101 protein-coding genes (1 of these 101 cut by a window edge) are annotated in these 115343 nt (G+C 72.1%); 52 read left to right on the forward strand and 49 right to left on the reverse strand.

The features are described 5' to 3' along the window. Positions 1-24: 24 nt before the first annotated feature. The 4 genes from ACFWNN_RS03705 to ACFWNN_RS03720 all read right to left on the reverse strand — a co-directional run bounded on the left by ACFWNN_RS03705 (position 25) and on the right by ACFWNN_RS03720 (position 3680). The gene (locus tag ACFWNN_RS03705; protein WP_382438274.1) at positions 25-921 is read right to left on the reverse strand and encodes an alpha/beta fold hydrolase; all 897 of its coding nucleotides are present in this window, start codon (positions 919-921) and stop codon (positions 25-27) included. Between the two features lie 87 nt (positions 922-1008). After that, a complete protein-coding gene (locus tag ACFWNN_RS03710) occupies positions 1009-1917 on the reverse strand; it encodes an RNA polymerase sigma factor (protein WP_382438275.1) in 909 nt (302 codons plus the stop codon). 201 nt (positions 1918-2118) lie between these two features. Beyond that, positions 2119-3180: a hypothetical protein gene (locus ACFWNN_RS03715; protein WP_382438276.1), complete on the reverse strand. Its 1062-nt coding sequence runs from the start codon at positions 3178-3180 to the stop codon at positions 2119-2121. Continuing rightward, positions 3177-3680, reverse strand: coding sequence for a SigE family RNA polymerase sigma factor (locus tag ACFWNN_RS03720; RefSeq protein WP_382438277.1), 504 nt, complete (start codon positions 3678-3680; stop codon positions 3177-3179). Before ACFWNN_RS03720 ends, ACFWNN_RS03715 begins: the two co-directional genes overlap by 4 nt. Positions 3681-3798: 118 nt before the next feature. Here ACFWNN_RS03720 and ACFWNN_RS03725 point away from each other — a divergent pair, with 118 nt between their 5' ends. The 3 genes from ACFWNN_RS03725 (at position 3799) to ACFWNN_RS03735 (ending at position 11808) form a co-directional block, all read left to right on the forward strand. After that, on the forward strand, positions 3799-7359 hold the full coding sequence (locus ACFWNN_RS03725) for a S8 family serine peptidase (protein WP_382438278.1): 3561 nt from the start codon (positions 3799-3801) through the stop codon (positions 7357-7359). Positions 7360-7608: 249 nt separating this feature from the next. After that, complete coding sequence (locus ACFWNN_RS03730; RefSeq protein ID WP_382438279.1) at positions 7609-10464, forward strand: helix-turn-helix domain-containing protein; 2856 nt, start codon at positions 7609-7611, stop codon at positions 10462-10464. 117 nt (positions 10465-10581) lie between these two features. Further along, positions 10582-11808 (forward strand): MFS transporter, encoded by a 1227-nt coding sequence (locus ACFWNN_RS03735; RefSeq protein ID WP_382438280.1) that lies wholly within the window; start codon positions 10582-10584, stop codon positions 11806-11808. Between the two features lie 7 nt (positions 11809-11815). Here ACFWNN_RS03735 and ACFWNN_RS03740 read toward each other — a convergent pair whose 3' ends face one another. Genes ACFWNN_RS03740 through ACFWNN_RS03765 form a run of 6 tightly spaced genes read right to left on the reverse strand, consistent with a single transcriptional unit; the run spans position 11816 to position 17281 of the window. Continuing rightward, a complete protein-coding gene (locus ACFWNN_RS03740; RefSeq protein WP_382438281.1) occupies positions 11816-12652 on the reverse strand; it encodes an energy-coupling factor ABC transporter ATP-binding protein in 837 nt (278 codons plus the stop codon). Further along, positions 12649-13509: an energy-coupling factor ABC transporter ATP-binding protein gene (locus ACFWNN_RS03745; protein ID WP_382438282.1), complete on the reverse strand. Its 861-nt coding sequence runs from the start codon at positions 13507-13509 to the stop codon at positions 12649-12651. Before ACFWNN_RS03745 ends, ACFWNN_RS03740 begins: the two co-directional genes overlap by 4 nt. Next, the gene (locus ACFWNN_RS03750) at positions 13506-14282 is read right to left on the reverse strand and encodes an energy-coupling factor transporter transmembrane component T family protein (protein ID WP_382438283.1); all 777 of its coding nucleotides are present in this window, start codon (positions 14280-14282) and stop codon (positions 13506-13508) included. Before ACFWNN_RS03750 ends, ACFWNN_RS03745 begins: the two co-directional genes overlap by 4 nt. Further along, on the reverse strand, positions 14279-15103 hold the full coding sequence (locus ACFWNN_RS03755) for a hypothetical protein (protein WP_382438284.1): 825 nt from the start codon (positions 15101-15103) through the stop codon (positions 14279-14281). Before ACFWNN_RS03755 ends, ACFWNN_RS03750 begins: the two co-directional genes overlap by 4 nt. Positions 15104-15137: 34 nt before the next feature. After that, on the reverse strand, positions 15138-16043 hold the full coding sequence (locus ACFWNN_RS03760) for a phytanoyl-CoA dioxygenase family protein (RefSeq protein WP_382438285.1): 906 nt from the start codon (positions 16041-16043) through the stop codon (positions 15138-15140). Positions 16044-16102: 59 nt separating this feature from the next. Beyond that, positions 16103-17281 carry an ATP-grasp domain-containing protein gene (locus ACFWNN_RS03765; RefSeq protein WP_382438286.1) on the reverse strand — a complete coding sequence of 393 codons (1179 nt, stop codon included), beginning with the start codon at positions 17279-17281 and terminating at the stop codon, positions 16103-16105. Between the two features lie 642 nt (positions 17282-17923). On the opposite strand from ACFWNN_RS03765, the gene ACFWNN_RS03770 reads away from it, so the two are divergent. The 10 genes from ACFWNN_RS03770 to ACFWNN_RS03815 all read left to right on the forward strand — a co-directional run bounded on the left by ACFWNN_RS03770 (position 17924) and on the right by ACFWNN_RS03815 (position 29537). Then, a complete protein-coding gene (locus ACFWNN_RS03770; RefSeq protein ID WP_382438287.1) occupies positions 17924-18922 on the forward strand; it encodes a thymidylate synthase in 999 nt (332 codons plus the stop codon). 50 nt (positions 18923-18972) lie between these two features. Next, on the forward strand, positions 18973-20859 hold the full coding sequence (locus tag ACFWNN_RS03775) for a B12-binding domain-containing radical SAM protein (protein WP_382438288.1): 1887 nt from the start codon (positions 18973-18975) through the stop codon (positions 20857-20859). A 49-nt stretch (positions 20860-20908) separates the two neighbouring features. Beyond that, the gene (locus tag ACFWNN_RS03780; RefSeq protein WP_382438289.1) at positions 20909-21607 is read left to right on the forward strand and encodes a hypothetical protein; all 699 of its coding nucleotides are present in this window, start codon (positions 20909-20911) and stop codon (positions 21605-21607) included. Further along, on the forward strand, positions 21607-22164 hold the full coding sequence (locus ACFWNN_RS03785; RefSeq protein WP_382438290.1) for a hypothetical protein: 558 nt from the start codon (positions 21607-21609) through the stop codon (positions 22162-22164). Before ACFWNN_RS03780 ends, ACFWNN_RS03785 begins: the two co-directional genes overlap by 1 nt. Next, entirely contained in the window at positions 22151-24187 is a 2037-nt protein-coding gene (locus ACFWNN_RS03790) for an HAD-IIB family hydrolase (RefSeq protein ID WP_382438291.1), read from the forward strand. Before ACFWNN_RS03785 ends, ACFWNN_RS03790 begins: the two co-directional genes overlap by 14 nt. Beyond that, positions 24184-25314: a GNAT family N-acetyltransferase gene (locus ACFWNN_RS03795; RefSeq protein WP_382438292.1), complete on the forward strand. Its 1131-nt coding sequence runs from the start codon at positions 24184-24186 to the stop codon at positions 25312-25314. Before ACFWNN_RS03790 ends, ACFWNN_RS03795 begins: the two co-directional genes overlap by 4 nt. Before the next feature lie 32 nt (positions 25315-25346). After that, positions 25347-26642 (forward strand): TldD/PmbA family protein, encoded by a 1296-nt coding sequence (locus ACFWNN_RS03800; RefSeq protein ID WP_382438293.1) that lies wholly within the window; start codon positions 25347-25349, stop codon positions 26640-26642. Then, the gene (locus tag ACFWNN_RS03805; RefSeq protein WP_382438294.1) at positions 26639-27907 is read left to right on the forward strand and encodes a TldD/PmbA family protein; all 1269 of its coding nucleotides are present in this window, start codon (positions 26639-26641) and stop codon (positions 27905-27907) included. The genes ACFWNN_RS03800 and ACFWNN_RS03805 overlap by 4 nt, the downstream gene beginning before the upstream one ends. Positions 27908-27926: 19 nt before the next feature. Next, complete coding sequence (locus ACFWNN_RS03810; protein WP_382438295.1) at positions 27927-29177, forward strand: MFS transporter; 1251 nt, start codon at positions 27927-27929, stop codon at positions 29175-29177. Between the two features lie 96 nt (positions 29178-29273). Further along, on the forward strand, positions 29274-29537 hold the full coding sequence (locus ACFWNN_RS03815) for a hypothetical protein (protein ID WP_382438296.1): 264 nt from the start codon (positions 29274-29276) through the stop codon (positions 29535-29537). Positions 29538-29540: 3 nt separating this feature from the next. Here ACFWNN_RS03815 and ACFWNN_RS03820 read toward each other — a convergent pair whose 3' ends face one another. From ACFWNN_RS03820 to ACFWNN_RS03830, 3 genes are read right to left on the reverse strand one after another with little or no spacing between them, the layout of a single operon-like run. After that, positions 29541-30638, reverse strand: a complete 1098-nt coding sequence (locus tag ACFWNN_RS03820; protein ID WP_382438297.1) for a Gfo/Idh/MocA family protein — start codon at positions 30636-30638, stop codon at positions 29541-29543. After that, positions 30608-31318 (reverse strand): ThuA domain-containing protein, encoded by a 711-nt coding sequence (locus tag ACFWNN_RS03825; RefSeq protein ID WP_382438298.1) that lies wholly within the window; start codon positions 31316-31318, stop codon positions 30608-30610. Before ACFWNN_RS03825 ends, ACFWNN_RS03820 begins: the two co-directional genes overlap by 31 nt. Positions 31319-31364: 46 nt before the next feature. Then, positions 31365-32270, reverse strand: coding sequence for a CPBP family intramembrane glutamic endopeptidase (locus tag ACFWNN_RS03830; RefSeq protein ID WP_382438299.1), 906 nt, complete (start codon positions 32268-32270; stop codon positions 31365-31367). A gap of 109 nt (positions 32271-32379) precedes the next feature. On the opposite strand from ACFWNN_RS03830, the gene ACFWNN_RS03835 reads away from it, so the two are divergent. Beyond that, positions 32380-33558, forward strand: a complete 1179-nt coding sequence (locus ACFWNN_RS03835; RefSeq protein WP_382438300.1) for a fumarylacetoacetate hydrolase family protein — start codon at positions 32380-32382, stop codon at positions 33556-33558. Here ACFWNN_RS03835 and ACFWNN_RS03840 read toward each other — a convergent pair. Further along, complete coding sequence (locus tag ACFWNN_RS03840; RefSeq protein ID WP_382438301.1) at positions 33503-34042, reverse strand: MarR family winged helix-turn-helix transcriptional regulator; 540 nt, start codon at positions 34040-34042, stop codon at positions 33503-33505. The genes ACFWNN_RS03835 and ACFWNN_RS03840 overlap by 56 nt on opposite strands. A gap of 57 nt (positions 34043-34099) precedes the next feature. On the opposite strand from ACFWNN_RS03840, the gene ACFWNN_RS03845 reads away from it, so the two are divergent. Together ACFWNN_RS03845 and ACFWNN_RS03850 are read left to right on the forward strand one after the other, a co-directional pair. Then, positions 34100-35287, forward strand: a complete 1188-nt coding sequence (locus tag ACFWNN_RS03845) for an FAD-dependent monooxygenase (RefSeq protein WP_382438302.1) — start codon at positions 34100-34102, stop codon at positions 35285-35287. A 103-nt stretch (positions 35288-35390) separates the two neighbouring features. Next, positions 35391-36314 carry an NADP-dependent oxidoreductase gene (locus tag ACFWNN_RS03850; protein WP_382438404.1) on the forward strand — a complete coding sequence of 308 codons (924 nt, stop codon included), beginning with the start codon at positions 35391-35393 and terminating at the stop codon, positions 36312-36314. Between the two features lie 7 nt (positions 36315-36321). On the opposite strand, the gene ACFWNN_RS03855 is transcribed toward ACFWNN_RS03850, so the two are convergent. After that, complete coding sequence (locus tag ACFWNN_RS03855; protein WP_382438303.1) at positions 36322-36810, reverse strand: MerR family transcriptional regulator; 489 nt, start codon at positions 36808-36810, stop codon at positions 36322-36324. 29 nt (positions 36811-36839) lie between these two features. On the opposite strand from ACFWNN_RS03855, the gene ACFWNN_RS03860 reads away from it, so the two are divergent. Next, positions 36840-37202 carry a nuclear transport factor 2 family protein gene (locus tag ACFWNN_RS03860; RefSeq protein ID WP_382438304.1) on the forward strand — a complete coding sequence of 121 codons (363 nt, stop codon included), beginning with the start codon at positions 36840-36842 and terminating at the stop codon, positions 37200-37202. Positions 37203-37215: 13 nt separating this feature from the next. On the opposite strand, the gene ACFWNN_RS03865 is transcribed toward ACFWNN_RS03860, so the two are convergent. Further along, positions 37216-38043, reverse strand: coding sequence for an SDR family NAD(P)-dependent oxidoreductase (locus ACFWNN_RS03865; protein ID WP_382438305.1), 828 nt, complete (start codon positions 38041-38043; stop codon positions 37216-37218). A gap of 57 nt (positions 38044-38100) precedes the next feature. Between ACFWNN_RS03865 and ACFWNN_RS03870 the strand changes: the two genes are divergently transcribed. Together ACFWNN_RS03870 and chvE are read left to right on the forward strand one after the other, a co-directional pair. Then, positions 38101-38520: a MarR family winged helix-turn-helix transcriptional regulator gene (locus ACFWNN_RS03870; RefSeq protein WP_382438306.1), complete on the forward strand. Its 420-nt coding sequence runs from the start codon at positions 38101-38103 to the stop codon at positions 38518-38520. A gap of 103 nt (positions 38521-38623) precedes the next feature. Then, positions 38624-39718 carry a multiple monosaccharide ABC transporter substrate-binding protein gene (chvE, locus tag ACFWNN_RS03875; RefSeq protein ID WP_382438307.1) on the forward strand — a complete coding sequence of 365 codons (1095 nt, stop codon included), beginning with the start codon at positions 38624-38626 and terminating at the stop codon, positions 39716-39718. 6 nt (positions 39719-39724) lie between these two features. On the opposite strand, the gene ACFWNN_RS03880 is transcribed toward chvE, so the two are convergent. From ACFWNN_RS03880 to ACFWNN_RS03895, 4 genes are all read right to left on the reverse strand, one after another. After that, on the reverse strand, positions 39725-40744 hold the full coding sequence (locus ACFWNN_RS03880; RefSeq protein ID WP_382438308.1) for an alpha/beta hydrolase family protein: 1020 nt from the start codon (positions 40742-40744) through the stop codon (positions 39725-39727). After that, a complete protein-coding gene (locus tag ACFWNN_RS03885; protein WP_382438309.1) occupies positions 40741-41094 on the reverse strand; it encodes a hypothetical protein in 354 nt (117 codons plus the stop codon). The genes ACFWNN_RS03880 and ACFWNN_RS03885 overlap by 4 nt, the downstream gene beginning before the upstream one ends. Before the next feature lies 1 nt (position 41095). Further along, positions 41096-41548: a TetR/AcrR family transcriptional regulator gene (locus tag ACFWNN_RS03890; protein ID WP_382438310.1), complete on the reverse strand. Its 453-nt coding sequence runs from the start codon at positions 41546-41548 to the stop codon at positions 41096-41098. 67 nt (positions 41549-41615) lie between these two features. Beyond that, positions 41616-42179, reverse strand: a complete 564-nt coding sequence (locus tag ACFWNN_RS03895; protein ID WP_382438311.1) for a TetR/AcrR family transcriptional regulator — start codon at positions 42177-42179, stop codon at positions 41616-41618. An 88-nt stretch (positions 42180-42267) separates the two neighbouring features. On the opposite strand from ACFWNN_RS03895, the gene ACFWNN_RS03900 reads away from it, so the two are divergent. From ACFWNN_RS03900 to ACFWNN_RS03910, 3 genes are all read left to right on the forward strand, one after another. Beyond that, positions 42268-43224: a ketopantoate reductase family protein gene (locus tag ACFWNN_RS03900; RefSeq protein ID WP_382438312.1), complete on the forward strand. Its 957-nt coding sequence runs from the start codon at positions 42268-42270 to the stop codon at positions 43222-43224. Positions 43225-43268: 44 nt separating this feature from the next. Next, positions 43269-43661 (forward strand): hypothetical protein, encoded by a 393-nt coding sequence (locus ACFWNN_RS03905; protein ID WP_382438313.1) that lies wholly within the window; start codon positions 43269-43271, stop codon positions 43659-43661. Between the two features lie 181 nt (positions 43662-43842). Continuing rightward, positions 43843-44577, forward strand: a complete 735-nt coding sequence (locus ACFWNN_RS03910) for a ribonuclease activity regulator RraA (RefSeq protein WP_382438314.1) — start codon at positions 43843-43845, stop codon at positions 44575-44577. A gap of 2 nt (positions 44578-44579) precedes the next feature. Here ACFWNN_RS03910 and ACFWNN_RS03915 read toward each other — a convergent pair whose 3' ends face one another. From ACFWNN_RS03915 to ACFWNN_RS03930, 4 genes are all read right to left on the reverse strand, one after another. After that, positions 44580-45842 (reverse strand): mandelate racemase/muconate lactonizing enzyme family protein, encoded by a 1263-nt coding sequence (locus ACFWNN_RS03915; protein ID WP_382438315.1) that lies wholly within the window; start codon positions 45840-45842, stop codon positions 44580-44582. Then, entirely contained in the window at positions 45839-47839 is a 2001-nt protein-coding gene (locus ACFWNN_RS03920; RefSeq protein WP_382438316.1) for an ABC transporter permease subunit, read from the reverse strand. Before ACFWNN_RS03920 ends, ACFWNN_RS03915 begins: the two co-directional genes overlap by 4 nt. Before the next feature lie 5 nt (positions 47840-47844). Then, on the reverse strand, positions 47845-49227 hold the full coding sequence (locus ACFWNN_RS03925; protein ID WP_382438317.1) for an extracellular solute-binding protein: 1383 nt from the start codon (positions 49225-49227) through the stop codon (positions 47845-47847). A 175-nt stretch (positions 49228-49402) separates the two neighbouring features. Beyond that, positions 49403-50146: a FadR/GntR family transcriptional regulator gene (locus ACFWNN_RS03930; RefSeq protein ID WP_382438318.1), complete on the reverse strand. Its 744-nt coding sequence runs from the start codon at positions 50144-50146 to the stop codon at positions 49403-49405. Positions 50147-50219: 73 nt separating this feature from the next. On the opposite strand from ACFWNN_RS03930, the gene ACFWNN_RS03935 reads away from it, so the two are divergent. Both ACFWNN_RS03935 and pdxY read left to right on the forward strand, forming a co-directional pair. Next, positions 50220-51377 (forward strand): mandelate racemase/muconate lactonizing enzyme family protein, encoded by a 1158-nt coding sequence (locus ACFWNN_RS03935; protein WP_382438319.1) that lies wholly within the window; start codon positions 50220-50222, stop codon positions 51375-51377. A gap of 68 nt (positions 51378-51445) precedes the next feature. Beyond that, on the forward strand, positions 51446-52297 hold the full coding sequence (gene pdxY, locus ACFWNN_RS03940; RefSeq protein WP_382438320.1) for a pyridoxal kinase PdxY: 852 nt from the start codon (positions 51446-51448) through the stop codon (positions 52295-52297). On the opposite strand, the gene ACFWNN_RS03945 is transcribed toward pdxY, so the two are convergent. Then, entirely contained in the window at positions 52275-53249 is a 975-nt protein-coding gene (locus ACFWNN_RS03945; protein WP_382438321.1) for a helix-turn-helix transcriptional regulator, read from the reverse strand. The two genes, pdxY and ACFWNN_RS03945, sit on opposite strands and share 23 nt — an antisense overlap. Before the next feature lie 112 nt (positions 53250-53361). Between ACFWNN_RS03945 and ACFWNN_RS03950 the strand changes: the two genes are divergently transcribed. Next, positions 53362-54045, forward strand: a complete 684-nt coding sequence (locus ACFWNN_RS03950) for an alpha/beta fold hydrolase (RefSeq protein ID WP_382438322.1) — start codon at positions 53362-53364, stop codon at positions 54043-54045. 8 nt (positions 54046-54053) lie between these two features. Here the strand turns inward: ACFWNN_RS03950 and ACFWNN_RS03955 are convergent, their stop codons facing one another. After that, positions 54054-54536, reverse strand: coding sequence for a DUF6326 family protein (locus tag ACFWNN_RS03955; protein WP_382438323.1), 483 nt, complete (start codon positions 54534-54536; stop codon positions 54054-54056). 162 nt (positions 54537-54698) lie between these two features. On the opposite strand from ACFWNN_RS03955, the gene ACFWNN_RS03960 reads away from it, so the two are divergent. The 12 genes from ACFWNN_RS03960 to ACFWNN_RS04015 all read left to right on the forward strand — a co-directional run bounded on the left by ACFWNN_RS03960 (position 54699) and on the right by ACFWNN_RS04015 (position 77412). Continuing rightward, the gene (locus tag ACFWNN_RS03960; RefSeq protein WP_382438324.1) at positions 54699-55838 is read left to right on the forward strand and encodes a sensor histidine kinase; all 1140 of its coding nucleotides are present in this window, start codon (positions 54699-54701) and stop codon (positions 55836-55838) included. Continuing rightward, a complete protein-coding gene (locus ACFWNN_RS03965; protein ID WP_382438325.1) occupies positions 55835-56488 on the forward strand; it encodes a response regulator in 654 nt (217 codons plus the stop codon). Before ACFWNN_RS03960 ends, ACFWNN_RS03965 begins: the two co-directional genes overlap by 4 nt. Positions 56489-56507: 19 nt before the next feature. Next, positions 56508-56852: a hypothetical protein gene (locus tag ACFWNN_RS03970; protein WP_382438326.1), complete on the forward strand. Its 345-nt coding sequence runs from the start codon at positions 56508-56510 to the stop codon at positions 56850-56852. A gap of 122 nt (positions 56853-56974) precedes the next feature. Continuing rightward, positions 56975-57637 carry an O-methyltransferase gene (locus ACFWNN_RS03975; protein ID WP_382438327.1) on the forward strand — a complete coding sequence of 221 codons (663 nt, stop codon included), beginning with the start codon at positions 56975-56977 and terminating at the stop codon, positions 57635-57637. Between the two features lie 184 nt (positions 57638-57821). Then, on the forward strand, positions 57822-58685 hold the full coding sequence (locus ACFWNN_RS03980; protein ID WP_382438328.1) for a 3-hydroxyacyl-CoA dehydrogenase family protein: 864 nt from the start codon (positions 57822-57824) through the stop codon (positions 58683-58685). Further along, the gene (locus tag ACFWNN_RS03985) at positions 58682-58954 is read left to right on the forward strand and encodes an acyl carrier protein (protein WP_382438329.1); all 273 of its coding nucleotides are present in this window, start codon (positions 58682-58684) and stop codon (positions 58952-58954) included. The genes ACFWNN_RS03980 and ACFWNN_RS03985 overlap by 4 nt, the downstream gene beginning before the upstream one ends. After that, positions 58947-60068 (forward strand): acyl-CoA dehydrogenase family protein, encoded by a 1122-nt coding sequence (locus tag ACFWNN_RS03990; protein WP_382438330.1) that lies wholly within the window; start codon positions 58947-58949, stop codon positions 60066-60068. Before ACFWNN_RS03985 ends, ACFWNN_RS03990 begins: the two co-directional genes overlap by 8 nt. After that, the gene (locus ACFWNN_RS03995) at positions 60061-61140 is read left to right on the forward strand and encodes an HAD-IIIC family phosphatase (RefSeq protein WP_382438331.1); all 1080 of its coding nucleotides are present in this window, start codon (positions 60061-60063) and stop codon (positions 61138-61140) included. The genes ACFWNN_RS03990 and ACFWNN_RS03995 overlap by 8 nt, the downstream gene beginning before the upstream one ends. A gap of 97 nt (positions 61141-61237) precedes the next feature. Beyond that, a complete protein-coding gene (locus tag ACFWNN_RS04000) occupies positions 61238-72973 on the forward strand; it encodes a beta-ketoacyl synthase N-terminal-like domain-containing protein (RefSeq protein WP_382438332.1) in 11736 nt (3911 codons plus the stop codon). Beyond that, positions 72970-74466, forward strand: a complete 1497-nt coding sequence (locus tag ACFWNN_RS04005; protein ID WP_382438333.1) for a carboxymuconolactone decarboxylase family protein — start codon at positions 72970-72972, stop codon at positions 74464-74466. The genes ACFWNN_RS04000 and ACFWNN_RS04005 overlap by 4 nt, the downstream gene beginning before the upstream one ends. Before the next feature lie 96 nt (positions 74467-74562). Further along, positions 74563-74880: a hypothetical protein gene (locus tag ACFWNN_RS04010; RefSeq protein WP_382438334.1), complete on the forward strand. Its 318-nt coding sequence runs from the start codon at positions 74563-74565 to the stop codon at positions 74878-74880. Positions 74881-75105: 225 nt separating this feature from the next. Next, on the forward strand, positions 75106-77412 hold the full coding sequence (locus ACFWNN_RS04015; protein ID WP_382438335.1) for a dynamin family protein: 2307 nt from the start codon (positions 75106-75108) through the stop codon (positions 77410-77412). Between the two features lie 8 nt (positions 77413-77420). On the opposite strand, the gene ACFWNN_RS04020 is transcribed toward ACFWNN_RS04015, so the two are convergent. From ACFWNN_RS04020 to ACFWNN_RS04040, 5 genes are read right to left on the reverse strand one after another with little or no spacing between them, the layout of a single operon-like run. Next, on the reverse strand, positions 77421-78344 hold the full coding sequence (locus ACFWNN_RS04020; RefSeq protein WP_382438336.1) for a hypothetical protein: 924 nt from the start codon (positions 78342-78344) through the stop codon (positions 77421-77423). Positions 78345-78400: 56 nt separating this feature from the next. Continuing rightward, positions 78401-79480, reverse strand: a complete 1080-nt coding sequence (locus ACFWNN_RS04025; RefSeq protein ID WP_382438337.1) for an amidohydrolase family protein — start codon at positions 79478-79480, stop codon at positions 78401-78403. After that, complete coding sequence (locus ACFWNN_RS04030; protein ID WP_382438338.1) at positions 79447-80037, reverse strand: nuclear transport factor 2 family protein; 591 nt, start codon at positions 80035-80037, stop codon at positions 79447-79449. Before ACFWNN_RS04030 ends, ACFWNN_RS04025 begins: the two co-directional genes overlap by 34 nt. After that, entirely contained in the window at positions 80024-80989 is a 966-nt protein-coding gene (locus ACFWNN_RS04035; protein WP_382438339.1) for an amidohydrolase family protein, read from the reverse strand. Before ACFWNN_RS04035 ends, ACFWNN_RS04030 begins: the two co-directional genes overlap by 14 nt. Before the next feature lie 32 nt (positions 80990-81021). Next, the gene (locus ACFWNN_RS04040) at positions 81022-81552 is read right to left on the reverse strand and encodes a flavin reductase family protein (RefSeq protein WP_382438340.1); all 531 of its coding nucleotides are present in this window, start codon (positions 81550-81552) and stop codon (positions 81022-81024) included. A 216-nt stretch (positions 81553-81768) separates the two neighbouring features. On the opposite strand from ACFWNN_RS04040, the gene ACFWNN_RS04045 reads away from it, so the two are divergent. Continuing rightward, positions 81769-82959 carry an acyl-CoA dehydrogenase family protein gene (locus ACFWNN_RS04045; protein WP_382438341.1) on the forward strand — a complete coding sequence of 397 codons (1191 nt, stop codon included), beginning with the start codon at positions 81769-81771 and terminating at the stop codon, positions 82957-82959. On the opposite strand, the gene ACFWNN_RS04050 is transcribed toward ACFWNN_RS04045, so the two are convergent. Next, positions 82956-84203 carry a PucR family transcriptional regulator gene (locus tag ACFWNN_RS04050; protein ID WP_382438342.1) on the reverse strand — a complete coding sequence of 416 codons (1248 nt, stop codon included), beginning with the start codon at positions 84201-84203 and terminating at the stop codon, positions 82956-82958. The two genes, ACFWNN_RS04045 and ACFWNN_RS04050, sit on opposite strands and share 4 nt — an antisense overlap. Before the next feature lie 47 nt (positions 84204-84250). Here ACFWNN_RS04050 and ACFWNN_RS04055 point away from each other — a divergent pair, with 47 nt between their 5' ends. Genes ACFWNN_RS04055 through ACFWNN_RS04080 form a run of 6 tightly spaced genes read left to right on the forward strand, consistent with a single transcriptional unit; the run spans position 84251 to position 90272 of the window. Next, complete coding sequence (locus ACFWNN_RS04055) at positions 84251-85117, forward strand: fumarylacetoacetate hydrolase family protein (protein WP_382438343.1); 867 nt, start codon at positions 84251-84253, stop codon at positions 85115-85117. A 15-nt stretch (positions 85118-85132) separates the two neighbouring features. Continuing rightward, the gene (locus ACFWNN_RS04060; protein ID WP_382438344.1) at positions 85133-86059 is read left to right on the forward strand and encodes a VOC family protein; all 927 of its coding nucleotides are present in this window, start codon (positions 85133-85135) and stop codon (positions 86057-86059) included. Next, positions 86056-87963 carry an acetoacetate--CoA ligase gene (locus tag ACFWNN_RS04065; RefSeq protein WP_382438345.1) on the forward strand — a complete coding sequence of 636 codons (1908 nt, stop codon included), beginning with the start codon at positions 86056-86058 and terminating at the stop codon, positions 87961-87963. The genes ACFWNN_RS04060 and ACFWNN_RS04065 overlap by 4 nt, the downstream gene beginning before the upstream one ends. Before the next feature lie 58 nt (positions 87964-88021). Further along, positions 88022-88417, forward strand: coding sequence for a GntR family transcriptional regulator (locus tag ACFWNN_RS04070; protein ID WP_382438346.1), 396 nt, complete (start codon positions 88022-88024; stop codon positions 88415-88417). After that, positions 88414-89301 carry an ABC transporter ATP-binding protein gene (locus ACFWNN_RS04075; RefSeq protein ID WP_382438347.1) on the forward strand — a complete coding sequence of 296 codons (888 nt, stop codon included), beginning with the start codon at positions 88414-88416 and terminating at the stop codon, positions 89299-89301. Before ACFWNN_RS04070 ends, ACFWNN_RS04075 begins: the two co-directional genes overlap by 4 nt. Continuing rightward, the gene (locus ACFWNN_RS04080; protein WP_382438348.1) at positions 89298-90272 is read left to right on the forward strand and encodes an ABC transporter permease subunit; all 975 of its coding nucleotides are present in this window, start codon (positions 89298-89300) and stop codon (positions 90270-90272) included. Before ACFWNN_RS04075 ends, ACFWNN_RS04080 begins: the two co-directional genes overlap by 4 nt. An 84-nt stretch (positions 90273-90356) precedes the next feature. On the opposite strand, the gene ACFWNN_RS04085 is transcribed toward ACFWNN_RS04080, so the two are convergent. The 3 genes from ACFWNN_RS04085 to ACFWNN_RS04095 all read right to left on the reverse strand — a co-directional run bounded on the left by ACFWNN_RS04085 (position 90357) and on the right by ACFWNN_RS04095 (position 92664). Further along, a complete protein-coding gene (locus tag ACFWNN_RS04085) occupies positions 90357-91223 on the reverse strand; it encodes a peptidase inhibitor family I36 protein (RefSeq protein ID WP_382438349.1) in 867 nt (288 codons plus the stop codon). A gap of 61 nt (positions 91224-91284) precedes the next feature. Continuing rightward, positions 91285-92169 (reverse strand): hypothetical protein, encoded by an 885-nt coding sequence (locus ACFWNN_RS04090; RefSeq protein ID WP_382438350.1) that lies wholly within the window; start codon positions 92167-92169, stop codon positions 91285-91287. 54 nt (positions 92170-92223) lie between these two features. Beyond that, positions 92224-92664 carry a peptidase inhibitor family I36 protein gene (locus ACFWNN_RS04095; RefSeq protein WP_382438351.1) on the reverse strand — a complete coding sequence of 147 codons (441 nt, stop codon included), beginning with the start codon at positions 92662-92664 and terminating at the stop codon, positions 92224-92226. Positions 92665-92804: 140 nt separating this feature from the next. Between ACFWNN_RS04095 and ACFWNN_RS04100 the strand changes: the two genes are divergently transcribed. Beyond that, the gene (locus ACFWNN_RS04100) at positions 92805-95276 is read left to right on the forward strand and encodes a tetratricopeptide repeat protein (protein ID WP_382438352.1); all 2472 of its coding nucleotides are present in this window, start codon (positions 92805-92807) and stop codon (positions 95274-95276) included. A gap of 7 nt (positions 95277-95283) precedes the next feature. Here ACFWNN_RS04100 and ACFWNN_RS04105 read toward each other — a convergent pair whose 3' ends face one another. Next, positions 95284-95955: a DUF4386 domain-containing protein gene (locus ACFWNN_RS04105; protein WP_382438353.1), complete on the reverse strand. Its 672-nt coding sequence runs from the start codon at positions 95953-95955 to the stop codon at positions 95284-95286. A gap of 171 nt (positions 95956-96126) precedes the next feature. On the opposite strand from ACFWNN_RS04105, the gene ACFWNN_RS04110 reads away from it, so the two are divergent. The 5 genes from ACFWNN_RS04110 to ACFWNN_RS04130 all read left to right on the forward strand — a co-directional run bounded on the left by ACFWNN_RS04110 (position 96127) and on the right by ACFWNN_RS04130 (position 103666). Continuing rightward, positions 96127-97305: a sensor histidine kinase gene (locus tag ACFWNN_RS04110; RefSeq protein WP_382438354.1), complete on the forward strand. Its 1179-nt coding sequence runs from the start codon at positions 96127-96129 to the stop codon at positions 97303-97305. Further along, positions 97293-97952, forward strand: a complete 660-nt coding sequence (locus ACFWNN_RS04115) for a response regulator (protein ID WP_382438355.1) — start codon at positions 97293-97295, stop codon at positions 97950-97952. Before ACFWNN_RS04110 ends, ACFWNN_RS04115 begins: the two co-directional genes overlap by 13 nt. A 144-nt stretch (positions 97953-98096) precedes the next feature. After that, positions 98097-102803, forward strand: a complete 4707-nt coding sequence (locus tag ACFWNN_RS04120) for a hypothetical protein (protein ID WP_382438356.1) — start codon at positions 98097-98099, stop codon at positions 102801-102803. Continuing rightward, positions 102748-103233, forward strand: a complete 486-nt coding sequence (locus ACFWNN_RS04125) for a hypothetical protein (protein ID WP_382438357.1) — start codon at positions 102748-102750, stop codon at positions 103231-103233. Before ACFWNN_RS04120 ends, ACFWNN_RS04125 begins: the two co-directional genes overlap by 56 nt. A 4-nt stretch (positions 103234-103237) precedes the next feature. Continuing rightward, positions 103238-103666: a hypothetical protein gene (locus tag ACFWNN_RS04130; RefSeq protein ID WP_382438358.1), complete on the forward strand. Its 429-nt coding sequence runs from the start codon at positions 103238-103240 to the stop codon at positions 103664-103666. Between the two features lie 7 nt (positions 103667-103673). Here ACFWNN_RS04130 and ACFWNN_RS04135 read toward each other — a convergent pair whose 3' ends face one another. The 3 genes from ACFWNN_RS04135 to ACFWNN_RS04145 all read right to left on the reverse strand — a co-directional run bounded on the left by ACFWNN_RS04135 (position 103674) and on the right by ACFWNN_RS04145 (position 106458). Next, positions 103674-105128: an aldehyde dehydrogenase family protein gene (locus ACFWNN_RS04135; protein WP_382438359.1), complete on the reverse strand. Its 1455-nt coding sequence runs from the start codon at positions 105126-105128 to the stop codon at positions 103674-103676. A 66-nt stretch (positions 105129-105194) separates the two neighbouring features. Beyond that, positions 105195-106010, reverse strand: a complete 816-nt coding sequence (locus tag ACFWNN_RS04140; RefSeq protein ID WP_382438360.1) for a helix-turn-helix domain-containing protein — start codon at positions 106008-106010, stop codon at positions 105195-105197. 46 nt (positions 106011-106056) lie between these two features. Then, positions 106057-106458: a MerR family transcriptional regulator gene (locus ACFWNN_RS04145; protein ID WP_382438361.1), complete on the reverse strand. Its 402-nt coding sequence runs from the start codon at positions 106456-106458 to the stop codon at positions 106057-106059. Positions 106459-106675: 217 nt separating this feature from the next. Here ACFWNN_RS04145 and ACFWNN_RS04150 point away from each other — a divergent pair, with 217 nt between their 5' ends. After that, the gene (locus ACFWNN_RS04150) at positions 106676-107398 is read left to right on the forward strand and encodes an SDR family NAD(P)-dependent oxidoreductase (protein WP_382438362.1); all 723 of its coding nucleotides are present in this window, start codon (positions 106676-106678) and stop codon (positions 107396-107398) included. Between the two features lie 32 nt (positions 107399-107430). On the opposite strand, the gene ACFWNN_RS04155 is transcribed toward ACFWNN_RS04150, so the two are convergent. Further along, positions 107431-107937, reverse strand: coding sequence for an Lrp/AsnC family transcriptional regulator (locus ACFWNN_RS04155; RefSeq protein WP_382438363.1), 507 nt, complete (start codon positions 107935-107937; stop codon positions 107431-107433). Between the two features lie 129 nt (positions 107938-108066). On the opposite strand from ACFWNN_RS04155, the gene ACFWNN_RS04160 reads away from it, so the two are divergent. Beyond that, complete coding sequence (locus tag ACFWNN_RS04160; protein WP_382438364.1) at positions 108067-109224, forward strand: trans-sulfuration enzyme family protein; 1158 nt, start codon at positions 108067-108069, stop codon at positions 109222-109224. A 39-nt stretch (positions 109225-109263) separates the two neighbouring features. Here ACFWNN_RS04160 and ACFWNN_RS04165 read toward each other — a convergent pair whose 3' ends face one another. The 9 genes from ACFWNN_RS04165 to ACFWNN_RS04205 form a co-directional block, all read right to left on the reverse strand. After that, positions 109264-110577, reverse strand: coding sequence for an alpha-lytic protease prodomain-containing protein (locus ACFWNN_RS04165; RefSeq protein ID WP_382438365.1), 1314 nt, complete (start codon positions 110575-110577; stop codon positions 109264-109266). A gap of 126 nt (positions 110578-110703) precedes the next feature. Further along, positions 110704-111303 carry a hypothetical protein gene (locus ACFWNN_RS04170; protein WP_382438366.1) on the reverse strand — a complete coding sequence of 200 codons (600 nt, stop codon included), beginning with the start codon at positions 111301-111303 and terminating at the stop codon, positions 110704-110706. Further along, positions 111296-111712, reverse strand: a complete 417-nt coding sequence (locus ACFWNN_RS04175; protein ID WP_382438367.1) for a hypothetical protein — start codon at positions 111710-111712, stop codon at positions 111296-111298. Before ACFWNN_RS04175 ends, ACFWNN_RS04170 begins: the two co-directional genes overlap by 8 nt. 52 nt (positions 111713-111764) lie before the next feature. Beyond that, positions 111765-112436: a DUF4166 domain-containing protein gene (locus ACFWNN_RS04180; protein ID WP_382438368.1), complete on the reverse strand. Its 672-nt coding sequence runs from the start codon at positions 112434-112436 to the stop codon at positions 111765-111767. Beyond that, positions 112433-113140 (reverse strand): hypothetical protein, encoded by a 708-nt coding sequence (locus ACFWNN_RS04185; RefSeq protein WP_382438369.1) that lies wholly within the window; start codon positions 113138-113140, stop codon positions 112433-112435. The genes ACFWNN_RS04180 and ACFWNN_RS04185 overlap by 4 nt, the downstream gene beginning before the upstream one ends. Before the next feature lie 63 nt (positions 113141-113203). After that, a complete protein-coding gene (locus tag ACFWNN_RS04190; RefSeq protein WP_382438370.1) occupies positions 113204-113836 on the reverse strand; it encodes a TetR/AcrR family transcriptional regulator in 633 nt (210 codons plus the stop codon). Between the two features lie 122 nt (positions 113837-113958). Then, positions 113959-114519, reverse strand: coding sequence for a snapalysin family zinc-dependent metalloprotease (locus tag ACFWNN_RS04195; RefSeq protein ID WP_382438371.1), 561 nt, complete (start codon positions 114517-114519; stop codon positions 113959-113961). Between the two features lie 233 nt (positions 114520-114752). Further along, the gene (locus tag ACFWNN_RS04200; RefSeq protein ID WP_382438372.1) at positions 114753-115034 is read right to left on the reverse strand and encodes a hypothetical protein; all 282 of its coding nucleotides are present in this window, start codon (positions 115032-115034) and stop codon (positions 114753-114755) included. A gap of 106 nt (positions 115035-115140) precedes the next feature. Continuing rightward, a protein-coding gene (locus tag ACFWNN_RS04205) for a TetR/AcrR family transcriptional regulator (RefSeq protein ID WP_382438373.1) crosses the window boundary here: on the reverse strand, positions 115141-115343 show its end. The gene runs 424 nt beyond the window's last position; the window shows 203 of its 627 coding nt (coding positions 425-627); the start codon falls outside the window, past its right edge; the stop codon is at positions 115141-115143.

Consider the following 115343-nt stretch of genomic DNA (forward strand, 5'->3'; position numbering starts at 1 on the left):
CCGCCGCACCACCGCCGGCCGGCGCTACCGCGAGCCCGTGCCGACGAAGCCGAGAACCGCGGCCGCGAACGCGTCGGGTTCCTCGACGTGGCCGAGGTGACCGCTGTTCTCGAGGACGACGAGGCGGGAGTCCGGGATCGACTTGTCGAGTTCCTCGGCCCACCGGACGCCGCAGACGACGTCGTGACGTCCGACGATCACCAGCGCCGGCACGGCCAGGGAGCCCAGCACGCCCCGGTCGTCGATGATCTCGGGAACGAGGTGCTCGTCGAGGCTGGAGATGTGCGTGCCGCTGATGGCCGCGCGCAACGGCGCGAAGTCCGCCTCCCTGCCCCAGTAGTCGGCCAGGTAGGCGGGCAGCAGGCCGCGCAGTGCCTCGACCATCTCCTCGTCGGTGGAGATGGCGCCGGTCGACTGCAGTGCGGCCAGCACGCCGGGCAGTTCCGGGTTCTCGGCGTTCGCGCGGGCGAAGAGCTCCACTTTGGACATCGCCTCGGCGACGTGGTCCGGGCCGGTCAGCGGCGCGCTCTCGTACAGGACGACACCGGTGAGACGCTCGGGGTGCCGCGCCGCGAAGCGCTGGGCGACGAACCCTCCGTGGGAGTGCCCGATCAGGTACGTCGTCTCCACGCCGAGGTGGTCGAGCAGGCCGGCGAGCGCCTCGGTGTAGCGGTCACGGGTGTAGCCGTTCGGGTGCGAGGCGAGACGGCCCGAGCCGCCCGTCCCGATCGGTTCCACGTAGACCATCGTGAGGTGGCTCTCCAGCGCGGGCATGCGCAGGTAGTCCCAGAACACCCCGGGGCCGCCGGGGTGAGCCAGGCAGACCGGGCCGGTGCCGTGCACGTGGTAGCGCTGCACCACCCCGCCGATCTCGACGGTGTGCGTGCCGGCGGCCAGTGGGCCGCGCGCTTCGGTGTTCACAGTGCTCTCCGTTCGAACGGTGTCGTTGACACCGACAAGATGGGGAGAGCGCGCGAAAGTTCGATCCGATCGGTGTGACGGCCACCACTACGGCGAGGTGGCGGGGTGGAAGAGGCGCAACTGGCTCACGCGGCGGTCTTTCATCGTCATCACCCAGGTCACCGCCGGTGGACAGTGCTCGGGCGCGTCCACGGGGTTGATGATGTCCATCTCCCAGATGGTGATGTCCGGGCCGGCGACCGCGTCGGCGAAGCGCTGGCGCACACCGGCTTCCAGGTCGCAGGCGGCCCCGCGAACCAAGAAGTCGCGGCCGCCCACCGGGTCCAGCCCGTCGAACAGCATGACGTCGGGCGCCCACCGCTCGGCCATCAGCCTGCCGAGCTCTCCCCTGTGCATCGCGTCCAGCGTCTCGAGCCCCTCCACGCGACTGACCTCGGCACGTGCGGCCGCGTCGTCGTGCGCGGTGGCGGCGGTGGCCGTGAGCGCGGCACCGAGCCGGGCCCGAGCCTGGTTCAGCCTGCTGCGCACCGTTCCCACCGGCACCCCGCAGAGCGTGGCGATCTGCTCGTAGGTGCTGGCGCTGCTGAAGTGTCGCAAGAGGACCGTCATCCGCAACGAGGGCGAGAGCTCACCGATCGCGTGCCAGAGCCAGTCCTTCATGGCATGCAGCTCGACGATCCTCTCCGGACTCTCCTCGGTGACCGTCTCCACCTCGGCCACGGGCCGCGCCACACCGGCGGAACGCAGCCTCGCGCGACACCCGTTGCGCACGATCATCCTCAGCCACGCACCGGCCGCCGCCGGATCCCGGAGATCTCCGATGCGGCTGAGTGCGACGAGCATCGCGTCCTGCACCGCGTCCTCGGCGTCCGGACCGTGCCCCGCCACGCTCAGCGCCACCGCCCGCATGCCCGCCTCGTGCCTCGCCAGCAGCACGCCCAGCGCGGCCACGTCCCCGGCCTGGGCGGCGCGCGTGAGTTCCTCGTCCGAAGGCACCTCGGCCACCCTGTTCTTCCCCCGATGATGTCCGCGCGCGCACCGGCAGCGCGGCCCACGCACGGAGACCAGGCTACTTCGTCGCCGACGCGTCACCGCGGACCGATCGCCCGGGAGTGCTTCGACCAGGCGACCGATCCGCTCGGAGCGGCGGCGACGTTCCGGAGTCGGGGGTCTGGTTCACCCGTGTCCGAGCCGAGATCAGCTCGGCAGGAGGAGCCGGTTCGCGATCTCGTACAGCTCGGCCTCGGGCACCCGGCCCGCGATGACGACAGGACCTCCCTCGACCGCGTCGAGGACCCACAACCGGTGGTAGCCGTTCTCGTCGGCGTAGCGCGTCGCGTGGCCCTGCACGGGCTGGCCAGGGGTGGCGGGCGGAGCGCCGACGACGGCGCTGTTGACGTGGACCGTCGGCTGGACCGTGCACGTGCCCAGCGAGTAGCTCGTGTTGGGTCCCTGCGCGCCCAGGGGCCCGTCCGAGCTCGGTTGCACGTTGAAGGCGCAGATCCGCATGCCGTTGGGCAGGTCGCGCAGGCCGAACGCCGGGGTGACGGTCGTGGCGCCCGGGAACTGGATGTTCTCCGCGATCCGGCGGCCGGCGTCGACGAGTTGCTGCGCGGGCAGGGTGCTGCCGTGCGCGGCGGACACGTTCACGTACATCGAACCGCCGTCCGGGTGCGCCACGTACAGCTCGTACCCGCCAGGGCCGGTGGACACCGAGCTCTCGACCCCGGGCCGGCCCTTGATCGTCACGGGCGCGCCCGGACCCGACTTGAACATCGCCTGGTCCACGGGCATCATCCGGAACTGCTGGACGTCCACTTCCAGGACCTGGCCGCCGGCCGTGACGGTCAGCATGTACTCGCCGCCGTACAGGGGCGTGTCCGGGTCGTCCGCGGTGGCACCGATGTTGATCCGGTGCGCGCGGTACGCGACTTCGCCCGGTGGGAGCCAGCCCAGGGAGTAGGGCATCTGCAGAGCGGGCACGGGCTGTTCGGTGGACGTCGCCGCCTGGCTGTTCTGAGAGCCGTTGGCGGTGGCGATCGTCTGGGACTGCTCCACGGGTTCCGGGCGGTTCAGCACCACGGCGGTGACCGCGCCGAGGGACAGGACGGTCGCTCCGGCGGCGACCGCCAGCGGTCGGCTCAGGCCGGAGCGCCTGCTGTCGATGCGGCGGCGGGCGGCGGCGAGCACCGCGTCGCTGTCGGGCGCGTCGTCTTCGCGCGCCGTGAAGGTGTCCTTGATCAGGTTCTCGATGTTCATCCGGTCTCCCTGGCCTCCGCCATCAGGTCGATGGCCAAGCCGTTTCGCAGTGAGGCCAATGCTTTGTGGGCGTGGGCGCGGACGGTGGCCTGGGCGCAGCCCAGCAGTCCGGCGATCTCGGAGTCGGGCAGCTGCTCGTAGTACCGCAGCACCACCACGGCGCGCTGGCGCTTGGGCAGACGCGCCAGGCGCTGCCACATGTCCTCGCGCGCGGCGTGGTCCGACGCGAAATCGTCCGCCCGTGCCCGGTCGGGGAGGTCACCCGACGTGATCACACGTGCGGACCAGCTATGTCGCCAGGACAGGTAGCCGTTGGTCACCATCCGCAGCACGTACCGCTCGGGGTGATCCGTGCCGCTGATCCGGGACCAGTGCCGGTACATCTTGACCAGCACGTCCTGCACCAGATCAGCGGCCTGCTCCCGGTCGCCGGTGAGCATCGTCGCGTACCGCAGCAACCGCGGCAGTTGCGCTCGGGCGAAGTCGTCGTAGTCAGCCATCACCCTTGAAGACCCACGTCGGCGGCGGAGCGTTTACCGGCCTCCCGAATAAACAGGTTGATCCACTCAGTGAGTCATAGAGGAAAGGGGAAACACCACACGACACAAGGGGCGATCTGTGCGCATACGAGGTTTCATCCACGCGGCGGTCTTCGCCGTGGCGGCCGGCGGAGTGGCCGTCTTACCGGCGGCCGCGCACCAACCCGCCACGACGGGGCCGGCCGAGGAACCCAGGACGGTCACGCTGATCACCGGTGACAAGGTGACCGTGACCAGGAAGGACGGCTCCTGGGACGCGACGGTCCAGCCGGCCGCCCGGATCGGGCCGGTGCGATTCCTCAAGTCGGTCAGCGCCCAGGGCGTCACGGTCATCCCGTCGGTCGCCGAGCCGCTGATCCGGGCGGGCAGACTCGACCGCGCGCTGTTCGACGTGACCGGCCTGATCGAGCTGGGCTACGACGACACCCACACGCCGGACATCCCGTTGCTGGTCGAGTCCCCCGGCGCCCAGGCGCTCGGCAGGATCACCCGCGAACTGCCGTCGGTCCGGCTCTCCGCCGTGGCCACGCCGAAGACCAAGGCGGCGGAACTGTTCGACAAGGCCGGCACGGGCAAGATCTGGCTCAACGGCAAGGCTCGTCCCTCCCTGGACGTGAGCGTGCCGCAGGTCGGCGCACCGGCCGCCTGGCAGGCCGGGCACACCGGCGCGGGCGCGACGGTCGCGGTCCTCGACACCGGCTACGCCCCCGGGCACCCCGACCTGGCCGGAGTCGTGAAGGGCGAGAAGGACTTCACCGGAGAGGGCATCGTCGACAACGTCGGGCACGGCACGCACGTGGCCTCGACCGTCGCCGGGCGCGGGGCCAGGTACACCGGTGTCGCGAAGGGCGCGGACCTGCTGATCGGCAAGGTCTGCCAGACGAGCGGCTGCCCGTTCGACGCGATCCTCGCGGGCATGCAGTGGGCCGCGGACAGCGGCGCGAAGGTCGTGAACATGAGTCTGGGCGGCGGGCCCGGTGACGGCGTCAGCGACCCGCTGGAGAGGGCGGTCAACCGGCTCTCCGCCGAGAAGGGCACGTTGTTCGTGGTCGCCGCCGGCAACTACGGCCGGCGCGTGCCGGTCGCGAGCCCGGCCTCTGCGGATGCCGCGCTGGCTGTGGCCAGCGTGACCAAGCAGGACGGGTACAGCACGTTCTCGCAGCCCGGACCGCGGTTCAAGGATCACGCCGTCAAGCCGGACATCGCCGCACCCGGCGAGGACGTCGTGGCCGCACGGGCCGCGGGCACGCTCGCCGACCACGCCGTCGACGAGCACCACGCGCGGCTGACCGGCACCTCCATGGCGACGCCGCACGTGGCCGGTGCCGCGGCGATCCTGGCCGCGCAGCACCCGGAGTGGACCGGCGGGCAGATCAAGGCGGCGTTGATGGGCAGCGCGACCCCGATCGACGCCACGATCCACCAGCAGGGAGCGGGCCGGGTCGACGTGGGCCGTGCGTCCCGGCAGACGATCACGCCCGGCGAGGGGAGCCTGAGCCTCGGTTTCGTGCGGTGGCCGCACGACCAGCCCGCGCTGACCAAGCGGCTCACGTACCGCAACACCGGCAGCGCACCGGTCCCGCTGTGGCTGAGCACGGACGTCCCGGCGTTCCGCACGAACGTCGACCGGCTCGTGGTGCCCGCGGGCGGCGAGGCCTCGGTGACGGTCACCTTCGACCACGCCGCCGCGCAGATCGGCGACCACGGAGGCAGGCTCTTCGCCAAGAACGACGCCGGTGACACGGTGGTCCAGACGCCCGTCGGCGCGTACAAGGAACCGGAGAGCTACGACCTGACGACGAAGCTCCTCGACCAGAACGGCGCCGCACCGGCCGACGGCCTGCTGGCGAGCGTGATGTGGGTGGCGCTGGGCACCGGCCAGGACGACTTCGACCTGATGGGCAACAACAGCACCGTGCGGCTGCCCGCGGGCCGCTACGCCGTGCTGGGCACGATCCAGACCGCGGTGCCCGGGAACCCGTTGCCGACGAGCACCAGGGTGGCCGACCCGGAGGTCGACCTGCGCGAGGACACCACGGTCACGCTGGACGCCAGGAACGGCAGGAAGGTCACCGCGCAGGCCGACGAGAAGGACGCCCGCCCGATCTCCTGGACGAACGGCATGGTCGTCGACACCGGGGCGAGGGGCGTCGGCTACTACAGCATGTCGGACTTCAACGACTACGCCGCTCCCACCACCAAGCACACCAAGGAGTTCCGGTACTTCGACCGGATGAAGCTCGAACGGCCGCAGGTCCGGCTGACGGTCGACAGGCCCGAGTCGTTCGAGATCCCCGTGGAGTGGATCTTCGGCTCGCCGCGGACGACCGACACCCGCGCACTGTCCGTTGTGGACGTCGGGCACGCCACCCCCGCCGAGATCGCGGCCGCCGACCTCAAGGGCAAGCTCGCGGTGTTCACCCTGAACGGTGCCGAAGGCCTCGAGTTCAGCCCGCGAGTCCGCGCGATCGCCGAGGCCGGCGCGAACGCGGCGCTGTTCCACTTCTCCGGTAGCCCCGTGCGCGTGCTGGAGGCGCCGCCGCTCCCGTTGACGGCCACGTTCAGCCCCGACGGCGCCCGCCTGGCGAAGCTGCCGAACGCGTCCGTGACGCTGACCGGGCTGCCGCCGAGCCCGTACCGGTACGAGCTGGTGTTCCCCAGCTACGGGGACGTTCCGGCGAACGTGACCTACCGGCCGCGCAACGGCGACCTGGCCACCGTGAAGGCGACCTACCGAGCCCCGGCGGACAGCACGGGTTACACGTCGATGTTCGCCACCGACGGGAAGTACGAACTGGAGGGCGCGCTGGAGTCGACACCGACCCCGCTGCCCCGCGAACGGACCGAGTACTACTCCCCCGTCACCTGGACGAACGCCGCGAGCGTGTCGGCGGGCGGCGTCTCGCAGAACTACGAGGCGGCCCAGCGGACCTTCAAGCCCGGCGACAAGGCCACCGTGCACTGGGGCAAGGCCGTGATCGGGCCGAACGTCTCCGGGACGGTGGGCTTCTTCTCGCCCGAACCGCACCTGGCGTACCGCACGGGCGACCGGATCAACGCCCGGCTGCCGCTGTTCTCCGACTCGGCCGGCCACTCCGGGTTCCCCGGTTTCGGCGACACCGGCGACACCGTGCTGCACGCCGACGGCAGGGAGATCGCCCGCAGCGGACAACCCGGCAGCGGGCAGTTCACGGTGCCCGCGGGCGCCGCGACCTACCGGCTCACCGCCGAGGCGAGCCGGAACGACCCGGGATGGCCTCTGTCCACAAAGGTCAGTGCGGAGTGGGGCTTCCGGTCCGGGCACACCACCGCCGCCACACCGCTTCCGTTGCTGTCGATCGGTTTCGACCCCGAGCTCGACCTGACGAACCACGCGCCCGGCAACGCGCTGTTCCCGGTGCCGTTGCGCGTCGACCGCCAGCCGGGCGCACCGGGCGGCAGGGCCGAGCCGAAGCAGGTCGAGGTGTCCCGCGACGACGGGCGGACGTGGCGACGGGTGCCGGTGCTGCGGGTGAACGGCACCTGGTCGGCGCTCGTGCCGAACCCGGCGTCCGGGTTCGTGTCGCTGCGGGCGACAGCGGCGGACCAGGACGGCAACACGGTGACCCAGACGGTCATCAGGGCCTACCGGGTGAACTGACTCACACGGCCTGACTGCGCGGCGGTCGCCACGGCGTCCGCCGCGCGGCACTCCCTTCTGTTCCCACAGCCGGTCGATGTCCACTTCGGACGACCGCACTCCCGTGGCCACCTGCTCACCGCCCCGACGCGGCCTGCCGAGACACATCGGCGGGCTGTGCTTTAGTGGCCGGGGACGTGGCAGGTTCGCCGGACTTTCGACCGAGACGCGCGGTCGTCCGCCGAAAGGCTGTGAGGGAGAAGATCGACGGTGCCGCGGAGTGAACGCGAACTGGTCCGTGACGGCTCGGCGCTCGTGGAGTTCGCCGCTGACCTGCGGCTGCTGCGCACGAAGGCAGCGACACCGTCGTACCGGGACATGGGCCGCGTCGCCCACTACTCGGCGACCACGCTCTCGGAGGCGGCGAACGGGCGGAAGCTGCCCAGCCTGGCGGTGACGCTGGCGTTCGTCCGGGCCTGCGACGGCGACGAGGCCGAATGGGAGGAGCGCTGGCACGCCACCGCGGCCGAGCTCAACGAGAACTCGGCCATGACGAGCGCCACCGAGGAGCCCGGCGGCGCTCCCTACGTGGGGCTGCGGGCGTTCGGGCCGGACGACCAGGACCTGTTCTTCGGACGGGAGCGGCTCGTCGCCGAGGTCGTCGGCAAGCGGCAACGGCTGGTGCTGTTGTTCGGCGCCTCCGGGTCGGGCAAGTCGTCGGTGCTGCGCGCGGGCGTGATCCCCGCCCTCACCGCCGCGGGGAAACGGCTGCTGCTGTTCACCCCGGGAACGCATCCGATCGAACGGTGCTCGATCCTGCTCGCCGCGGAGCTCGGCGTCACCCCGGCGGCGGTGATGGACGAGTGGCGTGACGACCGGGCCCTCCACCGGCTCGTGTCGCAGTTGTCCGCGGACGAGGAGACGGTCCTCGTCGTCGACCAGTTCGAGGAGGTCTTCACGCTCTGCGACAGCGACGCCGAGCGGGCGAGGTTCATCGCGGCGCTGGCCGTCGCGGCGAACACGCCCGGCAGCCGGTGCCGGGTGCTGCTCGGGGTGCGGTCGGACTTCTTCGCGCACTGCTCCGCGCACCCGGCGCTGGTCGAGGCCATGCCGGACGGGCAGGTCGTCGCCGGGCCGATGAGCGCGGACGAACTGCGCCAGGCCATCGTGGCGCCCGCGAGCAGGATGAACTGCACGGTGGACGGCTCCCTGGTCGCGGACCTGCTCACGCAGGCGCACGGCAGGCCAGGGGTCCTGCCGCTGCTGTCGCACGTGTTGTTGCAGGTGTGGACCCGGCGCAGCGGCAACCGCCTCTCGGTCACCGGGTTCCAGCAGGCGGGCGGGCTCGACGGCGCGTTGAGCCGGACCGCCGAAGAGGTGTTCACCGGCCTGGACGAGCCGCGGCAGCGACTGGCCAGGACGTTGTTCGGCAGGCTGGTCGCGCTCGGCGAGGGCACCGAGGACACGAAACGGCGGCTCGACACCTCCGAGGTCGGCGACGACCCCGGCCTCGCGGCCGTGCTCGAGGCGTTCACCGCGGCCCGGCTGCTCGCCAAGGACCAGGACGGGGTCGAGATCGCGCACGAGGCGCTGATCCGGGCCTGGCCACGCCTGCACGGCTGGCTGCACGACGACCGCGAGAGCATCCGCCTGCACCGCCAGCTCACCGACGCCACGGACGCGTGGGAGTCGCTGGGCAGGGACAACGGCGCGCTCTACCGCGGCGCGCGGCTCGCGCTCACGCTCGACTGGGCGGGCAAGCACGAGTCCGCGTTGTCACCGCGGGAGCAGCGCTTCCTCGACGCCAGCCGGTCGGCCGAGATCACCACCGGCCGCCGGCTCCGCAGGCTCGTCGCGCTGCTCAGCGTGGTGTCCCTGGTCGCCGTCGCCGCGACCTCCGTCGCCTGGTACGAGCAGCGCAGGGCCGCCGACCAGCGCAACGCCATCCGGGCCCAGGTCGTGGCGGACGAGGCCCCCGAGCTGCACCAGAGCAACCCGCAGCTGGCCGTCCAGCTCGCACTGGCCGCCCACCGCACGGCCCCGTCCACCCACACCCGGGACGGGTTGATCAGCACCCTGCCGGTGGCGGTCGTCCAGCAGAACAGCGTGATCATGTCGGTGGCGCTGAGCCCCGACGGCCGGACCGTGGCGACGGGCAGCGACGACCACGTCGTGCGGCTGTGGGACATCACCGATCCGCGCAGCCCGAAGGAGGTCGTCACGCTGACCGGCCACACGGAACCGGTCTACACGGTGGCGTTCAGCCCCGACGGCCGCACGCTGGCCTCGGCGGGCTTCGACCACGTCGTGCGCTTGTGGGACCTCGCCGACCCCCGGAACCCGGCGCAGCTCACCCCGCTGGCGGGCCACACGGTGAACATCCACGCCGTGGCGTTCAGCCCGGACAGCCGCACGCTCGCCTCGGTCGGCTGGGATCGCACGGTGCGGTTGTGGAACGTCACCGATCCGCGCAAGGCCACCGAGACCGCCGTGATCGACGGTTTCCGCGACGTCCTCTACGACGCCACGTTCAGCCCCGACGGCCGCACCCTGGCCGTGGTCGGCGACGAGCCGGGAATCTGGCTGTACGACATCACCGACGCGCAGCGGCCCGCCCGGCTCGCCGCGGTCACCGGCCACGACCACGGCGTGTACGAGGCGGCGTTCAGCCCGGACGGCAAGATCCTCGCGTCGGTCGGCGAGGACCGCTCCGCACGCCTGTGGGACGTCTCGGACCCGACCCGGCTGACCTCGATCGCGGTGCTCGACGTCAACGGCCACGACGACAGCGTCTACGCGGTGGCGTTCAGCCCGGACGGGCGCACGCTCGCCACCGCGGGCGACGACCGCACCACGCGCCTGTGGGACGTGACCGACCCCCGCCGCGTGCCGGCACCGGTCACCGTGTCCGGCAGCCTGGACGCGGTGGAGGCGGTGGTGTTCAGCGCCGACGGTCACATGGTGATCACCGGTGGCTGGGACGCCCAGCTGCGGCTGCTGGACACCGATCTCGACCGCACCGTCGCGCACGCGTGCGACACCGTCCGCACCGTGATCACCGAGGCCGAGTGGGACCGCTACTTCCCCGGCCTGCCCTACGAGCCACCCTGCCCAGGCGATTCCTGACGTCGTTCCGTGCCTACTGAGACCGCATCGGGTGCCCCCGTTTGAACTAACCGCTCAGGCTGCGCTACGTTCGGTGACGGACTCATCACGCGAACGTCCTGGGGAGATGCGGCGCCAGTGCTCCAGTTGTCGAGGTACGCGCCTCCTACCAGGAACGGCGCGATACTCGCGGTCAGCGCCCTGGTCGACTCGATCGGCACCGGCCTGTTCCTCGCGATCGTGCCCGTGTTCGTCGTGCTGCACCTGGGCGCGGACCCGGTCAAGGTCGGCGTGGTCGTGGGCGCCGCGAACCTCATCGCGCTGCTCTCCCCGCTGCCCGCGGGCTGGCTGACCGACCGCCTCGGACCCGGTCCGGTGTGGACGGGACTGCTGGTCGGGCGGGCGATCGGGTACTCGGCGTTCCTGTTCGTGTCCTCGTTCACCGGGTACGCGGTGCTGCTGTGCGTGCTCGGTCTCTTCGACCGCGCCAGTGCGCCCGTGCAGCAGGTCTTCCTGCTGCGCATGGAACGGCCGGAGGACCGGAGCAGGTCCATGGCCGTGCTGCGGACCGCGCGCAACGTCGGGATGAGCGTCGGGCTGCTGCTCGGTGGCCTGGTGATCTCGATCGGCACGCGCACGGCGTTCACCGTCGGGTTCGGGGTCAACGCGCTGTCGTTCGTGGTGCTGCTGGTCGCCGTCCGGATGATCTCCCGCACCTCCGCGCCGGTGGAGCCGGAGCCCGTGCAGGAGGAGGCGCGGGCCGCGGCGGGCGGGGTCGTGCTCAAGGACCGCCGCTACCTCACGCTGGCCGCGGGCAACGCGATCCTGCTGCTGCACGACGCGGTGCTGTTCACCCTGCTGCCGTTGTGGGTCATCAGCAAGACCGAGCTCGCGCCGGGGTGGATCGGCCCGCTGCTGGCCGTCAACACGGTGCTGACGGTGGCGTTGCAGGTGCCGCTGACCAAGTGGTCGAACACGATCCCGAAGGCGCGCAGGACGATCCTGCGCTCGCTGGTGCCCCTGCTCGTCGCGGTGGTGTTGTTCCTGACCGCCGAGCACGTCGGGGCCGCCGTGGTGCTCCCGCTGACGGCGCTCGCGGTCGTGCTGCTGACGCTGGGCGAGAACATGCACTCGGTGTCCGCGTTCGAGCTGTCCTACCGGATGGCTCCGGAGAAGTCGATGGGCTCGTACCTGGGCGCGTTCGACTTCGGTCACGCCGCACAGCTGGCCGTCGGCCCGCCGTTCATGACCGTCGTCGTGCTGCGCGGCGCGATCGGCTGGAGCGCCCTCGGAGGAGCGTTCGTCCTCGGCGCCGTCCTCATGGCCGCCAGTGCCGCGACGCGGCGGCGACCGGCCGGGGACTGAGGCGCTCTCAGGCCCTGGTCGCGGCGAGGCGGTCGACGAAGCCCTCCACCGTCGTCACCTGCTCCGGCCAGCCCAGTTCCCGTCCCAGCCGCACCAGCTGCGGCAGCCGGGCGACGCGGTCGCCCGCGAACACCTCTGCCGGCGTGCCGTCCTGCACGATCCGGCCGTCCTCGACCAGCACGACGCGGTCGAAGTTCTCCACGCAGAAGTCCATGTCGTGCGTGATCGCGATGACCGTGCGGCCCCGCAGGGACAGGTCGGCGATGATCGTGGCCAACGCGTCGAGCGCGGTCGAGTCCTGCCCGGTCGTCGGTTCGTCGAGCAGCACCACCGGGGTGTCCATGGCGAGCACGCTCGCGATGGCGACCATCTTCCGCTGCGCGAGCGAGAGGTGGTGCGGGTGGGCGTCGGCCAGCTCGGTGAGCCCGGTCGACTCCAGGGCACGCCCGACCAGCTCCCGCGCGTGCTCCGGCGGGAACCCCAGGTTGCGCGGTCCGAAGTGGACTTCGGCCGCGACGGTCTTGGCGTGCAGCTGGTCGTTGGGGTTCTGGAACACGAACCCCACCTTCGCCGCCAGCACGGCGATCGGGTGCTGCGCGGTGTCGAGGTCACCGACGAGCACCCGGCCGGACGTGGGCTTGACCATGCCGTTGAAGTGCTGGGCCAGCGTGGTCTTGCCCGCGCCGTTCGGTCCGATGACCGCGACCCGCTCCCCCTGCCGCACCACGAGCGACACGTCGTCGAGCGCGGTCACCTCGTCGTCGTAGCGGAAGGTCAGCGACTCGACGCGGATGTCCGACCGCATGGGGAAGGCCTCCTGGGATTGTCCATCTGGGACGGTCACGGCGTGCTCTCCACCGACAGGCCGGCGCCGAAGCCGCGCACGGCGTCGGGCAGCAGCACGGGCAGCGACAGGTCAGCGGGCCACAGATCCCGGCCGGCCGCCACGCGCGCCGCACGGGTGTAGCGGGTGCTCGACACGCCGAGTTCGGGCAGGCGCTCGTCGGTGAACACCTCGTCCGGTGGGCCGTCGAGCACGAGCGACCCCTGCGACAGCACCAGGACGCGGTCCGCCAGTTCGGCGAGCTGCTCGATCCGGTGCTCGACGAGCACGATGGTGATCCCGTTGCGCCGCAACGCGTCGAACGCGCCGAAGACGAGCGCGGCGCTGGCGGGGTCGAGCTGGGACGTGGGTTCGTCGAGCACCACGACCCGGGGACGCATGACGAGCACCGACCCGATCGCCACGAGTTGCTGCTGCCCGCCGGACAGCGCGAACGGCGAGCGGTCCGCGAGGTGCCCGATCCGCAGGTCCTCCAGCACGCCGTCGATGCGGCGGGCCATCTCGGCCCGCTCGACGCCGAGGTTCTCCAGGCCGAACGCCAGCTCCTCGCGCGCGGTGAACTTGGCGCCGGACATCTGGTTGAACGGGTTCTGCACCACCAGGCCGACCTGGGTGACCAGCTCCGCCAGCGGCGTGCTCGCGACCGGCCTCCCGCCGATCCGCACCTCTCCGGTGAGACGTCCGCCCGAGACGTGCGGGATCATGCCCGCCATGGCGTTCGCGAGAGTGGACTTGCCCGAGCCGCTGGCCCCGACGACACCGCACACCTGGCCGGCCGGGACGTCGAAGGTGATCGACCGGAGCGACTCCTCCGCGCTGGTCGGGTAGGTGTACGACACGGTCCCGAACTCGATCATCGGGTCACCCCCAGGACGTTGACGACGACGGCGGCGACGGCGACCGCGCCCATCAGCAGCCGGGCCCACCGCTGGGCGGAGGAGTCCGCGACCTCCACGAGCGACGTGCGGCGGGCCGTGGAACCGAACGCGCGGGCCTCCATGGCGACCGCGCGTTCCTCCAGGTCCGCGAGCGACCCGAGCAGCAGCGGGCCGACGAGCGGCAGCAGCGCCCGCACCCGGCGCCGCAGGCCCGTGGTGTCGAGGCCGCGGGCCTGCTGGGCGCGCAGCACGTTCTGCGCGCGGGCGCGGAACGCGGGAACGATCTGCAGCGTCGCCGAGATGACGTAGCTGGTGTTGGGCGACATGCCCCGCTCGACCATCGCGCTCATCAGCACACCGGGGTGCGTGGTGAGCAGGAGGAACAGGAACGAGCCGAGCATCACGACCAGCCGCAGCGACGTCTGGGTGGCGAACAGCAGGCCCTCGGACGTCACCTTGGCCCAGCCGAACTCCGCGAGGACCGTCGTGCCCTCCGGGAAGAACAGGCCCTGCAACGCGAAGATGACCAGCACGACCGGCGCGGAGAAGAGCAGGAGCAGCCTCGCGTACGGGAGCTGGACGCCCGCGACGAGGACGGCCGGCACCAGCACCACCAGCAGCAGCACCAGCGGCGCCCACACGACTGGTACGGCGAACGCCGTCGTCGTGACCGCCAGAGCGAGGACGAGCTTCGTCGTCGGGTTCAGCCGGTGCACCGGTGAGGTGCCGGCCTGGAAGAACATCGTGGTCATCGGACCGCCTCCGCCCGCTCCACCACGACGGGCCGGTCGATGCCGAACACCGAGTGCTCGCGCACGAAGGAGAACCGCTGCCGCAGCCGCGGCGGCAGCGACACCAGCACGCTGTAGGCGACGAGGCACGACACGACCTTGTCGAGCGGGTCGGCGACGAGGCCCTGGATGCTCGCGGCCTCCAGCATGCTGTTGCCGTAGACCTGGAGCGTCGCGATGAACGCGGACTGCCCGAGCGAGCCGCCGGCGTTGCCGAACACGAACGCCGTGATCGGCGCGGACACCACCCCGGCCACGACGCCGATCAGCACGCCCGCGAGGACCACCGTCGGCACGCGGCGGAACAGCCCGAGCCGGGCGAAGGTGCCCGCCAGCAGACCGATCGTGGCCGCCGTGACGGCGTAGGGCAGCGAGCCGGGGTTGATCGTCATCCCGACGGTGACGCTGGACAGCGCTCCCGCCGCGGCGCCCGCGGCCGGTCCGGCCAGCACCGCCACCAGCACGGTGCCGATGGAGTCGAGGTGCACCGGCAGCCCGCTGATCCGCACGAGCTGGCCGATGACGATGTTGATCGTGATGGCCATCGGGAACAGCGTCACCGTGGACGTGGTCAGCTTCGACATGGCGCCGCTGATGATCAGCACGGAGCCGAGCAGGTAGCCGGCGAGGGCCAGCAGCGCAGCGGAACCGCCGACGCCGTGCGGCGAGGTCGGGCGGGTCGCGATCAGGTAGACGTAGGTGACGATCACGACCGCCGCGCCCGCCGCGATGCGCGCCCGCGGTGGTAACCGGGTGAGGAGGGTGAACCGGGGAGCGGTCATCGGGAGCCTGCCTTCCGGGGACGGCGGAGCGGAGTCAGGCCTGCCACAGCACCGGGCAGAACTCGGGGTCGGCGTAGTCCGGGTTGCCGTTCGCGTCCTTGCGGACCAGCTCGTCGTGCTTGTACGTGGTCTGCCTGCTGTCCGTGGCCAGCCGGTGGTCGCGGTAGGCGTTGGCGCCGTCCTGCATGTGCAGGGAGATCGCGCGCCGGGGCCGGTCGGCGAGGTTGGCGGCGCTGCCGTGGTAGAGACGGCAGTGGTGGAACGTCATGTGCCCCTTGGGGATCGTCATCGGGAGCTTGACGACCTCGGCGTTGTTGCGCCGCGACATCTCGAGCAGCAGGTGCTCCCGCTCGTGGTCGCCGGGCACGGCGGCGTGGCCGTTCCTGCTGTCCCAGCCCCGGAACTCGTTCCAGCGGTGGCTGCCGTCGACCATCGTGAGGGTGCCGATCGACTCGTCGCAGTCGTGGAACGGGATGAACGCCGTGATCATGTCCTCGGAGCTGGACGAGGCCCAGTAGTACTTGTCGAAGTGCCAGGGCACGATGTTGGACTTCTCGTCCGGCCGCGAGGGCTTGTAGAGCAGCGTCGCCTGGAACAGCCGGATGAGGTCGACGCCCGCGAGCCGGGCGGCCGTCGCGGCGATCACCGGCTTGCGCAGGATCGCGCCGATGGTGTCGTTCTCGTAGTGGATGTAGTCGTTGTTGCGCTGGACGTCCCCGTCCTCCGGCGTCCAGTAGGAGATCTTCTCCGGGTGCATCGGCAGCTCGCGGTCGCGCTTGCCGGCGTAGTAGGCCTCGCTCGCCTCGACGAGCGCGTCGGTCTCGTCGTCGGTGAGCAGCTTCGGGGAGAGGTACCAGCCGTGCTCGGCGTAGAACCGGACGTCCTCTTCGGACGGCAGCAGCTCCCACTCGCGTGCGGACAGGATCGCGTTGTCTGGCACGGGTCTTCCTTTCACAGATCACACCTCGCCGGTGGGGACGCGCACGGCCGCGCGGCCGGTCACGCCTCGGCGGGTGCGGTGGTGACGAGCAGGAGTTCGCGCACGGTCTTGAGCGTCTGCTCGCGCTCCTCCGGCGACGGAGCGTCGATCAGGACGTAGCCCGCGCGCTGGTCGGACGAGCGCAGTGGCGCGACGACGTCGCCCACCTTCACCGCCAGGTCCGCGCGGACGACCATCGGGTGGGCCCTGACCTCGTCGAGGCCCGAGGTCTCGACGACGGTGCCGGGCGGGCAGATGGGGAACCAGGCGGCCGCGTACGACACCGGTCCGGCGGAGGCGGGCAGGTCCGGGGTCTCGCCCATCGCGAGTTGCACGGCGGCGCGGTACGGGTCGAAGCGGTAGGTCGCCGCGAGGAGGTCGAGGAGGAAGTCGCCGGGTGTGCGCACGGCGACCTCCATGATCGCCGGGCCGCTCGCGGTGAGCCGGAACTCCAGGTGCACCAGCCCGGTGCGGATGCCCGCGGCGCGCACGACGCCCTCCGCCAGCTCGCGGACGGCGCGCTCGGTGGCCGGGTCGTCGAACCGGTGGCCCGCCCGGTGCGCGACCTCCACGAAGCGGGGCGGGCCGGTGGTCTCCTTCGCCGTGACGTTGCCGAAGAGGATCTCGCCGTCGCGGGTGAAGCCCTCCCAGCTGAACTCGGGCCCCTCCACGGCCTGCTCCACGAGCAGGCGTTCGGTCCGCCGCGCCGCCAGGACCTCGCGCAGTTCGTCCACATCGGACACGAGCTGGACACCCGTGCTGCCGAAGGAGGAGAACGGTTTCACGACCACGGGCAGACGGTCCGCGGCCCACTCGACGGCGCGGTCGTGCCCCGCGACGACGTGGAAGCTGGGCTGCGGCAGGCCGTTCGCGGCGAAGCAGCCGCGTTGCAGCGCCTTGTTCCTGGACAGGGTCGAGGCGTGCAGGGACGGGCCGGGGAGGCCGAGCCGGTCGGCGACCACGGCCGCACCGAGGACGTGCGGCTCGGAGAACGCGAGCACGCCGTCCACTCCCTCGCCGGCGGCGACCGCGTACCCGCCCACGGCCCACAGCTCGTCGACCGCCCAGCCGTCCTGGCCGAGCCCCGCGACCCGGTGCACCCGCACACCCTCGGGCACCTCTCCCGCCCAGACCTCGGTCTCGACCACGTGGACCTCGAACCCGAGGTCGCGCGCGGCCTCCAGGTAAGGGCGCCCCATGAAACCGACACCGACGAGCGCAAGCCGCTTCAAGAGTTCCCGCCTCCACAAGAGCACACGACACGATCAACCCAGACGGCACGTCCCCCGAGTACCGGATGTTTTCGAAGCTAGCACCGCCGGATTGGAGCGGCAAGCAGATACGACCCGAACCCTTCACAACCTCTGCAAAACGGACAATGCGTTCCTCACACTCATGCACACACGGAACGCGCGTGGCCAACAACCATCAGATTCACTCGATCGGAGTAATAATTCGCGAATCGAGACAGGGTCGGACACAAAATGCTACCTACGGACACGACAGTGCCTCACTACCACAAAACCGCAGCTCAGCACCTATCCTGAAGACCAAGTGAGACCGGTTGCGCAGCTATGGGATCGCAGGTACTGTCGAGGCGGTTAGGGGGTAAGAGTGCTGTCCTGGGAAAAGTTAATCCAGCACTCTGAAGAACTGATTAACAGAACAACTGGCGAAGTTTCGAAAATCAGCGCGTTTTTCGTCGTGCGCAGAACAGTGGCCTAGCACTCGGGGTGCCCGAATTGTCAGCCTGCCCGCCGGGGTGGGTTCCACACGTGTGCCCGCACGCTTTTCACCTCCTTTCCCACCACCGCAAACCAAGGTTTCGACAGAGGAGAACCGTGTCTGAACACGACTCTTTCGCGGACGCGTACGCAGCCGGTCTGCGCGAGGTCCTGACCGACGGCGCGCACGTCCCCTCGGTGCGCGATCCGTTTTCCAAGGCGTCGGACTTCGGGACGAAGGACCGCCCGTACCGCGAGGTGATCGCGCACTCGTTCCGCGTGCGCGACCCGCTGCAGTCACTCGCCGTCAGCTCCGCGCTCCCGGTGAACCTGCCGTACTGCTTCGGTCTGCTCGCCTGGTCGCTCGACGGCCGCAACGACGTCGACACCCCGGCGTACTACCGGCGCGGGGCGCACGAGTACTCCGACGACCAGCACACCCTCAGCGGCGCGTTCGGCCACCGGCTGCTGTCGTCGGCCGCGGGCGGCGACCAGCTCGAGGCCATCATCGGCCGGATCCGCAACGACCCCGCGCACCGCAGGGCGTTCGGTCTGGTGCTCGACCCCTCGGACAACTTCCGGGAGTCGCGGGAGTACCCGTGCGCGGTCGGCGTGCAGCTGTTCCTGCGCGACGGCGCGCTCACCTGGCTCACCGTGATGCGCGCGCAGCAGGCGCTCACCGTGCTGCCCTACGACGCGTTCCTCTTCATGCTCATGCACCAGTGGGCCGCGGCGCTGCTGGGCGTGCCCTGCGGGCCGTACATCCACCAGTCGGGCACGTTCCACTTCTACGACAACGAGATCGACCTCGCGCGCAAGGTCGTCGAGGCGCCCGTGACGTCCGCGCGGCTGCCCGCGCTGCCGGACAGCCCCGACGAGGCCCGCGCGGCCGTCGCGGAGCTGATCTCGCTGGAGCGGACGCTCCGGGAGGCCGGGAGCTCCGGCAACACGGCCGTCGTCGACGAGATCGCGTCGACCAAGGCGTCGACCGACTTCACCGACGTGGTCCGCGCGTGCCTCGCCACGCGGGCCTACCGCAAGCTCGGCGACGAGGAGACCCTGGTCGACTCCCCCGCGGCGTCCCCCGAGGTCGCCGGGCTGATCGCGGCGGTCTGACCACTCCCCGCCCTGCCGAGGAGCCAGTCGAACTGCAAGGGGGATCTCACGTGGACGTCTCGGTGCGCGACACCCTGAAACCGGACCGAACACCACTCACCACCGGCGACGACCGCCTGCACGGGTTGCTCGTGGACAGACGGGCGCTGTTCGCCGCCGAGGCCGCGGCCGGCGATCCGGACGCCGGCCACCGCTTCCCGGTCATGGCGGCGCTCGTGCCCGTCGCGACCAACCGCGGGGGCGAGGTCGCCTATCCCGGCGACCCGATGTGCCTGTACTCCGCGCTCGTCAGCACCATCCTGCGGTCGGTGGAGCGCAGGACGTCCGGGCTTCCCGCCGTCCCGCACGTCGACGACGTGTACCCGGACTGGGGCCTGTACCCGGACGCGCGCTACCGGCTGGCCGAGTCCGGCCCGCGGCCAGGGCTGATCGCCGACAACCCGACCACCGACGGGAAGGTGTTCGACCCGCGGATCTGGGACGAGGCCGCGCGGCGCCTGTTCGTCGAGCAGGTGCGCGCGCTGCGCCCCAAGGTCCTGCTGCTGAGCGCGGTGTCCGCCGCGCACCGGTACGCGCTGGAGATGGCCGAGCTGGCCAAGGAGCACGCACCGGACTGCCTGGTCGTGCTGGGCGGCAGGCACGCCGACGAGACGGTCAGGGTGGACCGCGGCTCCGGCCTCGTCCAGCTCTCCTGGAGCAGCACGGTCGAGGTCGTGCGCGACGGCAGGTCCGCCCGCCACGTCGACTTCGTCGTGGCGGGTGACGGCGCCCCGCTGCTCGACCTGCTGATGCGGGCCGTCGGCCTGGTGTCCGAACCGGGTTTCGGCCCGACCGACGTCGACCGGGTGATGGACGCGCTGCCGCTGATCGCCGCACAGGAGGCCGACCTGACCGGGGTGGGCCGCGTGGTGGGCTTCGGCCGTGACGTGATCATCCAGCCGGTCGAGGGGCGAGCGCCCAGCAGGGCCGAACTCCCGTCGCCGTACGACGCGTTCTCCGTCCGCGCGCGCTTCGGCGTGTTCGACCGGGCGGGCTCGTCGATCCACGGCAGCCGGACCGGCCACATGATGACGCTCGACTCGTGCCCGTTCAAATGCACCTTCTGCTCCGAGAGCAGCGCGATGAAGAGCCTGCCCACGCGCTTCGCGATCACCGAGACGCAGGAGGTCGCCGCCAGGGTCCAGCGGTTGGTGGACTGGGGCGCCGAGGCCGTCTTCTTCGACGACCCGGTCTTCTGGGGCGGCAACTGGACGGCCATCACGGCGTTCTGCCGCGACCTGCTCGCGCAGGCGGACCAGCCGTGCACGGGTCACCTCCCGGGCGACCCGGAGCACCGGTCGTTGCGCGACCTGGAGTGGGGTGCGCAGCTGACGGTCGACGTCGTGCTGAACCGGGCCAGGTGGGCCGACGTCGGCGAGGGGCTCGACCTGATGCGCGAGGCGGGGTGCTCCTACGTCTACATCGGCATCGAGAGCATGGCCGAGCCGGTGATGAAGCACGTCAAGAAGAACCTGTTGCGCCGCAACCCCGAACCGTGGGTCGGCAAGGTCAGGGAGGCGCTGGAGAAGATCCGGTCGCACGGCATCCGCGTCGGCAGCTCCGTCCTCTTCGGACTCGACGGCGAGGACCGCACGACGATGGAGGAGACCATCGAGCAGATCGGCAGGCTGATCGACGACGACCTGCTCATCATGGCCAGCCCCAACATCCTGACCTACCACCCCGGTACGTCGGTGTCCGCGGAGCACGGCCAGGACAAGCTCGACTACCACTCCCGCAAGGAGAACCGCCCGCCCTACACGTACTTCGAGGAGGCGTACCCGGAGGTCGTGTCCAAGTTGTTGGCGGAGGACGACATCTGGTACATCCACGAGACGGCCGCCAAGAGGTGGGGCACGGTGCGCAACAGCGCGGCCGAGGGAGCGGGCGCCGACTGAACGCCGACCGCACAGGACGTCCGAGAGCCGCCCGAGAAGAGGAAGACACATGCCGGAACCGACGTTGAACCCGCCGCTCTCGGTGGACCCGCAGAGCTACTGGGCCCCGTACTTCACCTACTTCCCCGCGCTGTCGCGGTACATCCCGCTGGGCGACTACGCCCGCCGGGTCCGTCCGCGGGCGTGCGTGCTGGGCGCCTCGGACGGCAAGTTCGCGCTGCCGCTGCTGCGCGCGGGGTGGGAGGTCGTCGGCGTGGAGACCGACGAGACGTTCCTCGACGGGGGCGTGCTCGACCTCGTCGACGGCCCGCACGAGATCGTCGGCCTGCGCAAGAAGCTGGCGGACGAGGGCCTCGAGGACCGCTGCACGATCATCGAGCAGGACTACATGACCCTGGAGGCGTCCGGCGACTTCCAGTTCGTCATGGGCAGCGGTCTGTGGTCGATGCCGCCCAACCGCGGGCACAGCCTCCAGACGTTGTTCGACCACGCCATGGGCATGGTGGCGCCGGGCGGGGTCTTCTTCGCCGACTACCTCGTCGGGCTCACCCCCGAGGACCAGGCCTGCGGGTACTACCCCGGGATCGAGGAGATGGGCGGCATCGTCGCGCGCGACGGCTGGGAGGTGTTCGAGAACGTCGACCTCGGCATCTACGGCGAGAGCCACGTGGGGTTCGAGGAGTGGCACTTCCACCGCTACGCCGCCGTGATCGCGCACCGGTTCTACACGCCCCCGGCCGCAGGGTGATGCAGGACTCCGCACCGAACCGGGTCTGGGTGCTCGGCGGCTCCGCCAGCGGCAAGACCACGTTCGCCCGTGAGTTCGCGGCCGCGTCCGGCGCCCGGCACGTCGAGCTCGACGGGCTGTACTGGCAGGCGAACTGGACCCCCAGGCAGGACGCCGAGTTCCGCGCGGAGCTCGGCGTCCTGCTCGGGGAACCGCGCTGGGTCGTGGACGGGCAGTACGCGGCCGCCGTCGACGCCTTCGTGGCCGACGCGGACTGCGTGGTCTGGCTCGACACGCCGCTTCGGGTGGCGTGGCCGAGGTTGCTGCGGCGCACCGTCACGCGGCTGGTGCGCCGGCAGGACCTGTGGGCGGGCAACCGCGAGTCGTTCACCAGCGTCGTGGGGCCCCGGTCGATCCTCTGGTTCGCGCTGCGGCTGAAGAAACCGCAGCAGGAGACGAACGAGAGGTTGTTCGACCGCCTCCGCCCCGGCGGCGCGGTGCTGGTGCGCAGCCGGACGGCCGATCCGGCCGCGCTGGCGCGACAACTGGCGAACGGGGTGGCGAGTGACCGCGGCTGAGGTCGAGCAGGCGACCGACCGGCGGGCGGCGCTCGTCCCCGCGCTCGTGGCGATGGACCTGGACGGCACGCTGCTGCGCTCGGACGGCACGCTGTCCGGGGGTTCGGTCGCGGCCCTGACCTCGGCCGCCGCGACTGGTCTGCGCGTCGTGTTCGCGACCGCCCGGCCCGTGTGGGCGGCGGTGCCCGTCGTGCGCGACGCCGGGGCGGGCGACTACCTGATCTCGTCCAACGGCGCCGTGGTGTCCGAGATGGCGTCCGGCCGGGTCGTGCGCACGACGGCGATGCCCGCCTCGGTGGCGGGCGCGGTCGCGGCGGCCCTGGCCGTGCGCTGCCCGGAGGCGGTCTGGGCGGCGGACCGGGTGGCCGACCGGATCGTCTCGCCGTCGTGGCCGGACCTGCTGGCGAGCACGGCCGAGCGGGTGGTCCGCGCCGAGCACGTGCCGCCGGGCGCGGGCGTGCTCTGCCTGATGGTCGTGGGCTGCCCGGCCGAGCTGGGCCACGAGGTCGCCCGCGAGTTCGGCGTCGGCTGCACCTCGTCGAGCGCGGGGCTGCTGGAGTTCTCGGCGCCCGGCGCGGACAAGAGGTCCGCCCTGCTGTGGGTGCTCGAGCGGCTCGGGCTGCCCGCCGACAGGGTCGTCGCGTACGGCGACGCGCCGAACGACCTGGCCATGCTGGGGGTGGCGGGCACCTCGGTCGCGGTCGGCAACGCGCACGAGGACGTGCGGCGGGCAGCCGGCGTGGTGGTCGCGTCGAACGACGAGGACGGCGTCGCGCGGCACCTGGAAGAGTTGACGCGACAGGCAAGAACCCGTCGCACACCGGAAGGGCTATCGATGATCGTCTCCGCCTACGGCTCCGCACCCGAGGTCCCCGCGGCCGACTGGGACTCGCTGCGGGACCGTGCCACCACCTACTCGGCGTCCGGCTGGCTCGGCGTGCGCGAGGAGGAACTGCCCGGCAGCGGAGCGGGCCGCCACCTCGTCGCGCGGGACGCCCACGGCCCGGCGGCGGGCATGGAGACCTACGCGTTCACCGAGCCGCCGCACCGCTTGTACGCCCCCACGTTCCTGTTGGAAGGCCTGGTCGACGACGACCGGGCGGCGGCCTACGAGCGCGAGCCGTTCGTGTTCGGCGCGGGCTGGTCGGAGTTCCGCGGCCAGATCCCGGTGCGCCCAGGGCTCTCCGAAGCCGGCCGGGCGGCCGCCGTGGGCGCGCTGGCGGCGGACACCCTGGCGTGGGCCGCCGACCGGCAGGCGCACCTGCTGTCCTACCTCTACCTCCCGCTGGAGCAGGCGCTCGACGTGGCCCGCGCGCACGCCGACGCCGAGCCGGTGGTGGTGCTGCAGGACGTCGAGAACGTGCTGAGGACCGACTGGGCGGACTTCTCCGACTACCTCGCCTGGCTGCCCCGCAACCGCAGGACCAGGGTGCGGCGCGAGCTGCGCGACTTCGAGGAGAGCGGCCGGAAGGTGCGCGAGTGCGCGCTGGCCGAGGTGGTCGACGTGATCGCCCCGCTGAACAACGCGCTGATGCAGAAGTACGGCCACACCTGGTTCAGCCTGGAGCGCGCGCTCGCCGTGTACGACCGGCAGGCGCGGCACCTCTCGGCGGACAGCTCGGTGCTGCTCGTCGAGGACGAGGGCAGGCCGGCGGCGTTCGCGCTGCGCTACCGCCGCGACGACCGGCTGTACTCCCGGGTCGTGGGCTTCGACTACGACCTGCCGAACCGGTCGGACTACTTCAACATCCTCATGTACGACGCCGTCCGCAACGGCGCGGAGCGCGGCATCGCGGAGATCAACCTGGGCGTGGGCACCTACGAGGCGAAGCTGGGGCGCGGTGCGCTGCCGGTGCCGCTGTACAGCGTGTTCGTCGGGGTGCGGGAACCGCTGCCGGTCACGGCCCAGGCGGTGCGGGCGCACAACCGGCGCAAGGTCACCGCGTTCGCCGAGGAGTCCGGCCGGTTCGTCGTGGGCGGGCTGGACGTGGAGGCGTGGATGCCGGAGAGGGGTTCCGAGTGACGGTGCGACTGGCGGGCAGCCTGGACGAGGTGAACGCGCGGGCGTGGGACTCGCTGGTGCGCCCGCTCGGGTTCTACGCGAGCCACGACTGGCTGCGGTCGCAGGAGCGCTCGGCGGCCGCCACGGTGACGTACGTGCTCGTGGAGCAGGACGGCGACCTGGTGGCGGCGGCGCCGGTCTACGAGTTCGCCGCGTTCGCCGAACCCGCGGCCCCCGCCTCGGCCGGAACGGCGCGCCTGCTGCGGGCGGGCCCGCGCACCGGCTACCACAACCAGCTCCTCGTGCGCGCCGAGGACGAGCGCGCGGCGGGCGAGCAGGCGGCGGCGCTGGTGCGCGCGCTCGCGGACCTCGCCGCCGAGCGAGGCCGTGACGCGATCCTCTTCGACCACCTGACGACGGCGGACCTCGCCCTGCTGGACGGCGGGGTCGAGGCGCGGGCGGCGCTGCGCGGCGCGGAGGGCGCGATCCACAACGACGGCGGGACGTTCGAGTCCTACGTCCGGCTGCTCGGGCGCAACGCGCGCAAGAAGGAGTACGAGTGGCGGCGCTTCGCCGACGCCGGTTTCCGGGTCGACGTGGTGCGGTTGTCCGAGTGCGTGGACGAGGTCGTGCCGCTGATCGCCAGCACGGGCAACCGCTACGACGCCGGCCTGCCGGAGGAGGAGATCCGGAGGTACCTGAGCGAGCAGGCGCGGTGCGCCGACGACGCGAGCGCGGTGTTCCGCTGCTTCGACGCCGACGGGAGGCTGGTCGGGTGCTCGGTGTGCTTCCGCTGGCAGGACACGCTGTACGCGCGGGTAGCCGGGTTCGACTACACCGGGCTGCGCGACGCGTTCGAGTACTTCAACACCGTGTACTACGAACCGTTGCGGTACATGGAGATCCACGGCCTGCGCACCCTGCACCTGGGGGTCGCCTCGCTGGAGGCGAAGGTGCGCAGAGGGGCGGCGGCGCACCCGCAGTGGGCGTGCGTGATCCCGGTGCCGCTGACGCCGGGGGTCCTGCGGGCACACGACGCGACCGCAGACCGCGCGCTCGCCGACTCGATCGCGCAGGGCGCGGCGAGCGGGATGCACGACCACGAGTGGTCGGCCGACGCGTTCAGCAAGATCACGCGATCCGCGTGACCACGACGCACGGGCACGGGGGTAACGGGGACATGCCAGCAGGGACCGACGTGGGCGCGCTGTGGGACGAGCTGCGCCGCGCCACCACCGGGTCGTGCCGCGCCGACGCGTTCGTGGAGCGGTACGCGCACATCGCGCTGCGCCACGTGGGCGGGCGCACGGCCGACCTCATGACGACCCGGCGCGCGGGCACGTCCGTGCGGCGGGTCGACGGAGCCGGCGTGGCCTACACCGCCGACGACGACCCGTCCCGCGTGCTGGAGGTGCTGGGCGCCGAGCAGTCGGCCTTCGACCTGTCCGCGGGGCACGCGCACCTGAACGACCTGGTGCTCGCCGTCGAGGAGGCGGCCCGCGCGGCCGACCCGCGGATCACGCAGGTCCTCGTCGACGCCGAGCTCAGCGCGCAGCAGATCGCCGTGGTCGGCACCGACGAGGTCCACCGCGACCAGCGCAGCCTGCTGTACCTGACGATCCGCGTCATCGCGGAGGAGAACGGCAAGCGCGCCACGGGGTTCCTCACCCCGGGCACGTCCGCGGCCGACCTGGCGCTCGACGCGGCGGCCGCGGGCAGGGCGGCGGCCGACCGCGCCCTCATCGCGCTGGCCGCGCGCCCCGCTCCGGTGGCGCACCTGCCCGTCGTGGTCGGGCCGGGGCGCGGCATGGTGCTGATCCACGAGGCGTGCTGCCACCCGCTGGAGGCCGACGAGGTGCTGCGCGGCTCGGTGTACGCGGACCGGCTGGGAGAGCGGATCGCGGCGCCCGGACTGTCCATCGTGGACGATCCGACGCTGGCGGGCGCGGTCGGGTCGTACGCGATCGACGACGACGGAACGGCCGCGAAGCCCACCACGCTCGTGGACCGCGGGACGCTGTCGTCGTTCCTCAGCGACCGGGTGACGTCCGAACGGCTGGGGATGCCCGTCACGCCCAACGGCCGCCGGGACGGGTTCCACCACCGCCCCCTCCCCCGGATGACCAACACCCGCGTGCTGGCGGGCGACCTGACGCCGGAGGCCATCATCGCGGACACCGAGTACGGGCTCTACGCACCGCACGTCGGCGGCGGCGAGGTGCTGGAGTCCACCGGCGACTTCGTGTTCCGGGTGATGAACGGCTACCTCATCGAGAACGGCAGGATCACCGATCCCATCGGCGAGACCACGGTGCGCGGCAACGGTTCCGAGGTGCTGCGGGCCATCGACGCGATCGGCGACGACGTGGAGCTGGGTGTGGCGAAGTGCGGCAAGTTCGGGCAGCTCATCCCCGTCGGCGTGTGCGGTCCGACGCTGCGGATCGGCTCCCTGCTCGTGGGAGGGACGGACGCGTGAGGCCCGACGACGCGGTGATCGACGACTACCTGGACGCGGCGACCCGGCACGGCGCGACGGCTGAGGTGCGCCTGCGGGTCGACGACCGGGAGGAGCTGGTCGTCCACTCCGGACTGGTGGACTCCACCTCCACGGTGCGCACGGGCACGGTGACCGTGCGGCTGTGGCGGGACGGCAGGACCGCGCTGGCCGTCGCGCCGCGCACCGCCGACGCCCGGTCCGTTGTCGCGGACGCGCTGGCGAACTCGTACGAGGCGCCGCCGCAGCGGATCGCGGCGGCGAGCGGGACGAACGGCGACGGCCGGAGCGCGAGCCGGTCCCTCGCCGGGCTGCACGCCGAGGCGGCGGCCCTCACCTCCGCCGGGGACGTGCTGACCGAGCTGTGGATCAACCAGGTCAGCCGGTCGGTGGTCGTGGCGAGCACCGAGGGCGCCCGCGGCGGGTACCGCACCAGCTCGGGATCGCTGCTCTACCGCGCCACCCGCGACGCGGCGGGCAGGAGGACGCACGTCGACCGCGAGGACATCGGCCCGGACGCGGCGTTCCTGCTCGAACGCCTGCCCGCGCTGGTCGCGGGCCGGTGCGACGCCGTGCTCCGCGCTCCCGTCACGACGGCCGCGCTGCCCCCGGTGGTCGTTCTCGACGGGGCCGTGGCGGCACGGCTGGTGTTCCTGTTCGCCAGGAGCCTGTGCGCCGACTCGGTGGCGCAGGGCCGCAGCAGGCTCGCGGACTCGCTCGGGACGCAGGTCCTCTCACCGTCGTTGACGCTGGTCGACGATCCTCTCGCCGAGAACGCGCCGCTGCACGCGCCGTTCGACGACGAGGGCACGCCGACGAGCCGGCGCGTGCTCGTGGACCGCGGTGTGCCCACCGGGTTCCTCGGCAGCCGCGACCACGCGCGGCCGGTGCCGGGCAACGCCTGGCAGGAAGGCCCGTCCGTGCCGCCGCGGCCGCTGCCGGGAAACCTGTGGATCGAACCGGGCGTGGAGGCGGCCGTGCCGGACGGCGCGTTCCTGCGCGTCGTGCAGGCGTACGGGATGCACCTGTCCAACGACATCACCGGCGACTTCTCGATGGGGGTGACCGCGCTGGTGGAACAGGGCGGCGAGGTGTGGTCGGCGGTCGGGCTCACGGTGGCGGGCAACGTGTTCGCGATGCTGGCGGAAGCACAGCCGCTGGCCACCGAGCTGACCTGGTCGGGCGGCGGGTCCTCGTACTGCGCCTCGCCGGACCTGCTCGTCCGAGGCCTCACCGTGGGCGTCTGATCTGTTGGGGGCAAGGCACGTGACGGCTTCTCTGTGGCGCAACCACGACTTCCTGAAGATGTGGACGGGCGAGTCGGTGTCGCTGTTCGGCACCTACATCACGCAGCTCGCCTTCCCGCTGACGGCGATCCTCGCGCTCGACGCGACGGCGTCCGAGGTGGGGTTCATCAACGCCGCCAGGTTCGCGCCGTTGCTGCTCATCCCGCTCTTCGCGGGGGTGTGGGTCGACCGCCACCGCCGCAAGCCGGTGCTGCTCGCGGCCCGCGCCGGCTGCGCGGTGGCGTTGTGCGTCGTGCCGCTGGCCCAGGGCGCGGGGGTGCTCAGCATCGCCCTGATGTGCGTCGTCGCGTTCGTGATCGGCGGGCTCGGAGTGGTGGACCAGATCGCCTACCAGGCGTTCGTGCCGTCCGTCGTGCCCAAGGACCAGCTCGTGCAGGCCAACAGCGGGTTCATGGGCAGCGAGTCCGTCGCGTCCGTCGCGGGCCCCGGTGTCGCGGGCCTGCTGGTCTCCGCGATCACCGCGCCGGTGGCGTTGCTGGCGAACGCGGCGTCGTTCGTCTTCTCGACGGTGATGCTGCTGTTCGTGCGGATGAAGGAGGAGAAGCCCGCCCCGGCGGACGGCGACCGGCGCGTGTTCGCCCAGATCCTGCTGGGGATGCGGCTGACGCTGGGCAACCGCGTGCTGGTGTCGCTGATCGGCTGGTCCGGTACCTACAACTTCTTCCACTCCGGTGCGTTCACGCTCGTCGTGATCTTCCTGGTGGACGAACTGGGCGCGGGCGCCGGGTCGGTGGGCGTGGTGTTCGCCGTGGGCGGCGTCGGCGCGTTGCTCGGCGCGGTCGCGGCCCGGCGGGCGGGCACCCGGTGGGGCATCGGCGCCACGATGGTGACCGCGATGGCCGTGGCGGCCGCACCGTGGCTCCTGGTCGCGTTCGCCCGCGACGCCCTCACCGGCGTCCTGGTGTTCTGCGCGGTCCTGTTCGTCAACGGACTGGGCGAGACCGCGTCCAACATCCACTCGCTGAGCCTGCGCCAGAGCGTCATCCCGCCGGAGCTGCTCGGCACCGTGATGGGCGGGATGCGCTTCCTGATCTGGGGCCTCATCCCCGTGGGCTCGCTGCTGGGCGGGGTCCTGGGCACCGCGATCGGCCTGCGCCCCGCTCTGCTGCTGTGCGCGGTGGGCATGATCGCCGCCTGCGCCTGGCCGCTCGTCACCCGGCTGCACCGCATCCGCTCGGCCGACGAGGTCACCCTCACGCTGTCCCGGTGACCTCGGGGCAGTACCGCTAACGAGTGAGCGTGACTCCGTCCGGAACGGGGAACCTCTCTGGAGCACTCCGCCACCGCTCCGGCTCGAGAGGGACGAATGAACACCTCGGTCGTACAGACTCGAGTCGGCTGCACCGCCGCCGATGTTGTTGCCGGACAGTGGTTCTGGCACGAGCCGTGGCCCGGTTACCGGGTGCCGCTGCAGGCCGCCGGCACGAGTCGGCACGGCCACACGGTGCGCATCGTCACCACCGACTCCGACCGTGAGGTCGTGCAGTACAGGTTCGACCGCCCCGTCCGTCTCGTCCGGGACGCGGACCCGATCGACTCGCTGAGCGGCGTGCTGCCGTTGAGCGCGTGACGCTCACGAGAACAGGTCGCCCACCGGGATGAAGGGCACCGGCGCGGGCCGTTCCGCCGTGGTCGTCAGCTCGATCCGCCGGCCTTCGTCCGCTGCCCGGAGCACGGCGGTCATCGTCTCGAGCACGTGCAGCGCGAGTGCGCCGGTCGCGCGCGGCGGCCGGTGGTCCCCGGCCGCGACGAGGTCGAGGAGGCCTACTCCCCTGCCCGCGCCCCGGTAGCCCGTGCTGGGGGCGAGGGTGCGCCACTCGGTGCCGCCGAGCGGGAAGAGGCGGGTCTCGCCGTCGAAGTGGTTCGGGTCCGGGACCGCGAGGGTGCCGGTCTCGCCGTGCACCTCGATCGGTGCGGCGGTGGTGGCCACCCCGTCGAAGCTGGTCGTGATGGTCGAGAGCGCGCCGTTGGCGTGTTCGAGGACGCCGGAGACGTGGGTGTCGACCTCGACCGGGATCCGGTCGCCCGTGCGCGGACCGGAGCCGATGACGCGCTCGGTGCGCAGGCGACCGGTGGCGCCGAGCACCGCGCGCACCGGGCCGAGCAGGTGGATCAGCGCGGTGACGTAGTACGGCCCCATGTCCAGCAACGGGCCGCCACCCGCGGCGTAGTAGAAGCCGGGGTCGGGGTGCCAGCGTTCGTGGCCCGGGGTGACCATCGTGGCCGTCGCGGCGAGCGGGCGGCCGAGGAGGCCGCCGTCGATCGCCGCCCGCGCGGTCTGCGTGCCCGTGCCGAGAACGGTGTCCGGTGCGCACCCGACCAGGACACCGGCCGCGGTGGCCCGGTCGATGACCTCCCGGCCTTCCGGGAACGTGACGGCGAGCGGTTTCTCGGCGTAGACGTTCTTGCCGGCGTCGATCGCGCGGAGCGAGATCTCGGCGTGCGCCGCGGGGACGGTCAGGTTGAGCACCGTGTCCAGGTCGGCGTCGAGCAACTGGTCGACGCTGACCGCTTCGGCACCGGGGAGGTCCGCCGCGGCGGCGGCCGAGCGGGCGGCGTCCAGGTCGGCGACGGCGGTCACGCGCACCGCGGGGTGGTCGCGGAGGGTGTCCAGGTACGCGCGGGAGATGACCCCGAGGCCTACGACGCCGACGCGGTGCGGCTTGCCCACGACATCCCCCTCGTGATGACGGTGCGGACGCTGGGGTGTTCGAGCACGTCCAGGCTGTGCCCCGGCGTCGTGACCACGATCCTCCCGGCGCCCCACCGGCGGGTCCAGATCGCCGGGCAGGTGACCGGCCGGTGCCACGGGTGCCACGGCCTGGCCGGGTGGATCGTGGTGGCCAGGACGTCGACCAGGTCGTCGTGCAGCACCCAGTACTGCTCGGTGACCAGATCGAAGTCCTCGACGCCCGCGGTGATCGGGTGCTCGCGGCCGAGCGCGGTGATGGTCACCTCGTGCGGGAGGAAGTTGTCCTCCTGCCCGCCCTCGCGCTCGCACGGTTCCTTGCCCGGATGCGTGACGAACTGGCCGCCCACCAGGTGCAGGTAGTCCGACGACGCGCGGAACGAGTCGGCGATGCCCCCGTGCCAGCCGGTGAAACCGGTGCCGGCCTCGACCGCCGCGCGCAACCCGGCGACCTGCCCTGGGGTGATCTCCGACATCGTCACGCACTGCACGACCAGGTCCGTGTCCGCCATCGCGGCGGCGTCGGCGTAGACCTCCGTCGACTCCTCGACCCGGACGGTGAAGCCGTTGTCCCGCAGGAAGGGAAGGAACAACTCGGTCGCCTCGACCGGCCGGTGGCCTTCCCAGCCACCGCGGACCACCAGCGCCTTCGGCCGTGCCACGCTCACCCCCTGGGAACCGCTTTCCCGACCGACCTTGCCGCGCTCGTCACGACGGGTCAAGAACGGTCTCCGGCCGGTGGCCGAGCCGTCCCCTGGTGACGGCGAGGACGATCAGGCTCAGCACGCCGAGACCCAGTGCGGGACCCCAGAGCGCCTCCTCGCCCGCGTCGGGGAAGAACTCGGAGAAGGCGACGGACTGGAAGTTGTTGATCGAGCAGTGCAGGAGCATGACCAGCGGCAGGCTCTGGCGGCCCTTGTTGTAGACGAGGGTGATCAGGAAGCTCATCTCCATCGCCACGACGGCGAAGCGGACGATCGTCTCGGGAGTGACGTCGGGACCCGCCCACGGGGTGAGGAACAGCGGCAGGTGCCAGATGATCCACAGCACGCCGAGGATCACCGTGGCGAGCACGGGGTGGTGGCGCTGCTGGAGGCGGCTGAGGGCGAAGTCGCGCCAGCCCGGTTCCTCGGCGAGGCCGGTCGTGAAGAACTGGAGCACCAGCATCGGCACGTAGACGGCCAGCACCATCAGCGACGGCACCCGGACGCTCTCGGCGTCGGTCGCCGCCAGCGTGCCGAGCAGCACCGCCACGGGGACGGCGAAGAGCGCGAACGCGTACCAGCCGGCTCCGGCGCGGAACTGGAAGAGCCGCCGGCGCCACCGCCGCAGCCCCTCCCTGCCCTCGGTGATGGCGGTGACCGTGAACGCGGCCGTCAGCGGGCCGAGGTAGGCGCCGGGCAGGATCGCGGTGAGCTGGTTGCCCATCAACAGGTCCGGATACCGGAAGTGCAGCACGCCGAACCCGTCCAGCGACAGGATGTACGGCAGCCAGGCCACCCAGCTGATGGCGTTGGCGAGCGTGAAGAACGTGATCAGCGGGAACCGCCGGACCAGGGCGCGCGGGCCGCTGGAGGCGGCGCGATCGGAGTCCGCGGCAGGGATCGAAGTCATGGCAGGAACACTAGAAATCGATCTTGCTCAGGTCAGTGCAGTGGAGGGGCGTTCTCGAGGTGGAGCCAGCTCTACTGCGCGCCGCACTTCGCCGGTAGAAAGGACGTCCATGGGGATCTCACTCGACGCCGCCGACGTTCTCCCCCGCGACGCGGCGGAGGCCGTGCTCGTCGGGAGGGTCCACGACCCGTCCGCCGGCGGCCCTTCGGTCGTGACGATCCGCGGCGACGAGGTCGTCGACCTGTCGCTCTCGACGTCCACCGTGTCGTCACTGCTGGAGCGGCCGGACGCGTTGGAGATCGTGCGGCACCACACCGGCACGGCGTGGCCGCTCGCGGACGTGCTGGCCGCCACGACGAGCCGAACCGGTGCCGCTCCACGGTTTCTGGCGCCGGTCGACCTGCAGGTGCTCAAGGCCGCCGGGGTGACCTTCGTCCGCAGCATGATCGAGCGCGTCATCGAGGAGCGTGCCGACGGGGATCCCGCGCGGGCCGAGGAGGTGCGCGCGAAGGTGGGCGCGATCGTCCAGGGCCACCTCTCGCACCTGAGGCCGGGCTCCGCGGAGGCGGCGGAGGTGAAGAGGGTGCTGCGGGCGGAGGGCCTGTGGTCGCAGTACCTGGAGGTCGGGATCGGCCCGGACCCCGAGATCTTCACGAAGGCCCCGGTGCTGTCGGCGGTCGGACTGGGAGCCGACGTCGGCGTGCTCGCCCGCTCGGCCTGGAACAACCCGGAGCCCGAGCTCGTCCTGGTGGTGAACTCGCGCGGCAAACCGGTCGGCGCGACGCTCGGCAACGACGTCAACCTGCGCGACTTCGAGGGCCGCAGCGCGTTGCTGCTCACCGAGGCGAAGGACAACAACGCCTCCTGTGCCATCGGACCGTTCCTGCGGCTGTTCGACGACGGGTTCACCCTGGCCGACGCCAAGGCCACCGAGATCGCCCTGGACGTCACCGGCCCCGACGGCTTCGCGCTGCACGGCGTCAACCCGGTCTCCGAGATCAGCCGGGAACTGGAGGACCTCGTGTCCCACGCCTTCGGCTCACATCACCGCTATCCCGACGGCTTCGCCCTGTTCACCGGCACGATGTTCGCCCCGACCGAGGACCGGGACCGGCCCGGCGAGGGGTTCACCCACCGGGTCGGGGACGTCGTGCGCATCTCCTCCCCCAGGCTGGGCGCGTTGACCAACGTCGTGAACACCGCCGAGGACGCGGAGGACTGGACCTTCGGCATCACCGCGCTGATGGAGAACCTCGCGGCGCGGGGTCTGCTGACCCCGCGCCCGTGACGCCGAGGTGGCGGCCCGCGTCGTTCGCCGCCGCGGTGATCCTGTCCAGGAACGCCGCGACCAGGCGGAGCTCGGCCGGCGGCGTCGTGCGCAGGACGTCCGCGATCTCGGTGCCGGCGACGGCGAGGAAGCGGCGGGCGTGCTCGCGCGCGGCCGGGGCGGGCCTCAGGGTGACGCGGCGGCGGTCCTCGCTCTCGCGGCTGCGGACCACGTGACCGGCGGCCTCGAGCCGGTTGAGCAGGATCGTGGTCGCGCCGGTCGTCATGCCGATCTGCCGGGCCAGCCGCACGGGTGAGAGCGGCGTGCCCGCCTCGGCGGCCCAGACGATCTGCCCGAGCGCGTTCGCGTCGGAGGCGGGCAGGCGCGTCCACGCGGCGAGGTGCTGGTTGAGCGCGGCGAACGCCAGCGTCCAGTCGCGCAGGCGGTGCATCACCTCGACCTGGACCGGTGACCAGCTCTCCACCAGCGGGTCCGCGTCTGTCATGCACCCTCCTCCGCCGCGAAGTAGCTTTGCCGCAAAGCTATCAATGGGGAGTGGCACATGACGACACGGCACGCGGTGGTCACCGGCGCGAGCATCGCCGGGCTCTCGGCCGCGTTCTGGCTGCGGCGCACCGGCTGGGAGGTGACCGTGCTGGAGCGGGCGGAGGAGTTCCGCGACGGCGGGCAGAACGTCGACGTCCGCGGCACCGCCCGCGAGGTCCTCACCAGGATGGGGCTCTTCGACGCGGTCAAGGAGCAGAACACCACCGAGACGGGCACGGTGTTCGTCGACTCGTCGGGCCGGGTGCTCGCGGAACTGCCCGACGGAGGCCCGGACGGCGCGACGGCCGAACTGGAGGTGCTGCGCGGCGACCTCGCGGCCACGATCCTGCGCGCCCTGCCGGACGGGGTCGAGATCGTCTACGGCGACACGGTGTCCGGCGTCGAGGACGGCCCCGACCAGGTCGCGGTGAGCACCGCCGCGGGCCGTCGGCTGCGCGCCGATCTCCTCGTGATCGCCGAAGGCGTCCGCTCCACCACCCGCGATCTGCTCTTCGGCGACCTCGTCGAGCGCCGCGACCTCGGTGTCGCGATGGTGTTCGGCACGATCCCCCGCACGACGAGCGACGACACCCGCTGGCGCTGGTACACGACCACCGGCGGACGGCAGGTCCACCTGCGCCCGGACCACCACGGCACGACCCGCGCGATGCTCGCCTGCACGGGAGACTTCGGCGGGCTCGGCCGCGCCGACGCCCTGCGCCGGTTCCGCGACCGCTACGCCGGCGTGGGCTGGGAGGCCCGCCGCGTGCTGGACGCGTTCGACGACGCCGAGGACGTGTACGTCGACCAGCTCACCCAGATCCGGATGCCCGCGTGGCACCGCGGCCGGGTGTGCCTCGCGGGCGACGCCGCGTGGTGCGTCACCCCGATGGGCGGAGGTGGCGCGTCGCTGGCCCTCATCAGCGGCTACGTCCTGGCCGCCGCGACGGCCGCGCCGAGGCCGATCGAGGACGGGCTCGCGGCGTACGAGGAGTGGATGCGGCCGCTGGTCGACGACGTGCAGAACTTCCCGGGGTGGCTCGTGCCGTTCGCCTACCCGCGCACGCGGTTCGGGCTGCGGCTGCGGCGGCTGGCCGACCAGGTCTTCACGTCCCGCCTGCTGGCACCGCTGACGGCGAGGATGACCCAGGTCGCCGCCAGCGGCCGGGCACTGCCCCCGATGGAGTCGGTGCACGCCGGCTGAAAACGCAGCCAGTCGCGCGTGTCACATCGGGTGGAAGTTGACACCGGTGTCAACGAATAGCTTCGCGGTCGTCCTCGAAACGACGGCGAAGGAGCGGATCATCATGGGCAAGGCGTGGGGTTACCGGGCGTTCGGCGGCGCGGACGTGCAGGAGTTCTTCGAACGGCCGGATCCCGTGCCCGGTCCCGCCGAGGTGCTGATCCGCGTCGCGGCCGCCGGGGTCAACCCGCTCGACCACAAGCTGCGGTCCGGCCACGCCGCCGCGCTCAACGGCCACCTGCCGTTCCCCCAGGTCCTCGGCATGGAGGCGGCCGGGACGGTGCTCGCCGTCGGAGACGACGTGACCGGGCTGGCCGTCGGCGACCGGGTCACCGGGTTCGCGCTAACCGGCGCGGGCACGTACGCGGAGACCACCCTGCTGCTCGGCGAGTCGACCGCCCGCATCCCCGACGCGCTGCCGGAGACCTGGGCGGCGACCATCCCCGTCGCCGGCACGACGGCGGTCGACGTGCTCGACCAGCTCGACCTGCCCGCCGGGGCGACGCTGCTGGTGAACGGCATCGGCGGCGGTGTCGGCATCGCGGTGGCCCAGCTCGCGCGGGACCGGGGACTGGTCGTGACCGGCACCGCCGGCCCGGCCAAGCGGGACCTCGTCACCGCGACCGGCGCCACCTTCGTGGACTACACCGGCGCGGACGTGGTGGACAGGCTCCGCGCGCTCGCGCCGGACGGGTTCGCGGCCGTGGCCGACACCGTCGGCGGCGACTCCCTGCGCGCCGTCGCCGCGCTGGCGGCTCCGGGCACGATCGTCTCGGTCGGGGACCCGTCCGTCACCGACCTGGGTGGCGAGGTGGTGCGCCGCCGCCTCGACCGGGCGAACCTCGCCGCGGTCGCCGACCTGATGGCCACCGGCCGCCTGGACCCGCACGTCACGCGGACCTACCCCCTCGCCGACGCGGACGAGGCGCTGGCCCTGGTGGAGGCAGGTCACACCGCGGGCAAGGTCGTCCTCGACCTGAGCCGGTGACCGGCCCTCACCCGGTGCCGATCCGCTGCCGGTAGCTGGTGTTGATCTCGATCAGCTCGTCGAGGACCGACCTGGCCTCGACGAGCCGGCCGATGTCGGCGGTCAGCCGCTCGCGCTCCCCCAGCATGGTGGTGAAGGCGTCCTCCGCGACCGCACCGTCGCCGCTGTCGACGCACGGCAGCAGCCGGGCGATCACCTTGCTGCTCAGCCCCGCGTCGAACAACCGGCGGATGATCTCGACCCGCGCCACCTCCGTCGCCGGGTAGTGGCGCTGCCCGCCGGTCGACCGCGTGCTGTGCAGCAGCCCCTGCTGCTCGTAGTAGCGCAACGAACGGGCACTGACCCCGGTCAACCGGGCCAGTTCGCCGATCTTGATGAGCACGGCACCTGTAGTCATGGCCACGACGACCAGCCTACGACTCGCCCGGACCGTCGTGATCACGGTCATCTGACGGGCACTGCGGGCGGGCATCGCGCCGAAGATGGTCTTCGTCACCGTCAAGCAGCACCACGAGGAGCATGGCCATGTCGAACAAGGAAGTCCTCCGCACCGCGATGCGCGAGCTCTTCGAGGAGAAGGACGTCACCGCGCTCGACCGGTACTGGGCGGAGCCCTACGTCCAGCACAGCCCGAAGCTGCCCAACGGACTCGACGGGCTGCGCGCCGCGGTGCCGTCGCTCGCCGGGTTCCGCTGGCGGCCCGAACGGATCTTCGAGGACGGCGACTTCGTGATCGCGCACAGCCGGGTCAGCGGCTGGCTGCCCGAGGGCGACGCGGCGATCGTCGACATCTTCCGCTTCGAGAACGGCCGCATCGTCGAGCACTGGGACGTGGTCCAACCCTACGTCCCGGCCGAGCAGACCGTGAGCGGCAACGACATGGTCTGACCGGGAGACCACCTCACCCGGCGACGTCCAGTCGTGCCAGGAGTTCCTCGGTGGCCTCCCACAGCGCGCGTTGCACGGCCTCGTCGCGACCGGGTTCCGGGCACCGCAACGGCTTGGCGTCCCTGACCGAGAAGTAGCCGCCGGTCACGCCCTCGAAGGCGGGGTCGGTCGCGAGGCGCGTGATGATCGAGGCGCCCCTCGCCGGGTCGCCGATCCGCACCGCGTGCAGCACCTTCTCCAGCACGCCCGCGAACGGCAGCTCCCGGCCCAGCCCGGTGGTGTTGAAGCCGGGGTCGCAGCAGTTCGACGTGACCCCGGTGCCGGCGAGCCGGCGCGCGAGCTCCTGGCTGAACATGATGTCCATCAGCTTGGTGCGGCCGTAGTGGGAGGCCGTCGTCAGCGCGGTCGCCGGGTCGATGCCGCGGGCCTGTCGCGACGCCTCGGAAGCGACCGTGACGACGCGGGCGGACGAAGCGATCAGCTTGGCGCGCAACGCGTTCGTCAGCGCCCAGGGCGCCAGGTAGTTCACCGCGGTCATCTCGGGCAGGCCGTCCGCGGTGAGACGCGGGCTGAAGGCGTGGATCCCGGCGTTGTTGACGAGCACGTCGACGCGGTCGTAGTGCGCGTCGACGGCGTCGGCGGCGCGGCGCACCTCCCGCAGCGAGGACAGGTCAGCGACGAACGCGGTGACCGTGACGCCGAGACCGATCGCGGCGCGCAGCTCGTCCACCTTGGCGGCGCTGCGGGCGACCACGCCCAGATCGAAGCCCCGGCGGGCCAGGTCGAGCGCGACGAGCCTGCCCAGGCCGTGTGTCGCGCCGGTGATGACAGCGGTGGTCATGGCTCTCCTATATCGTGAGGTACCTCAATACTGCCACGAACCTGAGGTACCTCACGAATGGAACCCCGCACGAACGCCGCCGAGACGGGCCTGCGCTTCCTCACGACGTCCGCGAAGATCCGCCGGGCCGTGGACGAGCACATGGCGAGCGGCGTTTCCCTTGCCAGGACGAAGATCCTGCAGGTGCTCGCCGACCTGGGCCCGGTCAAGCAGTCGCGGCTGGCCGCCGAACTGGGCATGGCCGCGCGGTCGATCACCCAGGCCGTCGAGACCATGGAACGGGACGGCCTGGTCGAACGCTCCCCCGACCCCGCCGACAAGCGGGCCAAGGTGGTCGCCGCGACCGCGCGGGGTGAGCGCGCTCTCACCACCGGTGAGCAGACGGGCCGCGAGGTGCTGCGGTCGGTCTTCGAGCGATTGAACCCGAACCAGCTCAAGGCATTGGACGAGATGCTCGACGCGCTGAACCAGAACTGACCGCCACGCTTGATCCCTCCGCAACCAGTTGTTAACGTGCCCAACCGCGTGTGGCCCAGGTCACAAAGCAACAACCGCGATGGTGATGCGCGAGGGAGCCGGGATGAGATCGCCCAAGTCTGCGGTGGCGGTGATCGCGATGCTGGTGGCGGCGTGCGGCGCGCCCGCCGCCGGCCAGCAGGAGAAGCCGCCCGACAAGGCGCTCGTCGGCGTCACCATGCCGACCACCAAGTCGGAGCGCTGGATCAGCGACGGCGAGAACATCAAGCGCGACCTCGAGTCCCGGGGGCACCGCGTCGACCTGCAGTACGCGCAGAACGACGTGCCCACCCAGGTCAAGCAGATCGAGAGCCAGATCGGGGCAGGCGCGAAGCTCCTGATCATCGCCTCGGTCGACGGCTCGGCGCTGACGAAGCCGCTGGAGATGGCCGCGGAGGCCGGGATCCCGGTGATCGCCTACGACCGTCTCCTGCGCGACAGCCCGAACGTCGACTACTACGCGACCTTCGAGAACTTCCGCGTCGGCATCTACCAGGCCGAGTCGCTGCTGACCGGACTCGGGCTGCGCAACGGCGACGGCAGCCCCGGCCCCCAGCCCGGTCCGTTCAACATCGAGCTGTTCGCCGGCTCGGCGGACGACAACAACTCGGTGTTCTTCTTCAACGGCGCCATGTCCGTGCTCAAGCCGTACCTCGACGAGAAGAAGCTCGTGGTGCGCAGCGGGCAGACCGAGTTCCAGGCCGTGGCGACCCTGCGGTGGGACGGCGAGACCGCCCGCAAGCGCCTGGAGGAGATCGTCAACACGACGTACCGCCGCACGAAGCTGAACGGCGTCCTCTCCCCCTACGACGGCATGTCGCTCGGCATCATCACCGCGCTGAAGAACACCGGGTACGGCGCCGAACTCCCCGTGGTGACCGGCCAGGACGCCGAGCTCGGTTCGGTGAAGTCCATCATCGCGGGCGAGCAGTACTCGACGATCTACAAGGACACCCGCGAACTGGCGACCGCCACGGCGATGATGGCCGAGGCCGTGCTGAAGGGCCGGACACCACCGCAGCTCAACAACCTCAACGACTACGAGAACGGCGTCAAGATCGTTCCGGCGTTCCTGCTGAACCCGGTGAGCGTCGACAAGGCCAACTACCACCAGGTGCTGGTGGAGTCCGGGTACTACACCGACGACCAGCTCCGCTGACCGCGCTCACCACCGCAGGGCGTGCAGCCGGGCGGTCAGCACCGGCGAGAACGTCCCGTCGGCCGTGGTCATCGCGTGCCCCGCACCGGGCAGGACCACGCGGTGGCCCACCACGGCGGCGAGCTGGTCGGTCGCGCGGCACGGCACCTGCGGGTCCAGTTCGCCGCACGTCAGCAGCACCGGCATCGGCCGCAGGCGGCGGGCGACGTCGGGAGGGAAGACGGCGTCGACGGAGGTGACGAACCGGCGACTCGGCCCGGCCAGCGACCGGAAGAACGCCGCGAGCGCCGGGGGCATGGCCGTGGTGTCGACCGGACGGCCCGCGCGCAGGTCCGTCACGGCGACGTCGATCGCGCCGTCCGCCGCCCGGCCCTCCTCCTCGGTCATGGCGCCCGCCGCGACCGCCTGACCGATCTGGTCGTGCAGTTGCGCGGCCAGCACGTCCAGCATCCGCAAAGCCAGTGGCCGCAACAGGATCAGCGCGGCGGCACGCCGGTCGCGCGGTGCGTCCGCCGCGAGCACCAGCGCGGTCAGCGCTCCCTCGCTGTGCCCGGCGAGCGCCACCCGGTGCGACGCCACCTCGGCCCGGTCGCGCAGGAGGTCCCTGGCCGCGGCGGCCTGCCGGACGAACGCCGGGTGGTCGAGGTCCGCGGGACGGTCCGCGTACGCGCCGAGCCCCGTGCGACCGGTGCCGTACTTGTCGAACCGCAGGGTCACCACGCGGTCGCGGTCCAGCACCCCGGCGAGGTCGCGGATCGTGTTCGGCGTGAACGCCGGCGGCTGGTTGCCGTCGCGGTCGGTCGGCCCGCTGCCGGGCAGCAGCAACGCCGCGGGCAGCCGTTCGCCACGACGGCGCGCGGGCACGTGCACCGTCCCGTAGGTCGTCGTGCCGTCTACGACGAACGACACCTCCTCGTCCCGCGCCGGCAGCCAGAAGCCCTTGTCCGGCAACGCCTCCGCCACGGCCGCGAGCGGTAACGCGGTGGACACCGCCGCCGCCAGCGCCACCGCGATCCGGACGATCACCGGCGCGTCGCCTGCTCGACCAGGGCCACCACGGAGCGCGGGTCGTCGACCTCGACCACGAGCCGGGTGTAGGTCTCGTCGGCCAACTCCACGACCACGGCCTTCTGCGCGTCGCGCACCGCCCAGAAGACCTTCTCGCCCTCGTGGTGGAACGTGCCCGCCGTGATCACCTTGGGCACGTGCGTGCCGGGCGCCCGGAGTCCCTTCGGCTCACCCACGATCCCGGGGTCCACCGTGGCTCCCCGCACGTTGACCAGTGGGATGGTCAACCGGCTCTTCAACGCCCACAGCTTGTCCAGCCCTTCCATCTCCACCACCAGGTCCTGCCCCTGCACGCTGACCACAGCCATGTCAGATCCCCTTGTCCTGCAACGCTTCCGGCGCATCGTGTCCATTCGGGACGGCGGGCCGTGCTCGCAGCCACCGGCCCAGCACCGCGTCCGTGGCCGCCGGATCACCGGTCGCCGCGTCGATCTCGGCGAAGACCGCCGACACCAGTCCGGCCACCTCCGGGTCCTCCGGCGCCCGATCCACCGCGGCGAGCAGCAGCAGGTTCCAGGCCAGGGTCTCGCCGGAGCGCACCGCCTCGGCGAGCCCCGGCCGCACCTCCTGGTCGACGTGCCGCCGCAACGCCGCCAGGTACAACCCGCGCTTGCTGCCGAACACGCCGTAGAGGCTGTTGCGGTGCACGCCGACCGCCTTCACCAGGTCGTCGATCGAGACGCCGTCGTAGCTGCGGCGGGCGAACAACTCCGCCGCCGCCTGCACGACCTCGTCCTCGTCGAAGGACCGTCGTCGTCCCATGCGACAACCGTAGTGTTTTTAGGAACGGTCAGTCAAGAACGAGCGTTCCTAAATTTGCGTCGTGAGGTCACGGGCGCAGTCCGTCGAGCAGCAGGGTGACGACCCCGTCGGCCTCGACCCTCCAATTAGGACGGTCGTGGGCCGCGCCGATGCCGTGCAGCGCCATCATGACGGCACCCCCGTCGACGTCCCGGCGGATGGCGCCGTCCCGCGCGGCGACGTCCAGCAACCCGAGGACGGCCTCCTCCAGCGCCTGACTGCCTTCGGCCAGCGCGCTCGACCGCGTGCCCATCAGGGTCGCGAGCGTCTGGGCGAGCCCGCGGTGGGCGTCCAGGTAGTCGACGAAGCCGCGCAGGAACGACGCCAGGGCGGCTTCGGCGGGCATCGTGTCCCGCAACGTGCGAACGCGGCCGCACAGCGCGGCGACCTCCTCGCGGTAGACCGCCTCGGCCAGCGCCTCCCGCGTGGGGAAGTGGCGGTAGAGCGTCCCGACCCCCACCCCGGCCAGCTTGGCGAAGTCGTCGAAGCGCAGCTCGAAGAACGTGCCCGCGTCGAACAGCTCGCGCGCCTGGGCGAGCAGGGCTTCCCGCTTGCGCCGGGCGTCGGCCCGCAGCGGTCGGACGGCGTCCACGCAGCACCTCCGTTGACAAGTGGAGACCATCTCCATATCGTCGAAGTGGAGATTTCCTCCAATTAGAGCGTACTCCACGAGGTGCATCGTGAAGATCCTCCTGTTCGGGCGCGGCGTGATCGCGACCTTCTACGGCTGGGCCCTCCACCAGGCGGGGCACGAGGTCGAGTTCTACGTCCGGCCCGGCCGCGCGGCGGCGTACGGGGACGCGGTGGACCTCGACGTCGTCGACGCGCGGCGGCGGCCGTGGGCGATGCGGGTCTCGCAGCGGTGGCCCGTGCGCCTGCGGGAGGACCTGCCCGCCGACCACGACTTCGACCTCGTCGTGCTGAGCGTGTCGCACCACCACCTCCCGGAGGCGGCGGCCTTCCTCGCACCTCGCCTCAGCAACGCGACGGTGCTGGTCTTCGGCAACGTCTGGGCAGATCCGGTCGCAGCGGTCGCGCCGCTGCCCGTCGACCGGCTCGCCTGGGGGTTCCCGCAGGCCGGCGGTGGCTTCGGCACCGACGGCGTGCTGCGGGGCCCGATGCTGCCGTCGGTCCTCTTCGGGACGCTGGGGCAGCCGCCGACCGAGCGCGAACGGGCGGTGCGCGCGGTGTTCGCCGGCGCGGGTTTCCGGGTGCGCGAACGGCCGGACTTCCGCGGCTGGCTGTGGGTCCACTTCGTGTCCGACGCCGCGTTGCACGCCCAGGGGGTGCGCGTGGGGTCGCTGGCCGGGTTGATCGGGAACACCGCCGCGCTGCGGGAGGCGTTGCGGACCGGCCGGGAGCTGGTGCCGTTGCTCGAAGCACGAGGTGTGGACCTGCACCGGCACCGGGGCGGCCTGAGGCACCTGACCCTGCCCGTGTGGCTGGTGGCACCCGTGTTCTCCTGGCTGGTCGCCCACTTCGCCCCGGCGCGCGCGAACTTCGCGGCCCACGCCGATCCCACCGCCGAGGAGCCGCGGGCGGTCTGCCGCGACGTCCTCGCGGAAGCCCGGCGCCTCGGCGTCCCCGCACCTCGGCTGGAAGCGGCCGAACGGCACTTCGCCGCCGCGGATTCCTGAGTTCCGGCCCGTGCGGACGACGGAAACCCCTACCGTGACCGGACATGGGACTCGTGCCGTTGCAGCGGGCCGCACTCGTCGTGATCCTCCTCGACGCCGTCGTCATCGCGGGCGGGCTGGTGCTCGGCGACGCGCTGTTGCCGCGCTCGGCGAACGTCGTGCTGACGCTGCTCTCCCTCGCCCTGATGCTGGCCGCGACCGTGCTGACCAGGGGCGGGTTCAACTTCGAGAACCCGACGTTGCCCGCGTGGTCGCTGATCGTGGGGGTGCTGGCGCTGGTCGGCGGCGCCTTCCTGTTCGGCTACCCGCTGCTGACCGGTCTTCCCGAGGGAGAACACGGCGCGGCCATGGCCGCGAACCAGCGCGGGTGGGCTGGTCTCGCGCTCGCCTTCGCCGGCGGCACGCTGCTCTACGCCGGGATCCGCCACCGGAAGTGAGGTTCCGGCCCCGACCTCACCGGGGCGGCCGCCAGCGCCCTCGCGACGTGGGCCACCGAACTCCGCGCGGTTCCGACCGCGAAGCAGATTTCCTTACGCCACAAGGGTTTGACGGTCTAGGCTCGACTCAAGGTCTCATCGACGCCCTCCGGTCCGCGCGGATTCTGAAGGGACTACCGAAGTGGTCGAGACGCACGACATCGTCCGCCCGCCCGCCGAGCTCAGCGCGGCCCTCGCCGCCATCGGCAGTGCGACGGCCAGCGCCGAGCTCAGCCGCATGGGCATCCGCAGCGCCTTCATCAGAGGCCCCGTCTCGGTGACGCCCGGCGTGCGCGTGGCGGGTCCGGCGCTGACGCTGCAGTTCCTGCCCAAGCGGGAGGACCTCTACCCCGACGACGAGTACGCCGAGCCGGAGACGCAACTGCACCGGCACGTCATGTACCACGCGCAGGCCGGCGACATGATCGTCGTCGACGCGCGCGGGGACATGAGCAGCGGCGTGTTCGGCGAGATGATGCTGACCTACTTCAAGGGGCGCGGAGGCGTGGGCGTCGTGGTCGACGGATGCCTGCGCGACACCGGCGAGGCGAAGAAGCTCGGTCTCGGCCTGTGGATTCGCGGCGCCACGCCGAACTTCCACACCCAGACCGGCATCGTGCCGACCGCCGTCAACGTGCCGGTGGCGTGCGGGGGCACGCTCGTCGAGCCGGGCGACATCGTGGTCGCCGACGACGACGGGGCGGTCGTGGTGCCGGTCAAGCTCGCACCGCGGGTCCTCGCCGTCGCCAGGGAACACGCGGAGTGGGAGGAGTTCTCCCGGATGCGGCTGGCCGAGGGCGGGGACATGCGGCTGTACTACCCGCTGTCGGACCAGGCCCGGCCCGAGTACGAGCGGTGGCGCGCCACGCGGTCCTGAGATCAGCTCCACAGGCGGTCGTGGCTCCGTTCGGCGTCCCAGTGCGTCGTCTCGGCGAAGAACACCGGGTCGCGCGGATCGAGGTGGCGGCGCAGGAGTTCCTCGTCGACGTCCCCGAACCCCAGTCCCGGCGTGTCCGGCACGGTGATGTGGCCGTCCTGGATCAACGGCCGGGGCAGGCCGGTGACGAGGTCGCTCCAGAACTCCACCTCGGCCGCGTGGTGTTCCAGCGCCAGGAAGTTCTCGGTGGCGGCGGCCAGGTGGACGCACGCCATCGTCGCGATCGGCGACGCCGCCAGGTGCAGGGCCATCGGGATCCCCCGCTCCTGCGCGTGGTCGCCGATCCGCTTCGTCTCCGCGATCCCGCCCGCCGTCGCCGGATCGGGGTGCACGACGCGGATGGCACCGGTGTCGAGCAACGGCCGGAAGCCGTCGAGCAGGTAGATGTCCTCCCCCGTGCACGTCGGGACGGCGACGGACTCGGTGAGACAGCGCCACTGGTCGGTGAACTGCCACGGGATCAGGTCCTCGATCCACGCCAGGGTGAACGGCTCCAGCGCGCGGCCGATCCGGATGCAGGAGTCGAGGGCGATGTGGCCGAAGTGGTCGGCGGCCAGGGCGACGTCGTAGCCGACCACCGACCGCACGGTGTCCACATAGGACGCCAGGTGCTCGACTCCCTTCGCGGTGACCTGGATGCCGGTGAACGGGTGCATCGTCGTGAGGTCGGCACGGGCGCCCTTCGGCGCGATCAACGCCCCCGGCACGTCCCAGAGCAGGTCGATGCCCACGTCCATCTTCAGCATCGTGAACCCGCGCGCCTTGCGTTCGAGCAGCCGGGCGCCCATCGCGTGCGGGTCCGGCAGCGACGGGGTGTCGGCGTAGCACCGGATCTCGTCCCGGAACCGCCCGCCGACCAACGCGTGCGCCGGCACCCCGTACGCCTTGCCGGCGAGGTCCATCAGCGCCATCTCGACGCCGGAGACCCCGCCGCCCTGCCGGCCGTGGTGCCCGAACTGCCTGATCCCGCGGAAGATCTTGTCGACGTTGCAGGGGTTCTCGCCGACGAGGCGGCTCTTGAGCATCAACGCGTAGGTGGCGCTGGCCTGGTCGCGCACCTCCCCGTACCCGGCCAGGCCCTGGTTCGTGTCGATCCTGATGATCGACGAGCGGAACGGCACCCCGTCCACGTTCGCCACCCGCAGGTCGGTGATGCGCAGGGCGCTCGGCCGCGACCCGGTCGGCACGTGCTCCTCTGTGATCATCCCTTCACGGCCCCGGCGGTGAGGCCCTCGGTGAGGAACCGCTGCCCGAACGCGTACATGACCACGACCGGGATGCTGATCAGCAACGACGCCGCCGCGAGCTGCCCCTGCGGCACGACGTCGCCGAAGATCATCGACTGCATGCCGACGGGCAGCGTCTTGTAGTCGTCCTTGGTGATGAACACGAACGCGAACAGGAACTCGTTCCACGCGTTGGTGAGTGTGAACAGCGCGACCGCGAGCAGCCCCGGTTTGGCCAGCGGCAGGGTGATCCGCAGGAACGCCCCGAACCGCGTGCAGCCGTCGACCAGTGCGGCCTCCTCCAGGTCCGCCGGGATCGACTTGAAGTAGCCGACGAGCAGCCACGTCGCGAACGGCAGCGTGAACGTCGGGTACGCGAGCACCAGCGACCACAACGAGTCGTTGAGCCCGATGCCGCTCATCATCTGGTACAGCGGGATGAACAGCAGCGCGCCCGGCATCACGTAGGTGAGCAGGATCGTCACCGTGAAGCTCTCCGAGCCCCGGAACTTCAACCGTGCCAGCGCGTAGCCCGCCAGCGCCGCGCACACCAGGGCGATCACCGTGGACGCCACCGACACCAGGATCGTGTTGAGGTACCAGGTGCCGAACGCCCTGCCGGTGAACAGGTTCGTGAACTGCTGGGTGGTCCACGGCGTCGGCCAGAGGTCGTCGGTGCGCGCGACGATCTGGTCGTCGGACTTGAAGGCCGTGACCGTCATCCAGTACAGCGGGGCGAGCACGAACCCGAGCAGCCCCACCAGCGCGATGCCGCTGCTGCCGCCGCTGACCAGCCGTGCGGCCGACCGGCTGCCCCGCGCGGCGAGCACGGACACGAGCCGCCCCACCGCCGCCGCGAGCACCACGAACACGCCCAGCACCAGCGCCGCCTTCCACACGATGTGCGGCGACGCCCAGACGAGCACCAGGGCCGAGACCACGACGATCACCCACGGCATCGCCCGGCGCTGCGCGGGGGTCAGCCGGCCGCGCCCCGGACCGCCCGTGCCGGGCAGGTCGCTGCGCCGCATCATCCGCACGAGGATCACCACGAGGATCGCGACGACCGGCAGCATCACCAGGGTGACCGCGGCGCCCGCGCCCAGCTGCAGCTGCTGGATCGCCTTGGAGTAGGCCACCATCACGTACGGGGCGGTGGCGTCGCCCGGTCCGCCCTGGGTCATCAACCAGATCAGGTCGAAGTTGTTGAACGTCCAGATCGACGACAGCAGCACCGTCACGATCATGACGTGCCGCAGGCCCGGCAACGTGATGTGGACGAACCGCTGCCAGGGCGTCGCACCGTCCACAATGGCCGCTTCGTAGAGACCGCCGTCGATCGCCTTGAGCCCGGCGAGGAACGTCACCGTGAAGAACGGGATGCCCTTCCAGACGTTGACGAGGATGACGGCGGGCATCGCGAGTGCCGGATCGGACAGCCACTCGGCGGGCCACCGGTCGACGAGCCCGATCGCCGCCAGCGCGGGCCCGATCCCGGAGTCGGTGAGCAGGACGTTGACGCTGCCGAAGATCGGGTCGAACAGCGACCGCCAGGTGAAGGCCGTGACGACCGTCGGCACCACCCACGGCAGCAGGATCACGCCGGCGACGATCGCCCGGCCGCGCCGCATGTGGTGCAGCATCAACGCCGCGATGAGGCCGAGGGTCACCTTGAAGATCTCGGCGTACGCGGTGAAGACGAACGAGTTGAGCACTCCTTTGTGGAACACCGTGTCGTCGAGCAGCGCCTTGTAGTTGTCCAGCCCGACGAACACGGTCTCCTCGCCGTGCCGTTCCGTGGTGCTGGTGAGGACCGAGTCGGCGATCGGGAACAGGATCAGCCCGGCGACGAGGAGCAGGGTCGGCCCCACGAACACGGCCGCGAGCCGCCAGTCCCGCCCGAGCAGGCGCTGCGACCCGCTCAGCGAGGACGATCCGCGCGGCGCCGGACGGACCGGCGCCGGGCGCTCACGCACGACGGTCACTGCTTGTAGCCCTGCTGCTCGAAGACCTGGACGATCCGCGCGTGCGTCGAGGCGACGGCGTCGGCGGGTTTCGCGCCCTGGATGACCGACTGCATCATGTCGGTCAGCAGGTAGGCGGCGGTCGCCGCCTGCTCACCGGGACTCGGAGCCTGCGGGAACGTGAAGCCGGTCCTCGTCGTGATGGGGAGCGGCGTGCGGGTCTGCTCGCGCAGCGCGGGGAACGCCGGGTCGCCGTTCGTGTAGTACGGGTCGGAGTCCCACACCTTGTCCCACGACGGGTTCACCAGGCACGGCGCTCCCTTCGCGACACCGAGCAGCGCGGTCCCGCTGACCATGTACTTCGCGACGACCTTGGCCAGGTCGGGGTTCTTCGCCCCCTTGAACACGACGAACGAGTTGGACTCGCCGAACGCGAGCGGCTTGTCGATCGCCGGTCCGGTCGCGCCGTTGAACGGGTGGGTGTTGGCGTAGACGGGGTTGTTCTTGGTCTTGGAGTCGGCGTAGACGCTGAACTGGTTGAGGGTGAGCCCGAGGATCTGGGCGAGCCAGTTCTCGTTGTTGCTGGAGTCCGTCCAGCTGCCGATGCCCGGCGGCAGCATCGGCGTGTACTTCGGGTTCGTGTAGATGTCGCCGATGAACGTGACGGCGGCGACGGTCTCCGGCGAGTTGAAGACCACCTTCGTGCCGGTGTTGTCCGCGAGCGCGCCGCCGTAGCAGTTGATGACGTTCGCGATGAAGCCGTTGGCGTCGCCGGAGCGGTTCACCGTGAGGCCCCAGCCGAAGCGCCTCTTCGCCGGGTCGGAGACCTCCAAAGCGTTGTCGCGCAACTCTTCCCAGGTGTAGTAGGGCTTGAGCGGCAGGCCCTTCTCCTGGTACCAGTCCTTGCGCAGGTACATGGCGGACGCGATGAAGTGGTATGGGATGGCGAACCAGCGGCCGCCGAACACACAGTAGTTCGTCGCCTCCGTCGCGGGTTCCCCGTAGAGCTTCTTCATCTCCTCGACCACGTCGGTGACGTCGGTGAGGGCGCCGAGGTTGTGCAACTGCCCGACGAACCGCCGGTCGCTCACGAACGCGAAGTCGCGGCTGGTGCCCGCCTTCACCTCGGCGTCCATCTTCGCGACCATGTCGCCCGCGTCCCCGGACACCAGGTCGTTGCGGACCGTCGTGCCGGTGGCCTGGGCGAACACCTGCAGCGAACGGTCCAGCGCCTGGTTCGCGGCCTCGGAGTAGAGCTTCTGCGAGAGCATCCCGACCGACCCGCCGCGCTGGCCGGAAGCCTGGTCCAGCAAGGCTTGCGGCACCTGGACGTCGACCTGCGGCGCGGGTGCGGGCCCTCCCCCGCACCCGGCGAGACCGAGCACGCCGAGCGCGCTCACGCTGAGAAAAGTGCGCCTTGATAAATCGGCCTTCTCTTCCATGACCACTCCTCCCGCGTCCGGGCGTGCGGACGCGTACCGACGGGGCGACGTTGCAGCCGGCGGTACAGCGAGGCGTGCGCCACGCTGCCGGATCGTTCATGCGGCGAAGCGAGGTGCTCGGTGCTGAGAGGGGCTAGCGGCGCCGGGAGGCCCGCCTGGTCTGCGCCTCTTTCTCCGCGAGGAGCGCGGAGTTGTTGGCGAGGTGTGTTCGCATCGCCGCGCGGGCGCGGTCCGGATCGCGCGCGACGATCGCCTCGTAGATCTCGGTGTGGTCGTGCGTGGCCTTGCGCAACGCGGAGGGCGCCTCGTTGGTGATGCGCCGGCTGGCCGTGCCGAGCCAGCGGGCGGAGTACATGATCCGGTCGAGGATGCGGTTGTCGGCCGTGCGGCAGATCTCCATGTGGAACTCGTGGTCGACCGCGAGGTAGGCGTTCGGGTCCGACTCGAGCTCCGCCATGCGGTCGACTTCGGCCTTGAGCCGCCGCACCGCTTCATCGGTGACGCAGGCGGCGGCCATCGCGGCCAGTTCGGGTTCGAGCAGCACGCGCATCTGGTGCAGCTCCTGCAGCAGCTCACCGACGATCTCCGCCGGCAGCCACTCGATCAGCAACGGGCTCAGGTAGTCCCACTCGGCGGGAGGACGCACGACGACGCGGCGGCCCTGCGCGACCTCGACGATGTCGAGCGAGGCGAGGATCTTGAGCGTTTCCCTTGCCACGACTCGGGAAACGCCGAACTCCCGGGAGATGTCGAGCTCCGACGGCGCGCGGCCGTCCTCGATCTCGCCGAGGACGATGCGCCGGGTCAGGTGTGCGGCCACCTGCACCGGCAGGGTCCGGACCTTGACAGCGTCCAGAGACTCCTGTCCCCTTTGCATGTCATCAGCTTATAGGACAAGTTGAACGTCGCGACAGTCCCGTTCCCTGCACAACCCGACTTCGGGGAGAGCCATGCGGATCGTGAACGTCACAACGGCGGTGGTGGCCTACCACGGTGAGGCCACCCTGGTGCGGATCGACACCGACGAGGGTCTCAGCGGGTTCGGCGAGGCCAACCCCGACGCGGGCGCGGGCGCCGTCGTCGGCATGATCGAGTTCCTGACGCCGCTGCTGATCGGCGAGGACCCGCGCAACGTCGAGCGGTGCTGGGAGAAGCTGCGGCGCGCCAAGGTCTTCGCCGGCCCCCAGGGCGGGGTGTCCGTGATCGCGCTGTCCGGCATCGAGATCGCGTTGTGGGACCTCGCGGGCAAGGCCGCCGGCCAGCCGGTCTACCGCATGCTCGGCGGGAAGTTCCGCGACCGGATCCGCCTCTACGCGGACTGCGGCGACGGCGACGACCCCGCGGGGTCGGTCTCCGGATGCGTCGACCGCGCCCAGCGGGTCGTCGAAGAAGGCTTCACGGCCATCAAGTTCGACATCGACGACCTCCACCACCCGGCCAAGTACGACGACTTCAACCACACGGTCAACGCCGCCGAGCTGCGGTCGATGGTCGAGCGCGTGGCGGCGGTCCGCGAGGCGATCGGACCGGACGTCGACCTGGCCATCGACCTGCACGCCCGCTACGACGTGCCGAGCGCGTGCCGGATCTCGTGGGAGCTGGAGCCGTTCGACCTCCTGTGGCTCGAGGAGCCGCTGCCGGCGGAGAACGTCGACGCGCTGGTGCGGGTCCGCGCCCAGACCCGCACCCCGATCTGCGCGGGCGAGAACCTCTACCTGCGCTGGGGGTTCCGCGAGCTGCTCGAACGGGGCGCCGTCGACGTGATCGAGCCGGACGTGCCGAAGTGCGGCGGCCTGGCCGAGGCGAAGAAGATCGCCAACCTCGCCGAGCTCCACTACGTCCCGTTCGCCCCGCACCTGGTCTCGACCCCGCTGGGCACGATGGCCACGTCGCACCAGTGCGGCGCGATCCCCAACTTCCTCGTCCAGGAGTGGCACGCGCTCGAGGAACGCGCGGTGTGGGACAGCTACGTCCACGCCCCCGACGGCAGCGGTTCGATCGTGAAGGACGGCTACATCACGCTTCCCGACACCCCGGGCATCGGCGTGGAGCTCGACATGGACGGCGTCCGGGCGCACGCGGTCGCGGGCTACGGCGTGTTCGAGTAGCGGCGCCGGCCGGCGGACCCGCCCTTCCCCGCAGGCGACGGGCCGGCCGTCCGTTCTAGGGTGGACGGATGAAGGTTCTGTCCATCCAGTCGGTCGTCGCCCACGGCCACGTCGGCAACTCCGCCGCCGTGTTCCCGCTCCAGCGCCTCGGGGTCGAGGTCGTCCCGATCCCCACGGTGAACTTCTCCAACCACACCGGATACGGCGCGTGGCGCGGTCCGCTGCTGCCGCCGTCGGACGTGGCGGAGATCCTGCTCGGGGTCGAGGAACGCGGAGTGTTCCCGCAGGTCGACGCCGTGCTGTCCGGCTACCAGGGCGGCACCGGCATCGCCGACGTGATCATCGACGCGGTGCGCAGGGTGAAGGCCGCGAACCCGGCGGCGCTCTACGCGTGCGACCCGGTGATGGGCAACGCCAAGTCGGGCTGCTTCGTCGCGCCCGAGATCCCCGTGCTGCTGCGCGACAAGGTCGTGCCGGCGGCCGACATCATCACCCCGAACCAGTTCGAGCTGGGCTTCCTCACCGGCACCGAGCCGGCGAGCGTCGAGGAGACGCTGGCGTCGGCCGACCTCGCCCGCGCGATGGGCCCGTCGACCGTGCTGGTCACGAGCGTCGAGCGGCCCGACCGGGAGGAGGGCACGATCGAGATGCTCGTCGTGGACGCCGCCGGGTCGTGGCTCGTGAGCACCCCGCACCTGCCGTTCAAGGCGAACGGGTCCGGCGACGTCACGGCCGCGCTGTTCACCGCGCACTACGTCCAGACCAAGGACGCGGCGCTGGCGCTGGAACGCACCGCGTCGAGCGTCTTCGACCTGATCGACCTCACCTACCGCTCCGGTGAGCGCGAGCTGCGGCTGGTGCAGGCCCAGGAGTTCTACGCGAGCCCGCAGATGCAGTTCAAGGCCGAGCAGGTGCGCTGAGCCCGAGGGCGGCCGCGAAGCGCGTCGCCACCGCCGCGACCGCCGCACGCAGTTCGTCGCCGCCCTCGACCCGGAAGTCGAACGGCACGGCCGCCAGCCACTCCTGCGCGTACATCGCCGGGTTGCTGGTGCTGCCGAGGAGCACGCACCCGTCCCCTGCCGGGTGCAGCCGTCCCATCGGGGCCGGGATCCACGGTGCGACCTCGGCCAGCGGTGCGTCGAAGACGACGTGGGTGGGGAACTTCCAGCCGCTGCCGAGGTTCTCCTCCAGCATCGCGACCGGGTCGAGGTCCTCGGGTGGCACGAACTCGTGCGCGGTCTGTCCGGCCGCGCGGACCCGGTCGACCCGGTAGGTGCGGATCGCGTCCGCCCGGTGGCAGTGGCACAACAGGTACCAGCGGCCGTGCCGGACCACCACGGCCCACGGGTCCACTTCGGACTTCCACTCGTTGCCGGACTCGCTCCGGTACGTGATCAGCACCCGGTACCTCCCCGCGATGGCGGCCACGAGGGCGCCGGTGATCGCGGGGTCCGGTCCGGCCGACCTCCGGTCCGGGGCGGCTTTCGCGTGCTCGCGCAGCACGGCCGCCTGCCTGCCGACGTTCTCCGGCAACGCCTCGACCACCTTGCCCAGCGCCGCGCCGACCGGGTTGTCGGGCTCGGTGGCGGCCGGCTGACCGTCGAGCACGGCCATGACCAGTCCCAGCGCCTCGGCCTGGGTGAACACGATCGGCGGCAGCTTCGTTCCGCGCCGCAGCCGGTACCCGCCGTGCGGACCCCGGCTCGACTCCACCTGGACGCCCGCCTCGCGCAGGATCCCGACGTAGCGGCGGGCGGCGCGCTCCGTGACGCCCAGGCGTCCGGCGAGCTCGTCCGCGGTGGTGCCGGGGCGCGTCCGGAGGATCTCCAGGGTGCGCAGTGCCCTGGCGGTGGGGCTGATGTCGCTCGGCACGGGGGCAGGGTAGGAGATCGTCCGGCATACCGGAAGCAGATCGTCCGGAATTGGCTCTAGCGTGGCGGCGTACCGCGGCCGGCCCGGCCGCGCGGGAGAGGGAGAACAGTTCGTGGACATCCTGCTCATCGCAGGCCTGTGGCTCGACGGATCCGCCTGGGACGACGTCGCGTCCGCACTCCGGTCACAGGGTCACCGCCCCGTGCCGCTGACCCTGCCCGGTCAGGGCGACGGGTCCGTCTCCGCCACGCTCGACGACCAGGTGGCGGCCGTGCTCGACGCCGTGGACGCGGTCCCCGGCAAGGCCGTGGTGGTCGGGCACTCGGCCGCCTGCAGCCTCGCCTGGATCGCCGCGGACGCGCGGCCCGGCAAGGTCTCCGCGGTCGTCCTCATCGGCGGCTTCCCGGTGGCCGACGGGAGGACCTACGCCGACTTCTTCGACCTGACCGACGGCGTCATGCCCTTCCCCGGCTGGACGCCGTTCGAGGGACCGGACTCCGCCGACCTCGACGAGGAGGCCCGCGCCGCGTTCGCCGCAGCCGCGATCCCGGTGCCCGCAGGTGTGGCCACGGGCGTCGTGCGGCTGACCGACGAGCGCCGCTTCCAGGTCCCGGTCGTGGTCGTCTGCCCCGAGTTCACCCCCGCCCAGGCGAAGGAGTGGATCGACGCGGGCGACGTGCCGGAGCTCGCGAAGGCCCGGCACGTCGACTACGCCGACATCGACTCAGGCCACTGGCCCATGCACACCAGGCCGGGCGAGCTCGCCCGGCTCATCGCGGCGACCACTACGGCCTGACAGGAAGTTCACGCCACCTGTTGGGCGCCAACGGTTCCACGGTTCGGGCTGGTCGCCGACGGCGCGATGCGCGGCCAGCCCCAGGCGAGGCGCAGGATCAGGACGAGCAGGATCAACTCCAGCGCGAAGCCGAGGCCGTAGAACAACGTCCACGACTCCCCCACCACGTTGAAGGCCGCGTACGGGATCTGCACCGCGGCCACGACGAGGTTCGTGACGCGGTTCGCCCTGGCGGGCAGCACCACCGACAGGACGACCATGAAGATCGGGATCGCCATGAGCGCGATGAAGGTGGTCAGCAACGTCTGGCTGATGTCGAACTCGAAGACGACGCCGGCCTCGATGCCGTCGATGACGCCGGGCTTGAAGAAGGCGATGATGTCCACGTAGGCGTACAGGAACATGAAGCTGGTCCACGCCGCGGCGAGCTTGACTCTCACCGGGATCCGCTGTTCGTCCAGTGCGGTCTTGGTGGGTTGACGTGATCTCATCGCAGGCTCCGTTGGTGTGGTGAAAACCGGTGGACCAACAGTCGCCGAGCGCGGTGGCGGGCACACCGGCATCGAGGCCCGTCCTGTCTCCGTCTTAAGTAGAGGAACCGTCTCGTTCTTTCGGTCGGTCCCCGGCGAACCGGCGATCCCTACGCTGGGCGCGTGACCACCAACGCCCTGAGCTCGCTGTGGACCGAGCCCCGCGCCCCGGACGCTCCCGCACGGGTGTCGCGCGACTGGGTGCTGGTCGGGGTCGTGATGGTGGCGGCACTGCTCGAAGGGGTGCTGCGGGACGGCGTCGCCTGGCGGCCGGTGGCGGTGGTCGTGGCGGTCGGGCTCGCGCCGGTGCTGCTCTGGCGGCGCACCCACCCGCTGGCCTGCGTCGTGGTGGGCTTCGGGGCCGCGATGGTGCTGGGACTGGCGAGCCTGCTGGGCGGGGCCCCGAGCGTGGGCCTCGACACGATGATCTACGTCCTGGTGCTCGTCCACGCGCTGGTCCGCTGGGGTTCGGGACGCGAGATCGTGATCGGGCTGGCGGTGGTGGCGGTCGCCTCCGGCATCGGCACGGTCGCCGACTACACCGGGCCCGCCGACGTCCTCGGCGGGTTCGCCGTCCTGGCGGCGGCCGCGTCCGGGGCGGCGTTCCGCTACCGCGCCGAGAGCTGGCGCCGGGCGCTGGACCAGAGCCGCAGCCGGGAGCGGGTCGGGCTCGCGCGCGAACTGCACGACATCGTCGCCCACCACGTCTCCGCGATCGCCGTGCAGGCGCAGGCGGGCCGGGCGATCGCCGGGCAACGGCCTGAGGCGGCACTCGAGGCGCTGGCGGCGATCGAAGGGGAAGCGTCGCGGACGCTCGCGGAGATGCGGGCGGTGGTCCGGGTGCTGCGCGACGGAGCACCGGCGGCGGACGCTCCCCAGCCCGGCGTGGCCGACCTGGTGGCCCTCGCCCGACGCGCGCCGGCGCCGGCCGTCGAGGTGGACTTGCCGGAGGACCTGGACGAGCTCCCTCCCCAGGTCGACGCGGTGGTCTACCGGCTGGCGCAGGAGGCGCTGACCAACGCCCTGCGGCACGCCTGCGACGCCTCGCGGGTGGAGATCCAGGTCGTGGAGGACGAGGGACGGCTCCGGCTGCGCGTCACCGACGACGGACAGATCGACCCGGCACGGTCGGTGCGGCACGGATTCGGGCTACTGGGGATGACCGAGCGCGTGCAGTTGCTCGGCGGCACGCTGCGGGCCGGGCCGGCACCCGAGCGCGGGTGGACGGTCGACGCCGAACTGCCGACGCGGGTGCGCCGATGACGGTCCGCGTGCTGGTGGCCGACGACCAGGACCTGGTCCGCACCGGCCTGTCGATGATCCTGGACGCCCAGCCCGGCATCGAGGTCGTGGGCCAGGCGGCCGACGGCCACACCGCCGTCGAGCTGGCGCTGCGGCTCCGCCCCGACGTGTGCCTGGTCGACATCCAGATGCCTGGGCTCGACGGCATCGAGGTGACCACGCTCCTCGCGGGCCGGGGCGTGCCGGACCCGATCGCGGTCGTGGTGATCACGACGTTCGACCTCGACGAGTACGTCCAGGGCGCGCTCCGGGCCGGCGCCCGCGGCTTCCTGCTCAAGGACGCCGGACAGGCGCTGCTCGTCCAGGCCGTCCACGCCGCCGCCGCCGGCGACGCCCTGATCGCGCCCAACGTCACCCGGCGGCTGCTGGCCACCCTCGCCGCCAGGGCACCGTCGCCCAGGCAGATCCAGCCGATCGAGCCGCTCACCGAACGCGAGGAGGAGGTGCTGACGCTCGTCGCCCGCGGCCGCACGAACGCCGAGATCGCCGCCGAGCTGTTCATCGGGCTGACGACCGCCAAGACCCACGTCGCGAGCCTGCTGGCCAAGATCGGCGCCCGCAACAGGGTCGAGATCGCGATGTGGGCCTACGACACCGGCAGGGCGGGGTGAACCCGTTAGGGTGATCGGTGTGGGCGTCTCCCTCTACTACACGGCTCGCCGCGCGACTCCGCTGACCGACACCGAGGTCGCGGCGGTCAGCGAGGTCGTCGACACGAGCAACGCGAACGCGCCGTTCTCCGCGGAAGAAGAGGGCCTGTACCTCTACGACCGGCTGGAGCCGGGAACGGTGCTCGACGGGTCGACCAAGCTGCCTTCCGCCGACGAGCGGGCCGTCCCGTCGCTGGTGCACTGGCTGGCCGCGATCACCGCGCTGCGCGGCGCGGTGCCGGACGCGGACTGGACCTTCACCCTCGACGACTACGAGATCGAGTGGGACGACGCCACCGGCTATCACCTGCCCGGGTTGGAATAGCTCCGCCACCGCCATCACTTTTCCTGGCGCATTGCGAGTGAGCATCTCTATAGGGTCTTTACCGAACTCTGCGTGAGTTCGCGTTCGGCCCTGTGGGACGCATTGCGACAGATTGGAAGAGGATGGCGCAGCAGACTGAGTTCTCACCCGCATTGCTCGACTACGTCAGGGCGGTGTCGCTGAGAGATGACGACATCCTCAAGGAGCTGCGGCAGGAGACCCTGGACCTGCCGATGGGCCAGGCGATGCAGATCATGGCCGAGGAAGGTCAGCTCCTCGCGCTCCTCGTCGCGCTGACCCAGGCGAAGATGGTCGTCGAGGTCGGCACGTTCACCGGGTACAGCACGCTCTGCATGGCCAGGGCGCTGCCGCCCGGCGGGCGCCTGATCACGCTGGACATCTCGGAGAAGTGGCCGATGATCGCCGCGCCGTACTGGGACCGAGCCGGTGTGTCCGACCGGATCGAGGTGCGCGTCGGGATGGCCGACCACCTGCTGGCCGACCTGGTCGCGCAGAACGGGCCCGGCACGGTCGACCTGCTGTTCGTGGACGCCGACAAGGCGAGCTACCGGGCCTACTACGAGCACGCGGTGCGTCTGGTGCGGCCGGGCGGCCTGATCGTGCTGGACAACACGGTGTTCTTCGGCCGCGTCATCGACGAGGACCTGCACGACGCGGACACGGTCGCCGTGCGCGAGCTGAACGAGTTCCTGCTCAACGACGACCGGGTCGAGTTGGCCATGCTGCCCATGGCGGACGGAATCACGCTGGCACGCAAGAAGTAATCGCCTGCCCATTCGCCGGGAACATCGTGTTCTGCCGAACTTTCAGATCCGTCTCAGCAGGTCGAAACATTTACTAAGACGCCAGTCGAGTCATGCTACCCAATACCGCTTCACCCGGACCTCCACTATTTTTTCGGTTGAGTTTCACGAGCAGCCGGTTGATCTGAAACGGAGGAGTGTGCAGGTGGCTGATCCCGAAAAGAGCTCACTCGCTGTTGTCGGAGCCGGTGTGATGGGGACCGGCATCACCACGCTCGCCGCGGGCAGCGGCCTGCGGGTGGTCCTCGTGGACAACGACCAGGCCGCCCTCGACAAGGCCCGGCACACCATCGCGTTCCAGCTGCGGCACGCCCGCATGATGGGCGCCCTGCCGGCGGACACCGAGCCCGGCGAGGTCGTCACCACCACCTCGGTGGACGACCTGTCCGGAGTGGACACCGTCGTCGAGGCGATCTTCGAGCACAAGGACACGAAGGCGAAGGTCCTGACCGAGGTGGCGAACGTCGTCGGTGAGGACGCCACGCTCATCACGAACACCTCCGGCATCCCCGTCGACGAGCTCGCCGACCTGCTGCCGCAGCCGGGGCAGCTGGTGGGCACGCACTTCATGAACCCGGCGTACCTGATCGACCTGGTTGAGGTCGTGCAGGGCCGCCACACGAGCGCCGCGACCGTGGCGGGGCTGCGGACGTTGCTGGGGCGGCTGAACCGGCGTGCCGTCGTGGTGCGGGACTCACCGGGCTTCGTCACCAGCAGGCTGTTGCACCCCATGCTCAACGACGCCGCGCGGCTGGTCGGCGAGCAGGTGGCGACGGCCGAGGACGTGGACGCGCTGATGGTGGGCTGTCTGGGCCACCGGACCGGGCCGCTGCGCACCGCCGACCTGATCGGCCTGGACAACCTGGCCGACTCGCTCGTGGCGCTCTACGAGCGCACCGGTGAGCAGCGATACCTGCCGTGCGACCAGTTGTTGGCGAAAGTGCGCGACGGCGACCTCGGTTACAAGTCGGGCAGTGGCTTTTACCAGTACAGGGAGACTTTGTCGTGACGTTGGACCAGAGCATGTCGACCTCCGCCGTCGAGAGCAGCGTGCGGTCGTACCTGGAGAGCAAGCTGAAGACCACCGTGGATCCGGCCCAGGACCTGATGGCGAGCGGGCTGGTCTCGTCCATGTTCGCGATGCAGCTGGTCGTCTTCCTGGAGAGCACGTTCGACGTCGCGGTCGTCGGCTCGGACCTCAAGCTCGACAACTTCCGGAGCGTGCGGTCGATGACCGCGCTGGTGGAGCGCCTGCAGGGCGCCGGCAGCGATGGCTGACCACCTCTCCGACGCCCGCGCGCTGGTCGGCAAGCTCATCGGCGACCAGGCCGACGGCTGGGACCTGACCGGCGCGCTGCCGATGCCACTCCTGCGTGAGCTGAGCTCACGCGGGCTGCTGTGCGCGCAGGTGCCCGTGGAGTACGACGGTCTCGGGTTCAGCAGCCTGGAGAACGGTGAGCTCACCGCCTACACGGGCAGCCTGTGCAGTTCGGTGCGCAGCGTGCAGACCTCGCACGGGATGTCCGCCTGGACCATCGGCCGGCTCGGTGACAAGGCGCAGCGCCGCGCCTACCTGCCGACGCTGGCCATGGGAGGCCTCGCCGCGATCTGCTTCAGCGAACCGGACGCGGGCAGTGACCTGTCGGGCATCGGCACCGTGATCGTGCCCGACGGTGACGAGGTCGTGGTGACCGGCCGGAAGACGTGGATCACCGCCGCCGCCTACGCCGACCTGCTCCTGGTCGTCGGCAGGTTCGGTGACGGTGCCGGGGTCGTCGTCGTGCCCCGGGACGCACCCGGTGTGCGGGTCGAGCCCGTCGCGCATCCGGCCGGGTGCCGGGCTGCGGGGCACTCCGAGGTCCGGCTGGACGCGGTGCGCCTGCCGGCCGACGCGGTGCTCGGCGGCGGTGGGCAGAACCTGTCGATGGTGATCACCACCGCGCTGACGTACGGGCGGATGTCCGTGGCGTGGGGCTGTGTCGGCATTCTCCGGGCCTGTCTGCGCGAAGCCACCGCACACGCGGCGAGCAGGACCCAGTTCGGCAAGCCGCTCCACGAACACCAGTTGGTGGCCAAGCGGCTGGCCGAGATCTTCGTCGGCGAGCAGGTGTCCACCCTGAGCTGCGCGCACGCCAGCCGCAGCTGGGACTCGGGTGATCCCGAGCTGGCGATGGCGGCGGTGTTCGCCAAGCACGTCAGTTCCACCAACGCCGCACAGGCCGCCGCGTCCGCGATGCAGGTGCTGGCTTCCCGGGCCGCGCACGGCGGCACGGTGATCGAACGCGCGTACCGGGACGCGAAGCTCATGGAGATCATCGAAGGAACCAGCGAGATCTGTCAGCTTCTGCTCGCAGAGCAAGCGATCGCCGCAGGGGGTGGCACGGATGTCTGAACTCCGTTCGCAGGTCAAGTGTCTGGTCTGGGACCTGGACAACACGCTGTGGCAGGGCACCTTGCTGGAGGACGACGAGGTTCGTCTGTCCCCGGAGGTGCTCGACGTGATCACGACCCTGGACTCGCGCGGCATCCTGCAGTCGGTCGCCAGCAAGAACGATCACGACCACGCCTGGGCACGGCTGGAGGAGCTGGGCGTCGCCGAGTACTTCGTGCTGCCGGCCATCAACTGGGGCCCCAAGTCCGACTCGGTGCGCGCCATCGCCGAGGAGTTGAAGTTCGCGCACTCCGCGATCGCGTTCGTCGACGACCGGCCCACCGAACGCGCCGAGGTCGAGTACCACCTGCCCGAGGTGCGGACCTACTCGCACACCCAGGTGCTGGACCTGCCGGGCCTGCCGGAGTTCACCCCGGGCACGATCACCGAGGACTCCCGCCGGCGACGCCAGATGTACCAGGCGAACTTCCGCCGCGCCGCCGCGCAGACCGAGTTCAGCGGTCCTGACGAGAACTTCCTGCGCACGCTGGACCTGGAGATGCGGATCGCCAGGGCGGAGCCGCGGGACCTGGCCAGGGTCGAGGAGCTCACCCTGCGCACCAGCCAGATGAACGCGACCGGCGTGCACTACTCGGACGCCGCGTTGCGGGAGCTGTGCTCGGACCCCGATCACGAGGTCCTGGTGATCAGCATGTCCGACCGGTTCGGCCCGCACGGTGCCGTCGGTGTGCTGCTGCTGGCCAGGAACACCGATTTCTGGCACCTCAAGCTGCTCGCCACGTCGTGCCGCGTGGTGCAGTTCGGCGCGGGTGCCGCGATCCTGAACTGGCTGGTCGATCGCGCGGCCAGGGCAGGAGTGCACCTGGTCGCGGACTTCAGGCCGACCGAGCGCAACCGGATGATGGAGATCGCCTACCGCTTCACCGGGTTCACCACCGATCCGTGCGACTGCACGGCGGGAGCGGACCTCGGCGCGGTGGAGCAGGTGCAGCACCTGCACCTGCTGCCGGAACCCCGGGCTCTGCCGGACGCGGTGCGGCTCATCGCGGAGTTCGCCGACAGCGTCCAGTGAATTCCCGGCCGACCGCGTCGGCCGTCCATCACATGCGAAAGCTCTATTCGGCGCGCGGTGATTCTTGTTCTGTCCCCGCGCGCATCTGGAGGGGACGATGAACCAGCCCGGTATCGGGATCGCCGTTGTCGGGCTGGCCTGCAGGCTGCCGGGAGCCGACGGGCCCGGCGCGTTGTGGGACCTGCTGCGCGACGGCCGGGACGCGCTCACCGACCCGCCGCCGGGCAGGCCTGGTGGGAGGGGCGGCTACCTCGCCGACGTCGAGGGTTTCGACGCGGACTTCTTCGCCGTCCCCGCCCGCCGGGCGAAGGCCATGGACCCGCAGCAGCGCCTCCTGCTGGAACTGGCGTGGGAGGCGTTGGAGGACGCGGGCACGATCCCGGCAACGTTGCGGGAGAAGGCCGTCGGGGTGTTCGTGGGCGCGATCGCCGACGACCACGCGAAGCTCGGCCACGAGATCGGCGGCCACACGCTCACCGGCACCAGCCGCGCCCTGATCGCCAACAACGTGTCGCACTTCCTGGGGCTGCGCGGCCCGAGTCTCGTGGTGGACAGCGGGCAGTCGTCGTCGCTGGTGGCGGTGCACCTGGCGGTGGAGTCCCTGCTGCGCGGGGAGTCCGAACTGGCACTGGTCGGCGGGGTGCAGCTGAACCTGGGGCGGGACGGCACGACCGTCGCCGACCGGTTCGGCGCCCTGTCACCGGACGGGCGGTGCTTCACCTTCGACGCGCGCGCCAACGGGTTCGCCCGCGGTGAGGGCGGCGGCGTCGTCGTGCTCAAGCCGCTGGAGCGGGCGCTGGCCGACGGCGACGTGCCCTACTGCGTCATCCGGGGCAGCGCGGTCAACAACGACGGCGCGAGCGCCACGCTGACCACCCCGGACGCCGGGGCGCAGGAGGCGGTGCTGCGCGCGGCGTACGCACGGGCGGGGATCGCGCCGGGCGCGGTGGACTTCGTGGAGTTGCACGGCACCGGCACGAAGGCGGGTGACCCGGTCGAGGCCGCGGCGCTGGGCGCGGTGCTCGGAACGGCGCGCGGTGCCGACAGGCCGTTGCTGGTCGGGTCGGTGAAGACGAACGTCGGGCACCTGGAGGGTGCGGCCGGCGTCGCCGGACTGCTGAAGGCGATCCTGGCCCTGCGGCACCAGGTGGTCCCGCCGAGCCTGAACTTCGAGCGCCCCTCCCCCGACATCGACTTCGCCGCGACGAACCTGCGGGTGGTGCGCGAGGTCGTCGAGCTCGCGGGGCCGTCGGTGGCCGGCGTGTCGTCGTTCGGCGTCGGTGGCACGAACTGCCACGTGGTGCTGACCTCGTGGGCCGCACCCGAGCAGGATTCGTCCACTGTGGACGGGCCGGTGCCGTGGACGGTGTCCGGGGCGAGCGAGGCCGCGGTGCGCGCGCAGGCGTTGGCACTGCTGGATCTGGACGGTTCGCCGGCCGACATCGGGTTCTCGCTGGCCGGGTCGCGGACGGCGTTCCCGCATCGCGCCGGTGTGGTCGGCGCGGACCTGGAGACGTTGCGGACGGGGCTGCGGGCGATCGCCGACGGCACCCCCGCGCCCGGAGTGGCGCGCGGGTCCGACGCCGGGTCGCCGCGTCCCGTGTTCGTGTTCCCCGGCCAAGGTTCGCAGTGGGTCGGGATGGGGCTGGAACTGCTGGACACGTGCCCGGCGTTCCGGGACCGGATGGCCGAGTGCGCCGCGGCACTGGCCCCGTACGTGACCTGGTCGCTGACGGACGTGCTGGGCGACGCGGACGCACTGGCTCAGGTGGAGGTGCTGCAACCCGCACTGTGGGCGGTGATGGTGTCGCTGGCGGCGGCGTGGTCGTCGTTCGGGGTGCGACCGGCCGCGGTGGTCGGGCACTCGCAGGGCGAGATCGCGGCGGCGTGCGCGATCGGGGCGCTGTCGCTGGACGACGGCGCGCGGCTCATCTCGCAGCGCAGCCGGATCGCCGCGGAGCTGCTGGCCGGCTCCGGGCGCATGGCGCACCTCGCGCTGGGCGAGGAGCAGGTCGCCGAGTGGCTGACCGGCTACGAGGGGCGCGTCACGATCGCCGCCGTGAACGGACCGTCGTCGGTGGTGGCGACCGGCGAGGTGGCCGCGACCGAGGACCTGGTCGCGGCGGTCTCCGCGACGGGGGTCAAGGCGCGCTTGGTGAGCGCGGCGTACGCGTCGCACTCGCCACAGGTGGAACGCGCTCGTGAGCCGCTGCTGGAGGCGTTCGCGCCGGTCCGGCCGATCGCTTCCGCGGTGCCGTTCTACTCGACGGTGACCGGCGGCCTGCTGGACGCCGCCGAGCTGGACGCGGACTACTGGTACCGCAACAACCGCGAACCGGTCGCTTTCCACCGCGTGGTGCGGGGTCTGCTGGGCGAGCACGCGGTGTTCGTGGAGATGAGCCCCCACGCGGTGCTGGCGGGCTCGATCGAGGAGTCCGGCGGGGTGGCGGTCGGGTCGCTGCGCCGCGACCAGGGTGGCCTGGAACGGCTGCTGCTGTCGGTGGCGTCCGCGCACGCGCACGGCGTGGCCGTCGACTGGTCACCGGCCTTCCCCGGCGCGCACCGCGTCGCGCTGCCCACGTACGCGTTCCAGCGCACGCTCCACGGCAGCGAGAAGTCCACTCAGGACACTGCGGCTCCGTTGTCCCGCAAGCTCTCCGGCCTGGACGACCGCGACCGCGGGCGCACCGTCGCGGCCTGGGTGCGAGCGCAGGCCGCGGCCGTGCTCGGCGGGCCCGTCGACCCGGCGCGGACGTTCAAGGAGCAGGGCTTCGACTCGATGGCCGCGACGGAGCTGCGCAACCTGCTCAGCACCGACACCGGCCTCGCGCTGCCCACCACGGTCACGTTCAACCACCCGACCCCCGACCGGCTCGCCGCGCACCTCGACGCGGAACTGCGCGGCGTCCGGCCCGAGGTGACCGCCCGGCCGAGCGTGCCGCCGGCCGACGACCCGGTGGTCATCGTCGGCATGGCGTGCCGGCTGCCCGGTGACGTCCGCTCCCCCGACGACCTGTGGCGGCTGCTCCTCGACGGCGGCGACGCGCTGTCCGGGTTCCCTGCCGACCGCGGCTGGAACCTCGATCTGCCGGGCAGGGGTGGTTTCCTCTACGACGCCGCTGACTTCGACGCCGGGTTCTTCGGGATCAGCCCGCGGGAGGCGCGGTCGATGGACCCGCAGCAGCGGCTGCTGCTGGAGACCTCGTGGGAGGCGATGGAACGCGCCGGGCTCGACCCGGCGGTCCTCGACGGCGACGAGGTGGGCGTGTTCGTCGGCGCGATGCACCAGGACTACGGGCCTGGCCTGCGCGCGGACGACGGCGGGTTCGCGTTGACCGGAACGTCGGCGAGTGTCCTCTCCGGACGGCTGGCCTACCAGTTCGGGTTCCGCGGACCGACGATGACGGTCGACACCGCGTGCTCGTCGTCGCTGGTGGCACTGCACCAGGCGGCGCTGGCGCTGCGTGCGGGCGAGTGCGCCACGGCACTGGTCGGCGGCGTGACGGTGATGTCCGAACCGGGCCTGTTCGCCGAGTTCGCCCGCCAGGGCGGCCTGTCGCCGACGGGACGGTGCGGCTCGTTCTCGGCCGACGCGGACGGCACGGCGTGGTCGGAGGGCGTCGGCGTGCTGGTGCTGCGGCGGCTCTCCGAGGCGCGACGACTCGGGTCGGACGTGCTGGCGGTCGTGCGGTCGAGCGCGGTGAACTCCGACGGCGCGTCGAACGGCCTGACCGCACCGAACGGGCTCGCCCAGGAGGCGGTGATCCGGCGCGCGCTGGCGGCGGGAGGCCTGTCCCCGGCCGACGTGGACGCGGTGGAGGCGCACGGCACCGGAACGGTGCTGGGCGACCCGATCGAGGCGCACGCGCTGTTGGCGACCTACGGCCGTGACCGGGAGGGCCGGCCGCTGCTGCTGGGTTCGGTGAAGTCGAACCTGGGGCACGCGCAGGCCGCGGCGGGCGTGGTGGGCGTGATCAAGACGGTGCTCGCGCTGCGGCACGGGCTGCTGCCGAAGACCTTGCACGTCAGCGAGCCGACTCCGAAGGTGGACTGGGCGGCCGGTGGCGTGGAGCTGCTGACCGAGTCGGTGGCGTGGCCGGAGACCGGGCGCACGCGCCGGGCGGGCGTGTCGTCGTTCGGCATCAGCGGCACGAACGCCCACGCGATCATCGAACAGGCCCCGCCGGCAGAGGTGCAGGACGCGGTGCAGGGCCCGGTGGACGTTCCACTGGTGCTGTCCGGCAAGGACGCGGCGGCCGTGCGGGACCTGGCGCGGGATCTGCTGCCGCTCATCGGGACCGTCGAGCCCGCGGATCTCGCGTGGTCGTTGGCGGCGCGGCACCGGTTCGAGCACCGCGCGGTCGTCGTGGGCGACGCACGGACGGGGCTCGCGGCGGTGGCCGACGGCGCGCCGGGCGTCATCGAGGGCGTGGCACAGCGGGACGGAAGGCTCGGCGTGGTGTTCGCCGGGCAGGGAGCCCAGCGCGTCGGGATGGGCGTCGAACTGTACGGCCGCTTCCCGGTGTTCGCCGAAGCGCTCGACCAGGTGCTGGACGTCGTGGGCAGGCCCGTGTGGGACGCCGTGGTCAGCGGGGACGGGCTGGACCGCACGGAGTTCGCCCAGCCCGCGCTGTTCGCCGTGGAGGTGGCGCTGTACCGGCTGATCGAGTCGTGGGGTGTGCGCGCCGACTTCCTGGTGGGGCATTCGGTCGGCGAGATCGCGGCGGCCCACGTGGCCGGTGTGCTGTCCCTGGAGGACGCGGGCGCGCTGGTCACCGCGCGCGGCCGGTTGATGCAGGCACTGCCCGAAGGCGGCGCGATGCTGGCGATCCGGGCGAGCGAGGACGACGTGCGCCCGCTGCTGACCCCCGGGGTGGCCATCGCGGCGGTCAACGGGCCTGGCGCGGTGGTGGTGTCCGGGGCCGAGGCCGAGGTGGTGGCGCTCGGCGAGCACTTCGCCGGACGCACGCGACGGCTGCGGGTCAGCCACGCGTTCCACTCCCCCGCCGTGGACGCGATGCTCGACGCCTTCGCTGAGGTCGCGGGCCGCTGCACGTTCCACCCGCCGGCCATCCCGGTCGTCTCCACCATCACCGGCGATCTGTCCACACCGGACTACTGGGTGCGGCAGGTGCGCGAGGCGGTGCGGTTCGCCGACGCGGTGACGGCGATGAAGGACGCCGGGGTGACCCGGTTCCTCGAACTCGGTCCCGACGGAAGCCTGGCCGCGCACACCCAGGACAGCGCACCGGCGGCGCTGGTGGTTCCCGCGCTGCGCAAGGACCGCGGCGAGGAAGAGGCACTGCTGACGGCAGTCGCGCGCCTGCACACCGACGGCGTCGACGTGCGCTGGGACGCGGTGGTGCCCGACGGTAGGCGGATCAACCTGCCCACGTATCCGTTCCAGCGCGACCGGTACTGGTTCGACTCGTCCGATGTGGACGGAAAGGTGCTGCGCCAGGAGTGGCGGCCGGTGCCGTCCGGGCCGGAGCTCGCGGTCAGCGACTTCGACGCCGTGCTGGCGCAGGACGGTCCGCTCCCGGACGCCGTGCTGGTTCCGGTCGACTCGCCCGATCTGCCGATGCCGGAGGCCGTCCGGGCGGTCACCACTCGCGTGCTCGGGCAGGTCCAGGCCTGGCTCGACGACCCCAGGACCGCGCGCTCGAAGCTGGTGTTCCGCACGCAGTTCGCGGACCTCGCCGCCGCGGCGGCGCGAGGCCTGGTGCGGGCCGCGCAGGACGAGCACCCGAACCGGTTCGCGCTGATCGACACCGACGGCCCCGCGCCGTTGACCGGCGAACCCGAGATCGTCGTGCGAGACGGTGCACCGCACGCGCCGCGCCTGGTCGAGGCGCGCGCCAGGGGTACCGCGGGGTGGTCGGGCACCACGCTGATCACCGGCGGAACTGGCGCGCTCGGCGCCCTGCTGTCCCGCCACCTCGTCACCCGGCACGGCATCCGCGATCTGGTGCTGGTCAGCAGGCGGGGCCCGGACGCCCCGTCGGCGGGCCCGCTCGCCGCCGAACTGACCGCCCTCGGAGCCCGCGTGCGGGTCGTGGCCTGCGACGTCGCCGACCGCGCCGCCGCCGAACGACTGCTCCGGGAACTCCCCGACCTGGCCGCCGTCGTGCACACCGCCGGGACCCTCGACGCCGGCGTGATCTCGTCGATGACCCCGGCCAAGCTCGACGGCGTGCTGCGCCCCAAGGCCGACGCCGCCTGGCACCTGCACGACCTGACCAAGGACCGGGAGCTGTCCGCGTTCGTCCTCTACTCGTCGTTCCTCGGCACGACCGGCGGGGCGGGCGAGGGCAACTACGCCGCCGCGAACGCCTTCCTCGACGCACTCGCGCAGCACCGCCGCGGCCTCGGCCTGCCCGCCGTGTCGCTGGCCTGGGGTCTGTGGGACGCCGGGATGGTGGCCTCGGCCGACGTCGGCAGGCTGGCTCGCGTCGGACTGCTGCCGATGTCCCCCGACCTAGGCCTCCGCCTGTTCGACACCGCCCTGGGCACCGGCGCGGCCGTCGCCTACCCGGCGCGCGTCGACACCGCGGCGCTGGCCGCGAGCACCGCTGCGCCGCGCGGAGTCGAACCCGCCTCCGCGCGGGTGACCGACCGCACCGCGCTGCTCGACCTGGTGCGCCGAGAGGCCGCCGCGGTGCTCGGACACGCGTCATCCGACGGGATCGCCGCCGGGAAGTCCTTCCACGACCTGGGTTTCCAGTCCGTCACCGCGCTGGAGCTGCGCAACCGGCTGGCCGCGGCCACCGGGCTGACGTTGCCCAGTTCGGTCGTCTACGACCACCCGAGCCCGCGCGACCTGGCCGGGCACCTGTCCGCCCTGCTCGCGGGCGACGACGACGCGGAGGTCGTCGCCGACAGCCGCACGACCACCGACGAGCCGATCGCGATCATCGGCATGAGCTGCCGCTTCCCCGGCGGAGTCGGCAGCCCCGAGCAGCTGTGGGACCTGGTCACCGCGGGCGGCGACGCGATCGGCCCGTTCCCCACTGACCGCGGCTGGAACCCCGCGCTGCACCACCCCGACCCCGACCGGCCGGGCACCACCTACACCACCGGCGGCGGCTTCCTCGACGACGCCGCCGGCTTCGACGCGGCGTTCTTCGGCATCTCCCCCAAGGAGGCGCTGTCGATGGACCCGCAGCAGCGGTTGCTGCTGGAGACGTCGTGGGAGGCGTTCGAACGGGCGGGCATCGACCCGGCGACCGTGCGCGGCGCCAGTGCGGGGACGTTCATCGGCTCCAGCCACCAGGCGTACGCCGCGGGTGAGGACGGCGCGGAGGGCTACCGGACCATCGGCACCCACCCGAGCCTGCTGTCCGGGCGCATCGCCTACGCGCTCGGCCTGACCGGGCCCGCGCTCACCGTGGACACGGCGTGCTCGTCCTCACTGGTGGCGCTGCACCTGGCGTGCCGCTCGCTGCGCTCCGGGGAGAGTTCCCTGGCGCTGGCCGGCGGCGCGACCGTGCTGGCCGACCCGGACGTGTTCGTGTCCTTCGGGCGGCAGCGCGTGCTGGCCCCGGACGGGCGCTGCAAGGCGTTCTCCGCCGAAGCCGACGGCATGACGTTCGCCGAGGGCGTCGGGGTGCTCCTGCTGGCCCGCCTGTCCGACGCGCTGCGCGACGGGCACCCGGTGCTGGCGGTGGTCCGCGGCACGGCGGTGAACTCCGACGGCGCGTCCAACGGGCTCACCGCGCCCAGCGGCCCGGCGCAGCAGCGGGTGATCCGCGCGGCGCTGGCCGACGCGGGCCTGGCGGCCGGGCAGGTCGACGTGGTGGAGGCGCACGGCACCGGGACGGTGCTGGGCGACCCGATCGAGGCGGGCGCGCTGATCGCGACCTACGGGCGGGAGCGGGAACGGCCGCTGCTGCTGGGTTCGGTGAAGTCGAACATCGGGCACACCCAATCCGCGGCGGGCGTCGCGGGGGTCATCAAGATGGTCCTGGCCATGCGGCACGGAACCCTGCCCCGGACGCTGCACGTCACCGAACCCACGTCCAAAGTGGACTGGTCGGCGGGAACGGTGGAGCTGCTCACCGAGGAGCGCTCGTGGCCCGCGACCGGAGCACCGCGCCGATCCGCGGTGTCGTCGTTCGGCATCAGCGGTACGAACGCCCACGCCGTTCTCGAACAGGCACCCGCACTCCCGGAGACCACCGGGGAGAGGGCACCGAAACCCGTGGCGTGGACGGTGTCCGGGAAGACGGCAGAGGCGTTGCGGGCGCAGGCCGGGGCGTTGCTCGCCCACGTCGACGCCCGGCCCGAGTTGCACGAGGCCGACCTGGGGTGGTCGCTGACGGCGGCGCGGACCGCGTTCGAGCACCGCGCGGTCGTCGTCGGGGCCGACCGGGCCGAGTTGTGCCGGGGATTGACGGCGCTGGCCGAGGGCAAGCCCGATCCCGCGGTGTCGCGGGCGGTGGCCCGCGAACGCGGCGGGCCGGTGTTCGTCTTCGCCGGACAGGACGCGTTCTGGGCGGGCATGGCCGGCGAGTTGCTGGCGTCGTCGCCGGTGTTCGCGGCGAGGCTGAGCGAGTGCGCCGCCGCGCTGGAACCGTTCGTGGACTGGTCGCTCCTGGCGGTGGCGCGGGGTGACGAGGGCGCGCCGGATCCCCGGCGGGTCGACGTGCTCCAGCCGTTCCTGTGGGCGGTCATGGTGTCGTTGGCGGAGCTGTGGCGTGCACACGGTGTGGAACCCGCCGCCGTGGTGGGCCATTCGCAGGGCGAGATCGCGGCGGCCTGCGTGGCGGGCGCTCTGTCCCTTGAGGACGGTGCGCGGATCTCGGCGTTGCGCAGCAAGCTGATCCTGCGCCGGATGTCGGGGACCGGCGGCATGATGTCGGTGATGGAGTCGGTGGACGTGGTGCGTCCGCTGCTGGGGCCGGTGGACATCGCGGCGGTCAACGGGCCGCGCACGCTCACCGTGTCCGGGTCCGCCGACGACCTGGACGCGCTGGAGCGACGGCTGTCGAAGGCCGGGGTGCCGCGCTGGCGACTGGCCGGGGTCGACTTCCCGGCTCACTCCGCGCACGTCACGGAACTGGAGGAAGAACTGCTGGACCTGCTCGCCGTCGTGCGTCCGCGCGCGTCGTCGGTGCCGTTCTACTCCACGGTGCGCGGCGGTCTGGTCGACACGGCCGAGCTGGACTCCGGCTACTGGTACCTCAACCTGCGCAGTCCGGTCTCGTTCGCCGACGCGGTGTCCGCGCTGCTGGCCGACGGGTACACGACGTTCGTGGAGTCGAGCGCGCACCCGGTGCTGGCGGCGGGCATCCACGACATCGCCGAGGCCGCCGGGATCGAGGTCACCGCGATCGGCTCGGTGCGCCGCGACGACGCCGGTCCGGACCGGTTCCTGCGGTCCCTGGGCGAGGCCCACGCGCACGGCGTCGACGTCGACTGGGCGTCGGTGTTCCCGGGCGCGCGCAAGGTCGACCTGCCGACGTACTCGTTCCAGCACGAGCGGTTCTGGGCCGTGCAGGCCCCCCGTCCGTCCGATGTGGACGACTGGTTCTACCGCACCCGCTGGACTTCCGTGCCCACACCCGGCGACGCGGAACTGAGCGGGACCTGGCTGCTGGTCGGCCCTCCGGACGACGACGTGCGGGTCAGCCTGCTCGCCCACGGCGCGAAGGTGCACCACACGACGCTGGAGCCCGGCGAGGCGCTGGACCTCCCGGACGACCTCACCGGCGTCGCCTCGACCCTCGGCGCCGACGGCACGATCGCCCTGATCCAGGAACTCGTGCGCCTCGACGCGGGCGTTCCGGTCTGGGCGTTGACGCGAGGAGCGGTCGGCACCGCCCCCGACGACCCGGTGCGCGACCCGCGCCAGGCCCCCGTGCTGGGCATCGGCTGGACCGCGGCGCTGGAGCACCCCGCGTTGTGGGGCGGCACCGTCGACCTGCCCCCGGTCGTGGACGCACAGGCCGGCGGCCTGCTCGCCGCCGTCCTGTCCGGTGTCACGGGCGAGGACCAGACCGCGGTGCGACCGCACGGCGTCCTGGCCCGCCGGCTCCACCGCGTCCCCACCCCTGCCCGGCGCTGGTCGCCGCGTGGCACGGCCCTGGTGGCCGGCGACGGCCCGCTCGGCTGGGAGCTCACCCGCTGGCTGGCCGACGGCGGCGCGGACCACGTCGAGGTCGTCACCGACCACAGCGACCTCACGGCCGTGCTCGCCCGGCTGGAGGCCGAGGGACGGCCGGTGCGGTCGGTGTTCCACGTCGGCGGAGAGGTCGCTCTCGCGCCGGTGGCGGAGGTCGACGCCGACGCGGTCGAGCCGGCGATCGCCGCGAGGGTCGACCTGGCTCACGCACTCGACGAGCTCGTCGGGGACGTGGACGCGTTCGTCCTGTTCACGTCCACGACCGGCGTGTGGGGCGCGGGTGGGCACGCGGTGCTCGCCGGGGCCGACGCGGAACTGGTCGCGCTGGCCGAGAGCCGCCGGGGCCGGGGCGCACCCGCGACCGCGGTGGCCTGGGGACTGTGGGACGTGCAGCGGTCCGGGGGTGCCGAGGACGATCGGCTGGTCCGGGGCGGGCTCGGGTTCCTGCCCACCGGACGGGCGCTGGCCTGCCTGGCCGGGGCGATCGCCGACGGCGACCCGGCGGTGGTGATCGCCGACGTGGCGTGGGACCGCTACCTGCCCGCGTTCACCGTCGCCCGGCCCAGCCCGTTGCTCTCCCCGCTCGCCGAGGCGGAGCCCGTCGCCGAGGTGCGGCTGCCGCGCCTCGGCCCGGCGGAGCAGAGGCGGCACCTCGTCGAACTGGTGCGCGCCGAAGCCGCCGCCGCGCTGGGGCACGCCACCGCCGAGTCGATCGACGCCGCGACACCGTTCCGCACCTTGGGGTTCGACTCGTTGATCGCCATCGACCTGCGCACCCGGCTGGTCGCGGCGACCGGGGTGTCGCTGCCCACGGCCGCGGTGCTCGCGCATCCGACGCCGCTGGCCCTGGCCGAGCACCTGCTCACCCTGGTCGGCACGCCCACCGCCGAGCCGCGCGCCGACCTGGTCGCGACCCTGCACCGGCAGGCCGTCGATGCCGGCAACCACGATGGCGCACAAGCACTTCTGCTGTCCGTGGCGGCCTTGCGGCCCGCGTTCGCCCGCGGCGAGCGGACCGTGACGGCCGACCGGCTGCGCGCGGGTTCCGGCGGTCCCCGGCTGGTGTGCGTCGCGCCGATCGTGCCGATCACGGGCCCGCACGCCCATTACGGCCTGGCCGAAGCGTTCCCCGACGACTGGGCGGTCGACTCGCTCACCCCGCCCGGGTTCGCCGAGGGCGAGCCGCTGCCCGCCGACCGCGACGCCCTGATCACCTCCCTCGCCGACGCGGTGGTGGGAGCAGAACCGGTGGTGCTGCTGGGGATCTCCTCCGGCGGTGTCCTCGCCCACGAGGTCGCGCACCGCCTCGCCGCGGTCGGCCGGGACGTGCGGGCGGTCGTGCTGGTCGACACCTACCTGCTCGACAGTCCCGCCAAGCAGGCGCTCCACCCGGCCCTGTGGCAGGGGCTCTTCGAGCGCGAGCACGTCGTCGACGGGTTCGACGGCACCCGGCTCTCGGCGTTCGCCTGGACCGAGCGGCTGCTGCTGGACTGGCGGCCCGCTCCGGGCCTGCCCACCGTGCTGGTCCGCGCGGGCGAGCCGCTCGGCGGCCTCGCCGGCGACTGGCGCACCGACCTGCCCGGCATCACCGCCGTCGCGGACGTCGACGGCGACCACTTCACCATGGTCGAGCACCACCTGGACGCCACCGCCGGCGTCATCCGGGACCGGCTCGCCGCGCTGACCGACGACACGAGGACCCCACGATGACCACACCGCACCGCATTGGCAAGCACGTCCTGGTGTGGCTGGACGGCGACGGGCGCTGGGCGCGCGGCACCAGCACCGTCGTGCACAACGGCGACGAGGGCCTGCTAGTCAACGCCCGGCGCGACCGCGCGCACACCCGGCACCTGCTCGACGCCACCCGCGCCGTCCTCCCGGACGTCCACATCGGACACCTGGTGGTGACCGACGCCGACACGCACCGGCACGGCGGCCACGCCGCGCTGACCGGCGCCGAGGTGCACGTCAGCGCCCGCACCGCCGCCGAGATCGCCGCGGACCCCGGCGAGGTCACCGCCGAGCCGAACACACCGCTGGACCACCACCTGCGGCGCGCGCTCGCCGGTTTCGACCTGCCGGAACCGGGTTTCGCGCCCGGCACGACCTTCGAGGGCGGCGCGACGGTCAAGCTGGGCACCGTGCCGGTCGAGCTGATCGACCTGGGCCCCGCGCACAGCGAGGGCGACACCGCGGTGTGGCTGCCCGACGACGAGACCCTGATCACCGGCGACCTGCTCTGCCCCGGCACCCACCCCGCGCAGTGGTCGGGCTCGGCAGCCCGCTGGCACGCGGTGTGCGCGGAGCTCGCGGCGATGCGGCCCGCCGTCGTGGTGCCCGGCCGGGGCCCGATGACCACGGCCGTCGGCATCATCGACTTCCGCAACTACCTCGAACACCTGATGGTCGAGACCCGCCGCCGCTACGACCGGGGCATGCCGGTCGAGGAGACCGCGGTGGACCTGCCGCTGCGGCACTGGGCGGACTGGTCGTGCCGGGAGAACCTGGCCATCACGGTCGCCCACCTCTACCACGAGTTCGGCGGCACCCCGACCCCGCGCAAGGCGGCGCTCACCCTGGCCGCCGAGATCGCCGAGGGCCTGCGCCGCACCCCGCGCCTGCGCCCGATCGCCCCCGCCGACCGCGACCCCGTCACCGACGAACGCCTGGCGCTCACCGAGGGAGCGAGCGCCATCTGGGACGAGCACCGGGCGCAGAGCCCGAACATCCTGCTGACCCTGGTGCGCCACCCGTACCTCTACGAGCAGACCGTGCCCATCGCCCGCGGCGTGGTGACCGGCGTGCTGCCCGCGCGCGACCGGGAGATCGTCATCCTGCGCGGCGCGTGGAACTGCACCGCGCTCTACCAGTGGAACCACCACCTGCCCATCGCCGCCGCCGCAGGCCTGTCCGCCACCGAGATCGACGCGCTGTCGCACCCGGTCGACGCACACCCGTGGTCACCGCGCGAGCAGGTGCTGATCACCGCGCTGGACGAGCTGCACGACCGCTGCACCATCACCGACCACACCTGGCGCGGCCTGGCCGGGCACTACGCGCAGGTGGAACTGATCGAGCTGGTCACCCTGTGCGGCGAGTACCGCAAGATCTCGTTCCAGGTGAACGCGTGGGGCGTGCCGCTGGAACCGTGGGCAGGCCCGTTCCGGCTGCCCAGCGGGTGGCCCGACCAGCCCCGCTGACGTCCCGGCGCGGTGTCGGTCGTTCGACCCACTGTGCCCGGCCGCGTGCCTGGATATCTTGATCTTTCGACCACCTCGGAAGCATCAAGGAGCACCATGACCACCACCCGGCGCCTCATCACCGGCCTGGCCGCCACGGCCCTGGTCATGTCGGCCCTCGGCGCGGGCACCGCCACCGCCGCCGCCAAGGGCAGGATCGTCATCAACAACAACTGCGGCAAGGCGGTCTCCACCACGATCCACCGCACCAACGGCGACATGATCGCGGGCACCGCGGCCGCCCCCGCGGGCAGCAGCTTCGGCTACCCGGTCTACCCCGGCACCTACGTGGTGCGCGTGCCCGCCGGCGCCAAGACGGTCAAGATCCTCGACGTCAGCCCCAAGGCGCACACCTGGATCGTCAAGGCCTGCTGACCTCCGGCGGCGACAGGGTTACCGGCACACGTCTCGCGTGGAATCACCGCCGCTCGCCGAAACCCAAGCGCCATAAGCAAAACGGATGTCGGTTGAGCACATCGGGTGATCTCCGTGCGCGCGGCTAACCCCGGAACCCGGCATCGCGAAGGTCAGACCGCCCGGATCTGACGCGCACCGTCGTGCCTGTCACCGGTTGATCCTCAACCGACCAGGAAGGCCGCCATGACAACGCATTCCCCGCTCGACGACCGGCAGAAGGCTCGCCGGGCCCGGATCCAGGCCCGTGCCGACGAGTTCCGGTCGATCGTCGCCGACGCCGACCCGACCCGGCAGTGCCTCGACGAGCTGGCCGCGGCCGACCGGCAACTGGCGAACATGTCGGGCAAGGTCGTGCTCGCCGGTGCGAGCGGCGTCGGCAAGAGCACGCTGATCAATGCGCTGTACGGGCGGATCGTGGTGCCGGCGGGGGCCGGTGTCACGGTGACCGGGGCCATGATCACCGTGCGGCCGGTGACGGACCCGGCCGAGGAGGGCGTCGACGTCCGGTACCTGACCGCACGGGAACACCGCGAGCGGCTGGACCGCCTGGCGCGCAACGTGATCGACCTGCCCGACGACCTGAAGCGCAAGGAAACGCGTCAGCTGATCGCCGAACTCCGTTCCCGGTCCACCGGTCGCGGCGCCGATCGTGCCGACCGCGGCGCCGAACTGCTGGCGCAGTGCCTGTGCGCCGGGGCGGGGGCCGAGGACGTCCTCGCCGCCGACGGAGCCGCGGCCATCACGGAGTCGTTCGCGCTCGGCGACGCGCGGGTCCACGCGTTGCTGACCGAGCCGGAGGTCGGGACCGACGACGCCGCCAGACTGCGGACGCGGCTCGTCGCCGAGGTGACCATCCGGGTCGTTCCCGCCGAGGGGTGCTGGCCGACGGGCCTCGACCTGATCGACCTGCCCGGCCAGGACGGGAGCGTCTCCCTGCACGCGGAGATCGCGCTCGACCAGATGCGGCGCGAGGACGCGATGGTCGTGCTCCTGCTCGGCAAGGCCAAGGGGCGCATCAACGTCGCGGCGGTGGACGACGTCATCGACGAGGTCAGCCGGAACTACCTCGCGTCGCTCTCGCACACCGAGCGGGACCGGGCGGCCGCGAAGTTCTTCCTGGTGCTCAACGACGACGGCGTCGACGAGGCACAGCTCCGCGGCCCGGCGATCACCGCCGCTCTGCGCGGAGCCATGCGCGGCATCTCCCCCGGCTACGAGAGGCGCTATGCGGGGCGTGGCCGCGGCCGGGCGCACTTCGTGGTCCGGCCTCTGGACAGCCTCGCCGTGGAGAACCCCCAGGCCGCGGCCGACGACCGCGGGTCCGGTGCCGACTACGCCGGAAGCGTCGAGTTCGCGTTGCGCAGGCTCGGACGTGCCACCGCGGACGCCGCGCTGTCGGAGGACGACCGGCGGGCGATCGCGACGGAGAGCGAGATCCCGCTGCTCCGCTCCGCGCTGGCCGACTACCACCGCGACCAGCGCGTCGACCGGCTTCTCGACCAGGCCGAAGCCCACGTGTCCGGTGCCCTGCACGCGATGGACTCGACGATCCGCGCCAGGTTCGCCGTGCACGGGATCGCCTACGACACCTTCCCGGGGTCCGACGACCTGCGGGAGCGGATCGGCCTGGCACGCCTCGAAGCCGACGCGGCCGGGCTGCGCGCGGAGATCGCCGACGCGCTCGACGCGATGCGGTCACCGACCGCCGGTCACGACGGCGGAGTCCGGGCCGAGGCCGTCAAGATGGCCAGGGCGCTCGGGGACGGCACCGACGAGGAGATGGCGCTCTGGTACGAGACCGTCATCGACCACTACCACGGCCAGGACGTCGTGGAACTGCGACCGGTGCGGGCCGCCCGCGCGATGGACGAGCTGCTGGTCCGCGAGTACCGGCGCATCGGCGAACTGCTGGCGGACAGACACCTGGCCGCACTCGCCGCCGGAGTCAAGGCGCTCGTGGTGCCCGTGCTGACGCGGACCGCCCGGGAACTCCCGGACGCCACCGAGTTCGACGTCACGGCGGTGTGCTCGGACGCCGTCGACCACTTCGGGGACCGCTACCGCGCGGCCGTCGGCGCCGCCGCGGTGCACGAGCTCGCCCGCATCGTCGACGCGTCCCTGATGCGACTGGTCACCATGACCGAGCAGAGCGAGGCCCGCCCGTCCGACGTGGCGGGGTGGGCGTCGCTGCTGCGCGAGGCGGTCGTCGCGAGGGCGGACGTCGTCTTCGACGGCGAACCGCTCCACCACGGCCTGCTCTCCCAGTTCGCCGAGCTCTGGGCCGATCTGGAGAAGACCGTCACCGCCCTGGTCGAGCGCGTCCTGCGCAAACGGCAGAGCGCCTTCGACGCCGATCCCGCGTTCCAGCAGAAGGTCCTGGACCAGGCCGACTCCGGTCTCAGCGACGTGGTCCGCCTCGCGGACCTGCGGGACCGGCTGGCCCGGTTCCGCGACACCGTGGACCGCGAACCGCCTGCCGACGAGGAGTAGTCCGCCGCCTACTTCGCCTTGAGCTCCGGCAGGTAGTAGGCCAGCAGAGCCGTCCCGAGTGGAGCGAGCACGCCCAGCGCGACGCTGACCGTCTTGCCGACCGTGACGTCCGGGCTGACGAGCGTGGTCAGTCGTGCCCTTCCGTCCGACCACGCCTCGGACGGGCGCGCGTCCTTCGGCAGGGGGTAGACCGCGTTGATCAGCGCCAGCGCGCGGTCTCGCCACGCCAGGAACGCGGGGATGCAGACGAGTGCGACGACGCCGGTGAGCGCCGCGCCGTACACCAGGACCAGGGTGATCGGGAACTGGTCCGGTTTCAGGCCGTGGGCCAGGTGGGCGCGGCGCAGCACGGCGGTGTTGATCAGGCCCGAGGACGCGATGAGGCTCAGGGCCGTGAGGCTGCGGTTGATGTCGGCACGGAGGGTGAGGAGGCCGTCGAGCGTGCCCGGTGCCTTCAGCCGGAGCTGCCGGAGGCGGGCGGGCGCCAGCCACAGCGTGAGCACCGCGGGTGCGGCGCACAGCTCGGCCACCAGGTACAGCGGGCGCATCACCGACGGGACCGTCGGCAGGGTGCCGGCCGGGGCCTTGCCGGTCAGCAGGACGACCACCAGCCCGGCGAGCACCACGTAGGCGCCGGCCGAGATCAGGAACGCAGCTCTCGACGGCGGGCGGACGTGGCCGAGCGTCCGGGCGAAGACGTGGAAGTAGATCACCACGCCGACCACCGCCGCCACCGACCACGTGAAGTACTCCGGGGACCGGGCGGTGGCGGTGTGGCCGCCTCGGCCCAACGCCCACTGCACCAGCACCAACGCGACGGCCGCTCCCGCCACCGTGGCGATCGTGACCAGTGCCGCGCCTGCCTGGCGCACACCCGTGGTTCCCCGAGGGCGGCGGCGTTCCGGATCAGGTGTCCGCGGCTCGCCGGTCATCGGAACCTCCTCGAGCCACCCCCGTCACCGGTATCTCGTGGCAGGAGGACGCCTGGTTACCGAGGCCACCCGCCTGGAGCAACGAGAGGCACGCCACCGATCCACACCCCGCGCACGTTCCGGAGCGCGGAGATGTCCGCCGTGGGGTCGCCCGCCACGAGCACGAGGTCCGCGCGCAGCCCTGGCCGGATCGCGGCACGGTCGGTCAGACCGAAGTGGCCGGCGGTGACCGAGGTGGCCGCGCGCAACGCCTCCACCGGGGTCAGCCCGGCGTCCACGAGCAGCTCCAGTTCGCGGTGCAGGCTCGCGCCGTGCGGGACGGAGACGGGCAGGCCCGGTGCGGAGAACGCGTCGGTGCCCGCCATGATCGGCACGCCGGCGGCGTGCAGGGCCGCGACGGACGCGCGGGCGTGGGCGTAGTCCGCGCCCGGCACCGGAACGGCGGCGACCATGGCCTCCGACATGGTCAGGGTGGGGATGGCCGCGGGCACCCGGCCGGCGGTGGCGGCGGAGAGCGGTGCCAGGGTCGGGACGTGGGTGATCACGTCGGCGCCCGCGTCGAGCGACAGGACGAACGCGTCCACGTGGCTGGCGTGCGCGACGACCTGCTTGCCCGCGCGGTGCGCCGCCTCCACCAGGGCGGCGACGGTGGCGGCGGACGGACCTCCCCGGCCGGGGGCCTCGGTGACGACCTTGATGAAGTCCGAGCCGTCGGCCACCCGGCGGGCCACGTGGTCGCGTGCCTCCTGCTCGGTGGTGACCACGGCCTCGGCCGGCATGCCGAAGTGCGAGTGCGGGCCGTTCGGGCCGATCGCCGGGATTCCCGCGCTGAGAACGGACGTCGTGTCCTTCTCGGCGCGCATCGCGGTGGTGAAGGCGAGCGGCCACGACGCCATGTCGATCGCCGTCGTGACGCCGTGGGCGGCCAGTGCGTCGAGGTCGGCCCGGCCGGTCAGGTGGACGTGGGCGTCGATCAGGCCCGGCAGCAGGGTGCCGCCGCTGCCGTTGCCGCCGGGGGTGACCGAGGTGATGAGTCCGTCTTCGAAAGCGACGGAGGCGGCGGTCAGGCCGGTGCCGTCGAAGATCTGGACGTCGGTGATGATCAACGGGTGGTCCTTCGTCCGGAGTGCAGCCACTTCAGCGTTTCGGCGTAGAACTCGTCGCGCTGCTCCGGGCGGTCGTCGCCCGGCAGGCCGTCGGTGAGGGGGTAGCCGCGGCGATCCAGGTACCAGGCGAGGAACGCGTAGGAGCGGCGGAACCGGGCCACGTCCGGCGCCGGGAGCGCCGTGCCGGGCAGGACCGCGGTGAGGGTGTCCCGTTCGTAGATCGCATCGAGGCCCACGATGCCCCAGCGGCCGTCGCGCCGCTCGACGCGGTAGCTGACTCGGGTGTACGAGACGAGGTCGGCGAGCACGCCGTCGAGCACCGTGCGGACCTCGATGGCGGCGGGCACCTCGGCCCAGCCCCGGTCGCCCGCGACGTGGACGGCGGGTGGCGACAGGCGGTGCACGCTCACGTCGCCGCGGCCGCTCATCTCCCGCGAGCGGGCGACGAAGTCGGGACCGGAGCCGGTGAACCAGGACAGGGTGACGACGGAGTCCGGCCAGAAGCACGCCGCCTGCTGGTCCCACCAGCCGCGGTCACGGCCCTGGCGTTCGTGCAGCACGAGTTGCGTGATCTCAGCGGCCGGCATCGAGGACTCCTCCCAGGCCGGGGAGGAGCCGGACGGCGTTGCGGGTGGTGAGGGCGCGCCACGTGTCGCCGTCGGGCTGGGCGGCGGCGTCCACCGAGGCGATCTGCGCGGCGGCGGCAACGGCGGGGGTCCAGCAGAAGTCGCTGCCGTAGAGCAGCCTGTCGGTGCCGAACACCGCGGCGAACGCGGGAACCTGGTGCGGGAACGGCGTTCCGGCGATGTCGAACCACACCTCGCGCAACTGCTCCTCGACCGGCGCGACACCGGGTTCCGGCGTGAAGAACGCCGTGCGGAACAGCTCCATCCGCCCGGCCAGCAGGGGCAGCACTCCCCCGCCGTGGGTGAACACCCACCGGATCGCCGGGTAGCGGGTGAGCACTCCGGCGAACACCAGGTCGCTCGCGGCGCGGGCGGAGTCGAAGAGGAACTCCATCAACGGCCGCGGCCTGCCGAGCGACACGGCCTCGGCGTGGCACGGCGAGGTGGGGTGCACGAACACCACCGCGCCGCGCCGGTCCAGTTCCCGCCACACCGGTTCGAAGCGGGCGTCGCCGAGGTACGCGCCGTGCGCGTTGGTCTTCACGGTGACGCCGTCGCTGCCCAGAACGTCCAGCGCGTGGGCGATCTCCGTCAGCGCACCGTCCACATCGGGCAGTGGCAGCGACGCGAAGTGCCCGAACCGTCCGGGAAAGTCGCGCACGACCTCCATGCCGTGCTCGTTGACCTCGCGGGACAACGCGCGCGCGGCGGCGTCGTCACCGAAGTGCGTGCCGGGCGAGGAGATCGACAGCACCGACGTGCGGATGCCTGTCGCGTCCATCAGTTCCAGGTGCGCGGCGGCGGACCAGTCCGGCCAGCCGGGCATCCCGTCGGGGTGCGCGTGCCCCGCGGCCACGGCCGCGCGGACGTACGACGGCGTGACGAAGTGGGCGTGGACGTCCACGAGAGTCATGTGCTCGTTCCTTCTCGAAGTGGATCTAGGCGCTAGGCGTCCCACCAGTGGAACCGCTGCGTGGGCACGTCGCGAGCCGGGGCCAGCCCGGTCAGCCTGCCGCGGTGGAACACCAGCGGCGCGCCACCGGCGGCGTCGAGCAGGGAGACCCGGCCGACGACGGCGAGGTGGTCACCGGCCGGGAAGCTCTCCTCGACGGCGCACTCGACCCACGCCACCGCGCCGTCCAGGCGGGGTGCGCCGTTGGCCGCGGTGTGCCAGGTGCAGCAGGCGAAGCGGTCTCCGTCGCGGGCGGCGAACCCGGCGCACACCGCGTGCTGCCGGGCGGACAGCACGTTCACGCAGAACGCCCCGGCCCGCACGATCGCGGCGGCGCTGGCGGAGCGCAGCCCGCAGTAGAAGACCACCAGCGGCGGGTCCAGCGACACGGACGTGAAGCTGCCGACGGTCACCCCGATCGGCCCGTCCGGCGTCGCCGCCGTCACGACGCTCACGGCCGTGGGCACGTGACCGAGGACGGCGCGCAACGCGGAGGCGTCCGGTGGTGCGGTGGTGACGGGCACGGCGACCTCCTCGAACCGGGGACTGCCGCCAGTCAAGCCGCCGGGCCGCGCGAACGGCATGGTCCCGCCGGCCAAGCCCGTCCGGGGTGTTTGGCTCCGCAGCCCAATGTGGTCCCCGAGCCCAAAACCGCGGCCGGATTTGGCGGTCGCCGCACCAAGACAGCGGGCCGGTCCAGGCGTCGAATGCAGCGGACACCACAGCCCGCGGAGGAATCGATGACGATGACCGCTGAAGCACCCGCGACCGACCTCGTCGGCCGCGCGGCCGCACTCGTGGACCTGTTGCGCGCCAACGCCGCCCGCACCGAACAGGACCGCCGGGTCGCCGAGGAGAACATCGAGGCGCTGGTGGGCGCGGGCCTGTTCCGGCTCACCGTGCCGCGGCGGTTCGGCGGGCACGAGACGTCCATCCGCACGTTCCTCGAAGCCGGCGCCGAACTGGCCCGCGGCTGCGGGTCGACGGCCTGGGTCGCCACGCTGATCAACGTCAGCAACTGGGTGGTCGGCCTGTTCGGCGAGCAGGCCCAGCGGGACGTCTGGGGCGAGAACCCCGACGCCCGCGTGTGCGGCGTGCTCGCGCCCAGCGCCACCAGCCGTGCCGTCGAGGGCGGCCAGGTGATCACCGGCCGCTGGGGTTTCGCCTCGGGCAGCCTGCACAGCCAGTGGGCCGTGCTCGGGTTCCCGATCGTGGACGGGTCCGGCACGCAGGTCGACCAGGGCACCGCGCTCATCCCCCTGAGCGACATGACGATCGAGGACACCTGGTACGTCGCCGGCATGCGCGGCACCGGCAGCAACACCCTGGTGGCCGACGAGGTGTTCGTGCCGGACCACCGGATCATGTCGGTGACGCAGGCGGTCGGCGGCCAGTACCCGACCGAGCACACCGGCGAGACGCTCTACCGGTCGGCGCTGGTGCCGGTGCTCGCCCTCGTGCTGGCCGCGCCGCAGGTCGGGCTCGCCAAGGCCGGGCTGGAGGTCGTGTCCGGGTCGCTCGCCAAGGGCAGGGGCATCTCGTACACGTTCTACGAGCGCGCCAGCGAGGCGCCGTCCACCCAGCTGCAGCTCGCCGAGGCGGCCCAGCTGGTCGACACCGCCGAGCTGCACCTGCTGCGCGCCGCCGACGACATCGACGCGTGGGCCGCGCGGGGCGAGTACATGCCGTTGCTGACGCGGGCCCGCGTGCGCATGGACACCGGGTACGTGGCACGGCGCTCGCGGGAGGCGCTGGACGTGCTGCTCAGCGTCCAGGGCGCGGGCAGCTTCGCCGAGGCGAGCCCGTTGCAGCGGATCTGGCGCGACCAGGAGACCGCGAGCCGGCACGCGGTGATCAACCCGGCCATCTCCACCGAGCTGTACGGCCGGGCGCTGCTCGGCATCGACGAGCAGGTCACCCCGCTCATCTAGGAGTGGTCGTCGTGCAGCACAACCCTTCCGAACGCGTGAGCGGCCTCCAGCGCGGCGAGCACCTCCGGCAGCCGGTCGCCGACGTCGTGCCCGAGCAGCTCCTGCGCGCGCTTCACCCGGTACGTGACGGTGTTGCGGGCGATGTGCAGCCGGGCGGCGGTCGTGGCGAGGCCGCGTTCCCCGCGCAGGTAGTGCCGCAGCGTCTCGCGCAGCCGGGCCGCGTTCTCCGTGTCCGCGGCCAGGTCGCCCAGCTCGGCGTGGACGAACCGGCGCGTGCCCTCGACGTCCGCGGCGAGCAGGCACGCGAGCGCGACGTCGCGGTGGTGGACGACCGGCGGCTGGGCGGGGTTGAGCCGCATCAGGCGGGCCGTGTCCTCGGCCTCGCGGTGGGAGCGGCGGAAGCCGTCCGGCCCGGGGTGCGCGGACCCGCACGCGATGCGCACACCGGCCGGATCAGGGGCAGCGGCAGTGCGCTCACCGGCGGGCACGCTCACCAGCGTTCCCCATGCCCACAGGCTGGTCCGCCCCGTCGGCACCACCAGCGTCGCCTGGCACCCGGCGTGGCGCAGGAACCGCGTGGCGGACTGCTGGAGGTCCGCGTCGTCCTCGCTCCACACCGCCACCGCGAGGTGCCGTCCCCGCAACGAATACCCCAGCGCCCGGTCCGGCGGTCCGCCCGCGAGCACCTGGCGGACGGCCTCCTCGCGGGCGGCGGCCCCGCTGACCACCCAGCGGTCGTGCTCGGCGAGGTACTCGGTCGTCATGGTCGAGGAGAACTCCTCGACGTACCCGAGCAGGAGCTCCGAGATGCGCCGGAACTCCGCCGCGTGCTCGGCGGCGGGCGCGAGGTCCGCGCAGGCCGACATGAGCAGGCGGTTCAGCTCCGCGTGCGACACCCGGATGCCGCGCAGCACCTGGCCGAGGCCGATGCGGCGGCGGGCGAACTCGCGGTCGCCCAGCAACGCCTCCTCCGGCGCACCGGCGGCGGGATCGCCCGCCAGCAGCAGGACGGCGCGCAGCACCACCGACTCGGTGCCCATCCGCAGCGTGGCCAGCAGGTCCGCGCTCGCGGCCAGCTCCGGCACCTCGGCGGCGATCACGTCGGCGAGCCTGCGGCCCGTCCCGACCGACCAGGCCACCGGACCGGCGCCGAGCCGTGCGGCCGCCCCGGCCAGCGCGTCCGCCGAACTGGCGGGGGCGAGCGCCGGGTCCCCGGTGAGCCGATGCAGCCAGTTCGTCGTCATGACCAAGCACCGTAACAAGATCCCGTCTATCCACAGGAGACAGACCCATGCGGGTGGCCAACATCAACGGACGACTGGCGCTCAAGGCCGGTGACGGGTTCCTCGACGTCGCGATCGCCAGCGAGGGTGCGTTCGACCCCGATCCGCACGAGGCGTACGCGCGCTGGGACGAGCTCCTGGCGTGGTCGGAGCAGGTCCCGGCGCTGCCCACCGCCCTCACGGCGAAAGCACGCGTCGACCGCGACGGCGCCGTCTGGGGAGCGCCCTCGCCCCGTCCGGCGCAGGTCTTCGCCATCGGGCTCAACTACCGCGACCACATCGCCGAGTCGAAGCTCGCGGAACCGGCCGAACCGGCCGTGTTCACGAAGTTCCCGACCTCGCTGACCGGCCACGGGCGTCCGGTGGCACTGCCCGACGGCCTGGTGGACTGGGAGGCCGAGCTCGTCGTGGTGATCGGCCGCCGCTGCCACCGCGCGAGCCGGGAGACGGCCTGGTCGCACGTGGCGGGGCTGACCGTCGGCCAGGACCTCTCGGAACGCCGCCTGCAGCTCACCGGGCCCGCACCGCAGTTCTCGCTGGGCAAGTCCTACCCCGGCTTCGCCCCGCTCGGCCCGGAGGTCGTGAGCCCGGACGAGTTCACCGACCCGGACGACCTGGAACTGGGCTGCCGGCTCGAAGCCGGCGAGATCCTCCAGTGCGGCCGCACGTCGAAGATGGTCTTCGACGTGCCGGAGCTGATCACCCGGCTGTCGGCGGTCTGCCCGCTGCTGCCCGGCGACCTGATCTTCACCGGCACCCCGGCCGGCGTCGGCGGCGCCCGCACCCCGCAGCGGTTCCTCTCCCCCGGCGACGTGCTCGTCACGTGGGTCGAGCACGTCGGCTCGCTGCGCACTCCCCTGACCGCCTCCCACTGAACGGAAGTAGCAACGATGCCACTGCACCGTCTCACCCAGATCGTCATGGGCGTGCCCGACGTCGAGCGGACGACCGCCTACTACGCGGAGTTCGGCCTCACCGTCAGCCGGCCGAACGTGCTGTCCACAGTGGACGGCGGCGAGCAGTTGCGGGTCGTGCACGCGCACCGCCGCCGGCTGCTCGAGCTCGGCGTCGGCGCGGACGACCCCGACGACCTGGACCGCACCGCCGCCGCGCTCGCCCGGCTGGACGTGCCGGTCCACCGCACCGCGACGACGGTCGAGGCCGTCGACCCCGGCACCGAGGTGCTCGTCCGCGTCGAGATCGCGCCCCGGCTGCGGCAGACCCCCGTCCCGGCACCGGTGTACAACGCGCCGGGCTCGATCCTGCGCACCGGCGAGCGCGCCGAGGGCATCCTGCGGGAAGGCCCCGTGCGGCCGCGGAAGCTGGGCCACGTCGTGCTGGGGTCCACCGACCAGGAGGCCTCGCAGCGGTTCTTCCAGCAGGGCATCGGGTTCAAGGTGAGCGACACCGTGAAGGGGCTCGCCGCGTTCCTGCGCTGCTCCACCGACCACCACAACGTCCTGGTGCAGCAGGCGCCCGTGGCGTTCCTGCACCACAGCTCGTGGCAGGTCGACGACGTGGACGAGATCGGCCGCGGCGCCACGGCCATGCTGGCGACGGATCCCGACCGGCACACCTGGGGCCTCGGCCGCCACCACATCGGCTCGAACTTCTTCTGGTACCTCAAGGACCCGGCCGGCAACTTCTCCGAGTACTACTCCGACATCGACTGCATCGTCGACGACGCGCTGTGGACGCCGCGCGACTGGGAGGGCGCCCAGGGCCTCTACAACTGGGGACCGCCTCCGCCGCCGTCGTTCCTCGCGCCCGAGGACCTCGCGGCCCTGATGACCGGCGCGCACGCTCCGGGCAAATGATCCCGATCTGGACGCCCGAGGCGTACCCGCGAACGCCGCGCATCACGGCGTTCGCGGAGAGCACGGGACGGTCGTTCGCCGGCTACGACGCGTTGTGGCGCTGGTCCGTGGACGACCTCGCCGGGTTCTGGTCGGCCGTGGCCTCGTACTTCGACCTCGGGCTCGACGGCGCACCGGTGCTCGACGACACCCCCATGCCGGGCACCCGCTGGTTCCCCGGCACCTCGCTGAACTACGCCGAGCACGCGCTGCGGCACGACGGCACGGCCGTGATCTCCGTCAGCGAGGACGGGAACGTCACGGAGACGAGCTGGGACGAGTTGCGCGCGCAGGTCGGCGCGCTGGCGGAGTGGTTGCGCGGTCAGGGAGTCGTGGCCGGAGACCGGGTCGTGGGCTACCTGCCGAACACCGAACACGCCGTGGTCGCGTTCCTGGCGGCCGCGTCCATCGGGGCGATCTGGTCGGCCTGCGCGCAGGACTACGGCGCGGAGGGCGCGGCGGCCCGGCTCGGGCAGCTGGAGCCGGTGGTGCTGTTCGCGGCGGACGGGTACCGGTGGAACGGCCGCGCGCACGACCGGCGGGCACAGGTCGCGGAGCTGGTGGAGGCGTTGCCCGGACTCCGCGCGGTGGTGCGGGTTCCGGTGCTGGGCCTGGACTTCGAGGACGACCGTCCCGCCGTCACGTGGCAGGAGGCCCTGTCGCGGCCGCATCCGCCGCGCTGCGAGCCGGTGCCGTTCGAGACTCCGCTCTGGGTCCTGTTCTCCTCGGGCACGACCGGCACGCCCAAGGGCATCGTCCACGGCCACGGCGGCGTCGTGCTCGACCACCACCGGCTGCTGGGCCTGCACCTCGACCTGGGTCCCGGTGACCGGTTCCTCTGGCACACCACCACGAACTGGATGATGTGGAACATGGTGGTGTCCGGCCTCCTGGTCGGCGCGACGATCGTGCTCTACGACGGCAGCCCGGTACACCCGGCGCCGCGACGGTTGTGGGAGCTGGCGGCGGAGCACCGGGTGAACGTGCTCGGCGTCAGCCCCGGCTACCTCTCCGCGTGCGCCGACCTCGGCGGCCTCGCCCTGCCGGAGCTGCGCGTCCTCGGGTGCACGGGCGCCCCGCTGGCCGCCGCCCCGTACCACTGGGTGCGCGAGCACGTCGGCCCGCACGTCCACGTCGCCTCCACGACCGGGGGCACCGACGTCGTGAGCGGCTTCGCGGGCGGCGCGCCCACCACGCCGGTCTGGCCGGGCGAGATCTCCGCTCCCCTGCTCGGGGTGGCGCTGGACGCGTTCGACGCGCACGGCCGGTCCGTTGTGGACGAGGTCGGCGAACTCGTTGTCACCAAACCGATGCCGTCGATGCCGTTGCACTTCTGGAACGACCCGGACGGCGTGCGCTACCGGGAGGCGTACTTCGGCGTCTACCCCGGCGTGTGGCGGCACGGCGACTGGGTGACCCGCACGAGCCGGGGCAGCCTCGTCGTCTCGGGCCGGTCCGACTCGACGCTCAACCGCCACGGCGTACGGCTCGGCAGCGCCGACGTCTACGCCGTGGTCGACGCGCTGCCGGGGATCAGCGACAGCCTGGTGATCGGGGCGGAGCTGGACGGCGCCTACTGGTTGCCGTTGTTCGTGGTCATGGCGGACGGGCACCGGCTCACCGACGCGGTCCGGAACGCGATCCGCGACGCCGTGCGCACGAAGGCCTCGCCGCGGCACGTGCCCGACGACGTGATCGAGGTGCCCGCGCTCCCCCGCACGCGCACGGGCAAGAAGCTGGAGGTGCCGGTCAAGCGACTGATCCAGGGTGCCGCGCTGGATCAGGTCGCAGGAGTGGAGGCGGTGGACGACATCGAGGCGTTGCGGTACTTCACCCGCTTCGCCGGCGGCCCCGCGCGGGGATGACGTCACGGCGCTCCTTTACTGCTTTACTATGGTCCTAGTAAAGCAGTGAGGGGCTCCCGTGTTCGTCTTCCGGCTCGACACCCACTCCGGCGTGCCGCCGTACCTGCAGCTCGTCCAGCAGGTCCGCCAGGCGGTGCTGCTGGGCTTCCTCCAGCCCGGCGACCGCCTCCCGCTCATCCGCGAGGTGGTCGAGGACCTGGCGATCAACCCGAACACCGTCGCCAAGGCGTACCGGCAGATGGAACAGGAGAACCTGGTCACCGGCAGGCCCGGCCAGGGCACGTTCGTCGACGCACAGCAGTCGGCCGCGCTCCCGGCGTCGACCTACACGTCGCTGCGCCGCGGCCTGGAGACCTGGCTGCGGCGCGCCTACGCGGCCGGCCTCGACGAGCAGGCGGTCGACGCGCTGCTCACCTCCGTCCACCAGCACATGAAGAACGAGGGCGTGGCGTGACGGCGGCCGGGTTCGCGCTGCGCACCGACGGCGCGGGCAAGCGGTACCGGAAGGGCTGGGCGCTGCGCGACTGCACCCTGGACCTGCCGACGGGCGGCGTGATCGCCCTGGTCGGGCCGAACGGCGCGGGCAAGACCACGCTGCTGCGCCTGGCCGTCGGGTTGCTGGCACCGAGCACCGGCACGGTCGAGGTGCTCGGCCAGGACATCACCGCCAGCACGCCGCAGACGCTGTCCCGCATCGGGTTCCTGGCCCAGGACCACCCGCTGTACAAGCGCTTCACCGTCGCCGAGATGCTCCACTTCGGACGGTCCTGCAACCTGCGGTTCGACCAGGGTCTGGCCGAGCGCAGGCTCGCGAAGCTGGGCATCCCGCTCGACCGCAGGGCCGGGACGCTCTCCGGCGGGCAGCAGGCCCAGGTCGCGCTGGCGCTGGCCCTGGCGAAGCGGCCGGACCTGCTCGTCCTCGACGAACCGGTGGCGAGCCTCGACCCGTTGGCGCGGCACGAGTTCCTTCAGGTCCTCATGGGCGCGGTGGCCGAAGGCGGCGTCACCGTCCTGTTCTCCTCCCACGTCGTGCACGAGCTGGAACGCGTCTGCGACCACCTGGTCGTGCTCAACAACGGCCGGGTCACGCTCACCGGGGACATCGACACCCTCCTCACCGAGCACCGGCTGCTCGTCGGCCCGCGCACGGCCACCGACCTCGACCGGGCGGGCACCGTCGTGGAGGCCGTCCACAGCGACCGGCACACGACGCTGCTGGTGCGCGACGGCGCGCTCCCGGCGGCGCCCGGCTGGCAGGCCCGGCCGGTCGCGCTGGAGGACCTCGTGCTCGCGTACCTGCGCCGACCGGCCGCGACCACGTCCGAGGAGGCGTCATGACGTGGCTGATCTGGCGCCAGCACCGGACCGAGGTCTGCGTCCTCGGGCTGCTCGTCGCCGTGTTCGGCGTCGCCCTGCTCGTGCTCGGGACGCAGGCGCACGACCTGTTCCCCGGCGGTCCTGCCCGGTGTGCGGGCGAGGGCGGTGTCACCGAGGCCTGCGAGGCGTCCTTCCTGCGGCTCGACGACGAGTACGGGTACGTCGAGAACCTCCTGGCGGGCTTCTACCTGCTCCCCGTCGTCATCGGGGCGTTCCTCGGCGCGCCCCTGCTCGCGCGCGAACTGGAGGACGGCACCTGGCAGCTCGCCTGGACGCAGGCCGTGTCGCGGATGCGCTGGCTCGCGACCAAGCTGCTGGCACTGGCGGGGGTCACCGTCGCGCTCACCGGCACGTTCACCGCGGTGCTCACCTGGTTCCGCGAGCCGTTCGACGCGTGGGAAGGACGGTTCCAGTACGACGCTTTCGACGTGGAGGGCCTCGTGCCGGTGGCGTACGCGCTGTTCGCGTTCGGCGCCGCCACCGCCGCCGGGGCGCTCCTGCGGCGCAGCCTGCCCGCGTTCGGCGTCGCGCTCGGGGCGTTCCTCGCCGCCCGGATGTCGGTGGCGCTGCTGGCCCGGCCCGCCTACGCCACACCGCTCACCAGCACGGAACCGATCCCCGTGGGGCCGAACGCCCAGGCGGGGCACCGGCCGGCGTCCGGCTTCGCCGACTGGGTGATCGAGGACGGCTACGCGGACGCGTCCGGGCGCGCGCTGAGCTCCACCGAGTACCGCGAGCTGGAGACCGCTGCCCAGCGAGCCGGCACCGACCTGGAGGAGTTCCTGCACGCGCGGGGCGTACGGGAGTTCAAGGTCTACCACCCGGCCGACCGGTTCTGGACGTTCCAGCTCATCGAGGCGGCCCTGTTCGTCGTCGTCGCGGCGGTCCTGATCGGCGTGGTGGTGTGGCGGGTGCGGCGCCGCCTGATCTAGTTCCCGTTCACGGCTTTGTGTCCACAAGAGACGGAAGAGGCGGGGCCGGCTTTCGCCTGCCCCGCCTCGTGATCCTCTGATCGGTCAGTCGCCGTACGGGTTCTGCACCGAGACGTGCACGTGGTCGTAGTGACCGCCGGTCACACCGGACCCGCCGGTGTAGGTGCGCCAGCCCTCGGACGCGCGGGCGACGCTCCAGATCTTGCCCTGCCAGATCACGTACCGGACGTCGAGCGCGGCCGCGTACTTCTGCAGCCAGTACGCCAGCTTCCAGCCCTGGGCCTTCTGCGCCTCGGACGGGTAGGAGCCGATCGCGGACGAGATCGTGCAGTCGAGCGCGTTGCCGGTGTTGTGGTTGCTCGTCGACGGCTGGCCGGGCCGGTAGTCGCCCACCCAGCACTGCTTCTCCCCGGTCAGCCGGGCGATCTGGTCGTCCACGAACTGGGTGCGGGCCGTCGCCTTGGGCGCCCTGGTGGCCGCCGACGGGTGCGGGTTGTTCGGCGGCGCCGCGTAGGTGGGGGCTCCACCGCCGGTGCCGCTGTCGTTGAGGCGGTGCGAGGCGTTCTCGTTCTTGAGGCTCGCGTTCAGGTTGACCTTGCCGCCCGCCGCGATCGTCTGCTTGGAACCGGCGTAGTCGCTGTTGTAGTACACCGTGACCGGGCCGCTGGTGCGGTTCCAGACGGCGGCGGCCTCGTTCTTCACGCACAGGCCCTGGCCGGCGCCCGCGCTCTTGAAGTCGTAGCAGGTCGGCTGTTCGTCGCCGTAGTCGGGAATCGACGTGGTGAAGTCGGACATCGAGCCCTGGTGGTCGCTGTTGTAGTACAGGCAGAACTCGCCGGCGTCGCACACCCCGTTGCGGGGCGTCGCCGCGGATGCCGTGCCCGCGCCGAAGGACGCGCCGATCAACGCACCCATCAGCGCCGCGACGGTGATTCTCTGGAACAACCTCACGAGACCTCCTCCTGTGTTCCGGGCAGACGGGTGCGACTGCCCGGGAATTGCCCTGCTTCGCTCAGCCGGTCGCGAGCACCGCGGTCGCGTTGTCGAGGCGAACCCGCTTCCCGCGGTCGAGCGCGTCGAACCGCGCCGCTCGTTCCGCGATGGCCCGCTGCTGGTACGCGGTCTCGACGGCGAGCCAGGTGTCGACGAGTTTTGTGCGCTTACGGCAGGCCACGTCGGTCCTGGCGGTGTCGATCTCGACCTGCGACGGCGTTTCCGCTTCCCAGCGGATGTCGTTGTTGGCCGCCCACACGTCGGTGTAGTCGTAGCCGGACTCGGCCATGCACGTCCGCCAGGCCGTCATCGCCTGTCGCACCCGGTCGTCCTGTTGCGCCTGCTCGAACATCTGCTGGTCGAGGCCGATGAGCTCGGCGGCCGGGATCGCCTCGGGCACACCGCGTTCCATCTCGCGGCGCGCCTGGCCCAGGCAGCCGCCCTCCGGGATGCGCTTGCCGCCGACGGACGCCGTGCCCTTGCCCGTGTAGATCATCATCGCTTCCGGAGCGGGCGCCGGACGGTCTTCCGGCTTCTCCTGCGGCGCGCTGTCCGCCGGGTGGTAGCCCGACTTGGCCGCCCGGCCGGGGTCGACGAGGCCGTACCGGGAGGACCCGGTGCTCGCGGGCACCGGCGGTGGGTCCGGCGGCGCCCAGGTCTGGCCGAAGCCGGTCAGGCACCGCCTGGCCAGCACGGCCGTGGCCCGGTCGATCGTGGTCAGGTCGGCCGGCGAGTGCTGGTAGCGGTCGAACGGAAGGCTGATGTCCATCGCGGAGTGCACCGGCCGCACCTCGCCGACCGCGGGCGGCGAGGCGGCGACCTCGTTCCGGTCGGCCAGCGCGATCGTGCCGGCCGTCGCGACCACGGCGGCGGTGATCAGCAAGATCGTGTGTGCTCGTTTCACAGTTCCCCCTGCGCGATGCGGTGGCCCCGCCGGTGACGGGGCCACCGCTGCTGATCAGCCGTAGATGGTGCCCGTCTGGCACTTGCCCGAGTTGAACTCGTGCGAGTTCATCCGGTCGTTGGCGTCGCCGCCCCTGGACAGCGGGATGCTCTGGAAGTTCGGCACGCTGCCGTTCGGCTTGATCCGGAAGCAGGAGCCTCCGTAGTTCGAGTTGTAGAAGACGGCGATGTACGAGTTCGGGTCCCTGTTCTGCATGGAGCTGACGTTCTGCTGCGACCCGTCGCCGCGGTACAGCGCGATGCTCGAGCCGCTGTAGGTGATCTCGCCCCAGTTCCGCCTGCTGAACCCGTCGTCGCGCTTGAGACCCGTGTAGTTCGCCGCGGAGTACATGCAGGCGTGGTCGTACGTGCAGGCCGCGTTCGCGACACCTTGGGCCGTGACGAGCGAGACCGCGGCCACCCCCACGGCCGCGAGCACGGATGCGATCTTCTTCATGATGGTGCCGTTCCCCTCTTCGTGGAGAGGCGACGGGCGCCCCTCCGGCGGGATCGACGATGCCGGGCCGTTCGGGGCAGAAGGCTGAATCCGACCGAATCCGAACGCCGGGTGCCGCTGCGCCACTAGGGTGAGGGTTCATGTGCGCCGCACCCGCTCCCCTGCCGGATCCCGGGCAGGCCGTCACGCTCGACGACCTGGTGGAGCGGCTCCGGTTGTTGAAGGTGTGGGCGGGAGCGCCCTCCTACGAGCGGATCACCGCCGGGATCAACGCCGAGTGGGCGCGCTCAGGTCGTCCGGAAGCCGAGATGGCGCGCAAGACGACGGTGGTCGACTGCTTCCGGTCCGGGCGCAAGCGCCTCAACACCGACCTGGTGATCGCGATCGTGCGGGAGCTGCACCCCGACCAGGGCTACGTCGCCCAGTGGCGGCAGGCGTTGCGGGCGGTGGCCGGCGAGATCTCGCTGGCCGCCCAGGTTCGGGTCCACGACGCACTGCCCGGTGGGCAGCCGGGGTTCGTCGGCAGGGAGACCGAGCTGGCGTGGCTGTGCGAGGCGGCGGCGGGCGGGTCGGTCGTGATCTCCGCCCTCGAAGGCATGGCCGGGGTCGGGAAGACCCAGCTGGCGCTGCACGCGGCGGCCCGGCTCGCCGCCACGCATCCGCGCGTGCTGTTCGTGGACCTGCGGGGATTCGACCCGAAACAGCCGCCGGCCGCGCCGAGCGCGGTGCTGGACGGGTTCCTGAGGCTGCTCGGCGTGCCCGGCACCGAGGTTCCCCACGACCTGCCCTCGCTGGTCGGCGCGTACCGCGCACGGGCGGCGGGTGCGCTCGTGGTGCTGGACAACGCCGCCGACGAGGACCAGGTGCGGCACCTGCTGCCCGGCGCGCCGGGCAGCGTCGCGATCATCACGAGCCGCCGCAGCCTGACCGGCCTGCCCTCCGTCACCCACCTCGAACTGGCCGTGTTCACCGCCGCCGAGGCCGTCGCGTTCCTGGAGCACGCGGTCGGTCACCTGACCCTGGGCAACGACCCGAAGGCGTTGTCCCGCATCGCCGAACGATGCGGTTTCCTGCCGCTCGCGCTCACCCTCATCGTCGGGCACATCCGCGCGGTGGAGGGCTGGACGCTCACCGACCACGCGGACCGCCTCGACGACCGGCACCAGCGGCAACGGCTCGACGACGGTGTCCAGCTCGCCCTGGACGCCTCGTACCAGCGGCTGCCGGAGGACCGGCGCCGCGTCCTGCGCCTGGTCGCGCTGCACCCGACCGGCGAGTTCGACGAGTACGGCGCGGCCGCCCTGACGGGCCTGGACCTGGACGACACCCGAGTCCACCTGGAAGGCCTGCGCCGCGACCACCTCCTCCAGTGCTCGTCGGGGCGGTACTCCTTCCACGACCTGGTGCGCGAGCACGCGGCCGAGCGGGCGGCCGACGAGGACCCGCCCTCGGTGCGCCAGGCCGCGCGCGCCAGCCTGGCCGGCTACCTGCTGGCCACCGCCTCGCTGGCGATGGACGTCCGCTACCCCGCCGACACCCACCGCCGCCCGCGCGTGGCGGCGGCCAAGACCGCGACACCCGAGCTCACCGACCCGGACGCCGCCCTGACGTGGCTGGAGGCGGAACACCCGGCGCTGGTCACGTCCGTCGAGACCGGTGAACCGCTGCACGCGGTGCAGCTGTCGCTGACGGTGTTCCGGCACCTCAACCGCGACCGCTGGACCACCGCGCTGACGATGAGCACCGGGGCTCTGGCCGCCGCGCGCACGCTCGCCGACCCCGTCCTGACCGCCAGAACGCTCCACGACGTGACCGCCGCCCTGCTCGAACTGGGCAGGCCGGAGGACGCCGTCCCCGTCCTGGAGGAGGCGGCGGACCTGCTGCGCACCACCGACGACCGAGACGGCGAGATCCGCACGCTGGTCCTCCTCGGGGTCACCGGCACCAGGCTCGGCCGGTTCCGCGAGGCCGCCGACCACTACTACCGGGCCCTCGAACTGAACACCGACCACGCCGTGGAGGCCCACGCCCTGGTCAACCTCGGCGCCGTAGAAGAACGGCTGGGCCTCAACGCGTCGGCCGCACAGCACCTCGAACGGGCCGAGCGCCTGTACGCGGACCTCGGCGACGTGGACGGTGAGGCCTGGGCGATCAGCGGCCTGGCCTCGGTGGAGATCGAACTGGGTCGCTACGACTCGGCGCTCGACCACTTCACCAGGATCCTCGACATCCACCGGAACCGCGGCGACGTCGACTCCGAGGCGTGGTGCGTGCAGGGCCTCGGCCTGCTCTTCTCCCGGTGGGGCGAGCGCGACCGGGCCGTGCGGGAGTACACCCGAGCGCTGACGATGTTCCGGGAACTCGGCGATCGCACCGGCGAGCTGTACGTGCTCAACGGGCTGGGCGAGGCCACCGACGACGTCGCCGTGCTCACCGAGGCCCTGGCCCTCGCCACCGAGCTCAGCTCCGTCGACCAGCAGGCGCGAGCCCACGCGGGCCTCGGCCACGCGCTCGGCTCGCGTGAGCACTACGAACAGGCGGTGGAGCTGTACACGCAGCTGGCGATGCCGGAGGCGGAACCGCTGCGGGCGTTGCTGGCCGCAGCGCCCTAGGTTCCGGTCAGGTGCAGGCCGGGACCGGGGTCCGGACCCCTCGGACGAGCAGGTAGAGCAGCAGACCGAACTCCCCCAGTGACGTCGGGACCGACACCACGTCCCGGAGCACGGCGGGTGCGGCGGGGAGGGCGAACGCGATCAGCGGGTCGGCGATCCACGCGACTCCGCCCGCGACGACCAGCACTCCCAACGGTTTCGGGAACAGGCCGGAGCGCAGGGCGAGGTACCCCATGGGCAGCAGCCACAGGCCGAAGAACACGCCGCCGAGCGTGTAGCCGTAGCCGTGCAGGTCCAGCAGCAGCAACGCCAGGCCGTCGGACAGGGCGGGGTCGGTGGCCGCCCGGAGCGCCCCCGCCTGGAACGCGAGGTTGAGCAGGATGGTGCCCGCGCCCACCGCGACGAAGACCAGGAGGGCCGTCGCGGCGCGCTCGTCCACGTGGTGCAGCAGGCGTTGCAGACTGAGTCCCAGCAGTACGAAGGTCACCGCCATGAGCACGTCCGCGGCCAGGCTCCAGCGGAAGAGTGCTTCGTGGGCGACGATGTTGGCCGCGGAGGCGGTGGGGTCGCCGGGCACGTGGACGCTGTCGCGCACGAACAGTTCGGCCCACGTGCCGAGGACGACCAGCAGCAGGTACAGCAGGCCGGCTGTTCTCGCCAGCGCCTTGGGCTCGGTCATGGCTCTTCTCCTTGCGGCGCAACGCCGGTAGCGGTCGTGACGGCACCAACGGTGTCCTGTCGCGGGCTCCGGCGGCTCCCCACCGGAGCTCGACCTTCTCCACCCCTGGGTGGAGGCGGTCGAGCCTTTGGGCTGACCTGCTTCCTGCGGGGCCGCCTTTAGGCTTCGGGCATGCCGGAACCGCTGCGTGTGTGGTCCCGCGCCTGGCGTCACCTGCTCGCGGCGGGCGTCGGCGTGGTGGCGTGGTGTGCCCAGACGGCGGTCGTGCTGGCCGGGCCGTTGACCGCGGCGCAGCAGGACGTCGTGGGCGCGGCGCTGGTGCTCGACCTCGCGGTCGGGGTGGTGGCGCTGGCGTTGCTGCCGCTGCGGCGACGTCATCCGCTGCTCGTGGCGTGTCTGGCCGGCGCCGCCTGCGTCGTGTCGGTGGCCGCTCTGGGGGCGACCGCGCTGGCCGTCGTCTCGATCGCTGCTCGGCGGCGGCTGGTGGTGGTCGCCGCTGCTGTGTTCCTCGCTGGGTCGGTCGTGTCGGAGTTCCTTTATCGGCCCCGTTTTCTGCTCACCGAGGCCGGCGGGTTCGAGCCGGTCGGCAGCGTTGTGCTGAGCGGGGCCTTCTTCGCTGCGGCTGTGGTTGTCGGTCGTTATGTCGCTACGCGCCGTGCGTTGGTTCTTTCGTTGAACGAGCGTGCTGTCACTGCGGAACGGGAGCAGGCGTTGGCCGCGCAGGTGGCCCGGGACGCGGAGCGGAATCGGATCGCACGGGAGATGCACGACGTGTTGGCACACCGGATTTCCATGGTGGCGTTGCACGCCGGGGCGCTCACCTACCGCGACGACCTCGATCGCGGGCAGACGGCCGAGGTGGCGCACACCATCGGCGAGAACGCCCGGCTCGCGCTGGCCGAGCTGCGGGAGGTGCTGGGCGTGCTGCGGACGGACGGAACCGCGGGCGTCGAGCCTCCTCAGCCGACGCTCGCGCAGTTGCCCGCCCTGCTCGCCGACGCGCGGGAGGCGGGGTCGGCGGTGCGGCTCGACAGCGGTGAGGTGCTCGGGCTGGAGTGCTCGGAGACGTTGTCGCGCACGGCTTTCCGGATCGTGCAGGAGGCTCTGACCAACGCCAGGCGGCACGCCCCCGGAGAGCCCGTCGTCGTGCGTCTCGCGGGTGTGGCCGGCGGCGTGCTCGAAGTGGAGGTCAGCAACCCGCTGGGCGACGGCCCTGATGTCGTGTCGTCACCTGGAGTGGGGTTGCTGGGGCTCGCCGAGCGCGCGGCGCTCGTGGGCGGGACGTTCGCGCACGGGGCGCGTCCGGACGGGTCGTTCGTGGTGACCGCGAGGTTGCCGTGGCAGAGCTGAACGTCGTGCGGCTGGTCGTCGTGGACGACGACCCCCTGGTGCGGGCCGGTCTGCTGATGATCCTGGGCGGCGCCGAGGGCGTCGACGTCGTCGGTGAGGCGGCGGACGGGCGCGAGGCGGTCGACGTCGTCGTGCGGGAGAGGCCGGACGTCGTCCTGATGGACGTCCGGATGCCCCGGATGGACGGCCTGGCCGCACTGCGGCAGCTCCGCGACCGGGGATCTCCGGCCAGAATCGTCGTCCTGACCACGTTCGACACCGACGAGTTGGTCGTCACGGCGCTGCGCGAGGGTGCGGCGGGGTTCCTGGTGAAGGACACCCGGCCCGCTGACATCGTCGCCGCCGTGCGCCGCGTCGCGCTGGGCGAGCCGATGCTCTCGCCCAGCGTCACGAGCCGTCTCATCAACGTGGTCACCCGGCAGGACGACTCCCGGCGGCGTGCGGCCCGTGCGTTGCTCGCGCGACTGACCGCCCGTGAACTCGAGGTCGCCACCGCGGTCGCCGAAGGGCTGTCCAACACCGAGATCGCCGAGTCGCTGCACCTGGGCCTCGCGACCGTCAAGACGCACGTCGGCAGCGTGTTCGCGAAGCTGGAGGTCGCCAACCGCGTCCAGGTCGCCCGATGCGTGCAGGACGCCGGTGTGTGATCCGGTGTTCATGATCACGGCGGGCGGATGAGGAATTCCGGCACGCCCCAGGACCTCATTGAGTCATGATCTCCCGGTACGCGGGACGTGATCAGGGGGAGGTGTCGCCGTGTTCGTCGACGACTGTGCGGGAGCGGGCGTCTGATGGCAGGCGAGAACCCACTGGTCGCCGCGCCGCCCGCCGAGCCGGGCGGTTTCTTCAACGCGGGCACCGGCGACAACGGCTGGGCGACCGGCATCTCCATCGCCGAGTCCGCGATGGACACCTACAACGGCATCAAGGACGGCAACTGGATCGAGGGCGGCCTAGGTCTGGTCGGACTCGCCGCGGACGCCGCCGCGATGGCCATCGACCCGTTCGGCACCCTGCTGTCCTCCGCCGCGTCGTTCCTGATGGAACACGTGCAGCCGTTGAAGGACATGCTCGACTGGCTGGCCGGCGACCCACCGGTGATCGAGTCGTACTCGACGACGTGGAACAACGTGGCCACCGAACTGGGCAAGATCGCCCAGGACCACGAAGCGGCACTCAAGTCCGGCATCACGGCGTGGACCGGCCCAGCCGCCGACGCCTACCGCGCCAACGCGAAGGCCCAGGGCGACGCCCTGACCGGCGCCGCCTCCGCCGCCGGAACCGTGGGCACCGTCGTCGGGCTGATGGGCATGGTCGTCGCGTTCGTGCGCGAGATGGTGCGCGACCTCATCGCCGACCTGGTGGGCAAGCTCATCGCGTGGGTCCTGGAAGCCGTGTTCACCCTGGGCTTCGGCACGCCGGTGATCGTCGCGCAGGCCGTGACGGCGATCTCGAAGTGGGCCGCAAAGATCGCGAAGATCATCCAGGACCTCCTGAACACCATCAAGAAGGTCTCGCCGCTGCTGAAGCGTCTGGTCGAGGTCTTCGAGAAGATCATGAAGGTCGTGGGCAAGCTCGCGGGCAAGGCCACCGGCCTGGACGTCCTGGACCCCAAGAACATCAAGCGGGGCGGCTTCCTCCAGACGGGCAACCGCAACACCGACCTGCCGTCCACCACGCCCCGCGGCGACACCTCCTCAAGCCCGTCCGCCGACTCAGGTTCCGGGTCTGGATCCGACACACCGCCGGCCCGGCCGACCAACACGACGAGCACCGCCACTGCGGACTCCCCGAGCAGCGACGTGCCGACCGCGCCGCCGCGGCCGGCGCGAGACTCGGGCAGCACGCTGGACGGCGACTCGCCGCTGCGCGGAGGTCCGGCTCCAGGTGGGAACGGCCCGATGGGCGAGCCTCGCGGGCCGAGCGGTGGTCCAGGTGGGGACCGCCGAGGCGGTCCGGGCCAGCCCGCGCCAGGCGGCAACTCCCCCGGCGGCAACGCCCCTGGCAGTTCGCCAGGGGGCCACTCCCCCGGTAGCCACTCCCCTGGCAGCAACTCTCCCGGCGGCAACTCCAGTGGTAGCAACTCCGGCGGCGGCAACTCCGCTGGCGGCCGCGGCGAACCACACGGTCAGTCCGCGGTCGGAGGAAACCTCCCTGGCTCCCACGCCAATGGTGGTGTCGGCACACACGGCGGCAATCCACACGGCGGCAGCGGCACCAACAGTGGTGCTCCGCACGGCGCTGATGGCACGAACAGCGGCGTCCCACACGGATCTGGCGGCACCAACAGCGGCGGCCCACACGCCTCTGGCGCAGGCGGTGCCGGTGGTGGTCACTCCGCACCACCTCCGGCGCGGTTCGACCAGACCTCGGCGTCGACCTCGGCGTCGACGACGGCCACGCCAGACGCTCCCGTGCGCCCCGGCCAGCACCAGACCGGAGGCCCCCAGACCGGCCAGCCCACGCCAGGCGGTACGCAGCCGACCGGCGGCATGCCCGCCGGCGGCATGCACGGAGGTGCTCCCGGTGGCACGCCGGGCGGCACTGCTCCCGGTGGTGGCGCTGCACGTCCCGGCTCCGGCGGCTGGACCGGTACGCCCGGAAGCCGGGGCGACCTCGGCTCCTCCGCACCGGCAGGCCGAGGTCCGGGCGGCCCGTCGCACACCGCGCCGAGCGCGCACAGCCCTTCCCGCGGTGGCACCTCACCGAGCGGCGCGCCTCAGGCTGGTCCGTCGCACGCGAGTCCCGGCAACGGCCCGGTCCACTCCGGACCGCCCCACAACGGACCGGCGAACTCGGGGCCGCCCCACAACGGACCGCAGCGCAACGCGCCCGGCAACACGAGCCCTTCCCACAACGCGAGCCCGCAACGCAACACACCTGGCAACACCAGTCCGTCCCACAACGCGCCCGGCAACCCGAGCCCGCAACGCAACGCGCCCGGCAACGCCGGCCCGTCGCACGCCAGCCCGTCGCAGGCCGGTCCGCCACACACCGGCCCGTCGCACACCAGTCCATCGCAGGCCGGTCCATCACACGCCCGCCCGTCACACGCTGGTCCGTCACACGCTGGTCCGTCACACGCTGGTCCGTCACACGCCGGTCCGTCACACGCCGGTCCGTCACACGCCGGTCCGTCACACGCCGGTCCGTCACACGCCGGTCCGTCACACGCCGGTCCGTCGCACGCCGGACCACCCCACCGCGCCCCGTCACCCGGCGGCACGCCCCACACCGGCCCGCAGAGCCGGGGCCCGGCGCCGTCGTCCCCACACACCCCGAACCGCCCCCTAGACAGCCCACCACCCCGCCATCACCCAGACCCACCGGCACCACGCCACACACCGGACAGCCCGCCTCCCCGGCACACCACCGAACCGCCCCCGCACCACCGGCCCGACCAGGACCCCTGGTCACCGCCGCACGACCCCGGCACGGTCGAGCGGCCGGACATCGACGCAGCACACGCGCGGCACGGCGAGACGACGCCCGCCGGCATCTCGCACCACCGGGGTGACTCGGAGATGGGCGATCTGCCGCGCCGGGTTCCGCACGACCCGCGGTACTTCACCGCCGACGTGCACATCTCGCCGGACGGCCGGGCCCGCATCGGCGGCCACGCGTACAGCCCCGAGGAGTACGGGGATCTGTTGCGGCGCAACGGGTGGGACGGCCGGACGCCTATCCGGTTGATCGGGTGTGACGCGGGGTCGAACGACTTCGCCTCGCGGCTCTCGCGGCACACCGGCGCGGACGTCCTCGCGCCCACCAAGCCCGCCTGGACCGACAGCAACGGCCGCGTCTACACCAGTGACGCCGAGGTGGGGCCCGACGGCACCCGCCGGCCGCGCATCCCTCCGAACGGCGAGTGGGAGACGCACAGTCCGGACGGCAGTCGGGGCAAGGCGAGCGACGACGGGTTCGTGCCCGGGACGAACGACGCCGACAAGCACGGGCTGGAGCCGGACGACGCACGGGATCGCGCCGCTCGGGACAACACGGTCAGCGACCCGCCGGAGGGGCGCGACCCCACGCCGCAGCGGACCGTGTCGTGGGACCCGCCCGAGAACCTGCCGCGACAGGACCTTCAGGTCGACCCGAACCAGCGCGTCCTCGACTTCAACGGTGGGCCGCCGTTGGAGCCGAACTCGCGCGTCGTCGTCCACAACCCGGACGGCTCGGTGCGCGGCACCTACTACACGGACGCGAACCGCAACGTCACGCACGTCGACACGAGCGTGCCGAACACCCGCAACAGCTCGGGTGTCCCCATCAACCCGGACACCGCACGGCCCCAGCCCGGTGTCGTGTACCAGGTGGACACCGGGATCGGCACGCACACGTTCCGCGGCCAGGAGGTTCCCGACGCCGGACCGTCCCATCCGGACACCACACCGGGCAACGCGGACACCACGCCCGAAAGCCAGAACAGCCAGAACAGTCAGAACAACCCGGACCACCGCCCCGCCGACCGCTTCGACGACTTCGACCAGAGCCGCACGCCACCCGCCGTGGAGTGGAACCCGCCCGGCGGCCCCGACGGGAACTACCGGTCGATGCCGCCGCACGAGAACTACAACCCGGCGCCGGACGGCGACGGCCCGTTCTCCTTGCGCGGCAACGATCCGGACAACCCGCTGGAGCCGCACGCGCGGTACGACGTCTACAACGAGAACGGCGACTGGCACGGCACGTTCTACACCGACGCCGACGGCCGGGTGTCGCACGTGCACACCTGGTCGGGCAACAGCGCCGAGGGCTTCAACCCCGAACTCGGCACCGCGCAGACGTGGGACGCGGGGCTGCCGGTCCCGGCGCCGAACACGACGTTCGCGGTCGGCCCGCGGCACCTGGACGGCATGGATCCCCAGGTGCCCCAGCAGATGTACCGGACGGACGTGCACGGCGACACGGTCGCCGCGAGCGGTCGCCCGGTGTACCCGCCGAGCGGCACCAGGGCCGAGGACTTCTGGGGGCCGCGGCGCGGGGTCGAGCCGGGCTCGCCCGGCGAGGGCGTCCAGCCCGACACCGGCCGGATCGCGAGCGGTGGCCCGGACGGGTACAAGAACCCGGCCGCGGGCGAGTACGCGCCGTTCAACTACTACGGGAACCGGTCCGAGCTGTTCAAGTTCGACGGCGGCCACATCGTGGCGTTCGAGGGCGGCGGTCCCGGCGAGCGGATCAACCACGTCCCGCAGTGGGCCTTCGAGAACCGGCCGATGAAGATCGACGGCGCGTCCACGGACGACACCTGGCGGCGGATGGAGGAGGACATCGCCCGGCGCGCGGCGGTCGACGGCACGACCGTGGACCGGGTCGACTTCTTCGCCGAACGCACCACGCCGGACATCCACACGCCCGACAAGCTGCACGTGCGCTACCACCTCACGGTGTCCGACCCGCCGCCGCCCAGGGTCGAACAGGAGATCAGGAGCTTCCACAATGTCCCCGAACCCGCCAGGAACAACCGCGTCGTCCTCCCCCCGCCCACCCCGTGAGCGGCAGCAGGAGCTGCTCCAGAAGATCGGCCGCGACCTGGCCGGCGGTGCCCCGGCGGGCTGGTTCCGGATCGACCTGCGCGCGTCGGTGTCCGTCACGCAGGACTGGATGTCCCTCACCGTGCTGATGCCCGACCACTCCAGCCCGGCCGCGGACCTGCCGCTGTCGGTGGGGACGGCGTTGCGGGAGCTGCGCGAGCTGATGTACGACGACGAGCGCGGCACGTGGTTCTCGTTGCGGTACACGATGGACCCGCCGGACGCGTTCCACGTCACCTACAACCACGACTTCGACCCGAAGTGGTCCCCGGACCTGAGCCCGCACGACTGGGCGCTCGACCTGGAGCACTTCCCGCGCGCGCCGGAGCACGTCCCCGGCTGGCTGCGCGCCAAGCTGACCGACGACGACCGACCGACTGCGGGATACTGAGACCATGACGGAACCGCTGAACCCGGTCCAGCAGGACGAGCTGCTCCAGCAGATCACCGGACGGCTCGTGCTGGACCTGCCAGCGGGCTGGAGCCACCTCCAGGTCGACTACAAGGCCCTCGGCGACCACGTCGAGGCGGGCGGCCTGCTGCGCATGACGAACGGCGGCATGTTCGGCTGGGACCTGCCCGACGAGGCCCGCGACCTGTTCGCCCGCCTGCGCGCCGGGATGGCCCGCCCCGAACGCGGCACCTGGCTGCACGCCACCTACTGGCTCGACTACCCGGACAACTACGCGATCGAGTACAACCGCCAGGACGGCCCGCGTTTCCGCACCCCGCCGCCCGCTCCGGCGCACGCGCGGGAACTGGAGCTGTTCCCGCGCGCCGACGAGCACGTGCCGGACTGGCTGCGGGCGGCCGTCACGCCGTGAGAGCGGGTCAGCGCCTGACGGTGACGGTCTGGCGCTCGGTGAACTCGAGCAGTCCGGCGACGCCGCTCTCCACGCCCAGGCCCGACTGCTTCATGCCGCCGAACGGCACGTGCGGGGAGAGGTGCATGACCTCGTTGATCCACACCGTGCCGGCCCGCAGGCGCCGGGCGAGCGCGACGGCGGCGTCTGGGTCGCCCGTCCACACCGAGGCGCCCAGGCCGTACTCGCCCGCGTTGGCGCGGTCCACCACGTCGTCGACGTCGGAGAACCGCAGCACCGGGAGCACCGGCCCGAACTGCTCCTCCCGCACGATGCGCGCGTCGTCCGGCGGGTCGCCGATGATCGTGGGCCGGACGAAGTAGCCGTCCGTCTCCCCCACGTCGCCGGTGAGGAACTCGTAGCCGTGGGCACGGGCGTCGTCGAGCAGGTCGACGATCCTGGCGTGCTGACGGCCGTGGGACACCGGTCCCAGCTGCACGCCCTCGTCCAGCCCGTTGCCGACGCGGACGTCGGCCGCGATCTTCGTCAGTGCGGCCACGAGCCGGTCGTACACGTCGGTGTGGACATAAAGCCTTTTGGTGGCAACGCAGATCTGGCCGGAGTTCGCGAACGCCGCCCAGAACAACTGCTCCGCCACGGCGTCGACGTCGACGTCCGGAAGGACGATCGCGGGGTCGTTGCCGCCCAGTTCCAGGGTGACGTGCGCCAGGGTGGCGGCGGCACTCGCGGCCACCGCGCGGCCGGTCTCGGTCGAGCCGGTGAAGCTGATCTTGTCGAACCCGGGGTGCGCGGTCACCCGAGGGCCCAGGTCGTCACCACCGGAGACGACGTTCAGCACGCCGGGCGGCAGCACGTCGCGCAGGAGCTCCCCCAGCCGCAACGCCGAGAGCGGGGTGAAGGTGGACGGCTTGAGCACCACCGCGTTGCCCGCCAGCAGTGCCGGGCCGAGCTTGAAACCCAGCTGGCCCAGCGGGTAGTTCCACGGCGTGATCGCCGCGACCACCCCGAGCGGGACGTGCGTGGTGACCGAGCGGCGCTCGGCGTCGTCCTGGTTGACGGTGACCGGCAGGCCGAGCGTCGCGGTCTCGCGCAGCCAGTGGGCGAGACCGCCGACCTCGCCGACGGCCAGTGCGAGCGGCTTGCCCTGTTCCCCGACGACGAGCCTCGCCAGTTCGTCGACGTGGGCGTCCACCACGTCCGCGATCGCGACGAGGTGCCGCTGCCGGTCCGTCTCGCTCAGCGCGGCCCACGCCGGTTGCGCGCGGCGCGCCGCGGTGACGGCCTCGTCCAGCTGCTCCGGCGTGCAGTCCGGTGCCTCGCCGGCGGTGCGCAGGGTCGCGGGGTCGACGACGGCGAAGGTGGTGCGGCCGTGGACGGCCCTGCCGCCGATAGTCATGGTGAAGGCCGTGTGCGTGGACATGCTTGCGTGCTCCCGTTCCGCGGTGAAGACGGCAGTGATCACCGTCGTCACCATGGAACAGCGGGAGACGCCGCGGAGGGAGGCCGTGTCAGCCGGGGTGCGCCACACCTACCCACCGACGAGGCGCGCGAGGGCCTCCTCGCTCGGACTGCCGGGCTGCGGCGTGCCCACCAGCAGCTGCTGGCCGGGAGCGTCGTGCACGTCGAAGGTCTGGTAGGTCAGCTCGATCCGTCCGGCACCGGGCAGCACGAACACCTTGAACGCGCGGGTGAGCCCGCCGACGTCGTGGCCGTTCCACAGGCGACCGAACTCCGCCGAGCATTCGGACAGCTCCTCGACGACCGCGGCGATGGAGTCCTCGCCGGGGAAGCGACCGGCGTTGAGGCGCAACGCGTGCACGGTCGCGCCGCGCAGCAGCTCCCAGTCCGTGAAGACCTGCTTCGCCAGCGGGTGGGTGAACAGGATGCGCGGCATGTTCCGCTCCTGCCCGAACGGCGACAGCAAAGCCTCGGCGACCGCGTTCGCGGCCAGCACGTCGAACGCGGGGCCCAGCACGTACGCGGCGGCCCGCGGGAACGCCTCCAGCAGCTCCAGCAGCGCCGGGTGGACCTGGTCCCCGCGCACGTCCAGGGCGGTGCCGGGCTGGAGACCAGCCAGCCGGTGCAGGTGCTCCCGCGCGTCCGCCGGGAGCCGCAGCGCTCCCCCGATCGCGCCGATCACCTGTGCGGAGGGGTTGCGTTCGCGGCCCTGTTCCAGCCGGGCGTAGTAGTCGACGCTCACGCCCGCGAGCACCGCGACCTCCTGCCGCCGCAACCCAGGCACGCGACGTCCCGACACCCCGCCCGCGAACCCGAACGCCGCCGGGTCGAGTCGTTCGCGGGAGGCCCGGAGGAACTCGCCCAGCTCGTTCACAGGGGAAGCCATGCCCTGCATGGTAACCGCGACCGCCTGACCGTCCAGGAAGGACACATCAGCCCGCCTGCCGAGCGGCCTTCTCCTTCGCGGCCAGGGTCTTCTCCCAGGCGCTCAGGTACGCCTTGATGGCGTCGCGGTTGCGCTGCAACACGTCCAGCCGCCGTTCGATGCCGGCGAGCTGCTTGCGCAACCCGTCCAGGTCCTTCGACGCCGGGCACATCTCGATGTCCTGCGGGGTCTTCGCGGCCTCCATGCACGGCAGCACCTCGCGGATCATGTCCGTCGTCAGCCCGGACTCGATCATCTCCCGGATCTGCAGGACCCGGCCGACGGCGGGCTCCCCGTACGTGCGGTACCCGTTCGGGCTGCGCACCGGGTGCAGGATGCCGACCTCCTCGTAGTACCGGAGCAGCCGCGGCTTGACCCCGGTCCGCTCCGCCAGGGCTCCGATGTTCACGTGACACTCCTCGTCCGCATGGGCCGCCCGACGCCGGCGCCGAACCTTCACATTATTGGGAATGTTGGGCCGCTGTCACGTCGCGCTGTGGCCCGCGCCACTCCGCTTGACCTTCTCACTAATGAGAACCTCTAGCTTCGGCGGCGTTCCCAACGAACCTGCCGAAAGCGCGAGGAATTCACTCATGTCCCAGTCGCTGCAAGGAAAAACCGCTCTCGTGACCGGAGGGTCCCGGGGCATCGGCGCCGGGATCGCCCGCGAGCTCGCCCGCGAGGGGGCCGATGTCGTCATCACCTACCGGAACTCGCGGGAGCAGGCGGAGGCGGTCGTCGCCGAACTGACCGCCCTCGGGGCGAAAGCCCTTGCCGTGCAATGCGACCAGTCGGAGCCCCACCAGGCGTCGACCGCCGTCGAGCAGGCCGCGGAGTTCCTCGGCGGCCGGATCGACGTGCTCGTCAACTCCGCCGGCGTCGCGGTGCAGGGCACGGTCGACCAGCTCGACCTGGAGCTCCTGGACGGCGTCCAGAAGATGTTGGCCACCAACGTGCTGGGCCCCATCGTGACCACGCACGCCGCGACGCGGTTCCTGCCCGACGGCGGCCGCGTGGTCCTGGTGGGCAGCATCGTCTCCGACCGGATCGCCACGCCCGGCGTCGCGGAGTACGCCGCGAGCAAGGCGGCCGTCGACCAGCTCGCCCGCGGCTGGGCACGCGACCTCGGCCCGCGCGGCATCACCGTGAACGTCGTCAAGCCGGGCGCGGTCGACACGGACATGAACCCGGCGGACGGGCCGTTCGGTGCCGCCCAGGTGGCGATGACACCACTCGGGCGCTTCGGCGTCACGGAGGACATCGCCAGGGCGGTCGCCTTCCTGGCCAGCGACAAGGCGGCGTTCATCTCGGGTGAGCTGCTGACCGTCGACGGTGGCTTCAGCATCTGACCAGCCGCACGGCTGATCCCGCTCAGGCGGGGTCAGCCCCGGCGGCGCCCGCTGCCCGGCAACGGGACCTGCGGGCCGCCCTCCCACGACTCGAAGACGAGATGGGTCTGCACGCGGCCGACCTCGCGGCGGGCGGTGAAGCTGAGCACCAGCCGTTGCAGATCGGCCGTGTTCTTGCAGGACACCTGGACGAGGAAGTCGTCGCCACCGGTCACGTGCAGCAACGACCTGACCTCCGGCAGGCCGAGGACGAAGTCGACGAACGGGTCGACCAGCGGCAGCGAGTGGGCCTGGAACTGGATGGCGAGCAGCGCCTGGACGCCGTTGCCGATCGCGGCCGGCGAGACGGCCGCGTGGTAGCCGGTGATCACGCCCAGCCGGTGCAGCCGCGCGGTGCGGTCCAGGCAGGTCGACGGTGCGACGCCCACGCGGGCGGCCAGGACCTTGTTGGTGAGCCGGCCGTCCAGCTGGAGCTCCCGCAGGATCGCGACGTCGACCGAGTCGAGCAGGTCGGTGACGTCACCGTCGTGAGTGGACACTCCCGCACCTCGTTCCGCTGGTGACGTCACCGGACGCCTTGGCCCGGCCCTGGTTCGGAGATGTGGCCGGGTGCCGAATATAGACCGGGAACTCGACTGCGATTCCGGACCGCGTGCCACCGTCGTGGCATGTCCTCCGAACACAGCTTGCGCACCCGTGCCGTGCACGCCGGCCGGGACGACCTGACCGATCTCGGCCTGCACGCGGTGCCGATCGACCTGTCCACCACCTACCCGTCGCGGGACAGCCGCGGTGAGGCGGCGCGGCTCGACGTGCTCGGCACGGGTGAGCAGGCACCCGGGATGCCGGTCTACGCCCGCGTCGGCAACCCCACGGTGGCCCGGTTCGAGGAGGCGCTGGCCGAGCTGGAGGGGTGCGAGGCGGCGGTGGCGTTCGCCTCGGGCATGGCGGCGCTCACCGCGTGCCTGATGGCCGGGGTGGCGGCGGGCAGGAGGCACGTGGTGGCCTGGCGGCCGTTGTACGGCACCAGCGACCACCTGCTCGGCTCCGGGCTGCTCGGCACCACCGTCAGCTGGGTGACGTCGCTTCCCGAGGTCCAGGCCGCGCTGCGGGACGACACCGCGTTCGTGATCGTCGAGACGCCGGCGAACCCGACGCTCGGGGAGGTCGACCTGCGCGCGCTCGCCGACGTGTGCGGGAACGTGCCTTTGTTGGTGGACAACACCTTTGCCACGCCGGTGCTGCAACGGCCGGTGGAGTTCGGCGCCGCGATCGTGCTGCACAGCGCCACGAAGTTCCTCGGCGGCCACAGCGACGTGCTCGCCGGAGTGGTGGCGTGCAAGGAGGAACACGCACGGGTGCTGCGCCAGATGCGTTTCGTCGCGGGCTCGAACCTGCACCCGCTGTCCGGCTATCTGTTGCTGCGCGGCCTTTCCACGCTGCCGGTGCGGATGGCGGCGGCGTCGGAGACCGCCGCGGTACTCGCGGCCCGGCTCGCCACGCACCCCGCCGTCTCCCGCGTCCACTACCCCGGGCTGACCGGTGGTCGGCCGAGCGGCCAGCTGCGCGGCGGTGGCGCGATCCTGTCGTTCGAGGTCGTCGGCGACCCGCACGCGGTGATCGGCGCGGTCCGGCTGATCACCCCCGCGGTCAGCCTCGGGAGCACCGACACGCTCCTGCAGCACCCCGGTTCGCTCAGCCACCACGTCATGGCGGAGGAGGACCGCGAGGCCGCCGGCATCAGCGAGCGGCTGCTGCGGCTGTCCGTCGGCCTGGAGGACGCCGAGGACCTGTGGGACGACCTCGACCAGGCCCTCAAGGCCTAGGTGCGCCCCCGACGGCGGCTGCCGCCGGGGGCGCCGCTGTCAGACCCGCTGCCAGAGGGCGGGGGTGTTCGGCGGCTCCCAGCCGGGGACGGACGTGTGCGGCTGGATGACGCGGTAGGTCGCGCCGTCGTAGGTGACCTGGGCGCCGCTGCCGTAGCTGGTGTACGGGGCCCACGTGCCGCTACCGGGAGGCGTGGTCGTGGTCGTCGTGCTGGTGGGCGGGGTGGTCGTGGTCGGACCGCCGGTGGTCATCAGGCGCAGGTTGTAGGCCTGCAGGATCTCGGTGACCGGCTGGAAGTAGATGGTGCCGCCGGTCTGGCAGTTGCCGGAACCGCCGGAGGTGACGCCCTGGGCCTGGTCGCCGGTCAGCCACGAGCCGCCGGAGTCGCCGGGCTCGGCGCAGGCGTTGGTGCGGGTCAGGCCGGTGATGGTGCCCTCGGGGTAGGTGACGGACGCGTTCTTCTGCTGGATGGTGCCGCAGCGCCAGCCGGTGGTGGAGCCGGAACGGCAGACCGAGGAGCCGACCGCGGCCTCCTGGGAACCCGCGACCGGGACGGTGCCCGGGTAGCGGTTGACCAGGGCGCGCGGGGTGTTGCCCGCGTCGGCGCGGACCCAGGCGTAGTCGTTGCCCGGGAAGCTGCTGCCCTGGATGGTGCCGGCGGGGTTGGTCGTGCGGCCGCCGGTGGCGCCGCAGTGGCCCGCCGTCACGAAGCCGCCCTCGACGGCGAAGCCGATGGAGCAGCGGCCGCCGCCGGGGATGCCGTAGGCGGTGCCGCCGACGATGTCGATCAGCGGCTTCGGGTCCTCGGTGCTGGCCTCGACCGCGACGACGTCGCCGCGCAGGCCCGCGTCGGCCGCCCACGCCCTGGCCTGCTCCTCGCCGCCGGCGCGGGCGAGCACGACGACCTTGTTGGCGCGCACGTCGACGTACCAGCCGGGCACGGCGTCAGGGGCCGCGGTCGCCCTGGCGTCGAGCTTGATCTTCGCGCCGTCCAGGGCGGACGCGCTGTGCTTCGCCGTGGTCACGACGGCGCCGCGCGACCGCACGGTTCCCGCCAGCGCCGGGTCGGTGACCGCGACGGTGAGGGTGTGGCCGGTGCCGTCCAGCCAGGATCCGGCGTACGCCGGGCCGAGGCTCGACCTCAGCGCGGCGTCGGTCTCGCCGGCGGTCTTCTCGGCGGCGAGGCGCTCCCGCGCCTGGCCCGAGGAGATGCCCAGGTCACGGGCCATCGCGGCGATCAGGGCAGGGTCGGTCTGGTCGGCCGCGGTGGCGCTGGTCGTCAGCGCCACCGCGATGCTGAGCCCGGCCGCTGTTACCGCCGCTGTGGCGGCGGCGATGAGCTTGCGGTTCATGTCCGCTCCTTGCACGCAGGGTGATTGCGCGCAGACCGTACGACGGCGAAGTACCGCAGTGGTACATACCAATTGGGCATAAGGTTCAGACCACCTGACCCGTGCCCGACGCCTCCGCGCCGCCGGTCAGCGGTTCGCCGGGAAGTGGCGCAGGCGGCCGTCTGCGGGCAGCAGGTAACCGTTCCAGCGCTGGTCGGGGACCTCACCGGCCAGTTCCGCGGCGGTGACGTAGTCCAGTTCGAAGCCGATCAGGCCCACCCTGAAGCCGACCTCGTCGAACACGCGGGCCGCCACGGTGGCGAGCCAGCCGTCCAGGCGGGTTCGCCAGGCCAGTGACTGCGGTCCCCCCTCCGGGCCGAACGGGAAGGCGCCGATCCGGCGGTCCGTGTTCGCCAGCGCGCCCAGCGGGAGGTAGAGGTTCAGCCAGTCCTCGGCGTCGTCGAAGCGGCTGACGTAGCAGCCGCAGACGACCGCGGTGCCCAACGGCTCGGCGACGCCGTACAGGTGGCCGAACTCGTGCAGCGACGCCGGTGTGGCGGGGACCTCCTGCTGGTCGGCCGGTTCGCGGCGCTGGTCGGCGTAGGGGCCGGTGATCCCCGCCGCCTGCCACAACGCGGTCAGTGCGCGTTCGAGGCGGGCGTCGTCGTGGTCGCCGATCTCCAGCGACAGCTCGTAGAAGCCGCCGGTCCAGTTCTCCCGGTCGGTGAACGAGGCCGGGTCAGCCATCCCGGGTCACCGCCTCCGGCTGCAGCCGGACGTCGTGCCAGGTGACCCAGCAGTCGGACCGCTCGGTGGCGAGCTCGGCGCCGCAGTTGCCGCAGACCAGGTTGGGGCCGTCCAGTCCGTCCAGGTCGCAGCACCCGTTCAGGCGGCTCCGGTCCCGATGGCGCCGGAGGTTCCGGGCGTCCTCGGGGTGGATCAGAACCGTCTCCCTCGGGCCCGCCCACACGTGGATCTGAGGGTTGTCGGGCGAGGGCTCGGACGGTGGCCCGAACGGGTCAGGGTCCAGGGCGAAGGTGCCCCGGTCCAGGCGGGGCACCGGGGGCTCGTCGCCGGGCGCGTCCGCCGGGAAGGCGACCTCGGTCAGGTCGGCGGTCACGACCGTCCCGCAGGCCTTGCACGCGAACGCCGTCATGGCGACAGGTTCGCAGGCCGGACGGCCGCGCGTCGCCTGAATTCCGGTCGGGCTAGGCCCTCGCCTGCTCCCGGACCGGCTTGATCGACTGCGGCGCGTCGGCGGCGTCCGGGAAGGTGCAGGTGAAGGTGCCGTGGTAGCCGAAGAGCGGCCCGAACCGGTGGTTGGTGACCTCGACGTCGATGCGGAACCGTCCCGCGTCCTCGTCGTAGGACTCGCGGACCTGCGCGGTGCCGGTCACCAGGGCGGGGATGCGGAAGTGCAGCGGGCCCTCGTGGAAGCGCTGCTCGCCGCTGCGGATCACGAGCGCGCCGCCGTCGTCGACGCTCAGGTGGAGATCCACGGAGACGTGCTGGTGGGTGCCCAGGTAGTCGACGACGCAGCCGCGTTCGGGGCTGTAGATCATCGTGGCGTCCCAGCGCTTCGGCCGGTCGAAGACGAAGGTGCGGACGAAGGTCACCGTCTCCCTGCCCAGCGAGTCGCGGTACGGGTAGTTCTGGATGGTGAACGGGATGTCGCTGCCGCGGCTCGGCAGCAGGATGTGCCGCTGGGCGCCGAGCCAGAGGAACGGCCTGGTGAAGCCGCGGCCGTGCCACACCCGGTCCATGACTCCGGTGCCCACGCAGGCGATGCCGTCGTCGCTGCCGAACCCGAACCGGCGTCGCAGCTGCGGGTGCAGGCGGTCGAAGTCGTCGCCGAGGGCGCGCTGGAAGATCGACGTCACGGGTGCTCCAAAGTGGACAGGGTGGCCGGTGCGGTGGACGAACGGCGGTCCGGCGGCGTCCGCCGGCACCTCCTGGCGGCCGGGGTGGACGGCAACGGCGGCGCCAGCAGCGCGCCGAGGGTGAGGGCGGCGGCGAGGACGGTCGGCGCGGTCGCCCAGGCGGCCGCGCAGACGGCGAGTCGCGTGCCGGCGTCCGCCAGGGCGTGCCTGAGCGACTCCTCCGGCGTGACGCCGCGTTCGAGCCAGAGCCGGAGCCGGTCGAACGACCAGGCCGTGCCCCAGCCCATCAGCCGGCGGAACGGGAGGTCCGCCAGGGCGCCGAGACGTCCCCAGCCCGGCCGGTAGCCGTAGCCGGTGAGGAACCGGACGCCGTCGCCGGTCGGCACGTACCGCCAGTAGCCCGCCCCGCTGCGGATGAGCGACAACGGGTGCGCCGAGCTGAACCGCAGCGCGGACGTCCGCGACCCGTCCGGCTTGACGCGTTCACCGACGCTGACGCCGACCCCGCCCACCTCCAGCCCGAGCACGCGGACCGCGTAGCGGAAGTGCTGCTCGGCGTCCTCGCTCTCCTTGGGCAGGTAGTCGATCGAGGTGAACCGCAGGTCCCACCGCTGGTGCGGGCGCGGCTCCTGGGTGAGCCGCCACACCGCGTCGAGGTCGGCCCGGATCAGCGTCTCCACGTAAAGCGTTCGTCGTCGCGCCATGAGACCCCCTCCCGGTTGAGCGATCGCTCAAATCGGAGGGTAGCCGAAGTTTTGAGCAGATGCTCAAAACTCGCGGGTCTTCTTGCGGAGCTTGGCGCGCAGGGCCCGGTGGGCGACGGGCCCGAGGTCGTCCACGACCTCGATGAGCACGGCGAGCCGGTCGAGTGCGTCGAGGGCCGCCTTCGCCCCTTCCGGGTCGACTCCCTCGTACAGCTCCAGGCCGATGAACCCCGCGCTGACCGCACGGGCGAGCCCCGCCGTGTCGATCAGCTCGGCCAGCGGCGAGCCGGCCAGCAGCCTGGTCAGGGCGCGCTCGATCGGGGCGATCCACAGCTGCAGCGCGGCCGCGGTGGCCTCGGCGAGCTCGGGGCTGGTCTGGGCGCCCGCGAGCAACTGGGCGAGCACCATGACGTTGCCCTCGGCGCGTTCCTCGGTGTGCAGGGCACGGCCGAGCGCGAGGAGCTGCCGCAGGTCCGTGATGTCGTCGAGGCGCGCGGCGAACGGCGCGACCCTCGCCTCGGTGGCGGCGAGGCACGCGGCCTGGAGCAGGTCGTGGACCGTGCCGAAGTGGTAGAAGACGAGCGCCTGGTTGACGCCCGCGGTGGCCGCGATGCTCCGCGCCGTCGTGCCGGTCAGACCGTGCGTGCGGAGGGTCTCGATCGCGCCGTCGATCAGGCGTTGTCGGGTGTCGGCCACGCCATCACCGTAGAGCGGCGCGCGGTCATGAGCCCAGCCGGTCGGCGCGGACGCACCCACGGGCACGTCGAAGCCGTGAGGCCTGAGTCCGCTGTGGACTCAGGCCTCCCGGTCGTGCGCGGTCAGGAGTGGACGGGAACCTGCTCGTAGATCGTCTTCCATTCGTAGGTGCCGAAGAACCCGTTGGCCCACAGGGAGTTCACCCTGGAGACCTCGGCGGAGTTCGGCGTGGCGACCCGGCAGGACGTGCCGGGGCCGCCGCCCGACATCAGTTCCGAGCACGGGCCGCTGTAGTGGTCGGGCAGGCCGAGGGCGTGCCCGGTCTCGTGCGCGGTGATGCGGGTGACGTAGTACTGCCGGGCCTGCGTGTAGTCGATGAAGATGGTGCCGCTGCCGTGGCCGTTGGTGGAGGCGTACGACCCGCGCGGGTCGTTGCCCTCGCGGTAGCGCAGGGTGGCCGCGCTGCGGTTCTCCACCAGCTTCACGTTGCTGACCCGCGCGTTCCAGTTCGCCGCGCCTTGCCGGATGGCGCTCGCGAACGTGGGTGCGCTGCTGGTGTCGTAGTAGACGGTGACCGCCGCCGCGTTGATCGGCGCTTCGCCGGTCGACGCCTGGCCGGTGAGGGGTGCGACGACCGTCGTGGCCGCGGCGAGCGCGACGGACAGGACGACTTTCCTGAACATTGGGGTTCTCCTCGCTTGCAGGGTGCGAAGAATGGAACCTGTGCCGGTTCCGCCACTCAACGTATGGAAGGTCGTCACGCCCACTCGCCCGCCAATGGCGTGAAGCGGTTCAGCGCTCTTGACGGTTGACGGTGCCCGCTATTCGGATGATTGCAACGAAAGATGCGGAAATGGGGCGAACAGCCGTCACGGTGCGTGAGACCACCGGGTCGGCACGACCCGATCACCGCAGCTCATGACGGCCGGCACTGCGTGATCCGCACCCGGTCGGTCTCCGTCAAATGGCAGATCACGTGGTCACCCTTCTTCACCTCGGTCGCGAACTCCGCCTTGTCGACGTTCACCCGGTGCCAGTTGTCCGCTCGCAGGTCGTCCGGCCGGCCGCCGGTCACGTTGATGTCGTACGTGGTTTCGCCGACATCGAGAACGAGGAAAGTCGGGTCCGCCTCGATCCGGTGCTCGGCACACGCGGTCAGGGCGAGACAGGCGAACAACAATGTGGTGAAAGTGCGCATTTCGTACCCCCAAGTCGATTTCGCCTTGTCGGACGCGTCGGATCCGAGGGGGTTGCTCCGCGAGGTGCCCTTCCGGAGAAGACGTCGCGAAGATCGTCTGGAAGGCCTACGCCGGTAGTCCTCGCGCCGCGATCGTGAGCGCTTCGGCGGTCGCCGCCGCGAGGGACGCCGGCGTCTCGGCGTTGAACGCGTGGTGCTCCACGGCCACCCTCAGGGCTCCGTTGATCATCGCGGCCTGGATCGCGGTGGCCAGGTCGGGCTCGGTCAGCCCCGCGCGGTGGGCGAGCGCCTCGGCGAACGCCGGTTCGG

This window comes from Lentzea sp. NPDC058450 (assembly GCF_042721395.1).
Lineage (GTDB): Bacteria > Actinomycetota > Actinomycetes > Mycobacteriales > Pseudonocardiaceae > Lentzea.

What these genes read in the sequence shown, in the direction of transcription:
- ACFWNN_RS03905 (WP_382438313.1), top strand. Translation starts at nt 43,269, where the DNA reads ATGGGACTCGTGCCGTTGCAGCGGGCCGCACTCGTCGTGATCCTCCTC.
- ACFWNN_RS04160 (WP_382438364.1), top strand. Translation starts at nt 108,067, where the DNA reads ATGTCCTCCGAACACAGCTTGCGCACCCGTGCCGTGCACGCCGGCCGG.
- ACFWNN_RS03750 (WP_382438283.1), bottom strand. Translation starts at nt 14,282, where the DNA reads ATGACCACGATGTTCTTCCAGGCCGGCACCTCACCGGTGCACCGGCTG.
- ACFWNN_RS04185 (WP_382438369.1), bottom strand. Translation starts at nt 113,140, where the DNA reads ATGGCGCGACGACGAACGCTTTACGTGGAGACGCTGATCCGGGCCGAC.
- ACFWNN_RS03935 (WP_382438319.1), top strand. Translation starts at nt 50,220, where the DNA reads ATGCGGATCGTGAACGTCACAACGGCGGTGGTGGCCTACCACGGTGAG.
- ACFWNN_RS03720 (WP_382438277.1), bottom strand. Translation starts at nt 3,680, where the DNA reads ATGGCTGACTACGACGACTTCGCCCGAGCGCAACTGCCGCGGTTGCTG.
- ACFWNN_RS03885 (WP_382438309.1), bottom strand. Translation starts at nt 41,094, where the DNA reads ATGGCTGTGGTCAGCGTGCAGGGGCAGGACCTGGTGGTGGAGATGGAA.
- ACFWNN_RS04080 (WP_382438348.1), top strand. Translation starts at nt 89,298, where the DNA reads ATGACGTGGCTGATCTGGCGCCAGCACCGGACCGAGGTCTGCGTCCTC.
- ACFWNN_RS03995 (WP_382438331.1), top strand. Translation starts at nt 60,061, where the DNA reads ATGTCTGAACTCCGTTCGCAGGTCAAGTGTCTGGTCTGGGACCTGGAC.
- ACFWNN_RS03990 (WP_382438330.1), top strand. Translation starts at nt 58,947, where the DNA reads ATGGCTGACCACCTCTCCGACGCCCGCGCGCTGGTCGGCAAGCTCATC.
- ACFWNN_RS03715 (WP_382438276.1), bottom strand. Translation starts at nt 3,180, where the DNA reads ATGAACATCGAGAACCTGATCAAGGACACCTTCACGGCGCGCGAAGAC.
- ACFWNN_RS04120 (WP_382438356.1), top strand. Translation starts at nt 98,097, where the DNA reads ATGGCAGGCGAGAACCCACTGGTCGCCGCGCCGCCCGCCGAGCCGGGC.
- ACFWNN_RS03835 (WP_382438300.1), top strand. Translation starts at nt 32,380, where the DNA reads ATGGGGATCTCACTCGACGCCGCCGACGTTCTCCCCCGCGACGCGGCG.
- ACFWNN_RS03840 (WP_382438301.1), bottom strand. Translation starts at nt 34,042, where the DNA reads ATGACAGACGCGGACCCGCTGGTGGAGAGCTGGTCACCGGTCCAGGTC.
- ACFWNN_RS04140 (WP_382438360.1), bottom strand. Translation starts at nt 106,010, where the DNA reads ATGGCTTCCCCTGTGAACGAGCTGGGCGAGTTCCTCCGGGCCTCCCGC.
- ACFWNN_RS04005 (WP_382438333.1), top strand. Translation starts at nt 72,970, where the DNA reads ATGACCACACCGCACCGCATTGGCAAGCACGTCCTGGTGTGGCTGGAC.
- ACFWNN_RS04130 (WP_382438358.1), top strand. Translation starts at nt 103,238, where the DNA reads ATGACGGAACCGCTGAACCCGGTCCAGCAGGACGAGCTGCTCCAGCAG.
- ACFWNN_RS03745 (WP_382438282.1), bottom strand. Translation starts at nt 13,509, where the DNA reads ATGATCGAGTTCGGGACCGTGTCGTACACCTACCCGACCAGCGCGGAG.
- ACFWNN_RS03845 (WP_382438302.1), top strand. Translation starts at nt 34,100, where the DNA reads ATGACGACACGGCACGCGGTGGTCACCGGCGCGAGCATCGCCGGGCTC.
- chvE (WP_382438307.1), top strand. Translation starts at nt 38,624, where the DNA reads ATGAGATCGCCCAAGTCTGCGGTGGCGGTGATCGCGATGCTGGTGGCG.
- ACFWNN_RS03815 (WP_382438296.1), top strand. Translation starts at nt 29,274, where the DNA reads ATGAACACCTCGGTCGTACAGACTCGAGTCGGCTGCACCGCCGCCGAT.
- ACFWNN_RS04020 (WP_382438336.1), bottom strand. Translation starts at nt 78,344, where the DNA reads ATGACCGGCGAGCCGCGGACACCTGATCCGGAACGCCGCCGCCCTCGG.
- ACFWNN_RS04165 (WP_382438365.1), bottom strand. Translation starts at nt 110,577, where the DNA reads ATGAACCGCAAGCTCATCGCCGCCGCCACAGCGGCGGTAACAGCGGCC.
- ACFWNN_RS04110 (WP_382438354.1), top strand. Translation starts at nt 96,127, where the DNA reads ATGCCGGAACCGCTGCGTGTGTGGTCCCGCGCCTGGCGTCACCTGCTC.
- ACFWNN_RS03800 (WP_382438293.1), top strand. Translation starts at nt 25,347, where the DNA reads ATGCCAGCAGGGACCGACGTGGGCGCGCTGTGGGACGAGCTGCGCCGC.
- ACFWNN_RS03870 (WP_382438306.1), top strand. Translation starts at nt 38,101, where the DNA reads ATGGAACCCCGCACGAACGCCGCCGAGACGGGCCTGCGCTTCCTCACG.
- pdxY (WP_382438320.1), top strand. Translation starts at nt 51,446, where the DNA reads ATGAAGGTTCTGTCCATCCAGTCGGTCGTCGCCCACGGCCACGTCGGC.
- ACFWNN_RS04000 (WP_382438332.1), top strand. Translation starts at nt 61,238, where the DNA reads ATGAACCAGCCCGGTATCGGGATCGCCGTTGTCGGGCTGGCCTGCAGG.
- ACFWNN_RS03780 (WP_382438289.1), top strand. Translation starts at nt 20,909, where the DNA reads ATGCCGGAACCGACGTTGAACCCGCCGCTCTCGGTGGACCCGCAGAGC.
- ACFWNN_RS03975 (WP_382438327.1), top strand. Translation starts at nt 56,975, where the DNA reads ATGGCGCAGCAGACTGAGTTCTCACCCGCATTGCTCGACTACGTCAGG.
- ACFWNN_RS04105 (WP_382438353.1), bottom strand. Translation starts at nt 95,955, where the DNA reads ATGACCGAGCCCAAGGCGCTGGCGAGAACAGCCGGCCTGCTGTACCTG.
- ACFWNN_RS04100 (WP_382438352.1), top strand. Translation starts at nt 92,805, where the DNA reads ATGTGCGCCGCACCCGCTCCCCTGCCGGATCCCGGGCAGGCCGTCACG.
- ACFWNN_RS03865 (WP_382438305.1), bottom strand. Translation starts at nt 38,043, where the DNA reads ATGACCACCGCTGTCATCACCGGCGCGACACACGGCCTGGGCAGGCTC.
- ACFWNN_RS03965 (WP_382438325.1), top strand. Translation starts at nt 55,835, where the DNA reads ATGACGGTCCGCGTGCTGGTGGCCGACGACCAGGACCTGGTCCGCACC.
- ACFWNN_RS03785 (WP_382438290.1), top strand. Translation starts at nt 21,607, where the DNA reads ATGCAGGACTCCGCACCGAACCGGGTCTGGGTGCTCGGCGGCTCCGCC.
- ACFWNN_RS04010 (WP_382438334.1), top strand. Translation starts at nt 74,563, where the DNA reads ATGACCACCACCCGGCGCCTCATCACCGGCCTGGCCGCCACGGCCCTG.
- ACFWNN_RS04170 (WP_382438366.1), bottom strand. Translation starts at nt 111,303, where the DNA reads ATGGCTGACCCGGCCTCGTTCACCGACCGGGAGAACTGGACCGGCGGC.
- ACFWNN_RS04200 (WP_382438372.1), bottom strand. Translation starts at nt 115,034, where the DNA reads ATGCGCACTTTCACCACATTGTTGTTCGCCTGTCTCGCCCTGACCGCG.
- ACFWNN_RS04015 (WP_382438335.1), top strand. Translation starts at nt 75,106, where the DNA reads ATGACAACGCATTCCCCGCTCGACGACCGGCAGAAGGCTCGCCGGGCC.
- ACFWNN_RS03955 (WP_382438323.1), bottom strand. Translation starts at nt 54,536, where the DNA reads ATGAGATCACGTCAACCCACCAAGACCGCACTGGACGAACAGCGGATC.
- ACFWNN_RS04050 (WP_382438342.1), bottom strand. Translation starts at nt 84,203, where the DNA reads ATGACGACGAACTGGCTGCATCGGCTCACCGGGGACCCGGCGCTCGCC.
- ACFWNN_RS03755 (WP_382438284.1), bottom strand. Translation starts at nt 15,103, where the DNA reads ATGACCGCTCCCCGGTTCACCCTCCTCACCCGGTTACCACCGCGGGCG.
- ACFWNN_RS03830 (WP_382438299.1), bottom strand. Translation starts at nt 32,270, where the DNA reads ATGACTTCGATCCCTGCCGCGGACTCCGATCGCGCCGCCTCCAGCGGC.
- ACFWNN_RS04035 (WP_382438339.1), bottom strand. Translation starts at nt 80,989, where the DNA reads ATGACTCTCGTGGACGTCCACGCCCACTTCGTCACGCCGTCGTACGTC.
- ACFWNN_RS03930 (WP_382438318.1), bottom strand. Translation starts at nt 50,146, where the DNA reads ATGCAAAGGGGACAGGAGTCTCTGGACGCTGTCAAGGTCCGGACCCTG.
- ACFWNN_RS04045 (WP_382438341.1), top strand. Translation starts at nt 81,769, where the DNA reads ATGACGATGACCGCTGAAGCACCCGCGACCGACCTCGTCGGCCGCGCG.
- ACFWNN_RS03850 (WP_382438404.1), top strand. Translation starts at nt 35,391, where the DNA reads ATGGGCAAGGCGTGGGGTTACCGGGCGTTCGGCGGCGCGGACGTGCAG.
- ACFWNN_RS04095 (WP_382438351.1), bottom strand. Translation starts at nt 92,664, where the DNA reads ATGAAGAAGATCGCATCCGTGCTCGCGGCCGTGGGGGTGGCCGCGGTC.
- ACFWNN_RS03915 (WP_382438315.1), bottom strand. Translation starts at nt 45,842, where the DNA reads ATGATCACAGAGGAGCACGTGCCGACCGGGTCGCGGCCGAGCGCCCTG.
- ACFWNN_RS04030 (WP_382438338.1), bottom strand. Translation starts at nt 80,037, where the DNA reads ATGCCGGCCGCTGAGATCACGCAACTCGTGCTGCACGAACGCCAGGGC.
- ACFWNN_RS04060 (WP_382438344.1), top strand. Translation starts at nt 85,133, where the DNA reads ATGCCACTGCACCGTCTCACCCAGATCGTCATGGGCGTGCCCGACGTC.
- ACFWNN_RS03860 (WP_382438304.1), top strand. Translation starts at nt 36,840, where the DNA reads ATGTCGAACAAGGAAGTCCTCCGCACCGCGATGCGCGAGCTCTTCGAG.
- ACFWNN_RS03890 (WP_382438310.1), bottom strand. Translation starts at nt 41,548, where the DNA reads ATGGGACGACGACGGTCCTTCGACGAGGACGAGGTCGTGCAGGCGGCG.
- ACFWNN_RS04055 (WP_382438343.1), top strand. Translation starts at nt 84,251, where the DNA reads ATGCGGGTGGCCAACATCAACGGACGACTGGCGCTCAAGGCCGGTGAC.
- ACFWNN_RS03765 (WP_382438286.1), bottom strand. Translation starts at nt 17,281, where the DNA reads ATGGGGCGCCCTTACCTGGAGGCCGCGCGCGACCTCGGGTTCGAGGTC.
- ACFWNN_RS04065 (WP_382438345.1), top strand. Translation starts at nt 86,056, where the DNA reads ATGATCCCGATCTGGACGCCCGAGGCGTACCCGCGAACGCCGCGCATC.
- ACFWNN_RS04195 (WP_382438371.1), bottom strand. Translation starts at nt 114,519, where the DNA reads ATGTTCAGGAAAGTCGTCCTGTCCGTCGCGCTCGCCGCGGCCACGACG.
- ACFWNN_RS04175 (WP_382438367.1), bottom strand. Translation starts at nt 111,712, where the DNA reads ATGACGGCGTTCGCGTGCAAGGCCTGCGGGACGGTCGTGACCGCCGAC.
- ACFWNN_RS04125 (WP_382438357.1), top strand. Translation starts at nt 102,748, where the DNA reads ATGTCCCCGAACCCGCCAGGAACAACCGCGTCGTCCTCCCCCCGCCCA.